Here is a 113,603-nt window from a genome sequence, read left to right as displayed (position 1 = left end):
AGCGAAGCCCCGAGCCCCGAGCCCGCGCCGGCCCCGTGGGGGCCGGTGGGGTGTGATCTACGCAGCGACGGCCGGAAGCCGGAAGGGACAGCGCAACCGGATGCCGAAGGCAAGAGCCCCCCGAAGCCAAGGCCCATGGCGTCGTGGGCCGCTGACCGCCGGGGATGGAGGCGGAAGCCCTGGGGCTTCGTGAAGCATGGGAGAGCCCAGGTTCCCTTGGGTGAGCTGTCGAGTCCTGTTCATCCAAGTGCGCGACGGCTTGGGCTTCGTTGGATCATGCGGGCCGTGGTCCAGCGATCACCCCTCCCCGCCGGAACGGCGGGGCTTGATGAGGTAGAGAAATCTGTAACAAGATCTCTAGCCCGCAGCGCTCCGCTCAGCCAAGCCGCGAAGGGACTCGGGAACCCGAGGCTCGGAGAGCTGAATCAGATCGCGGATGACTTCGCGGGCCGAGTGGTGATCGTGAACTTGCTCGGGCGTCAGAGCCTCGGCCTCTAGTAGTGCGGCTGTGGCCTCGCCGACGTGTCGCCGCTGCGCGTGTGCTCGCGCCACGTCAAGCAAGAAACGCCCCTGCCGCTCGGGGGAGAGCCCTGATGTGTCAACCTGCTCGGCGACTTCCAGAGCAAGGCCAGCATCTCCTAGCTCAACGGCCGTGCTCACCGCGTGGATTTCGACGTTCGTCGGCCCGAACTCCGTGTCGAAGTCGTTCCGATCTTCGCCCAGCCGCGCGGCGATTTCTCGTGCCCGGTCAAGGTGTGCACGGGTCTCTCTACGGTTGCCTTCCCTCGCGTTGATCACTGCGAGGACCAAGTTCATCGCACCCAGAAGCGACAACTCTTCTGGCGGGCAGGTAGGGGCCTCCGCCCTCGGAGCCATGACAGCTACAGCGGATTTCGCTGCCTGTTCGGCCTGATCCAGATGCTTCTGTCGCATGAAGGCGTGCGCCATACGAAACAAGCTCGCGACTACTTCCAACGGCTCGCCTGCAAGCTCGGCTGCCTGTAGCGCTCGGTCGGCCGCAATCCACGCTGCGTCCGCCTGGTCTTGCCGGGTGAAACTCGTGGCAGCCACTTGGTACGCCTTGGCCCGGAGAGAGTGGAGCTCTGTCCGCTCCGCTGCCGGCGCGTTGCGTACCGCCGCTTCGATGCTGGGGAGAAGCCTCGCGAGGTGGTCGCTCAGCACCGCGTATCGCGACGCGTGCACGAGAGTCCATGCCTCATCGACACCCTGCCGGAAATCGGCAAGGGCCGGAGCAGGCTCGGCCGGCGGTTGCCCGAAGAGGCTTCCCAGCGCTGGGTGACCGGTGAGAGCTACGCGCAGACCATCGAGATCGTTGCTCCGCGGGAGCTCTTCGGCGTCGGGCTCCGCCGTCGGGGTGCTGGCGTCGGGTCGCACCTCTTGTACAGCAACTTTGAGTGCGTCCGCGAGAGCCTGAAGAATTGACAGCCGCTCGACGGGCTGCACCCCTCGTTCGACCTGCGATACCCAACTCTCGGAGCGTCCCATGGCGGCAGCTAGGTCGCTCTGGGACATACCTGCGGCTCGGCGGAGTTCCTTGACTCTCTGACCAACGACCTTGGCGTCAGAGACGGTCACTTCACATCTCCAGCGGGGTACTTGCCGGCGTACGGCTGGAGACGGTCAACCTCGGTCTTCACCACGTACTTGGCACGTTCGGTCAGGAAGTGGCGGGTGTGCGGCTGGCGCTCGTGCTCCTCGAAGGCCGCGTGATCGGCGTACAGCTCGTAGAAGATCCGCTCATTGGGAGCGCCTTCGACCTCGTGGCATGCGTAGATGAGCGTGCCGGGCTCGTGCGCCCTGATCCCCTCCGTGGTCTCCCGCATGAGGGCGTCGAACTCCTCGCCAGCACCGTCACGCAGGGTGAAGCGAACAAAAAGCCCGAAGTTGGCCATTTTTTCCTCCTTGTCGTCGCACACAGTCTCGCAGACTCGGAGAACTCCTACTAGTCACAGTTTTTCTGTTGACTCGCAGTTTTTCTGCGGGTAGCTTCGTTGGTGTCGCACCAACAAGTCACCCCGGACTGCGTGCATCCGCCAAGATCACAACGCAGCCCGGGGCTCATCCCCTAAGGGAGAAGCCAAGTATGCCGTCCTTCAAGATCGATCTTTCGACTGCTGTGGTGTTCGTGGCGACCGCGCCGACGCCGAAGCTGGCCAACAAGCAGACCGGGGAACGGGCCATGGACCGGGAGACCGGTGCGGGCCTGTCGACGGTGGGCCTGCTGATCTCGGACGAGGGAGAGGGCAACCTCTACCAGGTCACCGTGCCCGAGACCGGTATCCCCGAGGGCCTGATGCCGGGTATGCCGGTGCGGGTGGTCGGGCTCAAGGCCCGTGACTGGGAGAACGAGTTCAACGGCCAGAAGCGGCACGGGATCTCCTTCCGTGCGGTCGCCGTGACGGCGGGGGTCTGACCATGACCGACCTGGCGACCTGGCTGGAGGCCGGGGGACTGGCGGCCGGCGCCGGTGGCATCGGCTACGCCAAGCACCGCGCCCCGCGCGTGTACTGGTCGCTGGTGGGCCTGCCGGTCACCTGGGGCCGGTTCACCTGGACCTACCGCGACACGATGGAGGTGTGCGGGCTGACGGTGCAGCCGTCCGGCTTCCGTGCCTTCGTCAAGCGCAACCTGGCCCACAGTGAGGTGCGGCCGGTGCCGCCCAAGGTACGTCGGGTCCGTGGGACCTCGACCGGTCTGCGGGTCACGCTGCGGCTGCCGGCCGGTCTGGAGCCCGCCGACCTGGCCGCCTCCTGTGAGCGCCTACGCCATGCGTGGGGTGTGCGGTCGGTGACCGTGGCGGAGACCAAGCCCGGTTACGTCGAACTGCGCATGACCGGCTGGGACGTCCTGAACCGGGTCACCCTGCCGCGCAAGGCCCGGCCCCGGGACCTGGTCGTCCCGGTGGCGCTGCGGGAGGACGGTTCGGTGTTCGAGCGGGACTACCGCGCGGTACCCATGGCCCTCACGCTCGGCGCGACGCTGTCGGGCAAGTCGGTGTATCAGCGCAACCTGATCAAGGGGCTCGCTCAGCTCCCGGTCGGGCTGGTCGGCATCGACTGCAAGCGCGGTGTGGAGCACAACCGGTACGCGCCGCGCCTGTCGGCCCTGGCCACAGATCTGCCCTCGGCCGGCCGTCTGATCGACGCCTTGGTCGCGGAGATGGAAGAGCGCTTCGACCTGCTGGCCCTCTACGGCGTCTCGGACCTTTGGGAACTGCCCGACCACGTGCGACCGGTGCCGCTGGTGGTGCTGATCGACGAGGTGGCGGAACTGTTCTTCGTCCTGTCCAAGAAGGACGAACCGGAGCGGGACCGGGTGGTCATGCAACTGGTCCGCCTGGGGCAGATGGCCCGCGCCATCGGCATCTACCTGGAGGTATGCGGCCAGCGCTTCGGCTCCGACCAGGGCAAGGGCGCCACCGCCCTACGCGCTCAGCTCACCGGCCGCGTGGTCCACCGCGTGAATGACAAGGCCAGCGCGGACATGGGCCTCGGGGACATCTCCCCGGACGCGGTCGTCGCCGCTACCGCCATCCCGGCCGATCGTCCCGGCCTCGCGGTGGCCGGCGACACCTCCGGCGGCTGGTCCCGCATCCGCACCCCGGAGATCAGCGCGGAAGAAGCGGCCGCGGTCTGCCGCGAATTCGCCCACCTCACCGCGGAGTTGCCGTTCCTGGCGCCGTTCCGCCCTGTCGGCTCGGGGATCGTCCCGCCGATGCCGGTGTCCCCGCCGCGGGTACAGCCTCGGCCCGTCCCCGAGTAACCCCCTGTCCGCTCCACGGTCGGCGACCGCATCGCGCCAGGTCCTTACCCCCGCCATGCCGAAAACCGGAAGGAGCGCACCACCGATGGCCACACCCGACACCGAAACCCGCAAGGCCGAAGCGAAGGACTGCCCGGTCTGCCAGGGCACCGGCGAGGTTGCCCGCACCGTCCGCGTGGGCCGCAAGCGCCGCGCCGTCGGCGAACAGTCCGGTCTTTGCCTGAACTGCCTGGGCACCGGCGCCGACCCCAACCCGGATGCGTGAGGAAGCTCCCCGATGCGGTTCTACCTGACCACCCACAAGCGGCACTGGCTGCGCTGGACCGACGTGCCGCTGTTCTTGAAGTCCGAGCACTTCGACCGCGCGATCAAGTGGGACGAAGCCCAGGGCCCCTACGCCATCGACTCCGGCGGCTTCATGGAGCTCAAGGACAAGGGCACCTGGACTCGCCCGCCCCGGCAGTACGTCGATGAACTGCGCCGCATCTGGGAGCACGTCGGCCCCTACGACTGGGCTGCACCACAGGACTGGATGTGCGAAGAAGCCATCATCAACGGCGGCTGGTTCGGTGGTCAGTACTTCGTCGGCACCCACCTGAGTGTGGAAGAACACCAGCGCCGCACGGTGAACAACTTCGTCGAACTGCGCTCCCTCGCCCCTGACCTGCGCATCGCGCCCGTCATTCAAGGCGACACCGTGCCCGCCTACGAGCGGTGCGTGGAGATGTACGAGAAGGCGGGCGTGGACCTGCGGGCCGAACCGATCGTCGGCCTGGGCTCGGTGTGCCGGTTGCAGTCCACCAGTAAGGGGACCGCGATCGTGACCGCCATGGCCGCGCACGGCTTCAAGCTGCACGGCTTTGGCTTCAAGACGCTCGGCCTGGCCAAGGTCGGCCATCTGCTGGCTTCCGCGGACTCTGCCGCCTGGAGCTCCCATGCCCGCCGCCGCCCGGCCATGCCAGGCCACACCCACAAGAACTGCGCTAACTGCTTCGACTACGCGATGCGCTGGCGCGACCGGGTCCTCAACGCCACGCGCCCCACGGCTCCGGCCACGAGTCCGGCCGCCTCGCACGCCCAACTACCCCTGTTCTGAACCGAAGGGAGGTGAAGACCATGCCCCGCTCACTCCGCCCGGACGCTGTCCTCGTACAGGCCGTGATCGCCGGAGCGCTCTCCTTCGCCCACGTGCACGACCTTGCCGCCGCTGCCGGACAGACCGGCTGGAAAGCCTGGGCCTATCCGGTCTCGGTCGACCTGCTGATGGTCGCCGCCTGGCGACGGCTGCGAGTACAGCGTTCTCGGCTGGCCTGGTGCTGGTTCCTGGTCGCCCTGGTCGCCTCACTTGGCGCCAACGTCGCCACCGCAGGCTTCCTTGACCTGGCCGACCCGCCCGCCCTGCTCCGCCTCGGCATCGCCGGATGGCCTGCCCTGGCCTTTCTCGGCGGCACCCTGCTCGCCCACGCACCCCACACCCCGGCCTCGGCACCGGAACCCGCATCCGAGTCGGCGCCGGTCGTTGACCGCCCCGAAACGCCCGCACCTCCCCCGGAGATCGCCAAACCGGAGCCCGCGCCGGCCTTGCCGGAAGCGAACACCCCATCCGTGCCTCCGGCGCTGATCGACCACGCCCGCAAAGTCGCCACCGAACACCGCACCCGCACCGGAACCGAGATCGACACCGCGACCCTGCGCACCCGCCTGGGCATCCCGGAGGACCTCGCCGGAGCCATCGTCGCCCAACTCGCCTAACAGAAATGGAGGTTCTACCCGTGCGCCCGAACCGCTTCTACAACGTGATCCGCATAGGCCCCGTCAAGGTCGGCACGTTCAACAACGGCCGTGGCCAGACCAAGCACACCGCCGCCTGCACCGCTCCCAACTGCGGCTTCTCCACCGAGCACGGCGACCGCTCGGCTGCCGAACTCGCCGCCCGCACCCACCGCTGCACCGCCTGACAGGGAGGGCAGAACCGTGCAGTTACCCGAAGACCAGATGCGTGCCGGCCACATCCCGGCCGACATCTACCGGCACATCCCGCACGGCACCGACCTGCACAAGGTCGTGATCGTCCAGGAAGCCCCGCGCTCCTACAAAGGCCCGATCGTCCTAGCGCTCGTCATCACGGCCGGATCGATCGCCGTTCTGCTCGTGGTCGCCTTCGTCGTCCAGGTCATCGCCGCCGCCGCGGTCGCGGTCCTCTCCGCATCCGGCGGGATCAGCTACACGCTCCACCACGGCAAGCACAAAGAGTTATCCCGCGCGGGCGCCCCCCGGCGCTCCCGCGCGCCGCGCAAGACGCGCCCCCGGCCCGTCCGGTCCGCGCGCCGCTACCGCAAGTAGCGCCCTCCGGGGCGGCCTCAACCGCCAAGTTTCCGCCGCCCCGGACGGCTCCACCACTTCCCGATCTTTCGACCTGAAAGGGCTGTCCTCATCATGCCTGTCCACACCCCGAACCGTCCGGTCTGCCACCACTGCGACGGCTTCTGCGCCGTCTCGATCACCACTGGCACGCGTCACCGTGACGGCTCCCGCACCCTGCTCCGCGTCGTCTGCCCCGTCTGCGACGGCACCGGCCACGCCCTCCCCGCCCCCGCCCTCGCCCGGACCGGGAGGTGAGCCCCGTGGCTGCCCTCACTCCGACCCTGGAGCGTCCGGGCCTCCACGTCAGCAAGCCGTCTCCGACCGCCCCCGCGACCGCCTCGGCGGTCTGCCACTGCGGCGCCTCCGCCACGGCTAAGGGCGACGCCCAGGTCCGTGCACTTGTCGAGGGCTACACAGCCAGCCACGGCCCCGCCCACAACCGGAGGTGACCACGTGACCGATGCCGCCACCCTGGCGGGCCTTGATGCGGTCACCCTCGCCGACGTGCTGAGGGTGGCCAATCGGACCGACTTCGACCGCTGGCAAGAACAGATCCGCCGCACGGGCGGCTGCTCTGATCCCATCCGGCTGATCGGCGCCACGAAGACGATCGACCCGGCGACCAAGACCGTGTTGCACGCGTACTCCACGGAGACCGAGCCCGGGGGCATGCTCCGGATCGCGTGCGGTAATCGGCGCGCCTCGCGTTGCCCGGCCTGCGCCTGGACCTACGCCGGGGACACCTACCACCTCATCCGGGCCGGTCTCGTCGGCGATCCCGCCAAGGGCACCCCGCACACCATTCGGGATCATCCCCGGGTCTTTGCCACCCTCACCGCTCCGAGCTTCGGGCCGGTCCATAACCGGCCTGGCAACCGGCCCTGCCGCTGCGGCCTCCGTCACGGTGAGGATGCGCCCGAACTGGGCACGCCGCTCGATCCCGAGTCCTACGACTACGCGGGCGCGGTGCTGTGGAACAACCACGCCTCCGAGCTGTGGCGCTACTTCACGATCTACCTGCGCCGCGAGATCGCCAAGCGGGCCGGACTCACGCAGAAGGCAGCACGGGAACAGTCGCGGGTCTCCTTCGGCAAGGTCGCCGAGTATCAGAAGCGGGGTGCCGTGCACTTCCATGCCGTGATCCGGTTCGACGGCCCCGATGGGCCCGACGATCCGCCTCCGGCTTGGGCCACTCTCGACCTGCTCACCGACGCAATCCGCGCTGCCGCCGCCCGCGTCGCCATCGATGTTCCCGCCGCGGGGGAGCTCCCGGAGCGCACCCTGTGCTGGGGCACTCAGCTCGACATCCAGCCCATCGGCGCCTTCGGCCGTGGCGAAGAGATCACCGAGCAAGCTGTGGCCTCCTACGTCGCCAAGTACGCCACCAAAGCGGCCGAGACCATCGGCACCGTGGACCGCCGGATCGGCAACAAAGAGGCCCTGGTCCTCCTCGGCGTGCCCGACCACCCCGCCCGACTCATCGCCGCATGCCTCGATCTCCACCCGCTCTACCCGGACCGGAAACTGCGCGACTGGGCCCACATGCTCGGCTTCCGCGGCCACTTCTCCACCAAGTCCCGCCGCTACTCCACCACGTTGGGCGCCCTCCGCCAGACCCGCGCCGACTACCGCGCCGCCCAGCAACGCGCCGCCCTCGGCCTCCCCGACCCCGACGACAACCCGGAGGCGACCACGCTCACCCTCGCCCACTGGACCTACGCCGGCCACGGCCACACCCCCGGCGAATCCTGGCTCGCCGCCAACATCCACCGCGACATCCAACTGAACCGAGAGATCGCACGCGAGGCCCTGCAAGACCAATCCGACCTGGAAGGAGTAGCCGCATGACCACCGCCTCGCCCGAGCTGCTGAAGGTGCCTGAGGTCATGGCGCTACTCAAGGTCGGCCGGACCAAGGTCTACGACCTGATCCGTACGCATCGCCTGGTCTCCATCAAGGTCGATGGCTGCCGCCGCATCCCGGCCGATTCGGTCGCGGACTTCATCCGCCGGCAGATCGAGAGGGGTGCCTGATGGCCAAGAGGCGACCCAACGGCGGGGGGACGATCGCCAAGCGCAAGGACGGCCGCTATCAGGGCGCCGCGTACGTCACCGACACCGAGGGCAACCGCGTCCGTAAGTACGTCTATGGCGCCACCTGGGACGAGGCGAACGAGAAGCTCGGCAAGCTCCAGGACCAGGAGCGCAACGGCATCCCCGTGCCGTCTCGTTCCTGGACGGTGGGTGAGTGGCTGACCTACTGGCTTGAGCACATCGTGAAACCGGAGCGCGAGCACAACACGTACGTGAAGTACGAGTCCAAGGTCAGGCTGTATCTGCTGCCGCATCTCGCCAAGAAGTCCTTGGTCAAGCTCACTCCGGCCCAGGTCCGTACGTTCATGGCCGCGCTGAAGCGGGAGGAGGTGGGCGCCTCGGCTCGATTCGAGGTGCTGCGCGTCCTGCGGAACGCCCTCAACAGGGCCATGCGCGAGGAGCTGATCACCCGCAACGTCGCGCTCCTGGTCGACATGCCCAAGGTCACCAAGGACAGGGGTACGGCCTGGAACGCGCGTGAGGCGATCACTTTCCTTCGGGCTGTCCGAGCTCACCGGCTCTACGCGGCCTGCGTGCTCGTCCTGGTCCTCGGTCTGCGCCGCAGTGAGGTCCTGGGCCTGCGCTGGCAGGACGTCGACTTCGAGGCGCACCAGTTCACCCCGGTCAAGCAGGTGCAGCGCGTCAAGGGCGCCGGTCTGGTGCTGAAAGACCTCAAGACCGAGTCCTCACAGGCGGTCCTCCCGCTGCCGGCGTTCTGCGCGCGGGCCCTGGAGGAGCGTCGGGAGCTCCAGGAGCTGGAACGCAAGATTGCCGGTGCCCATTGGGCGCAGGATGCAGGGCAGGACCTGATCTTCTCGTCTGAGCACGGCGGCATGATCGACCCGGTCGGCTTCTCCCGGACCTTTGACCGCCTCGTCCGGAGGGCCGGTGTGCGGCGAATCACGGTCCGGCTCGCCCGGCACACCTGCGGCACCCTGCTCGCCTTCCTGAAGGTGCATCCCAAGGTCGCTCAGGCAATCCTGCGGCACAGCCAGATCAGCATGACCATGGACGTCTACACGCACGTTGTGGGCGACAGCGAGCGCGAAGCGGTCGGCATGCTCGCCGAGCTTCTGGAAGACCCGCTCATCGGCTGATGTCAGCCGTAGATGTCAAAGACCTCCTACTCACGTGAGCAGGAGGTCTTTTCGCTGGTGGGGCTAACAGGATTTGAACCTGTGGCCTCATCCTTATCAGGGATGCGCTCTAACCAACTGAGCTATAGCCCCGCCGCGCTCTGCGGGGTGTGTCCCGCGCGCTGACTCCTGAAGATTAGCGCACGACGTGGGCAGTCCCAAAATCGATAGCCGTCAGGGCTCACTCGTCCTCGGCGAGCGTCAGCTCGATGCCCCCGACGAAGCCCGCGGAGAGGTTGTAGATGAAGGCGCCGAGGGTCGCCAGCGCCGTCGCGAGGACGACGTCGATGACCGCGATGATCGAGGCGAACATCACCACGTGCGGCAGCGACAGGAACGACTGGAGGTCGAAACCGTTCGACTCGTTGGAGCCGGTCGCCTCCGAGAGGGTGCCGCCCACCGACGAGAAGACCCCCATCGCGTCCATGACCATCCACAGCACCACCGAGGCCACGACCGTGCAGATGCCCAGCGCGATGGAGAGCAGGAAGCTCATCTTCATCACCGACCACGGGTCGGCCTTCGCCACCCGCAGACGGGCCTTGCGGATACGGGGAGTGGTGCGCGCGCCGGTCCGGGGACGGCGTACGGCACCGGTCGAGGTCCGCTCCGGCCCCGCGGCCGCCGGGTTGGGGTAGGCCTGCGGCGGGTGGTAGGGCCCGGCGGGCTGCTGCGGTCCCCGCTCACCCGGGAGCGGGGAGGCCGCCTGCTGCGGCGGGGCGGCCTGTGCCGAGGGCTGCGCCGTGGGCCGGTCGCCCGGCGCGGGCGGGGCCGTGCCGGCCGGCTGCTGCGTCTGCGGACCACGGGTGTCCGTCACGGTTCCCCCTTGGGATCCCTGGGAGTCGGCCGGGGGCGGACTGGTCGGGTCCGCCTCGACCTTGCGAAGTTGGGTCGTGTGCGGATCCGCCGCACGCGCGGCGGAGCCACGGCCGCCGCCGTCCGCATCCGTACCCGTCGAGGTACCGGGCGATCCGGCGCCCGTGGCTCCGCTCACGATGACTCACTCCTCGTGCTACTCGGCCGAGGGCGACTCACCCTCGTCCGTGCCGGTGGTCGCGGCACCTTCGGCGGTCTCGTCCACGGTGTCGTCACCGTCGACCTCCTCCGCCTCGCGCCCCGCCTCGGCGTTACGTGCGATGCCGACCACGGCATCGCGCTTGCCCAGGTTGATCAGTTGGACGCCCATGGTGTCACGGCCCGTCTCCCTGACCTCGTTGACTCGCGTACGAATCACACCACCCGACAGCGTGATGGCGAGGATCTCGTCGGTCTCCTCGACCACCAGCGCGCCGACCAGCGAACCGCGGTCCTCCACGATCTTGGCGGCCTTGATACCGAGGCCTCCGCGACCCTGGACGCGGTAGTCGTCGACTGCGGTCCGCTTCGCGTACCCGCCGTCTGTGGCAGTGAACACGAACGTACCGGGTCGAACAACATTCATCGACAGAAGTTCATCGCCCTCGCGGAAACTCATGCCCTTGACACCGGAGGTGGCCCGGCCCATGGGCCGCAGAGCGTCGTCCGTGGCGGTGAACCTGATCGACTGCGCCTTCTTGCTGATCAGAAGCAGATCGTCCTCGGCCGATACAAGCTCCGCTCCGATCAGTTCGTCGTCGGAACCGTCCGCCGTTTCACGGAGGTTGATCGCGATGACGCCTCCGGAACGTGGCGAATCGTAATCCTTCAGAGGCGTCTTCTTCACCAGACCCCCCTTGGTCGCCAGGACCAGGTAGGGCGCCGCCTCGTAGTCACGGATCGCGAGGATCTCGGCGATCGCCTCGTCCGGCTGGAAGGCCAGCAGGTTCGCGACGTGCTGGCCGCGCGCGTCACGGCCGGCGTCGGGAAGCTCGTACGCCTTGGCCCGGTACACCCGGCCCTTGTTGGTGAAGAACAGCAGCCAGTGGTGGGTGGTGGAGACGAAGAAGTGGTCGACGATGTCGTCTTCCTTCAGCTTCGCGCCGCGCACGCCCTTGCCGCCGCGCTTCTGCGCCCGGTAGTCGTCCGTCTTGGTGCGCTTGACGTAACCGCCGCGGGTGACGGTGACGACGATGTCCTCCTCGGCGATCAGGTCCTCGATGGACATGTCGCCGTCGAAGGGCACCAGCTTCGTCTTGCGGTCGTCGCCGTACTTCTCGACGATCGCGGCGAGTTCCTCGCTGACGATGCCGCGCTGGCGGACCGGGGAGGCGAGGATCTCGTTGTACTCGTTGATCTTCGCCTGGAGTTCGTCGTGCTCCTGGACGATCTTCTGCCGCTCCAGGGCCGCGAGCCGGCGCAGCTGCATCTCGAGGATGGCGTTCGCCTGGATCTCGTCGATCTCCAGGAGGTCCATCAGGCCCCCGCGCGCGATCTCGACGGTGTCGCTGCGCCGGATCAGCGCGATGACCTCGTCGATGGCGTCCAAGGCCTTCAGCAGGCCGCGCAGGATGTGCGCGCGCTCCTCGGCCTTGCGCAGCCGGAAGCGCGTACGGCGGACGATGACCTCGATCTGGTGCGTCACCCAGTGGCGGATGAACGCGTCCAGGGAGAGCGTGCGCGGGACGCCGTCGACCAGCGCCAGCATGTTGGCGCCGAAGTTCGACTGCAGGTCCGTGTGCTTGTAGAGGTTGTTCAGGACGACCTTGGCGACCGCGTCCCGCTTGAGCACGATGACCAGGCGCTGGCCGGTGCGCGAGGACGTCTCGTCGCGGACGTCGGCGATGCCGCCGATCTTGCCGTCCTTGACCAGGTCGGCGATCTTCTGCGCGAGGTTGTCGGGGTTGGTCTGGTACGGCAGCTCCGTGACCACCAGGCACTGGCGGTTCTGGATCTCCTCGACCTCGACGACCGCGCGCATGGTGATCGAGCCGCGGCCCGTGCGGTAGGCCTCCTCGATGCCCTTGCGGCCGACGACGAGGGCGCCGGTCGGGAAGTCGGGGCCCTTGATGCGCTCCATGAGGGCGTCAAGGAGCTCCTCGTGACTCGCTTCCGGGTTCTCCAGGTACCACTGGGCGCCGGCCGCGACCTCGCGCAGGTTGTGCGGCGGGATGTTGGTCGCCATGCCGACCGCGATACCGGCCGAGCCGTTGATCAGCAGGTTCGGGAAGCGGGCCGGCAGGACGGTCGGCTCCTGGGAGCGGCCGTCGTAGTTGTCCGTGAAGTCGACGGTCTCCTCGTCGATGTCACGGACCATCTCCATCGACAGCGGCGCCATCTTGCACTCGGTGTAGCGCATGGCCGCCGCCGGGTCGTTGCCCGGAGAGCCGAAGTTGCCGTTGGAGTCCACCAGCGGCATCCGCATCGACCACGGCTGCGCGAGCCGGACCAGCGCGTCGTAGATCGAACTGTCGCCGTGCGGGTGGTAGTTGCCCATGACGTCGCCGACCACGCGGGCGCACTTGTAGAAGCCGCGCTCGGGGCGGTAGCCGCCGTCGTACATCGCGTACAGGACGCGGCGGTGGACGGGCTTGAGACCGTCCCGGACGTCGGGCAGCGCACGGGACACGATGACGGACATCGCGTAGTCCAGGTACGAGCGCTGCATCTCCGTCTCGAGCCCGACGGGCTCGACACGCATCACGAGGTCGCCGCCCTCTTCAGGGGTGACGGGGGTGTTCTCGTCGGCCATTGCTGGTGAAGATCCTTCCTGGTGCGGTCAGCTGAGACCGACTCAGATGTCGAGGAAGCGGACGTCCTTGGCGTTGCGCTGGATGAACTGGCGCCGGGCCTCGACGTCCTCGCCCATCAGGACCGAGAACAGGTCGTCGGCCTGGGCGGCGTCGTCGAGGGTGACCTGGCCGAGGACGCGGTGCTCCTGGTCCATGGTCGTCACGCGCAGCTCCTCGGCGTTCATCTCGCCGAGGCCCTTGAAGCGCTGGATGGAGTCCTCGCGGACGCGCTTGCCACGCTGGCGGCCCATCTCGATCAGTGCGTCGCGCTCGCGGTCCGAGTAGGCGTACTCCACGTCGTCCCGACCCCACTTGATCTTGTAGAGCGGGGGGCGCGACAGGTACACGTGCCCGGCCTCGACCAGCGGCCGCATGAAGCGGAACAGGAAGGTCAGCAGCAGGGTGCTGATGTGCTGGCCGTCGACGTCGGCGTCCGCCATCAGGATGATCTTGTGGTAGCGGAGCTTCTCGATGTCGAAGTCCTCGTGCACACCCGTGCCGAAGGCCGAGATCAGCGCCTGGATCTCCTGGTTCTGCAGGATCTTGTCGATCCGCGCCTTCTCGACGTTGAGGATCTTGCCTCGGATCGGGAGGATCGCCTGGTACTGCGGGTTGCGGCCGGACTTGGCCGAGCCGCCGGCGGAGTCACCCTCGACGATGAAGATCTCGCACTTGGTGGGGTCGTTGGACTGGCAGTCCGACAGCTTGCCCGGCAGGGAGGCCGATTCCAGCAGGCCCTTGCGGCGGGTGAGGTCGCGGGCCTTGCGGGCCGCCACGCGCGCGGTGGCCGCCTGGATGCCCTTGCGGACGATGTCCGCCGCCTCGTTCGGGTTGCGGTCCAGCCAGTCCTGGAGGTGCTCGTAGACCGCCTTCTGCACGAAGGTCTTGGCCTCCGTGTTGCCCAGCTTGGTCTTCGTCTGGCCCTCGAACTGAGGCTCGCTCAGCTTCACCGAGATGATCGCGGTCAGACCCTCGCGGATGTCGTCGCCCGTGAGGTTGTCGTCCTTCTCCCGCAGCAGCTTCTTGTCGCGCGCGTACTTGTTGATCAGGTTCGTCAACGCGGCGCGGAAGCCCTCTTCGTGCGTACCGCCCTCGTGCGTGTGGATGATGTTGGCGAAGGAGTACACGCCCTCGCTGTAGCCGCTGTTCCACTGCATCGCGACCTCGAGGGACAGGCTCTTGTCCTTGTCCTCCGCCTCCAGGTCGATGACGGTGGGGTGCACCACCTCTCCCTTGCGGGAGTTGAGGTACTTCACGAAGTCGACGATGCCGCCCTCGTAGTGGTACGTGACGGTCTTGACCTCGTCCTTGACGTCCGCGCCGGCCTCGTCCGCCCCGGTGGTCGCCTTCGCCGACTCGCGCTCGTCGGTGAGCTTGATGGTCAGTCCCTTGTTGAGGAACGCCATCTCCTGGAAGCGCCGCGAGAGCGTCTCGAAGGAGTACTCGGTGGTCTCGAAGATGTCGCCGTCGGCCCAGAAGGTGACCGCCGTGCCGGTCTCCTCGATCGCCTCGTGCTTGACGAGCGGGGCGGTCGGGACGCCCATCTTGTAGTCCTGCGTCCAGCGGTGGCCGTCGGTCCTGACCTCGACGGAGACCTTCGACGACAGGGCGTTGACGACGGAGACGCCCACGCCGTGCAGACCGCCGGAGACCGCGTAGCCGCCGCCGCCGAACTTGCCGCCCGCGTGCAGCACCGTCAGCACGACCTCGACGGCGGGCTTGCCCTCGGAGGGCACGATGCCGACCGGGATGCCTCGGCCGTTGTCGACGACGCGCACGCCGCCGTCGGCCAGGATCGTCACGTCGATGGTGTCCGCGTAACCCGCCAGTGCCTCGTCGACCGAGTTGTCGACGACCTCGTACACGAGGTGGTGCAGTCCTCGCTCACCGGTCGAACCGATGTACATGCCGGGGCGCTTGCGGACCGCGTCCAGGCCTTCGAGGACGGTGATGGCGCTGGCGTCGTACGAGGCGGTGACCTCGCCGTTCGACGAAGTCACCGCGTCGTTCTCGCCGGCGTCGGTGGACGGGATGTTCTCGTTGGGGTTGCCGGAATCGGCCACGAAGCGCCCTTTCTGGCACAGCACGAGCCGGGCTCGGCGGCAGGTTGCCGGAGCGGCTGCGGCATGTTGCGTTGGTAAGCCTTGATCAGCGTTGCTCAGCTTTTCCCGGGCGTCCCCACGACTGGGGCGGGATTGGCTTCCAGTCTACCGGTAGCGCCGACAGTGATGGGGGTTTGCCGGTACCTGAGTCCGCATGTGCCGCCCTCAACCGGTCTTCTCCGGGTCCCCATATACGGAGCGGGGCTCCAAGAGGCTCACAGAGGCGTTCAGCGCTTCTGACTGTCAACCCTTGGCTACTTGGGAGTCAGGTCCCGATTGGCGACCGCGCGCGGACGTACGACGGCATGGCCGACCGGTGTGCGATCAGGCCGCCCACAGCCTGTGGATGTGAGGTCTGTCACCCGTACGTATCGCCGGGGCCGGTGCTGCCGGGGGCGCGCAGAGGACCGTAGCGACGGGCGGGGCCGCCGGGGCCCTGCACCTTGATCACCCGCACGCGGCCGTGCCCGAGATCCTCGTTGAGACGCGCCACCAAGGTCGGCGCGAGCAACCGCAGATTCGTCGCCCAGGCCGTGGAATCGCACCGCACGACGAGCACCCGCTCGTCCTCGTCGTACTTCTCCGGCACACAGTGCTTGGCCACGTCCTCACCGACGATCTGCGGCCAACGCCCCATCACCCCGCCCACCGCGGCCGGCGCCTCCCAGCCGCGCTCGGTGATCAGACGGTTGATCGCTGCGCCGAACGCCATCGGGTCGCGCCCGTCGGCCCGGGCACCGGAACGCAGCCCGCCGCGCCGCGCCTGCTTCTTCTGCTGCGCGGCGTCCCCACGCGCGCGTGCCGCTTCCTTCGCCGCGCGCAACGCCACGCGCGCGAGGTCGACGCCACTGGGTTCGGCGGGCTTCTCGGGCGTGGGCTCCTGGTCGGTCATACGCGCTCCACCGTCCCCTCCGACACCGTGTACCGCGTCCCGGTCAGTACGTGCGGCACGTCGTCGTCCACCGCGGCCGTCACCAGCACCTGCTCGCCGGGCGCGACCAGCTCCGCCAGCCTCTCCCTGCGGCGCGTGTCCAGCTCGGCGAAGACGTCGTCCAGCACCAGCACCGGTTCGTTGCCCTCCGCGCGCAGCAGGTCGTAGGAGGCCAGCCGCAGCGCCAGCGCGTACGACCAGGACTCGCCGTGCGACGCGTACCCCTTGGCGGGCAACTGACCCAGTTTCAGCAGCAGATCGTCCCGGTGCGGTCCGACGAGGGTGACGCCCCGCTCGATCTCGCCCTTGCGAGCCTCCGCGAGCGCCGCCATCAACTGCTCGTAGAGATCCTCCCGGGTGTGCGCCTCACCGGGGGCCGAGGGCTTGTAGTCGAGGGCCACCGGTCCGCCGCCGGGGGCCAGTTGCTCGTACGCCTTGTCGGCCAGCGGCTGGATCGCGGCGATCAGGTCCAGGCGCTGGGCGAGCAACTCCGCGCCCGCGCGCGCCAGATGCTGGTCCCACACGTCGAGCGTGGACAGGTCCATGGAGCGGCCGCCGTGGCGCCGGGCCAGCGCGGCGCTCTTCAGCAGGGTGTTGCGCTGCTTGAGGACGCGTTCGTAGTCCGAGCGCACGCCGGCCATGCGCGGGGAGCGGGCGGTGATCAGCTCGTCGAGGAAGCGCCGCCGCTCCCCGGGATCGCCCTTGACCAGGGCCAGGTCCTCCGGCGCGAACAGCACGGTCCGTACGATGCCCAGCACGTCACGCGGCTTGACCTGCGAGGACCTGTTGATGCGGGCCCGGTTGGCCTTGCCCGGGTTCAGCTCCAGCTCGACCAGCTGCTGCCGCTCGCCCTGTCTGACCTGCGCCCGGATGACCGCCCGGTCGGCGCCCATGCGCACCAGGGGGGCGTCGGAGGCGACGCGGTGGCTGCCGAGGGTGGCGAGATAGCCGACCGCCTCGACGAGGTTGGTCTTGCCCTGGCCGTTGGGGCCGACGAAGGCGGTGACGCCCGGGTCGAGCGGGACCTCGACCCGGACGTACGAGCGGAAGTCGGCCAGCGACAGATGCGTGACGTGCATGGTCGGTCGCCGATCTCCCCCAGGTTGTGGGCCGTTCTCGACGGCCCTGTGGATTACTTCTTCTCGACTGCGTGGCCGCCGAACTGGTTGCGCAGCGCCGCGATCATCTTCATCTGCTGAGAGTCCTCCTGGCGCGACGCGAACCGCGCGAAGAGGGAGGCCGTGATCGCCGGGAGCGGCACGGCGTTGTCGATGGCGGCTTCCACAGTCCAGCGTCCCTCACCGGAGTCCTGTGCAAAACCCTTCAGCCTGTCGAGGTGCTCGTCCTCGTCCAGGGCGTTCACCGCCAGGTCCAGCAGCCAGGAGCGGATGACCGTGCCCTCCTGCCAGGAGCGGAAGACCTCGCGCACGTCCGTGACCGAGTCGACCTTCTCCAGCAGCTCCCAGCCCTCGGCGTAGGCCTGCATCATCGCGTACTCGATGCCGTTGTGGACCATCTTCGCGAAGTGGCCCGCACCGACCCTGCCGGCGTGCACCGCGCCGAACGTCCCCTCGGGCTTGAGGGCGTCGAAGACCGGCTGCACCTTGGCGACGTTCTCCGCGTCGCCGCCGTACATCAGCGCGTAGCCGTTCTCCAGGCCCCAGACGCCACCGGAGACGCCGCAGTCGACGAAGCCGATGCCCTTGGCCGCGAGCTCCTCGGCGTGCTTCTCGTCGTCCGTCCAGCGGGAGTTGCCGCCGTCCACGACGACGTCGCCCGGCTGCAGCAGCTCGGCCAGTTCGTCGATCGTCGACTGGGTGGGGGCACCGGCCGGGACCATCACCCAGACCACGCGCGGCGCCGCGAGGCTCTCCACAAGCTCTTTGAGGCTGTGGACGTCCGCGAGGTCCGGGTTGCGGTCGAATCCGACGACGGTGTGGCCCGCGCGGCGGATCCGCTCGCGCATGTTGCCGCCCATCTTGCCGAGGCCGACGAGACCGAGCTCCATCAGAGTTGTTCCTTAGGTCGCTGTGTGGCGTGTGAGGCACGTTCGTACCTGTGTCCGAAAGCCTAAACCTGGACGCTCGCGCACACCTGTGGGCATACGCGCTCATACGTACGCCCTCACCTGCGGCTTCTCCCCAGAGGGACGTCGGGTTGTCCACGTCCTGTGGACAACCCGACGGACGTTCGGCCGCGTCAGCCGCTCAGCCGCACCGGCATGATCAGGTACTTGTAGGCCTCGTCCGCCTCGGCGTCCAGAGCCGGCTTGCCGCTCAGCAGCGCGGGCTTCGTCGAGGTCGTGAAGGACAGCTGGGCCACCGGGGAGTCGATCGCGCTCAGGCCGTCCAGCAGGAACGTCGGGTTGAAGGCGATCGAGATGTCGTCGCCCTCCAGCTGCGCGTCGACCCTTTCCACAGCCTGTGCGTCGTCGCTGGAGCCGGCCTCCAGGATGAGCACGCCCTGCTCGAAGCTCAGCCGCACCGGGGTGTTGCGCTCGGCCACCAGGGCCACACGCTTGACGGCCTCCACGAAGGGGGCGGTCTCGATCACGGCGACGGAGTTGAACTCGGTCGGGAACAGCGTGCGGTACTTCGGGAGGTCGCCCTCCAGCAGCCGCGTGGTGGTACGTCGGCCCGCGCCCTCGAAACCGATCAGGCCCTCGCCGGCGCCCGAGCCGGACAGCGCCAGCGTCACGCTGTCGCCGCTGGTCAGCGCCTTGGCGGTGTCCAGGAGGGTCTTCGCCGGCACCAGGGCCACGGCGGACGCCTCCGGGTTCTCCGGCTTCCACAGGAACTCGCGGACCGCGAAGCGGTAGCGGTCGGTGGAGGCCAGCGTGACCGTGTCGCCCTCGATCTCGATGCGCACACCGGTCAGGACGGGCAGTGTGTCGTCACGGCCGGCCGCGATGGCCACCTGGGAGGCGGCCGAGGCGAAGACCTCGCCGGGGACCGTGCCCGTCGCGTTCGGCATCTGCGGCAGCGCCGGGTACTCCTCCACAGGCAGGGTGTGGAGGGTGAACCGCGAGGAGCCGCAGACCACCGTCGCCCGTACACCGTCTGTGGAGATCTCCACCGGGCGGTTGGGCAGGGCGCGGCAGATGTCGGCGAGCAGCCGGCCGGAGACGAGGACCGTGCCCTCCTCCTCGACCTCCGCCTCCACCGACACACGCGCGGAGACCTCGTAGTCGAAGCTGGACAGGCTCAGAGCCCCGTCCTCGGCCTTCAGCAGGAGGCCGGCGAGGACAGGCGCCGGCGGACGGGCCGGAAGGCTGCGCGCCGCCCAGGCCACGGCCTCCGCGAGTACGTCGCGTTCCACCCGGATCTTCACTGTTGCCGCCTCCTGCTGTTGCCGGCGCTTCTCGGCCTGCGTGGCTCGTCGTCTGTCTCGGTGCTCGTCCCGGTGTAGTGGGCCCCCTGTGAGGGGAAGGACACCGGGGAACAGTCTGACGCACGGCACTGACAGTAGGTGCCTCTCGGGGTCAAGTCGTGACGAGGGGCAGCCGGGAGCCGGACGGCGAGTTGTGCACAGGGCCCTCTTCGAAACGGACTTCTCGCTCTCTCTAGTCGGGAGTAGTAGTAGGGCCTGTGGATACCGTGGATAACCCTGTTTTCCCAGCTCAGGTGCGAGATTTTGTCCACGGGCCCTGTGGGCGAAGCCGGTGGACAACTCAGGGGTTCTGTGGAGAACGGAAAGTTCTGCACACCCCGTGCACAGGCTGAGGCGACTTCTCCCCAGCGTCGTCCCCAGCTTTACCCACCTTTCCCACAGCCCAAGCCGGCACCTTCGTGTGACGGCTTTCACTCGGCCCGGTGATCGGGCGGGTCGCGTTGCCGAACAGTGGACAGCCATGTGGAGAAGCTGGGGATCGCTGGGGACAACCGCCCTCAGCCTGTGGGTTGTCGGTGGACAACTTCGTGCACAGCTTGTGGATCACGCGTCTGTCCACAGTCTGTGGAGATCCTTCGTCCACGAATCCACAGCCACCTGACCTGGCCCGACGGTCTTTCGCCAGCGTGCCTGTGGACCGTGATCTGGACAACTTCGCAGTCCCCAGGATGTGGACGGAAGAAAGTCACCGAATCTGTGGACGGAGGCCGTAACCAGGCAGGTAATCGAACAGTCGGCTACGACGGCATGAAGAAGGGCGCCCCCGGGATCTCGTCCCCAAAGGCGCCCTCGGCGTCGTGAGCCGGCCGGTGTCAGCCGTTCTTGATGCGGTTCGTCAGCTCGGTCACCTGGTTGTAGATCGAGCGGCGCTCGGCCATCAGATTGCGGATCTTGCGGTCCGCGTGCATCACCGTCGTGTGGTCGCGGCCGCCGAACAGCGCGCCGATCTTCGGCAGCGACAGGTCCGTCAGCTCACGGCACAGGTACATGGCGATCTGGCGGGCGGTGACCAGGGCGCGGCCGCGGGAGGTGCCGCACAGGTCCTCGACGGTGAGGCCGAAGTAGTCGGCGGTCGCGCTCATGATGGCCGTCGAGGTGATCTCGGGCGCCGAGTCCTCGCCCCCGGGGATGAGGTCCTTCAGGACGATCTCCGTCAGACCCAGGTCCACCGGCTGCCGGTTGAGGGAGGCGAACGCCGTCACCCGGATCAGCGCGCCCTCCAGCTCACGGATGTTCCGCGAGATCCGTGAGGCGATGAACTCCAGCACCTCCGGCGGGGCGTTGAGCTGCTCCTGCACCGCCTTCTTACGGAGGATCGCGATCCGCGTCTCCAGCTCGGGCGGCTGGACGTCGGTGATCAGGCCCCACTCGAAACGGTTCCGCAGCCGGTCCTCCAGCGTCACCAGCTGCTTGGGCGGCCGGTCGCTGGAGAGCACGATCTGCTTGTTGGCGTTGTGGAGCGTGTTGAAGGTGTGGAAGAACTCCTCCTGCGTCGACTCCTTGTCCGCGAGGAACTGGATGTCGTCGACGAGCAGGATGTCCATCTCGCGGTAGCGCTTGCGGAAGCTGTCGCCCTTGCCGTCGCGGATGGAGTTGATGAACTCGTTGGTGAACTCCTCCGAGCTCACGTACCGCACGCGCGTGCCCGGGTAGAGGCTGCGCGCGTAGTGCCCGATCGCGTGCAGCAGGTGCGTCTTGCCGAGCCCCGACTCCCCGTAGATGAACAGAGGGTTGTACGCCTTCGCCGGCGCCTCGGCCACGGCCACCGCGGCCGCGTGCGCGAAGCGGTTGGAGGCGCCGATGACGAACGTGTCGAAGAGGTACTTCGGATTCAGGCGCGCGGTGGGCTCGCCGGGGCCGCTCGCCGGCGCGGGCTTCGCGGCCAGCGGGCCGGGGGCGCCGCTGGAGGCGGGCAGCTGGGAGCCGACCGGGCCGCCGCGGTGCACGTGTCCGGAGCCGGCCGACGGCTCGGGCAGCTCGCGGCGGCCGTCCCGCTGGTCGTAGTCCTGGCGCCCGTGGTCGTAGTCGGAGCGCGGCTGGTCGTAGTCGGAGCGGGGCTTGTCGTAGTCGGGACGCCCCTGGTCGTAGTCGGGACGGCCCTGGTCGTAGTCGGGGCGCGGGCTGTCGTAGGAGGGGCGCTCCATCGACTGCGGGCGGTAGTCCTGGGCCCCGGGGTTGTACGAGTCCTGCGGGGAGCCGTAGGACTCCTGCGACGGGGACGCGTACGGGTCCCGCTCCGGGAAGCCGAGACGCTGCTGCTGCCAGCCGTAGTCGTCCTGCGAGGGGCGCGGCCAGGCGCCGGGCTCGGGGCGTTGGTACTCGCCCGGGTAGGCGGGACGGGCCGTGGGCAGCTGGTCCCCGGGGGCGCCGGGGAGCTGGTCGGGTCGGCCGGGGCGGTGGTCGTCGGCGCGGTGACGGCCGTAGCCGTCGTACTGACCGTTGTCGTAGCCACCGGAGGGGAGCTCGGGTTCCTCGTAACGCTGCTGGCTGCGGGCCGGGGGCGCCGGAGGGGCGGGGGGCTCGCCCGCGGAGTCGTCGACCGTGATCGCGATGCGGATCGGACGACCACACTCGCGGCTCAGGGTCTCGCTGACGATCGGCGCGAGCCGCCCTTCGAGCACACCCTTCGCAAACTCGTTCGGTACGGCGAGCAGCGCGGTGTCGGCGACGAGCGCGAGGGGCTGGCAGCGGCGGATCCAGTGCTCGTCCTTCGTCTCCACACCCTGTCCCCGGCCCTCACCCAGGAGCTGTTCGAGTACTCGTGGCCACACTGCGGCAAGATCGGCAGGTACGTCAGCCACAGGGCACGCTCTCTCACGAGTCCCACGAACGTGTGGTTGTGGGACGGGTCGGGATTCAAATGGGGTGGAGCCATGAACAAGGGTTCAAGGGAATGAATCGGAGTTCAGCCACGGTAGTCAGGGCGACGGGTGCGGTTCAAGTTGTTGTCCCCAGCCTGTGGATAGTGTCTCTCCGTGATCCCTGGTTTGACCGGATGGCGTAGCCCCGCGTACCGTAACCAGGTCGAGTTGTCGATGGCTGCTGCCGCCTGCCTCCGAAGGGCACAGATCGCGTCAGGTGATCGGGAAGCGGTGCACTCGGGCGTAACTGCGAGCTACTCGTGGGCGCACGGTGACAGCCAGCACGGCACCCGCAACCACCGATTTGATCTCTGGAGCCCCCGAGTGAGCAAGCGCACCTTCCAGCCGAACAACCGTCGTCGCGCCAAGACCCACGGCTTCCGTCTGCGGATGCGGACCCGTGCCGGCCGTGCGATTCTCGCGAACCGTCGCGCCAAGGGTCGCGCCAGCCTGTCCGCCTGATCCCGGTCAGGTCATGCCGTCGTGCTGCCCACCGAGAACCGGCTGAGGCGGCGCGAGGACTTCGCGACCGCGGTACGACGAGGGCGCCGGGCCGGACGCCCGTCCCTCGTCGTCCATCTTCGTAGCGGTGCCACGGACCCGCACGCGCCTGGGGAGAGCGCTCCCCCGACGCGTGCGGGTTTCGTCGTGAGCAAGGCCGTGGGTGGTGCGGTCGTACGCAACAAGGTCAAGCGCAGACTGCGTCATCTGATGCGCGAGCGGGTGGCTCTCCTGCCCCCCGGTAGCCTGGTAGTCGTACGAGCGTTGCCCGGCGCGGGCGATGCCGACCATGCACAACTGGCCCGAGACCTGGATGCCGCCATCGAGCGGTTGCTGGGAGGGGGCGCGCGATGAAGTACCCACTGCTGGCTCTGATCAAGCTGTACCAGTGGACGATCAGTCCGCTGCTCGGGCCGGTGTGCAAGTACTACCCGTCGTGTTCCCACTACGGCTACACGGCCATCGACCGGCACGGCGCGATCAAGGGCACGGCGCTCACCGCCTGGCGCATCCTGCGGTGCAATCCGTGGTCGCTGGGCGGTGTGGACCATGTACCGCCCCGCAAGCGTCCGCGATGGCACGAAATGCTGCGTGACGCGTGGCGTGCACGCAGGGGCGGGTCCTCCGCCGCCGAAACGGCCCCCGAAGAGAATCCTGTTTCGAGCACCGAAGAGAATCCTCCTTCGAGCCCGGCCGCAGAGACCTCGTCCCATGCCCAAGGAGCATGATTAGTGGACACGATTGCCAGCCTCTTCAGCTTCATCACGACACCCGTCTCATGGGTCATCGTCCAGTTCCACTCCGTGTACGGGAAGATCTTCGGTCCTGACACGGGCTGGGCCTGGGGCCTGTCCATCGTGTCCCTGGTGATCCTGATCCGGATCTGCCTGATCCCGCTCTTCGTGAAGCAGATCAAGGCCACTCGGGCGATGCAGACGCTCCAGCCCGAGATGAAGAAGATCCAGGAGCGCTACAAGAACGACAAGCAGCGCCAGTCCGAAGAGATGATGAAGCTGTACAAGGAGACGGGCACCAACCCGCTCTCCTCGTGCCTTCCCATCCTGGCGCAGTCGCCGTTCTTCTTCGCCCTGTACCACGTGCTCAACGGCATCGCGACGGGCTCCACGATCGGCGTCATCAACGAGTCGCTGCTCGCCAGCGCCCGTAAGGCGCACATCTTCGGCGCCCCGCTGGCGGCGAAGTTCACCGACAGCTCGGCGAAGGTGGAGTCGCTCGGCGCCTCCCTGACCGACGTCCGGGTCGTCACCGCGATCATGATCGTCCTGATGTCGGCGTCGCAGTTCTACACGCAGCGCCAGCTGATGACGAAGAACGTCGACACCACGGTCAAGACGCCGTTCATGCAGCAGCAGAAGATGCTGATGTACGTCTTCCCGGTTATGTTCGCCGTCTTCGGCATCAACTTCCCGGTCGGTGTCCTCGTCTACTGGCTGACCACCAACGTGTGGACCATGGGCCAGCAGATGTACGTCATCCACAACAACCCGACCCCGGGTTCCAAGGCCCAGGCCGCCTACCTGGAGCGTCTGACCAAGCACGTCACGCACCACGGCAAGGTCCGCCGGCGCAGCGAGAAGACCATCGTGAAGGCGATCGTCGCCAAGGGCCGCGACCGCAACGAGTTCGAGCGCAAGTTCATCAACGGTCTCACCAAGGCGGGCCTCGCCGCCCAGGCCGACGGCACCGTGGTGAAGAGCGACGCCGCCGTGGTCACGCAGACCGAGGACGGTACGCCGGCCACCGGCGCCGCCGCCCCCAAGCGTCAGCAGCCCAAGCGTCAGACCAAGGCCCAGCGTCAGTCCGGCCCGACCAAGCCGGGCGACTCCGGACCGACCACGTCGCTGAGCAAGTCCGACGAGCCCGAGGACGCCAAGCCGGAGGACGCCAAGCCTGCCGCCGCTGCCAAGAAGGCCGCCTCGCAGCCCGCCAGCGGCACCCGCAGCAAGGCCCAGTCCGGGCAGCGCAAGGGCCCGCAGCGCCCCAAGTCCCCGTCCAAGAAGTAAGAAGGAGCCCATCCCGTGACGGAAGGCACCACCTCCGCCGCTGCCGAGGGTGCAGACACCCTGACCCGCCTGGAGCAGGAGGGCGAGATCGCGGCGGACTACCTCGAGGGTCTGCTGGACATCGCCGATCTCGACGGCGACATCGACATGGACGTCGAGGCCGACCGCGCCGCTGTCTCGATCATCAGCGACACGGGGAGCCGAGACCTGCAGAAGCTGGTCGGCCGTGACGGTGAGGTGCTGGAGGCACTCCAGGAGCTCACGCGCCTGGCCGTGCACCGGGAGACCGGCGACCGCAGCCGTCTGATGCTGGACATCGCCGGCTACCGCGCCCAGAAGCGCGCCGAACTCTCCGAGCTGGGCTCCAAGGCCGCGGCCGAGGTCAAGAACACCGGTGAGCCGGTGAAGATGAAGCCGATGACGCCCTTCGAGCGCAAGGTCGTGCACGACGCGGTCAAGGCCGCGGGCCTGCGCAGCGAGTCCGAGGGCGAAGAGCCGCAGCGCTTCGTCGTCGTGCTTCCCGCCTGATCGGATCCATACGTTCCTCCGGCCCCGTCTGTAGCGCAGACGGGGCCGGACTTTGTCAGCCTGGTAGTTCTGGTGGCCGGCGCTGTGATGCGCCGATGCGGTACGGAAGGACGGTCCCCGTGACGGAGGCAGCGGAGCTCCCCCCTGCGCCCGAGCAGGCGCGTGAGGTGTTCGGTGATCGCTTCGCGGACGCGGTTCGCTACGCGGAGCTGCTCGCCGAGGCGGGTGTGCAGCGCGGTCTCATCGGGCCACGCGAAGTGCCCCGCCTGTGGGAGCGGCACCTGCTGAACTGCGCCGTGCTCTCGGAGGTCGTGCCCGAGGGCGTGACCGTGTGCGACGTGGGCTCGGGAGCCGGTCTGCCCGGTATTCCGTTGGCCCTCGTCCGGGAGGACCTGAAGATCACGCTGCTGGAGCCCCTGCTGCGGCGCACGAACTTCCTCACGGAGGTCGTGGAGCTGCTGGGCCTGGACCATGTGACGGTCATGCGGGGCCGGGCCGAGGAGGTCATGGGCAAGCTGCCGGCGGTGCACGTCGTGACCGCACGGGCCGTGGCCCCGCTGGACCGCCTGGCCGCGTGGGGCATTCCGCTGCTGCGGCCGTACGGGGAGATGCTGGCCCTCAAGGGGGACACGGCCGAGGAGGAGCTGAAGGCCGCCGCCACGGCCCTGAGCAAGCTCGGCGCCGTGGAGACGTCGGTCCTGCACGTCGGTGAGGGCGTGGTGGATCCCTTGTCCACCGTGGTGCGAGTGGAGGTCGGCGAGAGCCCGGGCGGCGTCCGCTTCGCGGCCAAGCGGGCCAAGGCGGCCCGGACGGGCAGGACTCGTCGGCGTCGGTGATCCATCCTGACGACGAGACTTACTCCACACAAGGCGCCAAACCTATGCATCCGGAGTGTCGCGACAGTTCGATCGCCGCTGCGCTGCATCGTGTTTCACGTGAAACGTCGCTCATTGCTGCACGGCATCATCAGCCGGGGCCGCGCCGCGGCCGAACCCCGCGACCGCAAGCCTTTCGGTTCACTCGATGAGGGAACGGAGCTGTCCACAGAGGTGGATTTCTCCACAGAACCCCAGGCCTCACTGGTTCACGACCCCGAAGGCATGGGAGGCTCTGTTCATTGCGAGCCTGAAGTCGAGGAGAGTGAATCCTTGCGGTCCGACGCCAACATCGCGGGACCGATGACCGATCCGGTCCCCGGTCCCCGTACCGAGTCGATGGGGGAGGATGTTTCACGTGAAACACCGCCCCCGATGGACGACACTCCGATCGGTCGTGCTGCCCAACTGGCCGTGGAAGCTCTGAGTCGCGCAGGCGAGGGCCTGCCGCGGCCCGAGCAGACCCGCGTCATCGTGGTCGCCAACCAGAAGGGTGGCGTGGGCAAGACGACGACGACGGTCAACCTCGCGGCTTCGCTGGCCGTCCACGGAGGCCGGGTCCTCGTGATCGACCTCGACCCGCAGGGCAACGCGTCGACGGCCTTGGGGATCGACCACCACGCCGAAGTGCCGTCCATCTACGACGTTCTGATCGACAGCAAGCCGCTGGCCGACGTCGTTCAGCCCGTCCCGGATGTCGAGGGGCTCTTCTGCGCGCCCGCCACGATCGATCTCGCCGGTGCGGAGATCGAGCTGGTCTCCCTGGTGGCACGTGAGAGCAGGCTCCAGCGCGCGATCCAGGCCTACGAGCACCCACTGGACTACATCCTCATCGACTGCCCGCCCTCGCTCGGTCTGCTGACGGTCAACGCGTTGGTCGCCGGTGCGGAGGTCCTCATCCCGATCCAGTGCGAGTACTACGCGCTGGAGGGTCTGGGCCAGCTGCTGCGCAACGTCGACCTGGTGCGGGGGCACCTCAACCCCGCCCTGCACGTATCGACGATCCTGCTCACCATGTACGACGGCCGGACGCGGCTCGCGTCGCAGGTCGCGGAAGAGGTGCGCACCCACTTCGGTGACGAGGTGCTGCGGACGAGCATTCCCCGCTCGGTCCGTATCTCCGAGGCGCCGAGCTATGGACAGACAGTGCTGACCTACGATCCGGGGTCCAGCGGTGCGTTGTCCTATCTTGAGGCGGCACGAGAAATCGCGCTGAAGGGTGTCGGCGTCAGTTACGACCCGACGCAGGCCCATATCGGCGCCCAGAGCAACCCGAGCATGGTGGAGGGTATTCAGTGAGCGAGCGACGGAGGGGTTTGGGCCGTGGACTCGGCGCACTGATCCCCGCTGCCCCGACGGAGAAGACGCCGGCGTCGGCCGCGGTGGGAGGCGCCGGTGCCGCGTCCTCGTCGTCGGTCCCGGTGCTGACGACCGAGCGCGGAGTGGCCGCGGCGAAGGTGACAACGCTGCCGCCGGTTTCACATGAAACCGAGGTGCCGTCGCAGCACAGTGTCGAGGAGATTCCCGCGGCCCCGGTGGGCGCTCACTTCGCGGAGCTTCCCCTCGACTCCATCACCCCGAACCCGCGCCAGCCCCGTGAGGTCTTCGACGAGGACGCTCTGCAGGAACTGGTGACCTCCATTCAGGAGGTCGGCCTTCTCCAGCCGGTCGTCGTGCGTCAGGTCGCTCCCTCGCGCTACGAGCTCATCATGGGCGAGCGGCGCTGGCGGGCCAGCCGTGAGGCGGGCCTGGACGCGATCCCGGCGATCGTGCGGGCCACGGACGACGACAAGCTCCTTCTGGACGCCCTTCTGGAGAACCTGCACCGCGCGCAGCTGAACCCGCTGGAAGAGGCCGCCGCCTACGACCAGCTCCTGAAGGACTTCAACTGCACCCACGACCAGCTGGCCGACCGCATCGGCCGGTCTCGCCCGCAGGTGTCCAACACACTGCGTCTGCTGAAGCTCTCGCCGGCCGTGCAGCGCCGGGTGGCGGCCGGCGTGCTGTCGGCCGGTCATGCGCGGGCCCTGCTCTCAGTCGAGGACTCGGAGGAGCAGGATCGGCTGGCCCACCGCATCGTCGCGGAGGGGCTCTCGGTGCGGGCCGTCGAGGAGATCGTGACCCTGATGGGTTCGCGGCCGCAGATCGCTCAGCGCGCCAAGGGGCCCCGTGCCGGCACCCGGGTCTCCCCGGCGCTGACGGACCTCGCCACCCGGCTCTCGGACCGTTTCGAGACACGCGTGAAGGTCGACCTGGGGCAGAAGAAGGGCAAGATCACCGTCGAGTTCGCGTCGATGGAAGACCTTGAGCGAATCCTCGGCACGCTCGCTCCCGGCGAGGGACCGGTGTTTCAGCAGGGCCTTCACGACGGGGACTCCGAGGAGTCCGAGGCGTAGGAAGTGTGGCCGCCGACCCTCTGTGGGCCGGTGACCGGCCAGACGGGCCGTGTCCGGTGTGTACCGGACACGGCCCGCTCTTTGCTGTCAGTCGGTATCGATGGAATCGCATCGTGGATACGATGCGATCGGGTGTGGCGCATTCACCAGGCAACCTCTGAGGGGAGGCAGGGGCCATGGGAACGGTGAGCCGGACCGGATTGATGAGCGCGGCCCTGGGGCTGGGGGCGGTCGGCGGCTTCGTCGGCAGCCTTCTGAGGGAACGGAGCTCTATGACAGCCGCTCGCGGCGCCGCGAGCGGAGGAAGCGAGGAACAGCCTTCATGGGGCGTCGGCTCGTACCGCTCACGCTGGACAACCTTCAGGACCTTCCCAACCGCTGCCGGTCGTGTGTCTTCTGGGAACTCGACCCAGTCAGCGGAGAGGCCGCGGTAAAGGCCGGCACGGCCGCCCTGGAGAAGGAGTCGTGGATCTCCGCCGTCCTGCTGGACTGGGGGTCCTGCGGCCGGGTCGTCTATGTCGACGACGCGCCAGTGGGTTTCGTGCTCTATGCCCCGCCCGCCTATGTGCCCCGCTCCACGGCGTTTCCCACCAGCCCCGTGTCACCGGACGCGGTGCAGCTGATCACCGCGTCCATCATGCCGGGTTACCAGGGGCAGGGACTGGGGAGGGTGATGGTGCAGACCGTCGCCAAGGACCTCCTGCGCCGGGGCTTCAAGGCGATTGAAGCCTTCGGGGACGCGCGGTGGAAGGAGCCGGCGTGTGTCCTGCCGGCCGATCATCTCCTGGCCGTGGGCTTCAAGACCGTGCGGCCGCACCCTGTTCACCCGCGCCTGCGGCTGGAGCTACGGACGACGCTCTCCTGGAAGGAAGACGTGGAGATGGCGCTCGACCGACTGCTGGGAGCTGTGCAGAAGGAGCCGGCTCTCCGTCCCCTCTGATCGAGATTCTGCAACGCGAAGGGGCCGACCCCCACGGGTCGGCCCCTTCATGTTTCACGTGAAACCTCACTCGGCGATGAAGTCCTCGAGGTCGCGGACGATCGCGGCCTTCGGCTTGGCACCGACGATGGTCTTGGCGACCTCGCCACCCTGGTAGACGTTCAGCGTCGGGATGGACATGACGCCGTACTTGGCGGCCGTACCCGGGTTCTCGTCGATGTTCAGCTTGACGACCTCGATCTTGTCGCCGTACTCCTTGGCGATCGCCTCGAGCGACGGAGCGATCTGGCGGCACGGACCGCACCAGGCGGCCCAGAAGTCCACCAGGACGGGCTTGTCGCTCTTGAGGACGTCCTGCTCGAAGGAGTCGTCGGTCACGTTCTTCAGGTCGGCCACGGCGGGGGCTCCTTTTACTGGTGTGCGGTGGGGCGGGGTGGGCGGGGGTCAGACAGCGGTCTTCTCGGGCTCGGCCTGCTCCTCGTCCGCGAGGGCGGCGAGGAAGCGCTCGGCGTCGAGAGCGGAGGAGCAGCCGGTGCCCGCGGCGGTGATCGCCTGGCGGTAGGTGTGGTCGACGACGTCACCGGCGGCGAACACACCGGTCATGTTGGTGCGGGTCGAGGGGGAGGCGACCTTGAGGTAGCCCTCCTCGTCCAGGTCGAGCTGGCCCTTGAAGAGTTCGGTGCGCGGGTCGTGGCCGATCGCGATGAACAGGCCGGTGACCGCCAGGTCGCTCAGCTCGCCGGTCTTGAGGTTGCGCAGCTTCAGGCCCGACAGCTTCTGCTCGCCCTGGATCTCGGCGACCTCGCTGTCCCACACGAACTTGATCTTCGGGTCGGCGAACGCACGCTCCTGCATCGCCTTGGAGGCGCGCAGGGTGTCGCGGCGGTGGACGATCGTGACGGACTTGGCGAAGCGCGAGAGGAAGGTGGCCTCCTCCATCGCGGTGTCTCCGCCGCCGATCACGGCGATGTCCTGGTCCTTGAAGAAGAAGCCGTCACAGGTGGCGCACCAGGAGACACCGCGGCCGGAGAGCGCGTCCTCGTTCGGCAGACCGAGCTTGCGGTGCTGCGAGCCGGTGGTGACGATGACGGCCTTCGCCTTGTGCACGGTGCCGGCGGTGTCCGTGACAGTCTTGATGTCACCGGTCAGGTCGACGGAGACGACGTCGTCCGGGATGAGTTCGGCGCCGAAGCGCTCGGCCTGGGCTCGCATGTTGTCCATGAGCTCGGGGCCCATGATGCCGTCCTGGAAGCCGGGGAAGTTCTCCACCTCGGTGGTGTTCATGAGCGCACCGCCGGCGGTGACTGCGCCCTCGAAGACCAGCGGCTTCAGCGACGCGCGCGCGGTGTAGAGCGCCGCCGTGTAGCCGGCGGGCCCGGAGCCGATGATGATCACGTTACGGACGTCGCTCACGGCTTGATTCCTCGTCTCTGGACTGCGTCGTCGGACCGGAGGGAGCTCCTCTCGAAGCTCTCACCCCACCCAACGGATCCTAAGGGGCGCGCATTCCCGCTGTGTCCGGGCACACGGAGCACGGAGCCGGGGCGTGCTCCGGACATGCCTCCGTACCGGCTACCACGCGGGGCGGAGTCGAAGCGTCGGCCTCTACGGCTTGGCGTAGGAGTGCGTCAGCACAACCTTGGCCTTGGCCGACGACGGATGGGTCACGCAGGACGTCTCCACGAGGTACGCGTTCACCCTGTTGCTGTCGGACGGGTCGGAGAGCACCACCAGCAGGACGTCGGCCCCCTTGTAGACGCCCTCCTCGGTGGCCAGCGCGGCGTCGTTGCGTCCGATCCCCTTCAGGACGCAGGAGGGCACCGTGAGCGCCCGGTCCAGCTTCGGCGACATGATGCTGGGACCGCCCTGGATGCCGACGCTGTTGTGCGGGGCGACGGAACCCCGCCCGGAGTGCCCCTTGGACAGAAGGTCCGAGACCTGCTGCCCCAGCTTCTTGTCGGAGAAGGTGTCGGCTGCGGTGGTCTGCCGACCCTTTTCCCCGCTGGGTTTGCCGTCGTCGAAGGTGGCGACCAGGACCGAACCGAGTCCGAGAGCGGCGACGGCGAAAACGCCGCCGAGGACGGCGATCCTGCGGCGCCCGCCGCGTTTGCGGTCCTTGCGGCCCGGCCCGGTCGACGACGAGCGCGCGTGGCCGGACGGGCGGTCGGCAGCCACCGATGTTTCACGTGAAACATGAGCGCTGTCGTCGGCGTCGGCATCCGGCCGGGATGCGGTGGCGGGCGACGTGAAGTCCTCCGCCTCGGGCGCCGTGGCGTTCAGCAGCGCCTCGGCGGCGAGTGCGGCGTCGATGCGCCCGGCGACGTCGGCGGGCATGTGGGTCGGACCGGGCAGGCTGCCGAGCAGCCCCCGGATCTCCTCCAGCGACACGTATACGTCCGCGCAGAGCTCGCACTCGTCCAGATGGCGTCGGATGTCGGCGGTCCGGGACGGCGGGAGCAGGCCCTCGGTGAGGTCGGAGATCTCGGTGACGTCCGGGTGCCCGGCCATGTCCGTCGTGGATGTCACGCTCGCCCACCTCCGCCCTTCACAGCAGCTGGATCGCTCGGCCCGGTATCACGGGGGCCGGCAGTCGGCTGTCCCGCTGCCGGTGGGACGGATGTCCCCTGGGTCCGGTTCCGCTCCTCGCCCGGTTCCTTTCCGCCACCGGCGCGTTCCGGCCGCAGATGGGTGAGGAGCGGCAGGAGTCTGGCTCGGCCGCGTGCGCAGCGGCTCTTCACCGTGCCGGTGGGGACGTCGAGCACGCGGGCGGCCTCGGCGACCGGGTATCCCTGCATGTCCACGAGGACGAGGGCGGCACGCTGGTCGGGCGGCAGGGTGCCGAGGGCTTCCAGCAGTTGACGGTGCAGATCGTTGCGTTCGGCCGGGGCCGAGGCCTCCTCGTGCGGCTCCAGCAGCTGCTCCAGCCGCTCGGTGTCGTCGACGGGGGAGGTCTTGCGGGAGGCGACCTTCCGGGCGCGGTCGAGGCAGGCGTTCACCGTGATCCGGTGCAGCCAGGTCGTGACGGCCGACTGGCCGCGGAAGGTGTGGGCGGCCCGGTAGGCGGAGACGAGGGCGTCCTGGACGGCGTCAGCGGCCTCCTCGCGGTCGCCCAGCGTGCGCAGGGCGACCGCCCAGAGGCGATCACGGTGCCGCCGCACGAGTTCACCGAAGGCGTCCGGGTCGCCTTTCACATGGCGGGCCAGGAGATCCTGATCGCTCGCGTCGCCGTATGCGGTGTCATCTGCCATCGGACCCCCTCCCCCTGGACTGCTCAGCCGGTGAACTTGAGGTCTGTCACGGCCTGCTTGTAACCCGCGTTGCTGTAGGTGTCGCCCTGGGCGTACGGCAGGGCGGTGAACCACACCAGCACGTACCGGCTCTTCACCGGCTTGGCGACCTTCACCTTGGCGGTGGTGGCCGTGGTCTTCACCGACCCCAGTTTCTTCATCTGGGTGAGCGGAACCGACGAGCTCATCGAATCGGTGGCATACAGCGTGACCGTCGTGTGGTCGCCGCCGAACAGAAGCCCTATCGACGCGCCCGAGACCTCCTGCTCCGAGCCGAGGTCGTAGACGATGCCGACGCCCGGCTTGAAGACCGGGTTCATGTCCGGGCCGTCCTTGTAGCTGGCGGTGCGCCAGTACGTGGAGCTGTCGCTGTCGTACGTCTTCCCGACGTCACCCGGGTGCTGGGCGTCGCCCTTGGCGACGTACTCCTGAGCGCTCTGGATCTTGAGGGGCTTGGCCGGCTTGGTCTTGCCGCTGTTCTTGTCGTTCCCGTCCGTCGTCTGCGTCTTGTTGGTGTCGTCGTTCTTGCTGCCGTTGTCCATGAGGACTTCGGCGAGCTGCCAACTGCCAAGACCCAGCGCGGCGATGAGGAGGGCCGAGACGGCCCACTTCAGTGCCTTGCCGGTGCGGCTCTGCAGGGGCGCCGGGGGAGCCGGGACCGGCTGGGTGGCGCCGGGGTGGGGCGCCGGCCGGCCGTAGGTGCCCTGCTGGTACGTCGTGCGCTGGTACTCCGGCGGTGCGGTGAACGTCGGCTCCGGCGGGCGGATGCGGGGCATCTCGCCGATCGCCTTCACCAGTTCCTCCGGCGTCGTGCACGCGGACTCGTGTCGGGAGGCGGTCGCCCCGTCGTTGACGAGGGCGCGCATCGACAGCTCGGACAGGCCGCGGTGGACACCGGCCCGCACCTGGTCGGGCGCGATCAGGCCGACGTCCTTGGGCAGCCCGGACAGACCGTAGGCGTCGCTCTCGTACGGCCAGCGCTGGGTGAGCGCCGCGTACAGCAGGGCGCCGATGGCCTCGGTGTCGGTGCGCTGCGGGGTCTCGGAACTGATGCCGCGCAGGGCGGCGTTGACCGCGAGGCCGCGGATGCGCCACTGGCCGCTCGACGTCCGCAGCACGGCGTTGGGGTTCAGGCGCAGATGGGCCAGGCCCTCACGGTGCGCCGCGGCCATGGCGGCGGAGATCTGGCTGACCATCTGGTAGGCGTCGTACGGCTCCAGCGGTCCGGAGGCCAGGAGCGTGGTCATCTCGGTGGCGTCGGGCAGCCACTCGTGGACGACGTAGACGAGGTCGTTCTCCTCGACGGCGTCGAGGACCTGGACGAAGCGCGGGTCGCCGAGGAGTGCCGCGGAACGGGCGGCGGCGAGGACGGAACGGGCCCGCGCGTGGTCCGCGGGCAGGATGTGAACGCCGACGGCGCGACGCAGTTTCTCGTCGACGGCCCGCCAACTGCTGAATCCGTCCAGACGGGTGACGCACTCCTCGAGCCGGTACCGTCTGGCGAGCTTGTGCCCGCTGTGCAGCTCGGGCGTTGAGGCTTTCCCGGAACCTTCGGTCCCGCCACTCCCCTGTGCCTCGTCGATGTCCGTGTCCCGCTCCCGGTTCTGGGCCACCCCGTCGGCCGTGGACTGGTCCGCCTCCGCGGTCAGCGGCTCATCGCCGCTGTTGTCTGCCACGTCGACGGCAGCCGTGCTCCGTTCCGCCACCGTCGTCCCTGCCTCCCCATCCATCGCGCGCCGACCGACTTCCGTGCGCGCCGTCCGACGCCGAAACCAATTGTGCCCACAGTCCGCCGCTATGCACGACACGCGGTGGCGGACGATGGTTGTGCGCGTACCCCCGCGTCAGCGCCCCAGACGCCCGCGGACCATGCCGACCAGTGAGTTCAGTTCCTCGATCCGCATCTTGCGGGCGGCGACGAAGAAGACTCCGAGCAGTACCGCCCCGCCGACCAGCATCGCCGCGAAGGATCCGACGACGCCCTGGCCGAGCGTGTGGCCGATCCCGTAGCAGGCAGCGCCGGCGAGGGCGGCGGCCGGCACCGAGGCGATGCAGAGCCTGGCGTACGTCCGCAGCACGCGAGCGCCGTCCAGGTCGCCGCCCAGGCGCTTGCGCAGGCGGTTCCAGGCCACGCCGACGCCGATCGCGTAGGCGAGGCCGTAGGCGGCTGCCATGCCCGCCACGGCCCAGCGGGGCGGCAGCACGAAGTAACACAGCGCCGAGGCACCCGCGTTGACCGCGGCCACGATCACCGTGTTGTAGAAGGGCGTCCGGGTGTCCTCGTAGGCGTAGAAGGCGCGCAGGACGACGTACTGCACCGAGTACGGGATCAGGCCGAGGCCGAAGGCCATCAGCATGTAGCCCATGTTGGTGGCGGCGCCGGTGCCCGAGGTGCCGAAGATGAGCGTGCACATCGGGATGCCGAGGGCGAGGAAGCCGAAGGCGATCGGCACGATGGCCACGGCCGTGGTGCGCAGGCCCTGGGAGATGTCGTCGCGGACCGCTCCGCTGTCGCCCTCGGCCGCCGAACGCGAGATGCGCGGCAGCAGGGCCGCCATCAGGGAGACGGTGATGATCGCCTGCGGCAGGCCCCAGATCAGCTGGGCGTTGGCGTAGGCGCTGAAGCCGGTGCCGGCGATGTTCGTGTCCTTGACGGCCGCCGTAGCCAGCTGCGTGACGACGAGGGCGCCCGCCTGGTTCGCGAGGACGAACAGCACCGTCCACTTGGCGAGCATCGCGGCCTTGCCGAGACCGTGGCCCTTCCAGTCGAAGCGCAGGCGCAGCCGGAACCCGGTCTCGCGCAGGTACGGGATCATCGCCAGGGCCTGGACGACCAGTCCGAGCAGAACGCCGATGCCGAGGAGCCGCTGGCCCTCCGCCGGGATGCTCGTGACCGTGATGTGCGAGTTCGCCGACGTGCCGTAGACCCAGAGGAACATGCCCAGCGTCACGATGATGACGATGTTGTTGAGGACCGGGGTCCACATCATGGCGCCGAACTTGCCGCGGGCGTTGAGGATCTGGCCCATCACCACATGGATGCCCATGAAGAAGATGGAGGGCAGGAAGTAGCGGGTGAACGTGACGGCGACCTCGTTGGCGGCCGGGTCGCCCGCGACCTTCACCGACAGCACCCGCACCAGCACCGGCGCCGCGAACACCGCGACCGCGGTGAGCGCCGCCAGCGCGACGATCACCAGGGTGAGCAGCCGGTTGGCGAAGGCCTCGCCACCGTCGTCGTCCTCCTTCATGGCCCGCACGAGCTGAGGCACGAAGACGGAGTTGAGACCGCCGCCGACGGTGAGGATGTAGATCATGGTCGGCAGCTGGTAGGCGACCTGGAAGGTGTCACCGAGAAGTGCCGTGCCCAGCGCGGAGACGATCAGCGCCGAGCGGACGAAGCCGGTGAGGCGGGAGACCATCGTGCCCGCCGCCATCACGGCGCTCGACTTGAGCAGACCGCCGGCCTTCCCGCCCTTCTTCGCGGCGGGGGCAGGGGCCGCGGGGGCCACGACGGGTGCGGCGCCCAGGTTCAGCGTCTGGTCGGCCCCGGGTGTGGCAGTGAGGTTCATGGTCTGGTCGGCCGCGGGCACGGGAGCCGTCGGCTGCGGGTACTGCGCCGCCGGGGCGGACCCACCGGGGGCGGCCGCGGGGCCCGGCACCGACGGGGGATCCGTCGGACGTCCGCTGGCCTGTTGCTGGTCCCGGAAGAGGTGCGCGAACGCGTCCGGCTCGTGGCGCTCCTCGCCGGCCTGGGTCACCAGATCGTCGACGCCCACGTACTGGGCCGTGCGCCGGTTGTCGCCGTAGGGCAGGTACTGGGTCGGGCCGTCCGGCTCCGGCGCGGGCGTCTGGGCCCACACGTGCGGGTCGGGGGCGTACGCCGACTGCGGCGGCCGGCCGTACGGGGGCTGCTGCGGCTCGTACGCGCCGGACGGCGGCGGGGGGTGCGCGGCGCGGTCGTAGAGCGCCTCGGCGACCGGGTCCTGGGCGGCGAGGTCCTGCTCCCGGTAGGGGTCCTGGTCGTAGGCGTCCTGCAGGTACATGTCGGCGGGCGGCTGCGGCGGCACCTGGCCGGGCTCGGGCGGCGGGCCCTCGGGGTGCCCCGAGCTGCCCGCGGCCTGGCCGCGGTCACCGTCGTACGGCGCGTTCATGGTTACCCCACCTCATCGTCCCGGGCCCACCGGCCACGACATCGCTCAACGGTCCACTCTCTCACCCGTGGCCGAGGGGTCGGCGCTTTCCGCTGCGGTGTCCGGTGTCGGGTCACTCGGCTGCTGCGGGTCGCCTGCCCGGGCATCGGTGCCCGACTCCTCCTTGAGACGTGCCGCGGGGCTCTCCGGGTTCTCCGGCTCCTCGTCGCCCTCGTCCGTCCCGTCCGTCTCGTCGGCGGGGCCGTTCTCCTCGGCCCGGCGCGCGGCCCGCTTGCGCTGCGTGTACATGCGGAAGCCGGCCAGGACCAGCAGGAGGAAGCCGCCGCCGATGACCAGCATGACGGTGGCGGTGAACTCGGTGACCTTGACGTCGAAGCTGACGGGGTCGCCGTACTTCCGACCGTCCTGCGTGTACAGCTGGGCGACGACCGTCGCCTGGCCGTTGGCCTTGGCCGTCGTGGTGAACTTCACCGTCTGGCTGTGGCCGCCGGAGACCGTGATGCGCTGCTCGTCGTAGGCGTAGTCGCCGATCTTGAGCCGGTTGGGGCTGGTCGAGGTGAGGCGCAGCACCAGGTGCTGGACGCCTTGGACCAGGTTGTTCTGGACGGTGACCGGGATCGTGGCGCTGCGTCCGGACAGCTTGGTGTCGGACTTTTCGATCAGTTTGACCTGGCCGGTCAGGACGCCGAGGTGGTTCTCCACACTGCTGCGGAAGCTCTCCGCCGCGCTCGCGCGACCGCGCCATGAGGTGGACATGTCGCGGTTCATGGCGAGCCCGAAGGGGGTCACCACGCGCGAGTCGTTGGTGAGGATCAGCTTGAAGTTGTCGAGGGTGTCCTGCGTCCGCGCGATCTGCTCGAAGGCGGAGCGTGGCAGCTCCTGCCTGCGCAGCGAGGAGGGGTAGGCGGAGGCCGACGGCAGCCTGGTGGTGGCGCCCGGGTCCGGCTTGGCCTTGGCGGCCGCGGAGAGCTTCTGGGTCTGCGACCAGTTGCCGCTCTGCAGGGCCGACAGCGCGTCCGCCATCGCCTGCGCCTGGGAGCCGGTGGGCATGCGCTGCGGTGCCACGACGATGCTGCGCTGCTTGTCCGACTGGGCGTTCAGCGCCAGGCTCTGGGCCAGGAACCGCTGTACGGCGAGCGTGGAGGAGGAAGCCTTCGTCAGATCGCCCTGGAAGTCCGTCGACATCCGGGCGTCCGCGACGACCGCCGTGGTGCCGCCGCCGATCGGGCGGGCCGCGGAGGGCGTGTAGGTCAGGCCGCCGGTCTCCTGGAGGCTGTCGCTGCGGACGATCACCTTGTCGGCGCCGGCGGAGGTGGCGACCTTGACGATCGACGGGTCGACGGCGCCGTCCACGGGCCAGGCGAAGTCGGTGGCGGGCGTCACGTGCAGCACCGTCCGCACCGTGGTGGCCGCCACGTCGGTGGCCTCGTTCAGGTGGTTCAGGGAGCCGGTGACGCCGGTGCCGTTATGGGCCAGGGACGCGAGGTCGGGGTCGGCGAAGGGCAGGGCGACGACCTCCTGGTCGGCCACCGCCTTCTGCAGTTCGTCGAGCCACTGCTTGGCGACCGCCTGGTGGGTTCCGAGCGTGGTGGAGCCGTCCGGGTTCTTGACCTTGTAGGTGCCGGTCATCGCGTCGACGGAGGCGATCAGGTCGGGGTCGAGCACCCAGGTGACGTCGAGGCCCTCCCCGAGGGTCAGCAGCTGGTCCAGGCGGCCTCCGGGGGAGATCTCCTTGGCGAGGTCCTCGTTGAGGAAGACCGGCGTCTGCTGGTCGTTCGGCCCCGTCTCGGCGGTCAGGTGGACGGTGGAGACGAGCGGCCACAGGAAGGTCGTCTTCGTCTTCGTGTCCGCCCCCTCGGCCTTCCAGGGAAGGAAGGTGCGCTGGACGCCGAGGGTCTGGAGCCAGGGCTGGGCGGCGGTCTGCCCGGACAGCGCGACGGCGAACTGGTAGATGCCGTCGCCGCCGAGGTCGAGCTTGTCGACCGGCACCGAGATGCTGAAGTGCTCGGCGACCCCCGGAGTGAGCTTGGCGAACTTCTCGGCGTACTTGCCGCCGACCTCCGCGCCGCTCGCGCCCTGGACGCTGTCGCTGCTGCGGGCGATGTCGTCGATGCCCGAGCGGGTGCTGACCTCGGGGCCCACGCGCAGCCCCACGTGGGCGCCGGTGACGGTCTGCTTGCCGTTGTTGGTCACCGTGCCGGACACGGTGAGCGTGTCGCCCTCCGCGGGGGCGGAGGGACTGAGCGAGTCCAGGGCCACGGACACCGAGCCGGCGCCGGAGGCGTCCTGCACAGAGGCCTGCGTGGCGGCGCCCGCGGGCAGCTGCAGCAGACCGGCCAGTAGGGGCGCTCCGGCGAGCAGTGCTCCGGAGCGCCGCAGCCACCGGCGGGCAGGTGAGGGAGTGGTCCCCTGGAAGTCTGCCGCTTCGGCCACGCGCTCGCCCGTCCCTCGTCCTCGTCAGTGGTCGTCGCAATGTGCGTCCACGCATGGTAACGATGCGCGCTGAGGGGAAGTGCCGCGGTCTGCTCCGCAAGATCGGTCGGCGACGCCTGGCCGTCCTATATATGCAGGAATGCAAGGGGACGGTGTCGTAGGTCACCAGCATCGGTCTTGGGTGGTTATCGAAGCAGACGTCCCCGGCTGAGTTGTGCGCATTCAATGGAGGCGCCCCGGGTCCCCCGGGACACGTACTCTCTTCTGTTGTGCCGAACGCCAACGAAGACAACCCCCGTGCCCAGAGTGAGGTGCCGCCCCGCATGCCGAGTGAGCAGCTGTCGGTGGCCCCTGTCGCCGACGACCTCGCCCGTCGCTTCCAGGAGGCCGGGTTCTCGCTCGCCCTGGTCGGCGGCTCGGTCCGGGACGCGTTGCTCGGCCGGCTCGGCAACGACCTCGACTTCACGACCGACGCACGGCCCGAGGACGTCCTGAAGATCGTCCGGCCCTGGGCGGACGCCGTCTGGGAGGTCGGTATCGCCTTCGGGACCGTCGGCGCGCAGAAGGACGGCTACCAGATCGAGGTGACGACCTACCGGTCGGAGGCCTACGACCGGACGTCGCGCAAGCCCGAGGTGTCGTACGGCGACTCCATCGAGGAGGACCTCGTCCGGCGTGACTTCACGGTGAACGCGATGGCTCTCGCGCTCCCGGAGAAGAAGTTCATCGACCCGCACGACGGGCGTGCCGATCTGACGAGGCGTGTGCTGCGCACTCCGGGCACTCCCGAATCGTCCTTCTCCGACGACCCGCTGCGGATGATGAGGGCCGCCCGGTTCGCCGCGCAGCTCGACTTCAACGTGGCTCCCGAGGTCGTGACGGCCATGAAGGAGATGGCCGCGCGTATCGAGATCGTCTCGGCCGAGCGAGTGCGGGAGGAGCTGAACAAGCTGATCCTCTCCGCGAACCCGCGCAAGGGTCTGACGCTGCTCGTCGACACCGGTCTCGCGGACCACGTGCTGCCCGAGCTGCCGGCCCTGCGCCTGGAGAGCGACGAGCACCACCGCCACAAGGACGTCTACGAGCACACCCTCATCGTCCTGGAGCAGGCGATCGCCCTGGAGAAGGACGGACCCGACCTCACCCTGCGCCTGGCCGCCCTCCTGCACGACATCGGCAAGCCCCGCACGCGCCGGTTCGAGAAGGACGGACGGGTCTCGTTCCACCACCACGAGGTGGTCGGGGCGAAGATGACGAAGAAGCGGATGACCGCGCTCAAGTACTCCAACGAACTGGTGAAGGACGTCTCCCGTCTGGTCGAACTCCACCTGCGCTTCCACGGATACGGCACCGGCGAGTGGACGGACTCCGCCGTCCGCCGCTACGTCCGTGACGCCGGCCCGCTTCTCGACCGCCTCCACAAGCTCACCCGCTCCGACTGTACGACTCGCAACAAGCGGAAGGCGGCGGCGCTCTCGCGCGCCTACGACGGCCTGGAGGAGCGCATCGCTCAGCTCCAGGAGCAGGAGGAACTGGACGCCATCCGCCCGGACCTCGACGGCAACCAGATCATGCAGATCCTCGGAGTCGGCCCCGGTCCCGTCATCGGCCAGGCGTACAAGCACATGCTGGAACTGCGTCTGGAGAACGGCCCCATGGACGAGGAAGCCGCGACGCGGGCACTCAAGGAGTGGTGGGCCGAGCAGAGCTGAGGGCACGAAAACGGGGTCATGTTTCACGTGAAACATGACCCCGGGGACAGACCGAGGGGCGGTGTTTCACGTGAAACACCGCCCCTCGGTCTGTCCGGCCTACTTCTTGTAGTCCTTCAGGCAGAGCAGGAAGTCGCTGCCGTCACCGCTCTGGGTGTACGAGTACTCGAAGTCCTTCGCCGCGGCGGTGCACTTCGTCTCCGCCTCGGTCTGGGAGAAGTCGCCGCTGATCTTGGCCAGCACCACGTACTGCGCCTTCGCGTCGCTGCACTTCACGACCTCAAGGTCCGGGTTGCTGTCATTGGTGCTGCCGCGGTGCATGCAGTCGCCGACCTTGGCCGTGTCGGCGTCGTCCTGGCCGGATAGGAACTTGTAGGCGCCGAAGCCCAGGGCGACGACGATGACCAGGATGATGCGGATCGCCTTGAAACTGAGCTTGCGGCTGCGCTGCGGGGGGACCGGCGCGTACGGCGCGGTGGCCTGCTGGGGGAACCCGGGCTGACCCGGCTGCTGCGGGTAGCCGCCCTGGGGCGGGTACGGAGCCTGGTCCTGCGGCTGCTGTCCCTGTGCGAACGGGTTCTGACCCTGGGGCGGAGTGGACACGGTGGGTTCCCCCTGGAGAGTTGGTGAATGCTCTGTATAAGAGCGGCGTAAGACGCAGGTAAGTTACCGGCCACCACTGACACTCCTGTCACCGGGAGGGACTCTGTGGCCTTGATGTGACCCTTACCGAAGGCCAAAGCGGGCCATAGCGACCGCAACCGCCCCGTAGATGACGGCGACCGTGACCACCAGCATTGCCGAGCGGCCGTCCGGCGGCAGCATCAGGGCGGCCACCGCGGCGGCGCCCACGAAGGCGACGTTGAACAGGACGTCGTAGACGGAGAAGACCCGGCCGCGGAAGCCGTCGTCGACCGAGGACTGCACCACGGTGTCGGTCGCGATCTTCGCTCCCTGCGTGGTCAGTCCGAGGACGAACGTCGCGACCAGCATCGGCCCGATGGCGAACGGCAGGCCGAGAGCGGGCTCCAGGAACGCCGCGGCGGCGGCGCAGACGACGATCCAGCGGCCCGGGCCGAGCCGCCCCGCCGACCAGGGCGTCAGCACGGCCGCCGCGAAGAAACCGGCGGCGGACGTCCCCAGCGCCAGCCCCAGCAGACGCAGCCCCTCCTCGGTGGTCGAGGAGAAGGCGTACCGGCACAGCATCAGCAGCATCACCAGCAGGGCCCCGTAGCAGAACCGCATCAGGGTCATCGCGACGAGAGCCCAGGCCGCCTCCCGGCGGGGCGGGGCGGCGAGGTGGCGTATCGCCCCGGCCAGGTCGCGTGCGGTGCCGGTGAGCGCCGCGGCCAGGCGGGGCTGGATCAAGTCCGCGTCGGGTCCCAGCTGTTCGCGCCTGAGGCGCAGGGCCGCGAGTGCCCCGCACAGGTACACAAGCGCGCCCAGCAGCACCACGGCGGCGTCGGAGTCGGCCACCACCAGCCGTACGACGAAGGCGAGTCCGCCACCGGCGGCCGCGGCGAGGGTGCCGGCGGTCGGGGAGAGGGAGTTCGCCAGCACGAGCCGTTCGGCGTCCACGACACGTGGGAGGGCGGCGGACAGGCCCGCCAGGACGAAGCGGTTGACGGCGGTGACGGACAGGGCGGAGACGTAGAAGAGCCAGTCCGGGGCGTGAGCGAGGATCAGCAGGGCCGTCGCGGAGGCCATCAGGGCCCGCAGCAGGTTGCCGTAGAGGAAGACCTGGCGGCGGCGCCAGCGGTCCAGGAGGACGCCGGCGAAGGGACCCACGAGGGAGTACGGCAGGAGCAGGACCGCCATGGCGGAGGCGATGGCGGCGGCCGAGGTCTGCTTCTCCGGGGAGAAGACGACGTAGGCGGCGAGCGCGACCTGGTAGACGCCGTCCGCGCCCTGGGAGAGCAGTCGTACGGCGAGCAGGCGCCGGAAGTACCGGAAGCGGAGCAGGACGCGCAGGTCACGGACGACGGCCATGGAGCACAGCCTCACACAGGCGAGGGTCCCCGGGTGGAGTACCCGAGGACCCTCGGAGCCCTGGCAGGAGCGTTTTCAGTGCGGGGGCGCGTGGTTAGCGCTCGACCTCACCCTTGATGAACTTCTCGACGTTCTCGCGGGCCTCGTCGTCGAAGTACTGCACCGGCGGGGACTTCATGAAGTACGAGGACGCCGACAGGATCGGGCCGCCGATGCCGCGGTCCTTGGCGATCTTCGCGGCGCGCAGCGCGTCGATGATGACGCCGGCCGAGTTCGGGGAGTCCCAGACCTCGAGCTTGTACTCCAGGTTCAGCGGGACGTCACCGAAGGCGCGGCCCTCGAGGCGGACGTAGGCCCACTTGCGGTCGTCCAGCCAGGCCACGTAGTCGGACGGGCCGATGTGGACGTTCTTCTCGCCGAGGTCCCGGTCGGGGATCTGGGAGGTGACGGCCTGCGTCTTGGAGATCTTCTTGGACTCAAGGCGCTCGCGCTCGAGCATGTTCTTGAAGTCCATGTTGCCGCCGACGTTCAGCTGCATGGTGCGGTCGAGGACGACACCGCGGTCCTCGAACAGCTTCGCCATGACGCGGTGCGTGATGGTGGCGCCGACCTGGGACTTGATGTCGTCACCGACGATCGGGACGCCCGCCTCGGTGAACTTGTCGGCCCACTCCTTGGTGCCGGCGATGAAGACCGGAAGGGCGTTGACGAAGGCGACCTTGGCGTCGATGGCGCACTGGGCGTAGAACTTCGCCGCGTCCTCGGAACCGACCGGGAGGTAGCAGACGAGCACGTCGACCTGCTTGTCCTTGAGGATCTGGACGACGTCGACCGGCTCGGCGTCGGACTCCTCGATGGTCTGGCGGTAGTACTTGCCCAGGCCGTCGAGGGTGTGGCCGCGCTGGACGGTCACGCCGGTGTTCGGCACGTCGCAGATCTTGATGGTGTTGTTCTCGGAGGCGCCGATCGCGTCCGCGAGGTCGAGGCCGACCTTCTTGGCGTCGACGTCGAACGCGGCGACGAACTCCACGTCGCGCACGTGGTACTCACCGAACTGCACGTGCATCAGGCCGGGAACCTTCGACGCCGGGTCGGCGTCCTTGTAGTACTCGACTCCCTGCACCAGCGACGCGGCGCAGTTGCCCACGCCGACGACGGCTACGCGAACCGAACCCATTCCGGCTGCTCCCTGTGTGTACGAGTGAGGCCCTGACTGGGCGCTCACGTGGCGGTGTCGTCGGGCGTATCCGCGCCGGGGTTGTCCCCGGAACGGGGCAGGCCGCCCGTCGATCCATGTGTGGTGTCCTGCTGAGCGGGCCCCCCGGATCCGGAACCGCGGAGGTCCCGTCCGGCCCGCTCGCTCTCGATGAGCTCGTTCAGCCAGCGCACTTCGCGCTCCACGGACTCCATCCCGTGGCGCTGGAGCTCAAGCGTGTAGTCGTCGAGTCGTTCCCGGGTGCGTGCGAAGGAGGTGCGCATCTTCTCCAGACGCTCCTCCAGCCGGCTGCGGCGGCCTTCCAGCACACGCACGCGTACGTCGCGCGACGTCTGTCCGAAGAAGGCGAACCGGGCGGCGAAGTGCTCGTCCTCGTACGCGTCCGGACCGGTCTGCGAGAGCAGCTCCTCGAAGTGCTCCTTACCTTCCGCCGTCAACCGATAGACGATCTTGGCGCGACGCCCCGCCAGTGGTGCGGCGAGGGCGTCCTCCGAAGAGGTCCCCGGTTCCTCGATCAACCAGCCGTTGGCGACCAGCGTCTTGAGGCAGGGGTACAGCGTTCCGTAGCTGAACGCACGGAACACACCCAGCGAGGTGTTGAGCCGTTTGCGCAGCTCGTAGCCGTGCATCGGGGACTCGCGGAGCAGGCCGAGGACGGCGAACTCGAGGATGCCGGAACGCCGGCTCATCCGCTCGCCTCCTCGCTTTATCTCGCTCCGATGTATCGACTCGATACATCAAGACGATAGAACGGCCTTCCGGATGCGACAAGTGGGGAGACGGTGAACGGGATCACATCACTTATTCATCCGAGGTAAGTTGCCTGATTTGGGGTGAACTTGTGTGCTCGGCGGGTTTTGACGGTGCGTAGTCTGTGCGCCATGGACACCACCGGGAGCCGAGTGACGCATGGGGGCGTCGGCGTCCCGGGGTCGGTACGGATGAATGCGGGATCGACCACATCCGTACTTCGGGGGGACCGGAAACCAGCCGCCGTTTCCAGGCGCGCAAGGGTGCGCCTGCCCGAGGAGTAGTCGTTCGATGAGCGAGCACCGTCGCAAACCGCCGCAGCCGCAGGGAGGCGGACGTGCCGCGGCCCGACGCGGCCAGTCCGGCTCGTCCTCCGGCCGCCGCGCGGCACCGCGAGGCGCCACCGGGTCCCCGGCCGATTACGGGCTGGGACAGCAGCCGGTTGAGGAGGAGCGGCCGTACAGCGGCCGCGCCGAGGCCCGGCGTGCGGCACAGAGAAGTACGGGAAGTCGCCGCAGGGCGCCCGAGCCCGCCGGCGGAGGCCGACGCGGTGCGCCGCCCGGCGGGCCGGGGGGCCCGGGCCGGGGCAGGGGCCGCGCGGCTCCTCCCGGCAAGAAGCGGATCATCGACTATCCGCGCGCGGGCAAGTACGGGGCGGCGCGCTGGATGCCGTCCTGGAAGCTGGTGGCCGGCCTGTTCATCGGCTTCGTCGGCAGCATGGTGGCCGTCGCCGGCGTCGGCTACGCGCTCGTGAGCATTCCCGACCCGGCCAAGACCGCGACCGCGCAGAACAACGTCTTCTACTGGTCTGACAAAAGCGAGATGGTCGCCACCGGTGGTGAGACCAACCGGCAGATCGTCAACATCTCCCAGATCCCGAAGGCGATGCAGCACGCCGTCGTCTCCCAGGAGAACAAGACCTTCTACACCGACAGCGGTGTCGACCCCAAGGGCATCGCCCGCGCCGTGTTCAACATGGCCCGGGGCGGCAACACCCAGGGTGGCTCCACCATCACCCAGCAGTACGTGAAGAACGCCCGCCTGGACGACCAGTCGCAGACCATCACGCGTAAGTTCAAGGAGATCTTCATCTCCATAAAGGTGGGCGCCACGGTCTCCAAGGAGGAGATCATGGCCGGCTACCTCAACTCCGCGTACTACGGACGCAACGCCTACGGCATCCAGGCGGCCGCCCGCGCCTACTTCAACAAGGACTCCGTCGACCTGAATCCGGGCGAGTGCGCCTTCCTGGCGGCCATGCTCAAGGGCGCCACGTACTACGACCCGGCGGGCGCGACCTCCATCGACCCGGCGGCCACGCCGGACGCCAACAGCAGGCGTGCGCTGGCGCAGATGCAGGACACCCTCAACAAGATGGTCGAGTACCACTACCTGAGCCCCACGGACCGGGCCAAGTACACCAGGCTCCCCGCGGTGAAGAACCCGCGGTCCAACACCCAGCTCAGCGGCCAGATCGGCTATCTCGTCGACCTAGCCAAGGCGTACCTGGTCAACAACAAGATCATCAGCGCCGACAAGCTGCAGCAGGGCGGCTACTCGATCTACACGACCTTCGACAAGAAGAAGGTCAACCAGCTCAAGGCCGCGGTCACCAACGTCCAGAAGACCAACATCAAGCCCAAGCAGCGTCCGAAGACGGACACCCACGTCCAGTTCGGCGGTGCCTCGGTGGATCCGGCGACCGGAGCCATCCGGGCCATCTACGGCGGTGAGGACGCGACCAAGCACTTCACGGACAACGCCGACTCGACCGGTGCGCAGGTCGGATCGACCTTCAAGCCGTTCGTGCTGGCCGCGGCCATGAAGTGGGGCGTGCGCAACCCCGACGGCCCGGCGGAGCAGCCCCAGGACGAGCGCACCCAGGTCTCGCCCAAGAGCCTCTACAGCGGCAAGAACAAGCTCAAGATCAAGGAGTACAACGGCGACTTCTGGAAGGACGACAAGGGCAAGGAGTGGCTGCAGACCAACGACGGCGACGAGTCGCTGGGCAACCCACCGAACTACCGGATCGACCTCCGCGAGGCGATGCAGTTCTCGGTGAACTCCGCCTACGTTCAGCTGGGCATGGACGTCGGCCTGGACAAGGTCAAGGAGTCCGCGATGGACGCGGGCATCCTGAAGGGCAGCCTCGCCGGCACCAACTTCCCCTCGTTCTCCATCGGTATCTCCGACCCCAGCGCGATCCGCATGGCAGGCGCGTACGCCACCTTCGCCGCCAGTGGTGAACAGCGCGACCCGTACTCCGTGCAGAAGGTCACGAGCAAGGACGGCGAGGTCTTCAACCACAAGGTCGTCAGCGACCAGGCGTTCACGCCCCAGGTCGCCGACAACGTCACGGACGTCCTGAAGACCGTGGTCGACAAGGGCACGGGCACCAGCGCCCGGCTGACCGGGCGTGAGGTGGCCGGCAAGACCGGTACCACCGACGGCAACAAGTCCGCCTGGTTCGTGGGCTACACCCCGCAGCTGTCCACGGCGATCACCATGTTCCGGCTGGACGACAACGAGAAGAACAAGCAGCGCGAGTTCCTTGAGATGTACGGCACGGGCGGCCAGGAGAAGATCCACGGTGCCTCGTTCCCGGCCGAGATCTGGCACGACTACATGGAGCAGGCGCTGAAGGGTCAGCCGGCGAAGGACTTCCCGACGCCGGAGCCCATCGGTAAGATCGTCAACGACGTGCCCAGCCCGACGCCGAGTGTCACGCCGAGCCAGACGGTGACGAGTCCGACGCCGAGCCCGACGCCCAGCGAGACGCTGACCAGCCCGTCGCCCTCGCCGAGCGAGTCCTGCAAGTTCAGCTGGCAGTGCAGCACCAACGGCGGCACTGACACCGGCGGGACCGACGGAGGCGTGACCTCGACACCGACGGCCACGGACACGTCCGGGACCGGGAGCACGAGAGGGAACGGCAACGGGGGCCTCTTCGGAGGCTCGAGCGGCTAGCCGCCAAAACGCCCAGCACGGGTGTTTCACGTGAAACGCGCATATGTGTTTCACGTGAAACAAGGGCCGCCGCACCTGAGAGGGTGAGGCGGCCCTCGGCGTATTCCCAGACATGTACGGCAGGATGTGCGACATGCCCAGCGCAGAATCGACGCAAGCGAGCGTGCACGAGCCGGACACGGTGCGTCCGACCAGGGAGGACCCGGTTGCCCGGTCCGGCAGTGAGCTGATCGGTGGCCCCCTCGGCCGGCGGGCCCTGCTCGGAATGTCCTGGTGGACCCCCGTCCGGGTCGTCGCGCTGGTCGCGATCGGCATGTTCGCCCTCGGAATGATCCAGAAGGCGCCCTGCTACAACAGCGCCTGGTTCTTCGGCGCCAGTTCGCAGTACACGAAGGCCTGCTACTCGGACATTCCGCACCTCTATCAGGGGCGCGGCTTCGCCGACGGGCTCGTGCCGTACTTCGACAAGCTCTCCGGCGACATGCCGTACCTCGAATACCCGGTCCTGACCGGGGTGTTCATGGAGGTCGCCGCATGGCTCACGCCCGGCAGCGGCAGCATCCAGGACCAGGAGCAGTGGTACTGGATGGTCAACGCCGGGATGCTGATGGTGTGCGCGGCGGTCATCGCGGTCTGCGTGGCCCGTACGCAGGCCCGCCGGCCCTGGGACGGTCTGCTGGTCGCCCTGGCGCCCGCCTTCGCGCTGACCGCCACCATCAACTGGGACCTGCTGGCGGTCGCTCTGACGGCCGCGGCGATGCTGATGTGGTCCCGGGGCCGTTCCCTCGCCTTCGGCGTCCTCCTGGGCCTTGCAACGGCCGCCAAGCTGTATCCCGCGTTCCTGCTGGGCCCGCTGTTCTTGCTGTGCTGGCGGGCGGGCAAGTGGCGGGACTTCGGAACAGCGCTCGTCGGCGCGGTCGTCTCATGGCTCGTGGTGAACGGGCCGGTGATGTACTTCGCCTGGGACGGCTGGTGGCAGTTCTACAAGTTCAGCCATGACCGGGGCGTGGACTTCGGGTCCTTCTGGCTGGTCCTGGCCCAGCACTCGACCGACCCGCTGTCCACCGACACGGTCAACAACATCGCCACCTCACTGGTGGTGCTCGGCTGCGTCGGCATCGCGGTGCTCACCATGACGGCTCCCCGTCGGCCGCGCTTCGCCCAGCTCGCGTTCCTGATCGTCGCGGTGTTCATCGTCACCAACAAGGTCTACTCGCCGCAGTACGTCCTGTGGCTCGTCCCGCTGGCCGTCCTGGCCCGCCCCAAGTGGCGGGACTTCCTGATCTGGCAGGCGTGCGAGGTCGTGTACTACCTCGGGATCTGGATGTACCTCGCGTACACGACCAGCGGAGATGCCCACAAGGGCCTGCCCGAGGTCGGCTACCAGTGGGCGATCGGCGTACACCTGCTGGGGACGCTCTACCTGTGCGCCGTCGTCGTACGCGACATCCTCATGCCGGACCGGGACCCCGTGCGCAGGGCGGGTGACGACGACCCCTCAGGGGGTGTGCTGGACGGTGCCGAGGACGTCTTCGTGGTCGGTGCCGCGGCCCATCCCCCGCGGCACGCGGCCCACTTCGAGGGGCAGCAGGTCGAGTGGGGCGGCCACGGGACGGCGTCCCCGACGGACCGTTCGCTCTGAGCGAACACCTCGAAAAGTCCCACGCGAAAGGCCGTACACGAAGTGCTCGTGTACGGCCTTCCGGCTGCTGTGGGACTGTCGCTCAGCGGTCGACGATCCGGTCGAACTGCGTGGTGGTGTGCCGCAGATGGGCCACCAGCTCCTCCCCGACCTTGGGCTCGGGCGCGTCCGAGGGCACGAACAGGATGGAGACCTGCATGTGCGGCGGCTCGGCGAACCAGCGCTGCTTGCCCGCCCAGACGAACGGAGAAAGGTTCCGGTTCACCGTGGCCAGGCCGGCCCTGGCGACGCCCTTGGCACGCGGCATGACGCCGTGCAGCGCCTTGGGGGCCTCCAGGCCCACCCCGTGCGACGTACCGCCCGCCACGACCACCAGGAAGCCGTCGGAGGCCGCCTTCTGCTGGCGGTAGCCGAAGCGGTCGCCCTTGGCGACGCGCGTGACGTCCAGGACCGCCCCGCGGTACTCGGTGGCGTCGTGGTCCCCCAGCCACAGCCGGGTGCCGATCCGGGCGCGGAAGCGGGTCTGCGGGAACTGCTGCTGCAGCCGGTGCAGTTCGTCGGCCTTCAGGTGGCTGACGAACATCGTGTGCAACGGCAGCCGGGCCGCGCGCAGATGGTCCATCCAGCCGATGACCTCCTCGACGGCGTCCGAGCCGTCCGTGCGGTCCAGCGGCAGGTGGATGGCGAAGCCTTCGAGGCGCACGTTCTCTATGGCCTGGTGCAACTGCGGGAGGTCCTGGGCGCTGATGCCGTGACGCTTCATCGAGGACATCACCTCGATGACCACCCGGGCGCCCACGAGGCCGTACACGCCGTCGATGGACGACACCGAGCGGATGACCCGGTCCGGCAGCGGCACGGGCTCCTCGCCACGCCGGTACGGCGTCAGCACCAGCAGGTCCCCGCCGAAGAAGTCCTTGATGCGCGCGGCCTCGTACGTCGTGCCGACGGCGAGGACGTCCGAGCCGAGCCGCGTGGCCTCCTCCGCCAGCCGCTCGTGCCCGAAGCCGTAGCCGTTGCCCTTGCAGACCGGGACGAGGCCCGGGAACTGCTCCTGCACCTGCTTGTGGTGCGCCCGCCAGCGCGCGGTGTCGACGTAGAGCGTGAGCGCCATGGCCGGACCTGGAACCTTTCTCGTGGCTGCGGTGTAGCAGAGGTATGAGAGCTATTGAAGCGAAGGACGCGGCCTCAGCGGCGCGACACGGGGATTCAGCGGCGTGACATGTAGATGTCGAGCGCCTTGTGGAGCAGCTTGTTGAGCGGGAAGTCCCACTCGCCGAGGTACTCGGCGGCCTGGCCGCCCGTGCCCACCTTGAACTGGATCAGGCCGAAGAGGTGGTCGGTCTCGTCCAGCGAGTCGGAGATGCCGCGCAGGTCGTACACCGTCGCGCCGAGCGCGTAGGCGTCGCGCAGCATCCGCCACTGCATCGCGTTGGAGGGCCGGACCTCACGGCCGATGTTGTCGGAGGCGCCGTAGGAGTACCAGACGTGCCCGCCGACGATCAGCATCGTGGCCGCCGACAGGTTCACGCCGTTGTGCCGGGCGAAGTACAGCCGCATGCGGTTGGGGTCCTCGGTGTTGAGGGCCGTCCACATGCGCTGGAAGTACGACAGCGGGCGCGGCCGGAAGTGGTCGCGCACGGCCGTGATCTCGTACAGCCGCTGCCATTCCTCGAGGTCCTGGTAGCCGCCCTGGACGACCTCGACGCCGGCCTTCTCGGCCTTCTTGATGTTGCGGCGCCACAGCTGGTTGAAGTTCTTGTGGACCTCTTCCAGGGAGCGGTTCGCCAGCGGCACCTGGTAGACGTAGCGCGGCTGGACGTCACCGAAGCCCGCGCCGCCGTCCTCGCCCTGCTGCCAGCCCATGCGGCGCAGCTTGTCGGCCACCTCGAAGGCGCGCGGCTCGATGAAGTCGGCCTCGATGTCGCGCAGTCGCTTCACGTCGGGGTTCTGGATGCCGGCCTTGATGGACGTGGCCTCCCAGCGCCGGATGATCACCGGCGGGCCCATCTTCACCGAGAACGCGCCCTGGTGCTTGAGGTGGGCGAGCATCGGTTCCAGCCACTCGGTCAGATTCGGCGCGAACCAGTTGATGACCGGGCCCTCGGGCAGGTAGGCGAGGTAGCGCTTGATCTTCGGCAGCTGGCGGTAGAGGACGAGACCCGCGCCGACCATCTCACCGGTCCGCTCGTCGAACCAGCCCAGGCTCTCGGACCGCCACTCGGCCTTGACATCGGCCCAGGCCGGGACCTGCATGTGGCTCGCCGCCGGCAGGCTCTGGATGTACGCCAGATGCTGCTCGCGGCTGATCGTCCTCAGGGTCAGGCTCATGTCGGGGCGCTCCTCGGGCTGGTGTGTCCCCATGGGTACAGGGGCTCCGGCTCTGGGGCCGAAGCCTACTGCGCCTTGCGCGCGCCCCGGCTGGGCATACGGAACCGACGCCCCGGCTCATGGGCCGCCGGGGCGTTCCGTGGTGCTTTGTGTCGAGTGGAGGGGACGGTGTCCCAGGCGTCAGCCGCCGATGACTCCGCCGAAGAGGCCACCGTGCGCCATGCCGAGGAAGAAGCCGACGCCGGAGGCGCCGAGACCCAGGATGAGTCCGAAGCGCTCGCGTGTCGTCTCCGAGATCCACTGGCCGTACGCCCCGGTGAGGATGCCCACCAGGCCGGCCCAGGAGCTCAGCAGGTGCAGGTCGTGGAAGAAGCCCGTCACGAACGCCGTCACACCGAGCACCAGGGTGACCGCCAGCAGCGTGCCCTGGATGGGGTGGGACTTTCCGTCCGTGGCGAAGAGGCCTCCGGCGGTGTTGGGTCGCAATGCCTGTGCCATGGGGCACCTCCTGCGAAAGGCGGCGCATCGTAGCGCCATACACACCCGATGTGTACAGACTGACGGTCCCCCGGGCCGGATTTCAACCGGAAGCCGGTGTACGGGTAGTCTGTACCGTCTGCATTGGTGTCTGCCCAGCCCCGATCGGCTAAACCGCGAGGTCACCCCGATTGTCAGTGGCGGCCGATACCGTTGCGTACGCATCACAACCCTCCTGCCACGGAACGACCGTGGCCGCTGAGTCCGAAGGAGGTGGGTTCCACATGCGTCACTACGAGGTGATGGTCATCCTCGACCCCGATCTGGAGGAGCGCGCTGTCGCCCCCCTGATCGAGAACTTCCTCTCCGTCGTCCGTGAGGGCAACGGCAAGGTCGAGAAGGTCGACACCTGGGGCCGTCGTCGTCTCTCGTACGAGATCAAGAAGAAGCCCGAGGGCATCTACTCGGTCATCGACCTGCAGGCCGAGCCTGCGGTCGTCAAGGAGCTCGACCGCCAGATGAACCTGAACGAGTCGGTCCTCCGGACCAAGGTCCTCCGCCCCGAGACCCACTGAGCTTCCGCTCAGCCGATCTCGGGATTCGAGTAGCAGCACAAGCAGCCAGCAGCAAACCCGCCGAGAGGTTCCCCCATGGCAGGCGAGACCGTCATCACGGTCGTCGGCAATCTTGTCGATGACCCCGAGCTGCGCTTCACCCCTTCCGGTGCGGCGGTCGCGAAGTTCCGTGTCGCGTCCACCCCCCGCACCTTCGACCGTCAGACGAACGAGTGGAAGGACGGCGAGAGCCTCTTCCTCACCTGCTCGGTCTGGCGTCAGGCGGCGGAGAACGTCGCCGAATCGCTCCAGCGGGGCATGCGCGTCATCGTGCAGGGCCGGCTGAAGCAGCGGTCCTACGAGGACCGTGAGGGTGTCAAGCGCACGGTCTACGAGCTGGACGTCGAGGAAGTCGGCGCCAGCCTGCGCAACGCCACGGCCAAGGTCACCAAGACCGCCGGCCGCGGTGGGCAGGGCCAGGGCGGTTACAGCGGCGGTGGCGGCCAGGGTGGCGGCGGCTGGGGCGGCGGCTCCGGTGGCGGCCAGCAGGGCGGCGGCGCTCCCGCCGACGACCCGTGGGCGACCGGCGCTCCCGCCGGTGGCAACCAGGGCGGCGGCGGTGGCTGGGGTGGCAACTCCGGCGGCGGTGGCGGCGGCTACTCGGACGAGCCCCCCTTCTAGACCTTCGGGTCCGGATCTCCGGGCCTGACGGGTCGAGGGTGGGTCGTTACCCAAACTTCTTGATCACACAGGAGAAACACCATGGCGAAGCCGCCTGTGCGCAAGCCTAAGAAGAAGGTCTGCGCTTTCTGCAAGGACAAGGTCACGTACGTGGACTACAAGGACACGAACATGCTGCGGAAGTTCATTTCCGACCGCGGCAAGATCCGTGCCCGCCGCGTGACCGGCAACTGCACGCAGCACCAGCGTGACGTCGCCACGGCCGTCAAGAACAGCCGTGAGATGGCGCTGCTGCCCTACACGTCCACCGCGCGCTAAGGAAAGGGTGAGCTACGCATGAAGATCATCCTGACCCACGAGGTCTCCGGCCTCGGTGCCGCGGGCGATGTCGTCGACGTCAAGGACGGTTACGCTCGTAACTACCTGATCCCGCGGAAGTTCGCTATCCGCTGGACCAAGGGTGGCGAGAAGGACGTCGAGCAGATCCGTCGTGCTCGCAAGATCCACGAGATCCAGACCATCGAGCAGGCCAACCAGGTCAAGGGCCAGCTCGAAGCCGTCAAGGTCCGTCTGGCCGTCCGCTCCGGCGACGCCGGTCGTCTCTTCGGTTCCGTCACCCCGGCCGACATCGCTTCCGCGATCAAGGCTTCCGGTGGCCCCGAGGTCGACAAGCGCCGCATCGAGCTGACCGCTCCCATCAAGACCCTGGGCGCCCACGAGACGTCCGTGCGTCTGCACCCCGAGGTTGCCGCCAAGGTCAACATCGAGGTTGTCGCGGCCTGACGCCGCGCTCGGCTTGAGCAGCTTAGGCTGTAGAGCTGGGAAGAGGGGCCGTACCCGTGGGGTACGGCCCCTTCTGCATGGTCGTGATGTTTCACGTGAAACGGTCAGTGGGGCAGACCCTGCGATGTTTCACGTGAAACCGTCAGCGAGTCGCCCCGGTCACCAGCCAGCGTCCGGAACGGGCCCGCAGCCACAAGGTCAGCATCCGTACCGTCATCATCAGCGTCATCGCGGCCCACAGAGCGGTCAGTCCACCGCCCAGTACGGGGACGAGCAGGGCGAACGGTGCGAAGACAGCCAGCGTGACCAGCATGGCCTTCGCCAGGTACGGTCCGTCTCCCGCGCCCATCAGGACGCCGTCGAGGACGAAGACGACCCCGCAGATCGGCTGCGAGAGCGCCACGATCACCAGAGCGGGCAGCGCCATGTCCTTCACGGTGGAGTCGCTGGTGAACAGCGGCAGAAACACCGGCCTGGCCAGCACGACCAGCACTCCGAGGACGACGCCGACCGCGACGCCCCACTCCACCATGCGACGGCACGCCCGACGGGCGCCCACGGCATCGTCCGCGCCGAGATAGCGCCCGATGATCGCCTGACCGGCGATGGCGATGGAGTCGAGAGCGAAGGCGAGCAGACTCCACAGGGAGAGCGCGATCTGATGCGCCGCGATGTCGGCGTCCCCGAGCCGGGCGGCGACGGCGGTGGCGATCATCAGGATGGCCCGGAGGGAGAGCGTACGGACCAGCAGAGGTGCGCCGGCTTGAGCCGAAGCCCTGATGCCGGACGAGTCGGGCCGCAAGGAGGCTCCGTGCCTGCGGGCTCCGCGGACGACCACCGCCAGGTACACGGCCGCCATGCCGCACTGTGCGATCACCGTGCCCCAGGCGGAGCCGGCGATACCGAGGTCGGCGCCGTAGACGAGACCCGCGTTGAGGACCGCGTTGGCGACGAAGCCCGCGACGGCGACGTAGAGAGGGGTCTTCGTGTCCTGCAGTCCCCGCAGGACCCCGGTCGCGGCGAGGACGACGAGCATGGCGGGGATACCGAGGGACGAGATCCGCAGGTATGTGGTCGCATAGGGAGCCGCCGTGTGGGAGGCGCCGAAGAGGTCCACGAGGGCCGGTGCGGTGGGAAGGATGACGGCGATCACGAGGGCGCCGAGGAGGATCGCCAGCCAGATTCCGTCCATGCCTTGACGAATGGCCGCCTGGAGATCGCCGGCGCCGACGCGTCGCGCGACCGCCGCCGTGGTGGCGTAGGCGAGGAAGACGAAGACACTGACCGCGGTGGTGAGGAGGGCCGAGGCGACCCCCAGACCGGCGAGCTGGGCCGTGCCGAGGTGGCCGACGATCGCGCTGTCGACCATGACGAAGAGAGGCTCGGCGACGAGTGCGCCGAAGGCCGGGACGGCCAGGGCGACGATCTCTCGGTCGTGCTGTCGCCGGGTGCCCCTGGAGGTCGCGGGAGCCTGTGTCATGTGCACCAATGTAATCGTCCACAGGTAAGAGATGCAAAGGCTTAGTGACTATTACCCACCGCCTCTTCGTGCGCTCATTCGCGCACCGTTCGACACGATCTTGGCCCGACTGGGGAAGTTTTTCTTCTGCACAGCCGGTGGATGGTAAATGAGCAGTTCAGAAGGGTTGCGGTAGGCGAGGGGCGAGCTTGTTCACAGGGCTGTCCACCGTGTCGTGCACAGGTTTCGCGGAGTTCTCCACAGCATCCGGGCCGTCGTCCACATGGGCTGTGGATAACCAGATTGGCTGACGGTGCCCGCGGGCCTACCGTGGTCCGGCGCCCACTCCGTGCGTCGGCCGGGAAAGCAGCCCAAAACTGACGCACCACAAGCGGAGTTGGGCCTCTCATTTGTCAGTGCCGTGCCGTAGAACTAAGGGCACGGCTAGGTCCGCTCGGCGGACGGGAGGAGGTGGCTCGGTGAGCATTTCCGAGCCCTTGGACGACCCGTGGGCCGACAGCGGTCCCAGCGATCGTCTGCCCGCCTCCCGCCGACGCGGTGACGGCGGCCGCAGTCGCGGCGAACAGCACGACCACGGCCGGGACGAGAGCGGCTGGGACGGCGGGGGCACGGCCTTCGAGCGGGTGCCGCCCCAGGACCTCGACGCCGAGCAGTCCGTGCTCGGCGGCATGCTCCTGTCCAAGGACGCCATCGCCGACGTCGTCGAGATCATCAAGGGCCACGACTTCTACAAGCCCGCGCACGAGACGATCTTCCAGGCGATCCTCGACGTCTACGCCAAGGGCGAGCCCGCCGACCCCATCACGATCGCCGCCGAGCTCACCAAGCGCGGCGAGATCAACAAGGTCGGCGGCGCATCGTACCTGCACACCCTCGTCCAGACGGTGCCGACGGCGGCCAACGCCGAGTACTACGCGGAGATCGTGCACGAGCGCGCGGTCCTGCGCCGGCTCGTCGAGGCCGGTACGCGCATCACGCAGATGGGATACGCGGCCGACGACGACGTCGATGAGATCGTCAACCGCGCCCAGGCCGAGATCTACGCCGTCACCGAGCAACGCACGAGCGAGGACTATCTGCCGCTCGGCGACATCATGGAGGGCGCCCTCGACGAGATCGAGGCGATCGGTTCCCGCAGCGGCGAGATGACCGGCGTGCCCACCGGCTTCACGGACCTCGACTCACTCACCAACGGTCTGCACCCGGGCCAGATGATCGTCATCGCGGCCCGTCCCGCGATGGGAAAGTCCACGCTCGCGCTGGACTTCGCGCGCGCGGCCTCGATCAAGCACAACCTGGCCAGCGTCATCTTCTCCCTCGAAATGGGGCGCAACGAGATCGCGATGCGCCTGCTGTCGGCCGAGGCACGAGTGGCCCTGCACCACATGCGGTCCGGCACCATGACCGACGAGGACTGGACGCGCCTGGCCCGCCGGATGCCCGAGGTGTCCTCCGCGCCGCTCTACATCGACGACTCCCCGAACCTGTCGATGATGGAGATCCGCGCCAAGTGCCGGCGGCTCAAGCAGCGCAACGACATCAAGCTCGTGATCATCGACTACCTGCAGCTGATGCAGTCCGGCGGTTCCAAGCGCTCGGAGAGCCGTCAGCAGGAGGTCTCGGACATGTCCCGTAACCTCAAGCTCCTGGCCAAGGAGCTGGAGGTCCCGGTGATCGCGCTCTCGCAGCTCAACCGTGGCCCCGAGCAGCGCACCGACAAGAAGCCCATGGTCTCCGACCTGCGTGAGTCCGGCTCCATCGAGCAGGACGCCGACATGGTGATCCTGCTGCACCGCGAGGACGCCTACGAGAAGGAGTCGCCGCGCGCGGGCGAGGCCGACATCATCGTGGGCAAGCACCGAAACGGTCCCACGGCGACGATCACGGTCGCCTTCCAGGGGCACTACTCGCGGTTCGTGGACATGGCGCAGACCTGACCGGAGCATTCGGCCCGGCGCGAATGAACTCGACTACCAGGCGTCCCGCGGGATGGACTGGGGTCATGACGACACCCCAGGAAGAGCTGCTCCCCGGCACGCGCAGGGCGCTGCTGCACCGCATCGCCGTGGCCCAGGCCGAGGGACGTGCGCCGTCGCTCGTGGCGACGGTGGTGCGGGGCGGGCGGCCCGTGTGGCACGGTGCGCGGACCTCGGTGGACGGGCACGGGCCGGACGAGGACGTGCAGTACCGCATCGGCTCGATCACCAAGACCTTCACCGCCGTACTGGTGCTGCGCCTGCGTGACGAGGGGCTCCTCGACCTCGGTGATCCGCTGGAGAAGCATCTGCCCGGCACCGGCGTGGGGGAGGCGACCGTCGCCGATCTCCTGGCCCACACGGGCGGGCTGGCCGCCGAGTCGCCCGGGCCCTGGTGGGAGCGCACGCCGGGATCCCTGCGGCCGGAACTCGCCGACGTGCTGGGTGAAGGCCCGCTGCCACATCCGGTGGGCCGTCGCTTCCACTACTCCAACCCCGGCTACACCCTGCTGGGGGCACTCGTCGAGAAGCTGCGCGGCACACCTTGGGAAGAGGCGCTCCGGCACGAGGTTCTGGAACCTCTGGGCCTGGACCGTACGACCGTCCACCCTCGGGCGCCCCACGCGGGCGGCTGGGCGGTGCACCCCTGGGCCGACGTCATGTTGCCCGAGCCCAGCGAGGACCTGGGGCGCATGGCAGCGGCCGGCCAACTCTGGTCCACCACAGGTGACTTGGCGAAGTTCGCGGTGTTCCTGACGCAGGGGGACGACCGGGTGCTGAGCGCCGGGAGCGTGCGCGAGATGCGGACGCCCGCGGCACCGTCGGAGGCCGCGGACGTCATGGACGGGACGTCGTACGGCCTCGGGATGCAGATCCAGCGGCGCCACGGCCGGCTGCTCGTGGGGCACTCCGGTTCGCTGCCGGGCTTCCTGGCGAATCTCACCATCGGCGTCGAGGACGACGTCGCGGCCGTCGTGCTGGCCAACTGCACCTCCGGTCCGCTGCTGTCCACCGTGGGCGCCGATCTCGTGCGTATCGTCGCCGACGCGGAACCGCGCATCCCCGAGCCGTGGCGGCCGATGCGCGAAGTCGACCCGGACGTACTGGAGTTGGCCGGCCAGTGGTACTGGGGTACGTACGGCTTCGCCCTGCGGCTCACGGCCGACGGGCTCGTCTCGCTGGAGCCACTGTCCGGCGCTGGCCGCCGCTCGCGCTTCCGGGCGAACGGCGACGGCACCTGGACCGGACTGGAGGGCTACTACGCCGGAGAGCCCCTGACGGCCGTACGGCGGCCGGACGGGACCGTGAGCCACCTGGACCTCGGCTCCTTCGTGTTCACCCGTCAGCCGTACGACGAGGAGGCTTCCGTGCCGGGTGGAGTGGACCCGGATGGATGGCGAGGGATCGGATAGGGCGTCCGCGCGGCGCCGTGCCCTGTTTCACGTGAAACAGGGCCTTCTCCCGACGCATCCCGTCCCGTCGCCTCCCGGCCCGACAAGGTGCTTCACAGGGGGAGCTTGAAACCCACGTGTGAGGCCGTGAACCCGAGCCGCTCGTAGAAGCGGTGAGCGTCGGTGCGGGTGTTGTCGGAGGTCAGCTGCACCAACTGGCAGCCCTCCCGACGGGATGCGTCGATCGCCCACTCGATGAGCTGCGTGCCCAGCCCGCTGCCCCGCTCGTCCGTGTGGACGCGAACGGCTTCGATGATCGACCGCGTGGCGCCGCGCCGGGAGAGCCCGGGGACGATCGTGAGCTGAAGCGTGCCGACGACACGGTGCTCGCGTACAGCGACGACCAGATGCTGGTTCGGATCGGACGTCAGCCGTTCCAGCGCGACGAGGTAGGGAGCCAGATCGTCCGGTGACTCGCGTTGGGCACCGAGCGGGTCGTCCGCGAGCATCGCGACGATCTCGGGGACGTCGTCGACCGTGGCGGGCCGTATCTCAAGATCTCCCATGGCAGGCACCCTATGCCGAGCGGCGGGACCTCAGCCCGCCGCGACCGTCAGAGGAGCGAAGCGCCTGGTCCAGTCACCGGGGAGCTCCGGGACCCGGTGGGTCATCACCGAGTTGAAGGCGACGGAGGCCAGCCCCCGTTCCTTCGCCCAGGACAGCAGTTCCTCGTGCCGTACGTCGATGTCGGTCCGCAGGGGGCGGTCGCTGAGAACCGCGAGAGAGGTGATGAGGGCCTTCGCCGTCGCCGTGTCGCGCGCGATCAGCGGACCGACGACATGGGTGTCCATGTTGGGCCACGCGGCCGCGTATCCGATGAGCCGGCCGTTCTCCTCGGCGACCCGCAGATGGTCGGCGAAGGCGGGAAGCCGGGCGATGACATGAGTGCGGTCGGTGCCGAAGACCTCCGCGTCCAGCCTGAGGACGGCCGTGAGGTCCTCCGCGGTCGCGGCGCGCGTGACGGCATTGGGCTCGGCCCCGTCGGGAACGAACCGTCCTCGCAGCATCTCGGCGCGGCCCGTCACCTTGAAGCCGAGCTCCTCGTAGAGCGGACGGCCGTTCGGCGTCGCGTGCAGGGTGAGCGGGGTGGTGCCCGTCGTCGAGACGATGTGCCGCATCAGGTGCCGTCCGACGCCCTGGCGGGCATGCCGTTCGGCGACCAGCACCATGCCGATGGCCAGGAGGTCCGGGCGGTCCGGCCGTCCGTACTCGGTGACGACGCAGGCGCTGACGAGGCCGCCGCCGGGGTCGTCGACGCCGTACCCCTTCCCGGCCGTGAGGAGGAGGCCCCACTTGTGCTCCTCGCGTGGCCACCCCCGGTCCTCGGACAGGTCGGCGCAGGCGGCGAGATCGCGGAGCGTCAGACGGCGGATGGGCAGGGAGATGAGGGGAGGCGTCGGCACGCAGGTCAGGCTGTCCGACCGTTGCCCTCGCCGTCCACCTCTTTCCGGTGGGACGAGGAAGCTTTTGGCCATGTCGTGGCCAACTGCACAGGACGCCGACAGCTGCTGTTCGTTTCACGTGAAACACCGGCACGGTGGATTGGAGCGCGGCCATCGGGCGTACACCACCCGGCGATTAGCCTCGTGCCTCATGGCGAGACTTCATCTCTTCGACCTGGACGGCACGTTGCTGCGTGGCACGACGTCGCCTGTGGAGATCTCACGGCAGCTGGGACTGGAAGCCGAGGCCCTGGCGCTCGACGAGGCGATCTCGGCGGGGCTGATAGGGCCACCGGAGTACGCCGCCCAGGTCCACGCTCTCTGGTCCGGGCTGACCGAGGCCCATGTGACGGCGGCTTTCGACGGGGCCCCGTGGCTGGAGCGGATCAGGGAGGTCTGGGAGGAGATCCGCCGGCAGGGCGGATACTGCGCCGTCGTGTCGCTGTCGCCGTCGTTCTTCGTGGAGAAGCTCCTCGGCTGGGGTGCCCACCCCGCGCACGGGTCGCGCTTTCCCGCTGTGCCGTTCACCGAGCCGGTGGACCCGACCGGGGTACTCAGCGCTGCGGCCAAAGTCGAGATCGCCGACCGGCTGTGCGCCGAGTTCGGAGTGGCGCGGGCCGACTGCGTCGCCTATGGGGACTCCCTGTCCGACAGGGACCTGTTCGGCGCGGTGCCGGTTTCCGTGGCGGTCAACGCGGACAGCCATCTGTCAGGTCTCGCAACCCACTCCTACCTGGGCGGCGATCTGTGGGAGGCGTATGAGCTGGTGCGCCATGACCGGTAGCTGACCCGTCGGCGGCGGCTCAGCCCAGGTCCGGGGCGTGCATGGCGCGCACGCCCTCGATGTTGCCGTCCAGATAGTGCCGCAGCGACAGCGGCACGAGATGGACGGAGGCGATCCCGACCCGGGTGAACGGCACGCGGACGATCTCGTACTCGCCGGCGGGCTCCTCGACCTCGGGCCCGTGCCGCAGGTTCGGGTCCATGGACTCCAGACGGCAGACGAAGAAGTGCTGCACCTTCACACCGGTCGCGCCGCCGTCCTCGCCGATGTGCTCGACGGTGTCGACGAAACAGGGCACCACGTCGGTGATCTTCGCGCCGAGCTCCTCGTACACCTCGCGGTGCAGGGCGTCGACGACGGTCGTGTCTGTGGGCTCGACGCCGCCACCGGGAGTCACCCAGTAGGGATCTACGCCGGGCTTCGTGCGCTTGATGAGGATCAGGGCGTCGCCGTCCAGCAGAACGGCACGGGCGGTGCGCTTGACCACGGGTCGGACGGTCATGGGGGGAATGTGGCCCGGATGGTTCCACGTGAAACATCGCAAGTCGTCACCGGACGAGCTCACCGTGTGACGGCCGCGGCGAACAGCGAAAATCGCAGGTCAGCACCAGTCGGTCGCTGCCCCCAGCAGCCATTCGTGTGCCCGTGCGATGTGCGGCATCGCGAGCGTGCCGGTCCGCACCACGAGGAAGTACGTCCGCAGTGGAGGCACCGCGGGATCGTGCAGGGCGACGAGCTGTCCCCGCTCCACCGCGTTCGCGCACAGATAGCGGGGCAGTACCGCGAGACCGGCACCCGCGACGGCACACGCGAGGACCGCGCGCAGGTCGGGGACGATGACGGTCCCCGGGGCGGCCGGCCGGGAGTCGAAGACGGCGGCCCAGTAGCGCGAGACGAAGGGCAGCGACTCGTGCACCTCGATCACGGGGACGTCTTCGAGGGCGGGTGCGCCCCTGCGGCGGGGTTTCAAGCGGCCGATCTTCTCGGCCCGCGCCGCGGAGGCGACCAGGACATGCTCCTCGTCGCAGAGCGGAGTCGCCGTGAGCAGGGCGCCGCGCGGACGGGCCGTACTGATGGCCAGATCATGATGCCCGGCGGCGAGCCCCTCCAGGGTCTCCTCGGCGTTCCCGAAGGAGGCGCGCAGCGCGAAACCCTGGCCGTCCTCGCCGGTCAGTTCGGTGAGGGCGGGCAGCGCGCGTTCCGCGGTGAACTCGGGGGGACCGGCGAGATGCAGGGTCCGTAAGGAGGACTCGTCGTCGAGGCCGGTCTCCGCGATCTCCACCAGGGCGTCGAGGTGCGGGGCGGCCTTGTGCGCGAGCTCGTCCCCGACGGTCGTCGGGGTCACTCCGCGGGCCTGCCGCAGGAACAGGGGGCGGCCCAGCTGCCGCTCCAGTGTGCGTATCTGGGAGGTCACGGCCGGCTGTGACAGGCCGAGCAGGGCCGCGGCTCGGGTGAAGGAGCCGGCCCGGTGCACCGTGACGAACGTGCGCAGCAAGGCCAGATCCATGGTCCGCCTTCCCCTTTCCCCGCCCTTCCTCCGACCCCGGGCAGGGCCCAACTATAAATAAGTCGATAGGTCTCTGTCGCTACTGTGATTGGACACTGACAGAGAGTCAACTAGCCTTGGTCGCGCGGTTCTTCGCGCGCGGAACCGAGGGCGGTCCGAGCCACGAGGGGGGAGGCTCGGATCGCCCGTCATCCACGGTGGGACGCCCGCTCGGCGCCCGTAAGCCGGTCACTCCGCCGACTCCTCCAGAGCCCGCAGGACGTCCGCCACCAGGTCCTCGGGGTCCTCGGCGCCGACCGAGAAGCGGATGAAACCCTCCGGCACCGGATCTCCTCCCCAGCGCCTGCGCCGCTCGGCCGTCGACCGCACGCCGCCGAAGCTCGTCGCGTCGTCCACGAGCCGCAGCGCCTCCAAGAAACGCTCGGCACGCGCGCGCGTGGGCAGCGTGAAGGAGATGACGCACCCGTAGCGGCGCATCTGCTGGGCGGCGACCTTGTGCGAGGGGTCGTCGGGCAGCCCGGGATAGCGCAGCCCGCTGATCTCGGGCCGCTCCCGCAGCACCTCGGCGAGCGTGAGGGCCGTCGCGCACTGCCGGTCGACCCGCAGCTGGAGCGTGGCGATCGAACGGTGTGCGAGCCAGGCCTCCATGGGCCCCGGGATCGCGCCGACGATCTTGCGCCAGCGGCGTACCGCCGCCATGGCCTCGGCGTCGCGCCCGACGACGTAGCCGAGCAGGACGTCCCCGTGCCCGGTGAGCTGCTTGGTGCCGCTGGCCACGGCGAAGTCCGCGCCCAGCTCAAGCGGACGCTGCCCCAGGGGCGTCGCGAGGGTGTTGTCGACGGCCACGAGCGCACCACGCGTGTGTGCCGCCTCGGTGAGCCGCCGGATGTCGCACACGTCCAGCCCCGGGTTGGACGGCGTCTCGATCCACAGCAGCTTCGCGCCGTCGAGGACGTCGAGCTGGGCGTCGTTCCCCGTCGGGGCGGTGCGCACCTCGACGCCGTACGCCTCCAGCTGGGCGCGGACCATGGGCAGCACCTGGTAGCCGTCGGTGGGCAGTACGACGGCGTCCCCGGCGCTCACCTGGGAGAACAGCACCGCCGAGATGGCGGCCATGCCCGATGCGAAGGTGAGCGTCTCCACGTCCGTCCGGCCGGGTGCCTCCAGTTCGCCGATGGCGCGTTCCAGCAGCGTCCAGGTGGGGTTGTCGTCGCGGCCGTAGGTGTACGGGCCGCTGACGTCGCCCGGCAGGTGGAAGTGGGCGGCGAACACCGGCCCGGGCAGGGTCGGCTCGTTCTTGACCGTCTCGGGCAGTCCCGCCCGCACCGCGCGCGTGCCGTCACCCTCGCCCGAAGGCCTGCCCGTTGCGGAACCACTCATGCCGCCCGTCCCTCCACCTGCTCGCGTACCGCGTCGAGGAGACCCTCGCTCGCCCTCTCCACCATCTCAAGGCACTCCTCGAAGCCTTCCACGCCCCCGTAGTACGGGTCGGGCACGTCCAGGTCGTCGCCCGCGGCGGGGTCGTACGAACGCAGCAGCCGCACCTTCGCCGCGTCCTCCGGGGACGGCGCGAGCCGGCGCAGGGCCTTGAGATGGCCGGCGTCGAGGGCGATGACCAGGTCCAGGCGGGCGAACCACGAGGGCTGGAACTGACGGGCGATGTGGGCGCCGTCGTAGCCGTTCGCGCGAAGGACGGAGACGGTGCGCGGGTCGGCTCCGTCACCCTCGTGCCAGCCGCCGGTGCCCGCGCTGTCCACCTCGACCAGGCCGTCGAGCCCGGCCTCCCGCAGGTGGGCGCGGAAGACGGACTCGGCCATCGGGGAGCGGCAGATGTTGCCGGTGCAGACGAAGCAGACGCGGTAGCTCATCGTCCGCTCAGTCCTCGTCCGGCAGGACGACGTGCAGCGCCCAGGAGACGATCGAGATGATCAGACCGCCGAGGACCGCGGTCCAGAAGCCCTCGACGTGGAAGCTCAGGTCGAGCTTGTCGGCCAGCCACGAGGTCAGCAGCAGCATCAGGGCGTTGACGACGAGCGTGAACAGACCGAGCGTCAGGATGACGAACGGCAGGGACAGCAGCTTCACGATCGGCTTGACCAGCCAGTTCACCAGGCCGAAGAGCAGGGCGACGAGGATCAGCGTCCAGGCCTTCTTGCCGGTGCTGTCACCGGTAAGGGTGATCTTGTCCAGCAGCCACACCGCGACCGCCAGGGCGCCCGCGTTGGCGATCGTCTTGACTAGGAAATTCTTCATGTGTCTGATCGTGGCAGACCAGATCGGCTACGAGTACGGGGACGAGGACGACAACCGCGATGAAGGCATTCCGGCTGGACGAACTGGAGGCGGAACGCGCCGCCAACGACGGCGCCTACCTGCAGTTTCTGCGGGAACGGAACATGTCCGTCGGCCTGTACGCGCTGAACGCCGGCGAGCATGATCCACAGAAGCCGCACAACCAGGACGAGGTCTACTTCGTTGTGAGCGGCCGCGCCGCCGTCACCGTCGGCCTGGAGACGACCCAGGTGGCGCGCGGCAGCGTGATCTACGTGCCGGCCGGTGTCGCCCACAAGTTCCACCACATCAGCGAGGACCTCAGGGTGCTCGTGGTGTTCTCTCCGCCGGAAAGCTGAGCCGCGGCCTCGGGGTTCCCTAGGGGTTCGATCAGGGGAGGGCAAGGGATGCGAAGCCCCCGGCGGGCCCCCTCACGGCCCTAGCATCGATGGCAGGACAGAAGAAGGATCCGGCACAGAGCCCCGGGTCACCGACGGACCCGGCATAAGCGACGGGCGGAGAGACAAGGACGAGAGCAATGGGAGAGATCTTCTCGGGACTGCCCTGGTGGGTGAAGTGGATCGCGGTGCCGGTCATCGCCCTGGTCGTGTTCGGCGGCCTGATCGCCACGGTCGTCGGCTTCGTCATCGGGCTGCTTTTCAAGGCGCTGGTCTTCGTGGCGCTCGTCGGTGGACTGATCTACGTCGTACGGAAGTTCACATCGAGCTCCACGTCGCGCAGCGACTGGTGAGGGCCGTGGGAGACCGGTGACCGGTAACGGGAATCACCGGTTCCCTCGGGGGAGGGAAGTTTCCCGGGCAGACCGTCCGCAAGCGGTGGCGGGCGATTAGAGTCCGGAACTCGTCGCGGGAACGACCCCGGTGAGCGGCGCATCCCTCCCCGTGTTACCCCACAGCACGGGCCGCCCCCTTGTGCTTCTGGAGTGACCCTTGGCCACCGTAGACACCGCACTCACCTCCCCCCACGCACCACCGACCCCGGCGCCCCCCGCCACACCCCGTCTCCGGCCCCCGGAACAGCCCGGCCCAGGAACGCGCCCCGGAACGCAGGAACGCGCGGCCGGGGCCCCGGCGCCGTCACGCGCCTCTTCCGCGGCAGCGAGGTCGTCGCACACCACGCGGCCGCCCACGCCCCCTGCCGCGCAGCCGCAGGCCGCGACCCTCATCGGTTCCGTCCAGCGCGCGATGAGACTGCTGGAATGCGTCGCGGGGCACGCGCACGGAGCCCCCGCCAAGCAGCTCGCCCGCGAGACCGGACTGGCGCTGCCGACGGCGTACCACCTGCTGCGCACCCTGGTGCACGAGGGCTATCTGCGCAGGGACAAGGGCCTGTTCTTCCTCGGCGAGGCGGCCGAGCGGCTCGGCCGCAGCGGAGCCCAGCAGAAACGTCGCAGCACGATCATGGACGCGCTCGCCGGATTCCGCGACGCGATCGGCGTTCCCGTGTACTACGCCGTGTACCAGGAAGGCGAGATCGAGATCAGGTGCGTCTCCGACACCCCGGGCAATCCGGCGGTCGAGGAATGGGCGGACTTCCGCGAGACCGGACACGCCCACGCGATCGGGCAGTGCCTGCTGTCCCAGCTGGACGAGCAGGGCCGCCGCGATCACCTTGAGCGCCACCCCGTGCAGCCCGTCACCCCGTACACGGTGCCCGACGGCCGCGCCCTGCTGCGCCGGCTCGAGCGGACCCCGCGGATGGAGACGGTGACGGAGCGGCAGGAGTACGCGCTGGGGACGGTCTGCGCGGCCATCCCCATCACCCTGGGGACGACGGCCGCCACGATGGCCATCTCCCTGCCGTGCCATCAGGCAGACCGTCTGCTGCCGGTGGCGCGGCAGCTGCAGAGCGAGATCGGGCGTCTGCTGGGGTCTCTCGCCATCTCTATCAGTATGTGAAAACTCACTCCTTGTGATCTGCCGTGTACTTTCAGCAATATTTCACCTGTGTCAGGGGATGATTCCCGGCCAGACGGCTACAAATTACGGGGTAGGCGATGCGCGAGTCGGTACAGGCAGAGGTCATGATGAGCTTCCTCGTCTCCGAGGAGCTCTCTTTCCGTATTCCGGTGGAGCTGCGTTACGAGTCCTGTGATCCCTATGCCGTGCGGCTGACCTTCCATCTCCCGGGCGACGACCCGGTGACCTGGGCTTTCGGCCGGGAATTGCTGATCGACGGGGTCGGCAGGCCGTCCGGCGACGGGGACGTGCGGGTCTCGCCCGTCGAACCGGAGTCGCTCGGCGATGTCCTGATCCGGCTTCAGGTCGGCTGCGACCAGGCGCTGTTCCGTTCGTCCACCGCCCCGCTCATCGCCTTCCTCGACCGCACCGACAAGCTCGTGCCGTTGGGCCAGGAGGGTGCGCTCGCCGACTTCGACGCCCATCTCGACGAGGCGCTGGACCGGATCCTGGCGGAGGAGCAGAGCGCGGGCTGAGGCCGGCGGGGCCGCGGAGTCGGCGGACCACCTCGGCGCGGGGCACGGAAGACGCAGGAACGCTTCTCTCGCGGGTGTGAGCCGCCCCGGGCAGAACCATTGCTGCGCCTTCGGGCTTCGACACCCGCGGCGCCACCCGGGCTCAGTGCTTGCGCCGCCGTCCCTTCCCCGAGCGCGCCGGTGCCGAAGACGCCTGCGCCGCCATGGCGGCCTCCGGCCGGTCGGCCGAGACCACCAGCGCCGCCAGCAGCGTGGTGACCGGCACCGAGGCGACCAGGCCGATCGAGCCCACCAGCGTGCGCACGATCTCCTCGGCCACGAGTTCGCTGTTGGCGACCGTCCCCACACTGCTCTGCGCGATGGAGAAGAGCAGCAGCAACGGCAGCGCGGCGCCCGCGTAGGCGAGGACGAGGGTGTTGACGACGGAGGCGATGTGGTCGCGTCCGATGCGGATGCCGGCCCGGTACAGCCCGCGCCAGCCCATGGCCGGGTTGGCCTCGTGCAGTTCCCAGACGGCCGAGGTCTGGGTGACGGTGACGTCGTCGAGGACGCCGAGCGAGCCGATGATGACGCCGGCGAGCAGCAGACCGCTCATGTCGATCGACGGGTACAGGCCGTGGATGAGACCGGTGTTGTCGTCGGTGTTGCCGGTCAGTGCGGCCCAGCCGATGAACTGCGAGCCGAGGATGCCGATCAGCACCAGGGAGATCAGGGTGCCGAGCACGGCGACGGAGGTGCGGGCGGACAGACCGTGGCACATGTACAGGGCGATCAGCATGATGGCGCTCGCCCCGACGACCGCCACGACCAGGGGATTCGAGCCCTGAAGGATCGCGGGCAGGATGAAGAAGTTCAGGATCAGGAAGCTGATGGCGAGTGCGACCAGCGCCATGACGCCCCGCATGCGTCCGACGATCACGACGGCGACGGCGAAGAGCCCGGCGAGGAGTGCCATCGGGAAGCGCCGGTTGACGTCGCTCACCGAGTACTGCAGGTTCTTCGGCGCCGAGGGCTCGTAGGCGACCACGACCTTCTCGCCCTGGTGCAGTTGCCGGGACTGGTCCGGCTGCACGATCTCGACGAACGTACGGCCCTTGTCGTGGCCGGTGTCGACGCGGACGGTGGCCTTCTTGCAGGTGCCCTTGTCCTCCTGCTGGGCGGAGGTGCCACCGGCGGCCGAGGTGGCCCCGGCCGAGCCCCCGCCGGAGGCGTTGACGGACTTGCAGCTGACCTCGACGACCCTGGTGACCGTCGCCTGCTGGGACTGCCGGTCGAAGCCCACCCCGGTCCGCTCGTGCGCCGGTGCCCCGCCGGGCCACAGCACCGCGAGCCCGACCACCACGGCCGCGGCGAAGGGGATGAGGATCGCCCCGATGACCTTGCGCAGATGCCGGGAGACGGGGGCCGCCGGCCCATGGCTGTGGCTGTGCCCGTGACCGCCACCGGAGCCGTGCCCTTGGCCGACGTCGTGTTCGGGGTCACCGGACACATGCCGGTGCGCGTGCTGCTCATGGCCACCGGAGGAGTGCCCGTGCGCGTGCTGCTCACGGCCCCCGTGGGGACCGTGGGCATCGCCGCTTACGGAGCCGGACCGGCGGGGCTGCTCCGGCGGATACGAGGGCTGCTGCGTCGTGGTCACCGCCCGATCATCGCAAGAACGACAGAGGCCCCCTGTTCACCGCGCCAGAAATGACGCTAGCGTGGAGGCACCTTTGCACACGCGGGAGCTCGGAGCACCGGGCTGAGAGGGCGCTGACCTCCGTCCCAGCGATGTTTCACGTGGAACATCACCGAAGTCGAGTGATGTTCCCCACGAAATGTCGGCAGACGGAAACCGCTGCGTCGACCGCCGAACCTGTTACCGGGTAATGCCGGCGTAGGGAGTAGGTCTCATGACCAACAAGGACGACGTACGCACGCCTGCCTCCAGCGAGGACGAGCAGCCCGCTGAGGGCGCATCGTCCCAGGAGGCCGGGAAGTCCATCGGCTGGCACAAGGCATACGTCGAGGGCTCACGCCCCGATGTGCGGGTTGCCGTCCGTCAGGTGCACCTCACCAACGGGCAGTCGGTCACGCTGTACGACACATCCGGCCCGTACACCGATCCACTCGTCGACACCGATGTCCGCAGGGGTCTGCCACCGCTTCGGGAGAACTGGATCATCTCCCGTGGAGACACCGAGGAGTACGCGGGTCGCCCGGTCCGTCCCGAGGACGACGGGATCAAGCACACCGCGCCCCGCGGCGGTCTGCGCAACCTCGACGCGGTCTTCCCGGGACGGCCGCGCCTGCCACGCCGCGGTCGCGGCGGCGAGGCGGTCACCCAACTCGCCTATGCGCGCCGGGGCGAGATCACCCCGGAGATGGAATACGTGGCCGTCCGGGAGAACGTCTCCCCGGAGGTCGTCCGTGAGGAGATCGCGGCGGGCAGGGCCGTACTGCCCGCCAACGTCAACCACCCGGAGATCGAGCCGATGATCATCGGCAAGCGTTTCCTGGTGAAGGTCAACGCCAACATCGGCAACTCGGCGGTAACGTCCTCCATCGAGGAGGAGGTCGAGAAGATGACCTGGGCGACCCGCTGGGGCGCCGACACGGTCATGGATCTCTCCACGGGACGCAACATCCACACCACGCGTGAGTGGGTGCTGCGCAACTCCCCCGTCCCCATCGGCACGGTGCCGCTCTACCAGGCACTGGAGAAGGTGGACGGCCGTGCCGAGGAGCTGACCTGGGAGATCTACAAGGACACGGTCATCGAACAGGCCGAGCAGGGCGTGGACTACATGACGGTCCACGCGGGCGTCCGCCTCCCGTACGTCCCGCTCACCGCCAACCGCAAGACCGGCATCGTCTCGCGCGGTGGTTCGATCATGGCCGCGTGGTGCCTCGCGCACCACAAGGAATCGTTCCTCTACGAGAACTTCGAGGAACTGTGCGAGATCCTCGCCGCCTACGACGTCACGTACTCACTCGGCGACGGCCTCCGGCCCGGCTCGATCGCGGACGCCAACGACGAGGCCCAGTTCGCGGAGTTGCGCACGCTCGGGGAACTCAACACGATCGCCAAGCGTTTCAACGTACAGACCATGATCGAGGGCCCGGGACACGTCCCGATGCACAAGATCAAGGAGAACATCGACCTTCAGCAGGAGATCTGCGATGAGGCTCCGTTCTATACGCTCGGCCCGCTGACCACGGACATCGCCCCGGCGTACGACCACATCACCTCCGGCATCGGTGCCGCGATGATCGCCTGGTGGGGCACGGCCATGCTCTGCTACGTCACCCCCAAGGAACACCTGGGCCTGCCCAACCGCGACGACGTCAAGACCGGCGTCATCACCTACAAGATCGCCGCCCACGCCGCCGACCTCGCCAAGGGCCACCCGGGCGCCCAGGAGTGGGACGACGCCCTGTCCGACGCCCGTTTCGAGTTCCGGTGGGAGGACCAGTTCAACCTCGCCCTGGACCCGGACACGGCACGGGAGTTCCACGACGAGACGCTCCCGGCGGAGCCGGCCAAGACCGCCCACTTCTGCTCGATGTGTGGGCCGAAGTTCTGCTCGATGAAGATCTCCCAGGACATCCGCCGCGAGCACGGCGGTAGCCGGGAGGAGGTCGAGGAGGGCATGGCTCAGAAGTCGAAGGAGTTCGCCGCGGCCGGGAACCGGGTGTATCTGCCGATCGCCGAACAGCCGTAGCCCCGCGGGGCGGCTCGTGCCTCACGGCCGAGGCGTGGGCCGCCCCGTTCCGCGGCGAGGTGCGGCCTCGCCGGCTCGGGCGGCCGCCGACGCGTCTCCATGGCGTCGTCGCAGTCTCGCAGTCGAGGTTCGGCTTGCGCTCCCCCGAAGGGGGTCTTCCTGTGGTGGAGGGCGCAAGCCGAGGCTCACTCCGGCTGGTGTTCGGGGCCTCCGAAGTCCGGGCTGGTGTAGTCCGGGCTCGTGAAGCTCGGCCGGTGGCCGCGCGCCGGTCCGTCGTCCGGGCTGGTGAAGCCCGGGCGGTCGTAACCGAGTTGCGGGATGCGGCTCGTCGGCGCCGAGGGTGTCGTGGTGTTCAGGGCGGCCGCCGCGCCGGGGTCGGCGAGGGCCTCCCGCAGGAACGGCAGGACGCCACGCTCCAGCAGCGCCTCGCGCCAGGCGTCCTTGGCCCGGGCCACCTCTCCGCTCAGTTCTCCGTACGGTCCGGCTTCGAGTGCCGGACGGTTGCGCAGCGCGGTCAGGAGCAGTCCCACTGCGGCCACGAGGATGGCGGCAGCGGTCATCGCGCCGAACACCCAGCCAGCGGTGATCATGGTCTTGCCGAACATCTGTTTGGGGGCGACCGACCTGATGACGTATCCGACGAGCAGGAATATCACCGCGGCCGTTCCGGCGAGGACGGGTGTCAGGACGGCGGCGACGGCGACGGCGCCCGCGCCGGCGGGTTCGACGGCCTCGCCGAGGGTGGCAGCGAGCCCCATCGCGTCCGGGCCCGGCTCCGTGGAGCCCGACGCGCGGGTGGACGACGGGGTGGACGACGCCGGCTGGCGCAGTTCCTCGCGAACCTTCACGTAGTGCTGGTACTCGGTCGCCGCGGCCGCCGTGATGAGTGCGGTGGCGTTCAGCGCCATGGTGCGCAGCTGTTCGGTGTTCAGCCGCTGTCCCACAGCGGCCAGTTCCGGGCGGTTTGGGGCGGAGCGCAGCGCCTCATCGAGGACCCGCTCGTACTCCTGGCGGTCCTCGCTCAGCAGGTGCTGCGGAACGCTGTTCATGTGCATCCCCCGATGCTCCGTAGGGCTTGGGGCTCGCATGCCAACGAGCCGTCGGGCAGAAACGGAGGGGAGCCTGCTACGGATAAGCCGATGGTAGAGCCGGGACGGCACACGTCGACAGGGGGTTTCCGGAAATTGGGCCCTGGCCTGCGCCGTTCATCGCGGCTCCGTCGTCGGGGCGCCTGCCCTGTGAACGCTCAGATATCCAGCGGAAGTTGCCGGACCAGCAGCTTTCCGGCCATGGTCACCCCGCCGTCCATCGCGATGGCCAGGCCTTCCGCGTAGACGTGGGGTCCCTCGACCACGGGGCCCGCGTCGTCCTCGCCGTCCTCGGAGCCGACCTCACCCAGGAGATAGGGGATGGGGCTGTGACCGTGAACGACACGGGTGCCGCCGTACGTATCCAGCAGGGAGCGTGCGGCGTCCGCGCCGCCTTCGTCGCGGAAGGAGAAGCGCTTGGTGAACTTGCGGAACAGGTCCCAGCATTCGTCGGCGTCGTTGCGGGTGAGGGTCTCGCGGATCGTGTCGTTGACCGCCTCGATCGAGTCGCCGTAGTCGAGGTAGGCGGTGGTGTCGGAATGCAGGAGCAGATAGCCGTCGACCTCCTCGACGGCGTCGAGGCGGGCCATCCACTGCAGGTGATGGTCCTGGAGGCGGTCCATGTCGGTCTTCTGACCGCCGTTCAGCAACCACGCCGCCTGGAAGGTGGCGGTGCCCGCGCCGGAGTTGACGGGGGTGTCGCCGAACCGCTTGGCGCCGAGCAGCAGCAGCTCGTGGTTGCCCATGAGCGCCTTGCAGTAGCCGCCGGCCGCGGCCGCCTCCGCGGACAGCCGCATCACCAGGTCGATGACGCCGATGCCGTCGGGCCCGCGGTCGGTGAAGTCGCCGAGGAACCACAGCCTGGCGGTGCCGGCGCACCAGTTCCCGCCCGCGTCGATCAGCCCCTGCTCCTGGAGCGCGGCCACCAGTTCGTCCAGGTAACCGTGGACGTCGCCGACGACGTAGAGCGGGCCGACGCCGTCGTTCGGCTGCGGCACCGCCTGGCCCGCCGGGTCGACGGGCACCTGGAGCGTGTCACCGCGGTTGATGACGGGCAGGTCGCGCTCGGTCGGTGTGTAGCCCTCGGGATACGTCTCCTCGTGGGGCGGTACGACGTCGCCGGGGTGCGTGCTGTGGCCGTACGGACCGGTCTCGTGGACGTACGCAGGCACCCGGAAGTCGCGCAACGTCGCCGTCCGCTCCGTCTCGGGTCCCTGACCGGCCCCCTGAGTCATCAGACCCCTCCACCATCGCGCCGCATCTGCACCGCTTCGGACTGCCTGGTCGCAGCGGCCCGCGGTGTCGTGGGCCCATCATAGGAATGCGGATCGCGCCATGTGATGACCCAGGGGTGGTGAATCGGCGCAAGAGTCCAGTTCACCGCGGCTTTCGCCCCGATTGGGCAGGGCTTCGACCGCTGCTGACAGCGCTTGTTTCACTCCTCTTCGGGCGAACGCGGCGGGCTCACCGTCGTACGCGGAGCACGTCGTTGCGACGAGGTGCGCACGATCAGTTCCGTCGGTATCACCTGCTCGACCGGTTGGTCCGATTCGACCCCCTCGATCGCGTCGATGAGCAGCTGCACCACCGCCGTGCCGATCCGGCGCGGCTTCAGTGAGAGTGTGGTGATGGGCGGGTCGGTGTTGGCGTACACCCCGGATTCGCTGCAGCAGACCAGAAGCAGGTCGTCCGGTACGCGCAGGCCGTAACGACGGGCGGCGGCGAGCAGATCGGTGCCGTTGGGGTCGAACAGGCCGTAGACGGCGTCCGGGCGGTCCGGGCGGGCCAGCAGCCGGTCGGCGGCGACGGCCCCCGCGCACGGGTCGTGCGCCGGGTAGGCCTCGTACACCGGGTCCTGGCCGACGCGCTCGCACCAGCGCAGGTACGCCGTGGTCGACAGGTGGGTGTACGTGTCCGTCGACGTCCCGGTCAGCAGGCCGATGCGGCGGGCGCCGGCGTCGGCCAGGTGGTCGAGGATGCCGAGTACGGCGGCCTCGTGGTCGTTGTCGACCCACGCGGTGACCGGCAGGGAGCCGGCCGGGCGGCCGTCGGAGACCACCGGTAAACCCTGCCGGACCAGTTCGCTGACCACCGGGTCCTGGTCGGAGGGGTCGATGACGACCGTGCCGTCGAGGGCGACGTTCGACCACACGTCGTGGCGCGAGGTCGCCGGGAGGATCACCAGCGCGTAGCCGCGGGCGAGCGCGGCGGAGGTGGCGGCCCGCGCCATCTCGGCGAAGTACGCGAACTCGGTGAAGGTGAAAGGTTCATCCCCGTACGTCGTCACGGTAAGGCCGATGAGGCCCGACTTGCCGGTACGGAGCGTGCGGGCCGCGGCCGAGGGGCGGTACCCCAGTCTGTCGGCGACCTCGCGGACATGGCGTCGGGTGGCGTCCGGGAGCCTGCCCTTGCCGTTCAGGGCATCGGAGACGGTCGTGATGGAGACTCCGGCGGCGGCGGCGACGTCTCTGATGCCCGCCCGGCCCGGCCGGCTGCCTCGACGTGAGGTTTCCGCGCGACTCACCTGGTGCTTCCCTGCTGCTGTCATGGCGAGCCGATAGTAGGGCTCATGCGGTGGGGTAGGGCGGACGCATATGCACGCGTTGACAGGCACGTTTCTGCAAGGTCAATTGACGCCAACTGCCTTTGAATGCAAGTCAGTTGAACGATCCAATGGCACTACGTGACTTGTCGGCACGCATGAGCCTGCCAAGTCCCCGATGTTTCGAAGAGGTCTCAACTCACCTGCACGGGTGATGCGCGCCAGGGCGCGAGCCACCGGCGCATAGATATATGTGGCCGCGCCCCCTGGATTCGTCTGCCTTCGTGCGCTGTTGCCCGTGATGCCTGTGGGACGGATGAGGTCGGTCCGCACCAGTACGCAGCGGCGGCGAATCCTCATAAGGTGAGGAGTATTGGAAGCCGGCGGCGCGGACGGGCCGCCGGTGGTCGCGAGGAGGACTGCGGTGAGCGAGACGAGCCCCAAGCTGCGAGCCGAGCTGGAGGGGATCCCCACCTACAAGCCGGGCAAGCCCGCCGCGGCCGGTGGGCCGGTGGCCTACAAGCTGTCCTCCAACGAGAACCCCTATCCGCCGCTGCCGGGAGTGATGGAGACGGTGACGGCCGCCGTCTCGACCTTCAACCGCTACCCCGACATGGCCTGCACGGGCCTGATGAACGAGCTCTCCGACCGCTTCGGCGTCCCGCTCTCCCACCTGGCCACGGGCACCGGTTCCGTCGGCGTGGCCCAGCAGCTGATCCAGGCGACCTCAGGCCCGGGCGACGAGGTCATCTACGCCTGGCGGTCCTTCGAGGCGTACCCGATCATCACGCAGATCAGCGGGGCGCGGTCCGTGCAGGTGCCGCTGACGGCCGGCGACGTGCACGACCTGGACGCCATGGCGGACGCCATCACCGACCGCACGCGTCTCGTCTTCGTCTGCAACCCCAACAACCCGACGGGCACGGTCGTACGCCGGGCCGAGCTGGAACGGTTCCTCGACCGGGTGCCGGGCGATGTGCTGGTGGTCCTGGACGAGGCGTACCGCGAGTTCATCCGTGACCCCGAGGTGCCGGACGGCGTGGAGCTGTACCGGAACCGGCCGAACGTGTGCGTGCTGCGCACCTTCTCCAAGGCGTACGGACTCGCGGGACTGCGCGTCGGCTTCGCGATCGCCCACGAGCCGGTGGCGGCGGCGCTGCGCAAGACCGCCGTGCCCTTCGGGGTCAGCCAGCTCGCGCAGGAGGCGGCGATCGCCTCGCTGCGCGCCGAGGACGAACTGCTCGGCCGCGTCGGCTCGCTGGTGTGCGAGCGCACGCGGGTGGCCGACGGGCTGCGGGCCCAGGGCTGGACGGTGCCCGAGTCCCAGGCCAACTTCGTATGGCTGCGGCTGGGGGAGCACACGGTCGCGTTCGCGCAGGCCTGTGAGCAGCACGGTGTGGTGGTCCGGCCGTTCCCCGGCGAGGGTGTGCGGGTGACGGTCGGGGAGACCGAGGCGAACGACATCTTCCTGAAGGTGGCGGAAAACTTCCGCAAGGAGCTGTAGCAGCCGGTCGGTCGGGCCTCCGCTCGACCACGGCTTCCCGGTCGGTCGGGCCTCCGCTCGGCCACCGCCTCCACGGCGGTCGCGCCTCTGCGCGACCGCCGTTTCCGCGTGTACGGGGCCGGCGTCCCGTACGGTTGTCAGCGGGCGTGGGTTTCACGTGAAACCGCGATGCCACGACGGCAGCGCCCCTCGGTTCAACGGCATGTTGAACCGGTCCCCGGCAGGGTGCCACGTGGCCCTGATGCCACCCCCTGATGGCCCCTTCCGCGCACCCTCATGGCCCAGGCGGTCCGCCCTCATGGCCCAAGCGGGACCCCCTTTCGAGCTTCGATACTCAGTGCGTCATAATCGTCTTGTGAATGTGAACGCGTTCACAAGCGTGTCCCGGTTGCTCCGCTGATGTGTGTGACATAAGGGGCAGACTGCCGCTACCACGGCGATGTAAGGAGACTGCGACGTGGATTTGGCTCTGGCGCCGGAGACACTGGCGCGATGGCAGTTCGGCATCACCACCGTCTACCACTTCCTGTTCGTCCCGCTGACGATCTCGCTGGCCGCCCTCACGGCCGGCCTGCAGACCGCGTGGGTACGCACAGACAAGGAGAAGTACCTCAGGGCGACGAAGTTCTGGGGCAAGCTCTTCCTGATCAACATCGCGATGGGTGTGGTCACCGGCATCGTGCAGGAGTTCCAGTTCGGCATGAACTGGTCCGACTACTCGCGGTTCGTCGGTGACATCTTCGGTGCCCCTCTCGCCTTCGAGGCGCTGATCGCCTTCTTCTTCGAGTCGACCTTCATCGGTCTGTGGATCTTCGGCTGGGACAAGCTGCCGAAGAAGATCCATCTGGCCTGTATCTGGATGGTCTCGATCGGCACGATCCTGTCGGCGTACTTCATCCTCGCGGCCAACTCCTGGATGCAGCACCCGGTCGGCTACCGGATCAACAAGGCCAAGGGACGGGCGGAGCTCACCGACTTCTGGGCCGTGCTGACCCAGAACACCGCGCTCAGCCAGGTCTTTCACACGCTGTCCGCGGCGTTCCTGACCGGCGGCGCGTTCATGGTCGGCATCGCCGCGTGGCACCTGTTCCGCAAGAGGCACGTCTCCGTGATGAAGACCTCACTGCGGCTGGGCCTGGTCACGGTCGTCATCGCGGGCCTGCTCACCGCGATCAGCGGTGACACCCTCGGCAAGGTCATGTTCAAGCAGCAGCCGATGAAGATGGCCGCGGCGGAGGCGCTCTGGGACGGTGAGGACTCCGCGCCGTTCTCGATCTTCGCGGTCGGTGACGTCGACAAGGGTCACAACAAGGTGGCCGTAGAGATTCCGGGCCTGCTGTCCTACCTCGCCAACGGTGACTTCGGCTCCCACGTGCCCGGCATCAACGACGTCAACAAGTCCGAGCAGCAGAAGTACGGGCCGGGCGACTACCGCCCCGTCATCCCTGTCACCTACTGGGGCTTCCGCTGGATGATCGGCTTCGGTATGGCGTCCTTCGCCATCGGTGTGGCCGGCCTGTGGCTGACCCGCAAGAAGTTCATGCTGCCGCAGCACCTGAGGGTCGGTGAGGACGAGGTTCCGCACCTGGTCCTGTTCAAGAACAAGGCTCTCAGCCCCAAGCTCGGCAAGCTGTACTGGCTGCTGGCCATCTGGACGCTCGGCTTCCCGCTGATCGCCAACTCCTGGGGCTGGATCTTCACCGAGATGGGCCGGCAGCCGTGGGTCGTCTTCGGTGTCCTGCAGACCCGCAGCGCGGTCTCGCCCGGCGTCGGCCAGGGCGAGGTCCTCACCTCCATGATCGTCCTCACCCTCCTGTACGCCGCTCTCGCCGTCGTCGAGGTCAAGCTGCTCGCCAAGTACGTCAAGGCCGGGCCGCCCGAACTCACCGAGGTCGACCTCAACCCGCCCACGAAGATCGGCGGCGACTCCCGTGACGCCGACAAGCCGATGGCCTTCTCGTACTAGGCCCAGGGAGATCGAGACATGCAACTTCACGACGTCTGGTTCGTCCTCATCGCCGTCCTGTGGACCGGCTACTTCTTCCTGGAGGGCTTCGACTTCGGAGTCGGCATCCTCACCAAGCTGCTCGCCCGTGACCGCGCCGAGAAGCGCGTGCTGATCAACACGATCGGCCCGGTCTGGGACGGCAACGAGGTGTGGCTGCTGACCGCGGGCGGCGCGACCTTCGCCGCCTTCCCCGAGTGGTACGCCACGCTCTTCTCGGGCTTCTACCTGCCGTTGCTGATCATCCTGGTCTGCCTGATCGTCCGGGGTGTCGCCTTCGAGTACCGCGCGAAGCGGCCCGAGGAGAACTGGCAGCGCAACTGGGAGACCGCGATCTTCTGGTCCTCGCTGATCCCCGCCTTCCTGTGGGGTGTGGCCTTCGGCAACATCGTGCGAGGCGTGAAGATCGACAAGAACTTCGAGTACGTCGGCGGCTTCTGGGACCTGCTCAACCCGTACGCCCTGCTCGGCGGCGTCGTCACCCTGACGCTGTTCACCTTCCACGGGGCGGTGTTCACGGTGCTCAAGACGGTCGGGAACATCAGGGAGCGGGCGCGGAAGCTGGCCCTGCAGGTCGGTCTCGTCACCGCCGTTTCGGCGCTGGTCTTCCTGCTGTGGACGCAGGTCGACAGCGGTGACGGCAAGAGCCTGGTCGCGCTGATCGTGGCGGTGGCCGCCCTGGTCGGGGCGCTCGCGGCGAACCAGGCCGGGCGCGAGGGATGGTCGTTCGCACTGTCCGGGGTCACGATCGTGGCCGCGGTGGCGATGCTCTTCCTGTCGCTCTTCCCGAACGTCATGCCGTCGTCCCTGAACGGGGACTGGAGCCTGACGGTCACCAACGCCTCGTCGAGCCCCTACACCCTGAAGATCATGACCTGGTGTGCGGCGGTCGCCACGCCGATCGTGCTGCTCTACCAGGGCTGGACCTACTGGGTGTTCCGCAAGCGGATCGGCACGCAGCACATCGCAGAGGCCGCGCACTGATTCCGGTTTGGGGCATGTTTCACGTGAAACATGCCCCTTGAGAAGAGAGTGTGTTTCACGTGAAACCGATCGACCCGCGTCTGCTCCGATACGCCCGTGCCACCCGGCTGTTCATGGTGGCAGTCGTCGGCCTGGGTGCCGTCGGAGCGGCGCTGGTCATCGCTCAGGCGATGCTCATCGCCGAGACGGTGGTCGGTGCGTTCCAGCACGGTCTGTCGGTCGGTGAACTGCGCACTCCCCTGCTGCTGTTGGTGGCCGTGGCGGGCGGCCGGGCCCTGGTCTCCTGGCTCACCGAACTCGCCGCCCATCGGGCGAGCGCCGCCGTGAAGTCGGAACTGCGGGGGCGGTTGCTGGAGCGGGCCGTCGCGCTGGGACCCGGTTGGCTGAGCGGGCAGCGGACCGGATCGCTCGTCGCCCTGGCCACCCGCGGCGTCGACGCCCTCGACGACTACTTCTCCCGCTACCTGCCGCAGTTGGGGCTCGCGATCGTCGTACCCGTGGCCGTGCTGGCCCGCATCGTCACCGAGGACTGGGTCTCGGCGGCGATCATCGTGGGGACTTTGCCACTGATCCCAGTCTTCATGATGCTGATCGGCTGGGCCACCCAGTCGCGCATGGACCGTCAATGGCGGCTGCTGTCGCGGCTGTCCGGGCACTTCCTGGACGTGGTGGCCGGGCTGCCGACGCTGAAGGTGTTCGGGCGGGCCAAGGCGCAGGCCGAGTCGATCAAACGCATCACCGGCGAGTACCGGCAGGCGACCATGCGGACGCTGCGGATCGCCTTCATCTCGTCCTTCGCGCTGGAACTGCTCTCCACCCTCTCGGTGGCGCTGGTCGCCGTGACGATCGGTATGCGACTGGTCCACGGCGACATGGACCTGTACATCGGGCTCGTCATCCTGGTGCTGGCGCCCGAGGCGTATCTGCCGTTGCGGCAGGTGGGTGCGCAGTACCACGCGGCGGCGGAGGGTCTGGCGGCCGCCGAGGAGATCTTCGCCGTCCTGGAGGCCCCCGTGCCGGCGCCCGGTACGACGGCCGTGCCGGCGGGGCGCATCGCCTTCGAGGGGCTGAGGGTCCGGTACCCGGGGCGGGCCGAGAACGCCGTGTCGGACGTCTCCTTCGTCGTCGAGCCCGGTGAGACGGTGGCGCTCGTCGGCCCGAGCGGCGCGGGCAAGTCGACGCTGCTGCACGTGCTGCTCGGTTTTGTGCCGGTGACCGAGGGCCGGGTGCGGATCGGCGGCGTGGATCTCGCGGACGCCGACCTCGGCCAGTGGCGCTCGCAAGTCGCGTGGGTGCCGCAGCGGCCGCACCTGTTCGCCGGAACGATCGCAGAAAACGTACGGCTGGCCCGCCCCGAGGCCGACGACGCCGCGGTGCGCCGGGCGCTGGGGGACGCCGGTGCGCTCCCGTTCGTGGACGCGCTGCCCGACGGGGCGGACACCGTGCTCGGCGAGGACGGCGCCGGTCTCTCCGCCGGCCAGCGACAGCGGCTCGCGCTGGCCAGGGCGTTCCTGGCGGACCGGCCCGTGCTGCTCCTCGACGAGCCGACGGCCGCGCTGGACGGAGCGACCGAGGCCGAGGTCGTGGAGGCGGTACGGCGGCTGGCCGTGGGACGCACGGTGCTGCTGGTCGTGCATCGCCCGGCGCTGCTGAGAGTGGCGGACCGGGTAGTGCGGCTGGAGGAGCCCACCGTGCCCGCCGTCGTCGAGGAACGGGTCTCCGCGGCTCCGCGGGCCGAGCAGCCGGCCGTGGTGTCCGACCTCGCACAGGGCGAAGCCGCGGCAGGCGAGCCGACCGCCACGTCCGGCAGTGTCCTCGCCCGGGTCCGTGCCATGTCCGGCCCCCGCCGCAGCCGTCTCGCCCTCGCCCTGCTGCTCGGCGCCCTGGCCCTCGGCAGCGCCGTCGGCCTGATGGCCACCTCCGGATGGCTGATCTCCCGGGCCTCCCAGCAGCCGCCCGTGCTGTACCTGATGGTCGCCGTGACGGCGACGCGGGCCTTCGGCATCGGGCGGGCCGTCTTCCGCTACGCCGAGCGGCTGGTGTCGCACGACGCGGTGCTGCGCATGCTGGCCGACACCAGGGTCGCCGTCTACCGGCGGCTGGAGCGGCTGGCTCCCGCGGGGCTGCGGCGCACCCGCCGCGGTGACCTGCTCTCGCGGCTCGTCGCCGACGTCGACGCCTTGCAGGACTACTGGCTGCGCTGGCTGCTGCCCGCCGGTGCCGCCGTGATCGTGTCGGCCGGCTCGGTCGGCTTCACGGCGTGGCTGCTGCCCGAGGCCGGTGCGGCGCTCGCCGTCGGCCTGGTGGCGGCCGGTGTCGGCGTCCCGCTGGTCACCGGCGCCGTGGCCCGCCGGGCCGAGCGCCGGCTCGCACCGGCCCGGGGGGAGCTGGCGACGCGCGTGACCGACCTGCTCACCGGCACCGCGGAGCTGACCGTCGCCGGCGCCCTGCCCGCCCGTACCGCCGAGGCGCGACGGGCTGATGGTGTCCTCACCCGGATCGCCTCGCGGGCCGCGACCGCCACCGCGCTCGGCGACGGACTGACCGCGCTGATCTCGGGTCTGACGGTCGCCGCAACCGCCCTCGCGGGCGCCCAGGGCGTCGCGGACGGCAGGCTGAGCGGCGTGGCGATGGCGGTCGTGGTCCTCACGCCGCTGGCCGCCTTCGAGGCCGTCCTGGGGCTGCCGCTGGCCGTGCAGTACCGGCAGCGGGTGCGTCGCAGCGCGGAGCGCGTGTACGAGGTGCTGGACGCGCCCGAGCCGGTACGGGAGCCGGAACTGCCCCGGCAGGCGCCCGCCACCCCGTTCCCCCTGGCCGTCAGGGGCCTGACGGCCCGGCACGCGGGGCAGGACCGGGACGCGCTCGCCGGAGTCGACCTCACCCTCGACCAGGGCCGCCGGATCGCCGTGGTCGGCCCCTCCGGCTCCGGCAAGACGACGCTCGCGCAGGTGCTGCTGAGGTTCCTCGACGCGGGCACGGGGTCGTACACGCTGGCCGGCGTGGACGCGTACGCGCTCGACGGCGACGACGTACGACGGCTGGTGGGGCTGTGCGCGCAGGACGCGCACCTCTTCGACAGCTCGGTGCGCGAGAACCTGCTGCTGGCGAAGAAGGACGCCACCGACGGCGAACTGCGTGACGCGCTGCGGCGGGCGCGGCTGCTCACCTGGGCGGACAGCCTGCCCGACGGTCTCGACACGCTCGTGGGCGAGCACGGTGCGCGGCTGTCCGGTGGGCAGCGGCAGCGACTGGCACTGGCCCGGGCGCTGCTCGCCGACTTCCCGGTGCTGGTGCTCGACGAGCCGGCCGAGCACCTCGACCTGGCGACGGCGGACGCGCTCACCGCCGATCTGCTGGCCGCCACCGAGGGCCGTACGACGTTGCTCATCACCCACCGCCTGGCCGGACTGGAAGCGGTCGACGAGGTCGTCGTCCTGGACGCGGGCCGTGTGGTGCAGCGCGGGGCGTACGCGGAGCTGGCCGCCGTGGCGGGGCCGTTGCGGGACATGGTGCGCCGGGAGGCCGAGACGGAGTCGCTGGTGGGGACGCCGTAGCGCGGCGGGGTTCTCGGTTCCCCGCCGCGGCGAAACGTTCCGTCGGGCGACGCGGGGGCTATGCCCGCTGGGCCAGCATCCGTTCGATCACGACCGCCACGCCGTCGTCATTGTTGGCGACCGTGCGGCCCGAGGCGGCGGCGATGACGTCAGGGTGGGCGTTGCCCATGGCGTACGACCGGCCCGCCCAGGTCAGCATCTCGACGTCGTTCGGCATGTCACCGAAGGCGACGACCTCCTCGTGGGAGATGCCGCGCTCGGCGCAGCACAGGGCGAGCGTGCTGGCCTTGGAGACGCCGGGACCGCTGATCTCCAGCAGGGCGCTGGGGCTGGACCGGGTGACGTTGGCGCGGTCGCCGAGGGCGAGGCGGGCCGTGGTCAGGAAACCGTCCGGGTCGAGCGTGGGGTGATAGGCGAGGATCTTCAGCACGGGTTCGGTGGCACCGGGGCCGTCCGGCGCGAGCAGGTCCTCGGCGGGCGCGAGCTCGTCCGGGATCTCCATGTGCAGCTTGGGATAGTCGGGCTCCTGATGGAAGCCGTAGGTCTGCTCGACCGCGTACACCGTGCCGGGGGCCGCCTCGCGCAGCAGCCGTACGGCGTCCAGCGCGTTCTCCCGCGCCAGTTCCCGCACCTTCACGAACCGGTGGGCGCCGGGGCCGCCGTGCAGGTCGACCACGGCGGCGCCGTTGCCGCAGATCGCCAGGCCGTGGCCGTGGACATGGTCGCTGACGACGTCCATCCAGCGGGCCGGGCGGCCGGTGACGAAGAAGACCTCGACGCCCGCCTCCTCGGCGGCGGCGAGGGCGGCAACCGTGCGTGGGGAGACCGACTTGTCGTCCCGCAGCAGGGTCCCGTCGAGATCGGTGGCTATGAGCCGGGGCGGGACGGCTGCGGCCGGGGTCTCGGGCTGTCGAGTCGCTGAGGTCACCCGCCCATTCTCCCGCATATGCCCGCACGCCCGTGCGGGAGTCCGCGCAGGTGAGTGGTTACCGTCCTCACCTGCACCGTCACACCCAGTCGGCTCAGCCGAGGCGGCTCGAGGCCTCCATGGCGATCTGTTCGAAGACCTTCTCGTCGGCGGCGAAGACCGAGTCCGGGACGGGCCAGTGGATCACGATCTCCGTGAAGCCCAGCTCACGGTGGCGGCCGGCGAAGTCCACGAACGCTTCCAGCGACTGCAGCGGGCGGCCGCGGTCCGGGGTGAACCCGGTGAGCAGCACCCGGTCCATTCCGGCCACCTCCCGGCCGGTCTCTGCGCAGGCGTCGGCCAGCTTCTCGACCTGGCCGCGAATGGCCTGAACCGATTGTTCGGGAGTGCCGTTCTCGTACAGCCGGGGGTCGCCGGTGGTCACCCACGCCTGCCCGTGGCGGGCGGCGAGCCTCATGCCGCGCGGCCCGGTCGCGGCCACCGCGAAGGGCAGCCGGGGGCGCTGCACGCACCCGGGGATGTTGCGGGCCTCGTGCGCCGAGTAGTAGTCGCCCTCGTACGACACCGCGTCCTCGGTCAGCAGCCGGTCCAGCAGCGGCACGAACTCGGCGAGCCGGTCGGCGCGCTCGCGCGGCGTCCAGGGTTCCTGGCCGAGCGCGGTGGCGTCGAAGCCGGTGCCGCCGGCGCCGATGCCGAGGGTGACCCGGCCGCCCGAGATGTCGTCGAGGGAGATCAGTTCCTTGGCGAGGGTCACCGGGTGACGGAAGTTCGGTGAGGTCACCAGCGTGCCCAGCCGCATTCGGTCCGTCACGGCAGCGGCCGCGGTGAGCGTCGGCACGGCACCGAACCACGGGCCGTCGCGGAAGGTCCGCCAGGACAGGTGGTCGTAGGTGTAGGCGGTGTGGAAGCCGAGTTGCTCCGCCCGCTGCCATGCCGAACGGCCGCCCTCGTGCCAGCGCCGGTAGGGGAGGATCACGGTGCTCAGACGCAGACTCATGAGGCGAGCGTATGCGGCGCAGGGGGTTTCACGTGAAACAGTCACGGCCTGTCATCGCACGCGACCGCTGAGCCAGGGGGTGAGGGTGAGCATCGGCATGTACTCGCGGTGGGTGCGGTCCTGCGGCAGCGGCACGATCAGGAAGTAGCCGGGCGGGAACCGGCGGGCCTTGACGAAGGCGCGGTCGTCGAAGAGGGAGCGCAGGAAGGCGGGGACGTCGTCGCGGGCGACGTCCGGGCATTCGACGCCCTCCACGGTGATCAGCGCGTCGTCGTCCGGGTAGAGCCGGACGCTGACCCGGGGCAGGCCCCCGAACTCGGCGTAGGCCTCGTGCGGCAGGGTGCCGTCCGGGTCGGTGGTGACGCCGACGCCCGCGGCGCTGCGGCGGGAGGTCTGGTCGGCGCCGATGTCGTGGCTGACCTCGATCTCGCGGCCGTACTCCGTGGCGAGGGCGCGCAGGGCGGTGACGGCGGTCTCGGTGCTCGGGAAGTGGTCCATACCTCTGATCATGCAGGGGTCAGTGCGGTTCGGGGAACCGCAGGTACCGCGGTGGTACGGCTCGCGTCAGCCACACTCCGTTCTCGCTGACGTGGAAGACGTGCCCGTCGCGGTGCATGGCGCCGGCGTCCACGGACAGCACGACGGGCCGGCCGCGGCGGGCGCCCACGCGGGTCGCCGTCTCGCGGTCGGGCGAGAGGTGGACGTCGTGCCGGTTCATCGGGCGCAGCCCTTCGGCGCGGATCGCGTCCAGGTTGCGGGCCACGGTGCCGTGGTAGAGGTACGGCGGCGGGGTCGCCGGGGCCAGCCCGAGGTCGATGTCGACGCTGTGTCCCTGGCTCGCGCGGATCCGGGTGCCCTCGACGGCGAAGCGCTTCTTGTCGTTGTGCGCGACGACGTGGTCCAGTTCCTCGCGGGTGAAGCGGAAGCCGTGGGCGGCGGCCGCGGCGATCAGTACGTCGATCTCGACCCAGCCCGCCTCGTCGAGGGTCAGCCCGATCCGCTCGGGCTGGTGGCGCAGGTGTTTCGAGAGGTACTTCGACACCTTCACGGTGCGTCTTTCGTCCATCCGCTCAGGATGAGGGGAGAGACGCGGATCACGCAGACAATTTTTGGCGCCGAGGTTTGATCCACAACCAACTGTAGTTATCCACAAGCTACTTGGCGAATCTGTGGACAACTCCTCGACATGTCAGCCCTGTTCGTCAAGATCGCCAGGGGGCCGCATCCTTGACGTGAGCGCGTCCAACTCCCGTGCCCGCACCTCCCGTTCGGCCGCCAGCGCCACGAACTCCGCGACCCGCCCCGTCCCAACCAGCCTTTCCACGGCCCTGATCGTCTCCTCGGGCAGTGCCACGGAGCGTGACACCGACGGCGTTTCCGGCGTCTCCCCCGCGCCCAGTTGCCGACGCAGTTGCCGTACCGCCAACAACCGCATGGCACGGGCCAGTTCCGCGTCCACCGTCTGCTGCGCCAGGGGTCGCAGTCGCCGTACGAGCGAGGCCGCCTCGGCGGCGTCCGCGTCGGTCGGACGGTGCGGGCCCTGGAGGTAGCGCGCGAAGACGTGCTCGGTGGTGAACTCCAGGAAACGGGAGGCGATGTGCTCGACCTGGCCCCTCAACTCCCGCAGGTGACGGGCGATCGCGGACAGCGGCACCCCGGCGCCGTGCAACTCGACGGCCACGGCGAGCTCTTGGGGGCTCGGCACGAGGAAGGAGTTGTCGTCGCCGGGCACCGGCTCCAGCACTCCCAGCTCCACGGCGTCGGCGACGGCCTCGTCGTCGGGGGCGCCGCCGAACCGTTCGTCGAGTTCGGCGCGCGAGATCCGTACCGCCTCCTCGTCGGTCCATGGACCGTCCACCTCGGCGACCAGTCCGAGCACCCCGCCGAGGCCCCGGCCGGCGTCCCACGCCTCCAGCAACTCCTTGATGGAGGCCAGGCCGTAGCCGCGGTCGAGGAGGTCGGCGATCTGGCGCAGACGGGCCAGATGGGCGTCGGAGTACAGGTTGGCGCGGCCGCGGCGCTCGGGGCGGGGGAGCAGGCCCCGGTCCTGGTAGGCGCGGATGGTGCGGACGCTGGCGCCGCTGACGTGCGCCAGGTCCTCGATCCGGTAGATGGCCGCGCCGTTCACACGGTCGCCCCGGTGGTCCGGCCGGTGGCGACCCCGCGGGAGGCGCCGGCGCCGCTCACAGCGGGGGTTCCAGTCGTGCGATCGCCCGCAGCGCGCGCGGGGTGAAGCGGGACATGAGGTGGGCGCCGCGGGCCTCGGGCGTGACCGGTACGACCGCCTGGTTGCGTACGACCGCGCGCAGGATCGCGTCGGCCACCTTCTCCGGCGGGTAGTTCCGCAGGCCGTACAGCCGCGCCGTCCGCTTCTGCCGCCGCTTCTCCTCCTCGGCGTCCACGCCGGCGAAGCGCGCGGTCGAGGTGATGTTGGTGTTGACGAAGCCGGGGCAGATCGCGCTCACGCCGATCCCCTGGCCGGCCAGTTCGGCGCGCAGACACTCGCTGAGCATGAGCACGGCCGCCTTGGAGGTGCTGTAGGCGGGCAGCGCCTTGGAGGGCTGGTAGGCCGCCGCGGACGCGGTGTTGACGATGTGGCCGCCCTGTCCGCGCTCGGCCATCTGCCTGCCGAAGAGCCGGCAGCCGTGGATGACGCCCCACAGGTTGACGTCGAGGACCTTCTTCCAGTCCTCCGGGGTGGTGTCGAAGAAGGAACCGCCCAGACCGATACCGGCGTTGTTCACCAGCACGTCGAGCACGCCGTACTGGGTGGCGACCTTGTCGGCGAGTTCCTCCATGGCCTGCTCGTCGGAGACGTCCACGGTCTCCGCCCAGGCCTCGGGGGCGCCGATCAAACGGGACAGCTCGGCGGTGCGGACGGCGGCCTCGGCGTCCCGGTCGACGGCGATCACACGTGCTCCGGCCTCGGCGAAGGCGAACGCCGTGGCCCGTCCGATGCCGCTGCCCGCGCCGGTGACCAGGACGAGCTGCCCGCCGAAGCGGTCGGCGTACTTGCCGGTGGGCCTCACCGTCTCGGGCCTCCCCTCCTCCACCGAGCGCACGAACTCGGTGATCCAGGCGGCCAGTCGGTCGGGCCGGGTGCGGGGAATCCAGTGCTTGGCCGGGAGGGTGCGGCGGGTGAGCCGCGGGACCCACCGGTCCAGGTCGTCGTAGAGCCGCTCGGAGAGGAAGGCGTCGTCGAGGGGCGTGATGAGCTGCACGGGCGCGTGTGCGTGTGCGTCGGGACGCGGACGGCGCAGCCGGGCGCGGACGTTGTCGCGGTACAGCCACGCCCCGTGTGCCGCGTCCCGGGGGAGCGAGGAGGTCGGGTAGTCGCCGCCGGGGACCTTCTCGACGCGTTCCAGGATGCGCGGCCAGCGCTTGCCGAGGGGGCCGCGCCAGGCCAGTTCGGGCAGCACGGGCGTGTGCAGGGCGTACACGTACCAGGACTTGGCGCCCTGGCCGAGGAGCTGGCCGATACGGCGCGGGGTGGGCTTCCTCAGGCGCTGGTCGATCCAGTGGCCGAAGTGGTCGAGGCAGGGCCCGGACATGGAGGTGAAGGAGGCGATGCGGCCCTCGGTGCGGCTCACGGTGACGAACTCCCAGGACTGCACCGAACCCCAGTCGTGCCCGACGAGGTGCACGGGCCGGTCCGGGCTGACCGCGTCGACCACGGCCAGGAAGTCGTCGGTGAGCTTCTCCAGGGTGAAGCCGCCGCGCAGCGGCTTCGGGGCCGTGGACCGACCGTGTCCCCGGACGTCGTACAGGACGACGTGGAAGTGTTCCGCGAGCCGGCCGGCGACCTCGGACCACACCTCCTTGCTGTCCGGGTAGCCGTGCACCAGCACCACCGTCGGCTGTCCGGCGTCGCCCAGCTCGGCGACGCACAGTTCGATGCCGCCGGTCCGTATCCGGCGCTCCCGCGCACCCTTGAGCACTGTCACTTCTCCTTTGCCCAGCGCCGCACGTGCGGCAGGTCGTCGTCCAGCCAGAAGGCGCTCTCCTCGGGGTCCCCGGAGTCGGTGACGACGAGGATCTCCTCGAACTTCGCGCCCGTGCCCCGGAATCCGAGGTGGGGTTCGACCGCCCACAGGCCCGGCTGCGGCGGGTGGTCGGAGAAGCGGTACGGCGACCACAGCGGGGACCAGCCCTCGCGGTGGCCGTGCAGCGCGTCGCTCGCGAGTCCTTTCAGGGACTGCGCGCCGAACCCGAACAGGTGGGGCGAGAAACGGCGCTGCTTCACCCGGTCCACCTTGTGGGCGATGACCCCGAAGGGGTAGGCGCGGTGCCGGTTGGCGTAGCCCTGCCGGACCATGAGGCGGTCCACGTCCTCGTAGATCGTCCGCAGCGGGCGTCGTTCGCGCACCTCGCGCAGGATCAGCTCGCGGTGTGCTTCCAGGTCGGCCATGAGCCGCTCCTGCACCGGGTTGGGGCCGAGCGAGCCGGAGTAGCCGATGTCCGCGGTGCAGCCCTCGTACACGGGGGCCATGTCGAGGATGAAGGGCATCCCCGGCTCCAGCCGGCGGTCGGTCGGGAAGAACTGGAGCGGGATGCGGAAGTTCACGAACGCCGTGCGGTCCCCGAACCAGGCGAAGGGCAGATGGAACCAGTCCCGCACGCCTCGCTCGCGCAGCCACTCGCGCTGCATGCGGGCCGCCTCGCGTTCGGTCACCCCCGGTCGCAGGCGGGCGGCGACCGCCTCGGCGCACTCGTAGGCGAGGCGCTGCACCTGCCTGAACCCGCGCAGCCGTGGGGAGAGTTCACCTGCCCATGCCGTCGTCATGCCACCGCCCACTCCCGTCCGCCGGCTGCGGTACGTGCTCGTAACTTGACACTGGCGAATGTGACAGTTGTTAGAGGCCGCGTCAATAGGCGGGCTCGGGCCTGTGGACAACTCTCCGTGCCGTGTCACTGTGCGTAGCTCTCAGGTAGGGGGTACCCCTACGGTCCCGTACGTCTGGAGGCTGAGGCGAAGACAGCTCTGCGGTCTGACGTGGATCGTGGCCCACATCACTATCGTCGAAGCCGTGACTGTGATCGCGACCGAAAGCCTGAGCAAGCGGTTCCCCCGGGTGACCGCGCTTGACCGGCTCTCCGTCGACGTCGGACCCGGTGTGACCGGGCTCGTCGGAGCCAACGGAGCCGGCAAGTCCACACTGATCAAGATCCTGCTGGGTCTGTCCCCCGCCTCCGAGGGCCGTGCCGAAGTGCTCGGGCTCGACGTCGCGACGAAGGGCGCGGCCATCCGTGAGCGGGTCGGCTACATGCCGGAGCACGACTGCCTGCCGCCGGACGTCTCGGCGACCGAGTTCGTCGTCCACATGGCCCGGATGTCCGGACTGCCGCCGACCGCCGCCCGTGAGCGCACGGCGGACACACTGCGTCACGTCGGTCTGTACGAGGAGCGATACCGCCCCATCGGCGGCTACTCGACCGGCATGAAGCAGCGCGTGAAGCTCGCGCAGGCCCTCGTCCACGACCCGCAGCTGGTCTTCCTGGACGAGCCGACCAACGGCCTGGACCCGGTCGGCCGTGACGAGATGCTCGGGCTGATCCGCCGCATCCACACGGACTTCGGCATCTCGGTCCTGGTCACCTCCCACCTGCTGGGCGAGCTGGAGCGCACCTGCGACCACGTCGTGATCATCGACGGCGGCAAGCTCCTGCGCTCCAGCTCCACCACGGACTTCACCCAGACCACGACCACCATCGCCGTCGAGGTCACCGACACCGACGAGCATCCCGACGGCACACGCGCGCTGCGCGAGGCGCTCCACGCGCGCGGGGTCAGTGTCGAGGCGGGCAGCGGCCTGCCGGGCGCCGGACACATCCTGTTGCTGACCACGCAGGGCGAGGAGACCTACGACCTCGTGCGGGACGTTGTCGCCGACCTCGGCCTCGGCCTGGTCCGCATGGAGCAGCGCCGGCACCACATCTCGGAGGTCTTCACCAGCGAGGAAGAGCAGCGGAAGGAGGCGGCCGTCCATGGCGGTTGAGCAGCCCATGCCGACCACGCCGGGTGACCAGACCCGGATCCACAACATCGGCTACCGCAACTACGACGGCCCCCGTCTCGGCCGTTCCTACGCCACCCGCTCCCTCTACTCACAGTCCCTGCGCGGCTCTTACGGCCTCGGACGCTCCATCAAGTCCAAGGTCCTGCCGATGCTGCTGTTCGTGGTGATGTGCGTGCCCGCGGCCATCATGGTCGCCGTCGCGGTCGCCACCAAGGCCAAGGACCTGCCGGTCGACTACACGCGCTACGCGATCATCATGCAGGCCGTCATCAGCCTGTACGTCGCCTCGCAGGCGCCCCAGTCGGTCTCGCGGGACCTGCGTTTCAAGACCGTCCCGCTGTACTTCTCCCGGCCGATCGAGACCGCCGACTACGTCCGCGCCAAGTTCGCGGCGCTGGCCTCCGCGCTGTTCATCCTCACCGCGGCCCCGCTGATCGTCCTCTACGTGGGCGCGCTGCTGGCCAAGCTCGACTTCGCCGACCAGACCAAGGGATTCGGGCAGGGACTGGTCTCCGTGGCGCTGCTGTCGCTGCTCTTCGCCGGCATCGGCCTGGTCATCGCCTCGGTCACCCCGCGCCGCGGCTTCGGCATCGCCGCCGTGATCGCCGTGCTGACCATCTCCTACGGCGCGGTCTCCACGCTGCAGGCCATCGCCGACGCCCAGGGCAGCTCGAGCGCCGTCCCCTGGATCGGCCTGTTCTCGCCCGTCACGCTCATCGACGGGGTGCAGTCGGCCTTCCTCGGCGCGAGCTCGGCGTTCCCGGGCGCGGTCGGTCCCACGCACGGCGAGGGCGCGGTGTACGTCCTGGTCGTCCTCGGACTGATCGCCGCCGCCTACGGCCTCCTGCTGCGCCGCTACAAGAAGGTGGGACTGTGACCACGCTCAGCATCGACCACGTCTCCCGCTGGTTCGGCAACGTGGTCGCCGTCAACGACATCACCATGACCATCGGCCCCGGCGTCACGGGCCTGCTCGGCCCGAACGGCGCCGGAAAGTCCACCCTGATCAACATGATGGGCGGCTTCCTGGCCCCCTCCACCGGCACCGTCACCCTCGACGGGCAGCAGGTGTGGCGCAACGAGGCGATCTACAAGCACATCGGCGTCGTCCCCGAGCGCGAGGCGATGTACGACTTCCTCACCGGCCGCGAATTCGTCGTCGCCAACGCCGAGTTGCACGGCCTGGGCGCCAAGGCGGCCCAGAAGGCGCTGGCCACGGTCGAGATGGAGTACGCGCAGGACCGCAAGATCTCCACGTACTCCAAGGGCATGCGCCAGCGCGTGAAGATGGCCTCCGCCCTGGTCCACGACCCCTCGCTGCTCCTGCTCGACGAGCCCTTCAACGGTATGGACCCGCGCCAGCGCATGCAGCTCATGGACCTGCTGCGCCGCATGGGCGACGAGGGCCGCACGGTGCTGTTCTCGTCCCACATCCTCGAAGAGGTCGAGCAGCTCGCCTGGCACATCGAGGTGGTCGTGGCCGGCCGGCACGCGGCCAGCGGCGACTTCCGCAAGATCCGCCGCCTGATGACCGACCGCCCGCACCGCTACCTGGTGCGCTCCAGCGACGACCGTGCCCTCGCGGCCGCGCTGATCGCGGACCCGTCGACGTCCGGGATCGAAGTCGACCTCGCCGAGGGCGCGTTGCGCATCCAGGCCGTCGACTTCGGCCGTTTCACAGCGCTGTTGCCCCGGGTCGCCCGCGACCACGGCATCCGGCTGCTGACGGTCTCGCCCTCCGACGAGTCCCTCGAGTCCGTGTTCTCTTACCTGGTCGCGGCGTAGGAGGCCGAAGATGTACGACCCCACAGTCGCCCGACTCACCTACCGGGCCCTGCTCGGCCGCCGCCGGGCCCTCATCCTGGGCGCGCTCCCGCTGCTGCTGATCGTGATCTCCGTGATCGTGCGCGGTCTCGTCGGAGCCGACGACCAGACGGCGAAGGACCTGCTGGGCAGCCTCGCGCTCGCCACGATGGTGCCGATCATCGGTGTCATCGCCGGGACCGGCGCGATCGGCCCGGAGATCGACGACGGCTCGGTGGTGTACCTGCTGTCCAAGCCGATCAAACGACCGACGATCATCTTCACCAAGCTGATCGTGGCGATCGCCGTGACCATGGTCTTCTCGGCGCTGCCGACGCTGATCGCCGGCTTCATCCTCAACGGCAACGGCCAGCAGATCGCCGTCGCCTACACGGTGGCCGCCCTGGTGTCGTCCATCGCGTACGCGGCGCTGTTCCTGCTGCTGGGCACGGTGTCCCGGCACGCGGTCGTCTTCGGCCTCGTCTACGCGCTGGTCTGGGAGGCGCTGTTCGGCTCCCTGGTGCCCGGTGCGCGCACCCTCAGCGTCCAGCAGTGGTCGCTGGCCGTCGCCCACAAGGTGGCCGGCGGCGACCTGGTGACCTCGGACGTCGGGCTGACCACCGCCACGGTTTTCCTGGTCGCGGTGACGGTCCTGGCCACCTGGTACGCGGGGCAGAAGCTGCGCTCGCTGACGCTGGCCGGTGAGGAGTAGACGCCGCCTTTACTGACGGGCACTTCACCCCTGTCCGGCCACACTGGGCAAAGGGAAGGCTGGGCTGAGAGGAATGGGGATGGCAGACGACTGGGACGACCTGGTCCTGGACGAGGACTTCATCCGGTCCGCCGGGACGACCGAGCCCTCAGCCCGCGCCCGTATGCTCGCCGCCCGCTGGCGCGCGGAGGAGCCCGAACCACAGCCGTGGCGCTCCGACGAGCCGCCGGCGGGCTGGTTCTTCAGCAAGGCGCGTCGCCGCAAGTGGCGGCGCCGGTAGCGTGATCGACGGCCCCCTTGGACGGGATCGACGGCCCCTTTTAATCAGTGGCGTCCAACTCGTCGTACAGGCACGATGGTTGTGTCCACACCGCCGGAAACCGTACGCGGGTACGGCGACTTCGGCGCCACGTTCTGGGAGAGGAGCCGGGCGATGTCCATGCACGACAATACGTCCAGCTCCCGTCAGGGCAGTCCGGTGAGGACTCCGGTGTAGTTACCCACCGTCGAGTCACCCCCAGGAACTGTCCGGGGCGGCCGCTTCGAGCACGCGATGTCGCTCTCGCGTGGGCCGCCCACCCGGAGGATTGGCCGAGTGGTAAGGCACTGGCTTGCTAAGCCAAGGTCGGGCCTGGAAAGCCCGCGCACGTTCGATCCGTGCATCCTCCGCAGATACCGTGCATTCTCCGCTGAAAGCGGCTGTCAGCCCCTTACAGCGGCTGACAGTTCAGCCCAGCAACCGCTCCAGCACCACCGCGATGCCGTCCTCCTCGTTGGAGGCCGTCACCTCGTCCGCCACCGCCTTCAGTTCCTGGTGCGCGTTGGCCATCGCCACGCCCCGAGCCGCCCACGCGAACATCGGGATGTCGTTCGGCATGTCGCCGAAGGCGATGGTCTGCGCCGCCTTCACACCGAGCCTGCGCGCCGCCAGGGACAGCCCCGTCGCCTTCGACAGGCCGAGCGGCAGCAGTTCCACGATGCCCGCGCCCGCCATGGCCACCGTGACGAAGCCGCCCGCGGCGCGGCGGGCCGCTTCGGCCAGTTCGTCGTCGGTGAGCGTCGGATGCTGTATGTAGATCTTGTTCAGCGGGGCGGCCCACAGATCCGCCGCGTCCGTGAAGGGAACCGCGGGAAGAGAGCCGGTGACGGCGTACCCCGGGCCCACGAGCACGTCGCCGTCCAGCCCGTCCCGGCTCGCCGCCAGGTGCAGCGGACCGACCTCCGCCTCGATCTTGGCCAGGGCGACGCCCGCCAGCTGCCGGTCCAGGGTCACGGACGTCAGCAGCCGGTGCTCCTTGGCGTCGTAGACCTGGGCGCCCTGGCCGCAGACGGCGAGGCCGTCGTAACCGAGGTCGTCGAGGATGTGCCGCGTCCACGGCGCTCCGCGCCCGGTGACGACGATGTGCGCGGCGCCCGCCGCGGCGGCCGCGGCGAGGGCGTCACGGGTGCGGCGCGAGACCGACTCGTCGGAGCGCAGCAGCGTTCCGTCGAGGTCGGTCGCGACCAGCCGGAAGGGGAAGTCGGTCACTTGGCGACCGGCTCCAGGACCTCCCGGCCGCCCAGGTACGGGCGCAGCACCGGCGGCACGTACACGGAGCCGTCGGCCTGCTGGTGGTTCTCCAGGATCGCCACGATCGTGCGCGGTACGGCGCACAGCGTGCCGTTGAGCGTCGCCAGCGGCTTGACCTGCTTGCCGTCACGGAAGCGGATCGACAGCCGGCGGGACTGGAACTCGGTGCAGTCCGAGGTCGACGTCAGCTCGCGGTACTTGCCCTGCGTCGGGATCCACGCCTCGCAGTCGAACTTGCGCGCGGCCGAGGAGCCGAGGTCGCCGGTGGCGACGTCGATGACGCGGAACGGCAGCTCCAGCGAGGTCAGCCACTCCTTCTCCCACTGCAGCAGGCGCTGGTGCTCGGCCTGCGAGTCCTCCGGGGCGACGTAGGAGAACATCTCCACCTTGTCGAACTGGTGGACGCGGAAGATGCCCCGGGTGTCCTTGCCGTGCGAGCCGGCCTCGCGGCGGAAGCACGGCGAGAAGCCGGCGTAGCGCAGCGGCAGGCGGTCGGCGTCGAGGATCTCGTCCATGTGGTAGGCGGCGAGGGGGACCTCGGAGGTGCCGACGAGGTACAGGTCGTCGGCGTCGAGGCGGTAGACGTCCTGGGCGGCCTGGCCGAGGAAGCCGGTGCCCGCCATCGACTGGGGGCGGACCAGGGCGGGCGTCAGCATCGGCGTGAAGCCGGCCGCCGTGGCCTGGGCGATCGCGGCGTTGACCAGCGCGAGCTCCAGCAGGGCGCCGACGCCGGTGAGGAAGTAGAAGCGGGAGCCGGAGACCTTGGCGCCGCGCTCCACGTCGATCGCGCCGAGGAGCGTGCCGAGTTCCAGGTGGTCCTTGGGCTCGAAGCCCTCGGCACCGAAGTCGCGGATCGTGCCGTGTGTCTCGAGGGTGACGAAGTCCTCCTCGCCGCCGACGGGCACGTCGGGGTGGACGAGGTTGCCGAGCTGGAGCAGCAGCTCCTGGGTCTCGGTGTCGGCCGCGTCGCGCTCGGCGTCGGCGGCCTTGACGTCGGCGGCGAGCTGGCTCGCCTTCTTCAGCAGCTCGGCCTTCTCGTCACCCGCCGCCTTGGGGATCAGCTTGCCGAGCTGCTTCTGCTCGGCACGCAGTTCGTCGAAGCGGACGCCGGAGGACCTGCGCCGCTCGTCGGCAGACAGGAGGGAGTCGACGAGCGCGACGTCCTCTCCACGGGCGCGCTGGGACGCGCGCACACGGTCGGGGTCCTCACGGAGCAGGCGAAGGTCAATCACGCGGTCAAGGCTACCGGTGCGGGGATACGCCTCACGACTCCATTCCCCTCGGTTCCCATTCGCGTCTTACGTTCGGTTACGCGGCAATCGCGAGGTGTGTCAATAAAAGGTGTCCCACTCCCTGGGACGGGTCAGGTGACAGGCGCCCGGTTGACCCGATTCCCTTGTGCGGTACGGGACTTGGGCTGCGGTTGTCCACAGCGGTCCACACCCTCGGCAGAGTTATCCACAGGCTGTGTGGATGATCTGTGGATTTCGGAATTGATCACTCCGAAACACGGCCGTGAACCGGACGATTCCCAGGACAAACCTCACTCACCCGCACTTTCGAGTGGAAACCGGTCGCCCCAAAGGATTGCGCAAAGGAAAAGAGTGGACGAAGGGTGATGTGCGCGGCGGTGAACCCGGGAGCCGCCCAGAGGCCGATTTGTCGACTGACCGGCACGTTCTTGTCGACTTGTCCCCAGGTCGAGAAGCCAACCTGTGGATAACTCCTGTGGATAACGAAAATCTGCAGGTAAGACCGCGGTCGGGCGGGGCGAGCCCACACGGAAGCGCCGTAGGAACCACCCGTCAGCACCGCCCGTCAGAACCGGCCGTCCTGGCAGCGCGCCACCCAGTCCGACGCCGCCACGAACTCCTCGTCCGACGTCCCGAGCCGAGGTGCCCCCACATCCTCGACGCCCGCGTCGGCACGCGGGTAGGAGCCGAGGAACCGCACCTCCAGGCAGATCCGCTTGAGCCCCATCAGGGCCTCGGCCACCCGCCGGTCGGAGATGTGGCCCTCGGCGTCGATGCAGAAGCAGTAGTTGCCGATGCCCGCGCCGGTCGGCCGGGACTGAAGGAGCATGAGGTTGATGCCGCGGGTGGCGAACTCGCCCAGCAGATCGCGCAGGCCACCGGGGTGGTCGTCGCGCTGCCACAGCACCACGGACGTCTTGTCCGCGCCGGTCGGCGCCGCGGGCCGGGCGGGCCGGCCGACGAGCACGAAACGGGTCTGCGCGTTCTCGGCGTCGTGGATGCCGGTCTCCAGGGCCTTGAGACCGTAACGGGCGGCGGCGAACTCGCCCGCGAAGGCGGCGTCGTACTGCCCCTCCTGTACCAGGCGGGCGGCGTCCGCGTTCGAGGCGGCCGACTCCCAGTGGGCGTCCGGGAGGTTGTTCCTGAGCCAGTTGCGCACCTGCGGCTGGGCGGCCGGGTGGGCGGAGACCGTCTTGATGTCGGACAGCTCGGTGCCCGGCCTGACCAGCAGCGCGAAGGTGATCGACAGCAGCACCTCGCGGTAGATCATCAGCGGCGCGCCCGCGACCAGCTCGTCGAGGGTGGTGGTGATCCCGCCCTCGACGGAGTTCTCGATCGGCACGAACGCGGCCTCGGCCTCGCCGGCGCGGACCGCGTCGAGTGCGGACTGCACGGACACGTACGGGATCAGCTCCCGCGTGGCCGCCTCGGGAAGCGTGCGCAGGGCGACTTCGGTGAAGGTGCCCTCGGGGCCGAGGTAGGCGTAGCTCGCTGGCATGCCCTCACCCTAATGGCCCCAAAGCGACCCGGCTCACCCTTCCAGCAGCCGCTGTCCCACGAACTCGCCCTTCGCCGCCCCGCCCGGCACCGCGAAGAGTCCGCTCGCCTCGTGCCGGATGTACTTCGACAGGGCGTCACCGCGGTCGAGCTTGCGCTGCAGGGGGACGAAGCCGCGCAGCGGGTCCGCCTGCCAGCATACGAACAGCAGACCCGCGTCCGGCGCCCCGTCGGCGTCGATCCCGTCGTGATAGGAGAACGGGCGCCGCAGGATGGCCGCCCCGCCGTTCTGGTCGGGCCGGGTGATGCGGGCATGGGCGTTGAGGGGAACGACGAGGTCGCCCTTGGCGTCGGTCTTCTCCAGGTCCATCGCGGTCTTCTCCGAGCCGCCCGAAAGAGGCGCCCCGTTCGACTTCCGGCGCCCGATGACGTTCTCCTGGGCGGTGAGCGAGAGCTTCTCCCAGTCGTCGAGCAGCATGCGGATACGGCGTACGACGGCGTAGGAGCCGCCCGCCATCCAGGCCGGGTCGCCGGAGCCGGAGGCGGGCACGAAGATCCGCTTGTCGAAGTCGGCGTCCGTCGGCCTCGGATTGCGGGTGCCGTCGAGCTGGCCCATGAGGTTGCGTGCCGTCATGGGGTGGGCCGTGGCGCCCGGCGTGCGGTTGAAGCCGTTCATCTGCCAGCGGACCTTCGCCGCGCTGCCCGCGTCCTTCTGGATCGCGCGCAGGGCGTGGAAGGCGACGAGGGCGTCGTCGGCGCCGATCTGCACCCACAGGTCGCCGTCGCTGCGGGCCCTGTCGAGGTGGTCGGAGGAGAAGTCGGGAAGCGGGTCGAGGGAGACCGGGCGCTGCTTCTCCAGGCCGGTGCGGGTGAAGAAGCTGTGCCCGAAGCCGAAGGTGACGGTCAGCGAGGACGGTCCCGCGTCCCGCGCCACGTCCGTGTCGTCGCTCGACGCCGATTCACCGGCCATCAGCCGTTCGGCCGTCGTGGACCAGCGGCGCAGCAGTGCGGCGGCTTCCCTGCGGCCGGCGCCCGGCGTCAGGTCGAAGGCGACGAGATGGCCCGTGGCCTGCAGGCCGTCGGTGATGCCGGGCTGATGTTTCCCGTGAAACATTGCCATGTTCGCGCCGATCGAGCTCAGTGGAGCAGCCTGGGAGGGCGCGGCGGCGTATCCCACGGCACCGCCCGCCGCGCCGAGCACGAGGCCGGTGGCGCCGGCGGAGCCGAGCAGGGCGCGGCGCGAGACGCCGGGCGAGGGAGATGTCTGCGGTGAGGCAGCCGTGCGGGCGGGGGTGGGTGCCTGCGGAAGGGACTGTTCGGGCATGGTGCGGTTCAGCCGATCTGCGCGTTCTTGGAGACGGTCACCTGGTCGATGTCGGAGGTGCGCACGGTCACCGCGACCTTCCAGTCGCCCGCCATGGGGATCTGCACGTCGCTTGCCGCCCAGTGACCGGTGGCGACGTGGTCCGGGGTGACGGGCAGCGGCCCGATCTTCTTCGCCTCCAGGGTGAGGGCGACCTTCACCTCGGGGATGTCGAAGCCGCGCCCGTTGGTCCGGGTGACGTAGACGTGCATCTCGTTGCCGCCCACGCGCGCGGGGTCCAGGTCGACCGACACGACGCCCTTGCCGTCGGTGCCGCCCGTGTCGAAGGGCATGGTCAACGTCACCGCCCCTGATGAGGAGTCCGCCGACGAGGAGGAGGAAGAGGAGGACGCAGAGGTGGCCGCCTTGGCCTCCTGCTCGGTGCGGCCGGGTTCGGTCTGCGTCAGCACGGTGGTGACGGCGAGCAGGACGACGGCCACCGCCGCCTCCGCGAGCACGGAGCGCCGCAGCCCGAAGCGGTCGGGGTCGGCGTCGCGCTCGCGCTTCTGCCGGGCGCTGTCCACGGCGGCTCGCTGCCGGGCGAGCTGGGCGGCACGCCGGGAGTCGGCGGGGGACTCGGAAGCTCCACCGGTGGCCTCTGCGTCGCCGGTGGCGGGGAGGTCGCCGGACCCCTCGGACCCGCCGGAGGCCACGGAGTCGTGATCGCCCTCCGCTCCGACCCCTGAGCCCGCTCCGGCCCCTGAGCCGACTCCGGCTCCTGAGCCCGCCGCCCCCGACGCCGCCTTCGTCGAGCCGCCCCCCGCGCGAGCGGCCGCCGGCTCCTTCCGCCGAGGCGCGCCTTCAGCCGCCGCCTCGTTCCCGGAGGCCGCCGCCTCATGCCCGAAGGCCGCCTCCCCGTTCCCGGAGGCCGCGTGCCGCCCGGCGGTCTCGTCCAGCCCGGAGGGCGTCTCACGCCCGGCCGGACCGTCGGCCGATTCCTCCGACGCCTCGCTCTCCCCCGGGCTCACCGCAACCGCGTCCCCGAGCCGTCCCGTCCAGCGCCGGGAGATCGACGCGATGCCGACGAGCAGCGCCACGAGCCCGATCTTGGCGAGGAGCAGCTGCCCGTACGCCGTGTCGGTGAAGGCCGACCAGGAGCCCAGCTGGCGCCAGGACTGGTAGACGCCGGTCGCGACGAGGGCCAGGACGCTGCCGAACGCGACGGTCGAGAAGCGCCGTACCGCGGCGGCCTCGACCGGTGTCTTCGAGCGGTACAGCGCCACCAGCAGGGCGGTGAGCCCGCCCAGCCAGGCCGCGACAGCGAGCAGATGGACCACGTCGACCGGCATCGCGATGCCCGGCTGGAGGCCGGTCGAGGCGTGCTCGGCCATCGCCCAGCTGGCCGCGAGGCCGGCGGACACCACGAACCCGCCGATCGCGAGCCCGAACGTCAGGTCCCGCTTCTCCTCGTCCTCGCGCTTGTCATAGGCGCCGAACAGCACGGCGATGAACAGCGCCGCCGCGGCGAGCAGCAGCAGCCGGGAGACCAGCGCCGCGCCCGTCTTGGTCTGCAGCACCTGCCCCAGCAGGGACAGGTCGAAGATGTCGCCGACCTTGCCGGAGCCGGTGTAGGAGCCGCGCAGGAGCAGCAGCAGGAGGGTGGCCGAGGTGAGTGCCACCCATCCGGAGACCACCAGTCGCTGCACGGGCCGCACACCCGAGCCGCGCTGCCAGAAGGCCAGCACGAAGGCGCCGCCGCCGACCATGACGATGAAACCGGCGTACGACATGTACCGCCCGAAGCCGTACAGCCAGCCCACGACCCCGCCGCCGGCCGTGTCGCCGGAGACCGAGACGGTGGTCTGGGAGGGGGCGCCGATGGAGAAGGTGAAGGCCCCGGCGACGGGGTGGCTGTCCGCCGAGACGACCTGCCAGGAGACGGTGTAGGTCCCGTCGGGCAGGCCGCTCTTCAGCTGCACCGCGTACGAGGTGCCGCTGGTGTTCGACGGTTTGCCGGTGTCGACGCGCTTGCCCTTGGGGTCGAGCACGCGCAGGGAGTCGGCGGAGGTGGCGACCTTCTCGGAGAAGCTGAGGGTGACCTGGGTCGGTGCCTTGTCGACCACCACCCCCTGCGCGGGGTCGCTGCCGGTGAGCGCGGCGTGCGCGGAGGCCGGGCCGGCACCGGCGAGGAGTACGCCGATCACGGCCAGGAACAGCAGCACCAGCGCCCGTGCGCGGCGGGGGGTGATGGTCGGTGTCACGGTGGTGCCTCTCCCTCAGTGGCCGGTCGCAGGGTTGTACGTGGCCGACTTCACCGGTATCTCGACGGTGAGGGGGTCGGACTCGGCGAAGTGCAGTTCGACGGTGACCTTCTCGCCCTGCTTCGGCTTCCCCTTCAGCTTCTCGAACATCAGGTGGTTGCCGCCGCTCTTGAACACGAGTTGACCGTGGGCGGGCACATCCAGGGACGTGACCTCCCGCATCGACTGCCCGACGGTCTCGTGCATGGTGACGCTGCCCGCCGCGTCACTGGTGACGGAGGTCAGTTCGTCCTTCGTGCCGCCCTTGTTGGTGAGGACGAAGAATCCGGCGGCCATCTCGCCCGTGATGGGCTGGGGCATGTAGGAGGCACTGACGGACAGTTCGGGCCTGGCGTCGCCGGAGCCGCCCGAGCCGCCGCAGCCCGCGAGGGCGAGGGCGCCGGCCATCACCAGGGCCGTGGGAGCGAGCCGCCTCACGGGTTCTGCCCCCTGATGATCTTGGGCAGGTCCTTGGTGTAGTCGTCGACGGAGGCGTCCTCGCCGTAGAGGACGTAACCGCCGTCGGTCTTCGGCGAGAAAGCGATGACCTGGGTGCCGTGCACCGAGACGGTCTTGCCGGTCTTCTTGTCCTTGTGGGCCGGCTCGATGGAGATGCCCAGGGTGCGGGCGCCGGCCTGGATGGTGGAGAAGTCGCCGGTCAGGCCGACGAAGGCGGGGTCGATGCCCTTGAGCCACTTGCCGAGTTCGGCCGGGGTGTCGCGGGCCGGGTCCGTGGTCACGAACACCACTTGGAGCTTGTCCTGTTCGGCCTTGGGCAGCTGCTTCTTGGCGACGGCGATGTTGCTCATCGTCGTCGGGCAGATGTCGGGGCAGTGGGTGTAGCCGAAGTAGATCAGTGTGGGCCTGCCGGCCGTCTCCTTGCGGAAGTCGTACTTGCGGCCGTGGGTGTCGGTGAGCACCAGGTCCGGCTTCTCGAACGGCTGGTCGAGGACGGTGGCGGCCTTCTGCCCGGTGTCCTCGGAGACCACGGCGACGGGGGAGTCACTGCTGTCGCCGCTGCCGCAGGCGGAGAGGGTCAGGGAGGCGGCGGCGAGCAGCACGGCCGCGGCGAACGTCTTGTTGCGCATAGAAAAATGTCCCAGATGTGAGAGCTCCGGTGTGCACCGGGGGCCGTACGCCCCCGGTGCACAGGGCGGTGGAAGGACCTCAGGCGTCGGTGCGCCGACGGCCGGCCAGCACGCCGTAGGCCACGCCGAGCGCGCCGACGGCGATGCCGACGACGGCGAGCACGCGCGCGGTGGTGTCACTGCCGTCGGAGGTCGCGGCGGGGTCGGAGGCGGCCGTGGTGGTCTTGGCGGAGGCGTCCTCGGCCGCCGTCGAGCCGTGGTGCCCGTCCTCGGAGGCGGCCGACAGGGTCAGCACGGGCGCCGGGTTCTCGGGCTCCTCCTGCCCGTCCTGCTGGACCTCGATCCAGCGCACGACCTCCTTGTTGTCGTACGTCTGGATCGCCTTGAAGACCAGTTCGTCCGCGTCCTCGGGCAGGGCGCCCACGGAGACCGGGAACTTCTCGAAGTAGCCCGGCTCGATGCCCTTGCCGTCCGCGGTCCAGGTGATCTTGGATACGGCCTCGGTGATCTTCTTGCCGTGCACCTCGAGCGGCTTGGCCAACTTGGACTTGGTGACGTGGATCTTCCAGCCGTCCATCGGCTCCGGCATCGCGGAGGCCAGCGGGTGGTCGGCCGGGAAGGTGACCTCCAGCTTGGTGGTCGAGGCGTTGTCCCGCTCGTTGGGGACCTTGAAGTCGACGACGGCGTAACCGCCCTTGGCGACCGAGCCCTCCGGCTGCACGCTGACGTGCGCGAACGCGGGGCCGGACAGGGTGAGCACGGCGGCGCCGGCCAGGGCGCCGGAGGCGGCGAGACGAGAGACCTTCATGGCAGAGAGCACTCCACTTCGAGTGTGGTCGCGGTGATGGGGTGCGCGCGCACGCGCGCGTGCCGCACGACGGCGGCCCCACCCCGAAGGAGTGCGGTGCGTCGCGTCAGGCGGCGAGGAGGAAGCGCGCGGCGGCGGGCGGGCCGCGCCGGATCACCGTGTGCTGGAGTGCGGCGGTACGGGGGCGGGGCGGTGCGAGCAGGGTGGTGCCCGGCACGCGCGGACCCGTCTCGGGTGCGGCCGGCAGCCCGGCGCGCAGGGCGCGCACCAGGGCTAGCGCGGAGCGCAGGGACCGTACGAGAGCCCCTTCGGCCATGGAGTCCGCGGACAGTTCGACGAGCCTGAGCAGTGCCAGGTCCCCGCGGCGCAGCAGCCAGCCGGCGGCGACCGCCGCGAGGACGTGGCCCAGCAGCATCGGCAGGGACGGCAGCAGGGAGACCAGGGACGGGGAACCGGCCGGGCGCACGGAGCTCATGTCCATGGCCGGGGTCTGCGGAATTCGGGCGTCGGTGAGGATCCGGCGGGCCTGGGCGGGACTGATCGCCGCCGCTGCGGCCCCGCAGGTGATGCGGGCCGCCTGCCGGACCAGCGAGGCGTCGGACGCGGACCTCATGGACGCCATCGACATGCCGCCGGCGGCCGTGTGCTGACCCAGCCCGAAGAGCGTGTGCAGCACGATCTGGCCCGCCGCGAGCAGCGCGGCGATCCCGGGCAGTGACCGCTCGCGTCCGCTGAGCGGCACCGTGACGAGCAGGACGCCCAGGAAACCGGCGACCAGCGTCCACGGTGGCACCGGGGCGCACGAGGCCAGGGCGTGGCCGCCCGCGGCCAGCACGACGCAGACCGCGGCGAACACCGCGGCCCGCAGAATCCGGACGTCTCGTCCGGAGCGCGCCCTGCGCTGGTGGGGGGCAGTCATGGCGGGCTCATCATCCCACTGGCCCTGCCGGCACCGTACGGCAGGTCCACAAGGTGACCTACGGGCCAGAAGATCACTCTCTGACATGAGCTGATCGGACATACACCGATTCCTGACCGGACGCATCGCCCATATGGGCGGCGTCACGTCAACTCGGTGCTTACACATGCCTACGCGCGGCAATAAAAAACGGTATGTCGAGCCGCGGCCGGGAGGCTGGAGCATGAGCATCTGGTGGTCACTCCACTTGCGGCGGGAAGCCGCGAGCGTGCCGCTCGCCCGGCGGCTGCTGCTCGGCGCGATGGAGACGGCGGGGGTCGACCCCGACATCTCCTACGACCTCTCCGTCGCCCTCAGCGAGGCCTGCGCGAACGCCGTCGAACACGGCGGCAGCGCCGAGGACGGCGAGTCCGCGGAGGCGTACCGGGTCACCGCCTACCTGGACGGCGAGAAGTGCCGTATCGAGGTCACGGACTCCGGCCCCGGTCTCGCGGGGCCCCCGGCGGTCCGCCCCGCCCGCGCCGACGCCGAGCACGGCAGGGGGCTGTATCTGATCCGCGAGCTCGCCGACCACGTCCACATCGGCGACAAGCCCGGCCGTGACGGCACGGTGGTGAGCTTCGACAAGATCCTCAAGTGGCGCGAGGACGCACCGCTGCTGGCGGTCTGACTCAGCGGGCCGGGTCGGCCGACTCCAGCACCTTTTCGAGCACCGTCAGGGCCTCCGGGTACACCCGCTCCCGAGGCGTCCCGTACCCCACGACCAGCCCCTGCGGGTGTGTCTCGTCCGGGGTGTGCCAGTGGTCGCCGAGCCGGCCCAGGGCCAGGCCCTCCGCCTCGGCGCGTTCCAGCACGTCCGCCTCGTCGGCCACCTCCACGAGCGCGTGCAGTCCGGCCGCGATGCCGCGCACGTCGCGGTGGCCGCCGAGCCGGTCGAGGAGCTGGTCGCGGCGTCTGCGGTACCGGAGCCGGCACGCGCGCACGTGACGGTCGTAGGAGTGGCTGTCGATGAGTTCGGCGAGCGCCAGCTGGCCGATGGACTCGGTGTGGTGGTCGCTGTGCAGCTTGACGTCGGCGACCGCGTCGACCAGGTGCGGCGGCAGCACCATCCAGCCGAGCCGCAGCGCGGGCCCGAGCGTCTTGGAGGCCGTGCCGAGGTAGACGACCTGGCCGGGTGCCATGCCCTGGAGCGCGCCGACGGGCTGGCGGTCGTAGCGGAACTCGCCGTCGTAGTCGTCCTCGACGATCAGCCCGCCACGCGCGCGTGCCCAGTCGGTCAACGCCCGCCGCCGCTCCGGGTGCAGCGTGACTCCGGTCGGGTACTGGTGGGCCGGGGTGACCACGGCGGCCCGGCAGTCCCCGAGGTCCCCCGCGCGCACCCCCCGTTCGTCGACCCGCGCCGCGACCACACTGCCGCCGTTGCGCCGCACGACCTCCCGGTGGAAGGCCAGCCCGGGGTCCTCCATGGCGATCTCGCCGCCCTCCAGCACGCGCGTGAGAAGCGCGAGCCCCTGCACGTAACCGGAAGTGATCACGATCCGCTCGGGCGGCGCGAGGACTCCCCGGGCGCGCCCCAGGTAACCCGAGAGCGCCGTGCGCAGCTCGACGCGCCCGCGCGGATCGCCGTAGTCGTAGGCCAGCAGCGGGGCCGTGGCGATGGCCCGCCGCAGCGCCCGTAGCCAGGCCGCCGCCGGGAACGCCCCCACGTCCGGGCTGCCGGGGCGCAGGTCGAAACGCGGCGTAAGCGCGCGTGCGGCGGTGCTCGGCGACTCCGTCTCGGCCTTGGGCAGCTCGGCGACCCGGGTGCCCGAGCCCTGCCGGGCGGTCAGATAGCCCTCGGCGACGAGCTGGTCGTAGGCGGCCTTCGCGGTCCCCCTGGAGACTCCCAGTTCGGTCGCGAGCCGGCGCGTGGCCGGGAGCCGGGTCCCGGGTGCCAGCCGCCCGTCCCGCACGGCGTCCCGCAGCGCCCGTTCCAGCCCGACCCGCCGTCCCTCGCCGTCGTCGGTCTCCAGATGCAGATCGACACCGACGCCGGACCAGAAGTCGTCCACGACGACCCTCCCCCCAGGTTCGTGAATGCAGGCACATCAATGGCCGGGCACCCCACAGGTACCCGGCCATCCGACTCGTATCAGCCCCTGAGCGAGGCCATCCAGACCTCGACCTCGTCGGAGCGGCGCGGCAGCCCGGCCGACAGGTTGCGGTTGCCGTGCTCGGTCACCAGGATGTCGTCCTCGATGCGCACGCCGATGCCGCGGTACTCCTCCGGCACCGTCAGGTCGTCGGCCTGGAAGTACAGCCCGGGCTCGACTGTGAGGCACATTCCGGGCTCCAGCGTCCCGTCGACGTAGGCCTCCACGCGCGCGGCGGCGCAGTCGTGCACGTCCATGCCGAGCATGTGCCCGGTGCCGTGCAGCGTCCAGCGCCGCTGCAGCCCGAGCTCCAGCACCCGCTCCACGGGCCCCTCGACCAGCCCCCACTCGACGAGCCGCTCGGTGAGCACGCGCTGCGCGGCGTCGTGGAAGTCCCGGTACTTGGCGCCCGGCCGCACCGCCGCGATACCGGCCTCCTGGGCCTCGTACACGGCGTCGTAGATCTTCTTCTGGATCTCGCTGAACCGGCCGTTGACGGGGAGCGTGCGCGTCACGTCGGCGGTGTAGTACGTGTGCGTCTCGACGCCCGCGTCGAGCAGCAGCAGGTCGCCGGAGCGGACCGGGCCGTCGTTGCGCACCCAGTGCAGCGTGCACGCGTGCGGGCCGGCGGCGGCGATGGTGCCGTAGCCGACGTCGTTGCCCTCCACGCGCGCGCGGAGGAAGAAGGTGCCCTCGATGTAGCGCTCGGAGGTCGCCTCCGCCTTGTCGAGGACCTTCACGACGTCCTCGAAGCCGCGCACGGTGGAGTCGACGGCCTTCTGCAGCTCGCCGACCTCGAAGTCGTCCTTGACCAGGCGCGCCTCGGAGAGGAAGACCCGCAGTTCCTCGTCGCGCTCGGCGGTGACCTTGTCGGTCAGGGCCGCCTCGATCCCGGCGTCGTAGCCGCGCACGACCCGCACCGGGCCGGTCGCCTCGCGCAGGCTGTCGGCCAGCTCGCGCACGTCGGAGGCCGGGATGCCGTACAGCTTCGCCGCCTCGGTGAGCGAGTGCCGGCGGCCCACCCACAGCTCGCCCTGCCCGGAGAGCCAGAACTCGCCGTTCTCCCGGTCCGAGCGCGGCAGGAGGTAGATCGTCTCCTTGTGGCCGTCCCCGGTGGGCTCCAGGACGAGCACGCCGTCCTCGGTCTGGTTGCCGGTGAGGTACGCGTACTCGACGGAGGCCCGGAAGGGGTAGTCCGTGTCGTTCGAGCGGGTCTTCAGGTTGCCCGCGGGGATCACCAGGCGCTCACCGGGGAAGCGCGCCGACAGCGCGGCGCGCCGCGCGGCGGTCTCGGCGGCCTGGGCGATCGGCTCCAGGTCACGCAGCTCCGTGTCGGCCCAGCCGGACTTCATGTTCTCGGCGAGCTCGTCGGACACGCCCGGGTACAGGCCGTTCTTGCGCTGCTTGATCGGCTCCTCAGACTCGTTCTCCGGGGTCTCCGGGGTGAGCTCCTCGGCCACGGTCATCCTCCTTGTTACGGCACTGGACCCCGTCCATCGTACGGTCGTGCGGAAGGGGGCTCAGGGGCGAAGGACCTGTTACCGAGGGCAGCGGCGCGCGTACGGGATCACACGCCCCCGGCTCACTCGAAACGCGCCGCGAGCAGGACGACGTCCTCCTCGCCCTCGGCCGCGTCCAGCCCGTCCGGCAGGACGGTGCGCAGCACGTGGTCGGCGATCGCGTCCGGGTCGTGCCGCAGCGCCCTGGGCACGCCGGCGGCGGCCGCGTGCAGCCGGGCGAAGGCGCGGTCGGTGGGGTCACCGGTGCGGTGCAGCAGACCGTCGGTGTAGAGCAGAACCGTCTCGCCGGGCTCGGCCTGGAACTCCACGCTGGGCGCCTCCCAGCAGGCGAGCATGCCGAGCGGCGCGGACAACGACGTCTCCACGAACTCGGTGCGCCGCTCGCCGACCAGCAGCGGCGGGCAGTGCCCGGCACCGGCCAGTGTGATCTTGCGCAGCGCGGGCTCGCAGTAGGCGAACAGGGCGGTGGCGGAGCGGGCCGGTTCGGTCAGGCGCAGCAGCAGTTCCAGGTCCGACAGGACGGCAACCGGGTCCTCGCCCTCCATCACGGCGTACGCGCGCAGGGAGGCGCGCAGCCGCCCCATCGCGGCGACCGCGCTCGGGCCGGATCCGGTGACCGAGCCGACCGCGAGCCCGAGGGCCGCGTCCGGCAGCGGCAGGGCGTCGTACCAGTCGCCGCCCCCGCGCGGGCCGGCGCGGTGCCGGGCGGCGAGCTGGACGCCGGCGACGCGGGGGAGCCGGGACGGCAGCAGCTCCTCGGCCATCGTCGCCATGCACGCGCGCGTGCGCTCCACCTCGACCAGCCGGGCCAGGTGTTCGCCGGCGTAACGGGCGTACAGCCCGACCAGATGCCGCTGCCGCTCGCCCGGCTCCGCGGGCTCGTCGTACAGCCAGACGGCGGCGCCGACGCGGCCCCCGTGCTCGACGGACAGCGGGAGGGCGTAGCACGCGGCGTAGCCGAGGCGGGCGGCCACTTCGCGATGGCGGGGGTCGAGGCCGTCCTCGGCGAGCAGGTCGGGCTCGGCGATCTCGCCGTCGGCGCCCGGGAGTCCGTCGAGGATGCGGCCGTACGACATCGCGCTGCGCGGCACGGTCTCGATGTGCCCGAGGTCGGCGCGGGCCAGTCCCAGGCCGATCGTCGTGTCGGGTCCGAGCCCGTCGCCCGGTTCCAGTACGACGAGACCGCGCCGGGCGCCCACCAGGGCGGCTCCGGCGCGCAGCAGTTCGGTCAGGGCCTCGGCGAGCACGGCCGTGCGGGCCAGGCGTTCGGTGAGTTCGTGGAGTGTCGTCAGGTCCGAGACCCAGCCCGCGAGGCGGTCCTGGAGCAGTGCCCCGGGTGCGTTGGGCGGGGGGACCGGCGAGGAACCCGAGGCGGTCGGCGCGGGCGCGACAGTGTGTGCGGGCGAGGGAACCGTTGAATCGATTCCAGCCACTTTCGAAGGGTGAGGGGCGTTCATGGCGTCCGGCTTTCAGACCGGTGCGTATTGCTCAAAAGCATCGCAAACCCCCATGTCATTCTGCGCCGCTAGCAGTGTCTCCACATGTACACGCACTCGTGAGGGGATGTCCAGCATTGTCCTGCCGGGATTCCTGGTGTCCGTGGGTAACCGGAGTAGGGTGGGCCATTAAGCGAAGTTGGCCTAAAACAGCCTCGGGTAACGGGGTATTGCGGTCGACTGGGCTTGCTCCACAGAGCGTCACAGCGGTCGTGATGGGTACGTACTCGGAGAAGGCCAGGGGTGGTTGACAGCCACCCGGAACCTGGTGACCGAACCGGGCGTCCTATCCACCGACGACCGTGCCCCATCCTCCCGTGGCGGAGGCGAAGAGAAATACGCGTAACGGCAAAACGCCAGACTTCGCCACCCCCCGCCAGGCCCATGCTTTTGATAGACGCAGTATGGGTGGCGCGGCTGCCACGGAAGCAGCCAATGCTCGGCCCATAGGGGTTCCCCTTGCCTTCGGCAGGGGTGTGATGCGCCAACAGGTACGCACAGTGAAGTGATCGACACATGGTGTGATGTGACCCACGGTGTTGCCAGCGGTGCAACGGAAAGGAACGAGCGCTCATGCGCGAGATCCTCGGAAGGCGACGCAGGCTCCTGTCCCAGCGCAGCGACGGAAGGCCTGAGTTGATCAGCGCGGCCCTGACCTGCGCGACCACATGGCAGTGGCCCGTACTCCCGGGCGTGGCAGCGGACCCGCGGGGGCGTTCCCGCTGCGCCTGCCCGGACCCGGAGTGCACGGTGCCCGGCGCGCATCCCTTCGACCCCGGCCTCCTCGCGGCCACCACCGACCCGCGCATGGTGCGCTGGTGGTGGACCAACCGGCCCACCGCGCCGATCATCCTGGCCACCGGCGGCAAGGCGCCCTGCGCGGTCAGCCTGCCGGCCCTGGCCGCCGCGCACACCCTCGCCGCCCTCGACCGCATGGGCATGCGACTCGGCCCGGTCGTGGCCTCGCCCAGTCGCTGGGCGATCCTCGTGAAGCCGTACACGCTGGAGCAGTTGGGCGAACTGCTCTACGCCAAGGACTGCGTCCCCGGCTCCCTGCGCTTCCACGGCGAGGGCGGCTACATCGCCCTGCCCCCGACGGAGACCGGCGAGGGCGACATCCGCTGGGAGCGCGCGCCGCTCCCCGGCTCCGCCTCCCCCTGGGTCCCCGACGTCGAGCCCGTGGCCGACGCCGCGGTCGAGGTCCTCACTCGTACGGGTGTGAGCGCGCCCGAGTTGTAGGGGTGTCCGGCGCGCGCGGGGCGGCACGCGCGCGCGTGGTCGTTATCTTCCGCCTTATGCCGCGTCATTCCGGGGGACACAGGGCCCCACAGCCGCTCCGCAGCGGGCGAGACCCCCGAAGGATCCGCCTGCTCGCCCTGGCGGGCGTCGTGGTGGCGGCGGTCGTGCTGCCGCTGGCCGTGGCGTCGGCGGGGCCGGCGGGCGACAAGGGCAGTGCCGTCGTACGGGCCCCCGCGCGGCGGCCCGTTCACTCCTCGCCGCCCACGGGTGACGCCAAGGCGCCCTCCGCGCAACCCACCGGCTCTCCCCTGCTGCTCGGTCTGGGCCTGGCCACCGCCGCCCGCTGCGGCCCCTCCCTCACCTCGCCGGACGGCATCGAGGCGCAGACCTGTGTACTCACCCAGGGTGAGGGCACCTGGGCGCGCACCTACTACCGCAACACCACGGGCGACGCCCTGGACGCCGTACTGAGTGTCATGGGGCCCGGCGGACACACGGTGCAGACGAGCTGTGCGGTCGGCGCCGAGGACGAGCCGGGGATGTGCGAGACGCCCCGGGAGCGGACCCGGGGGACGCCGGACGCCTACTCGGCCGTCGCGGAGTTCGCGGCGAAGCGCGCGAGCGGGCCGCTGCTGCTGCGGTCGGGGAGCAACTCCGAGCCCAGGATGGACAGTTGACGGAGGAGGTCGTTCCGTAAGGGAGCCGCGGGCATGAAAAGACCCGGTTGCTGGCGACGGGGGATGCACCAGCAACCGGGCTACTGGAACGGTAACAAGAGATCGGCGGTTCGCAAATTCGATCCGGGCTTTCCGGTCACGTAATTGCTTGATCCCCACGGGACTTGTGGGCGGAGCCACCACATGCGGACGAGACGGCTCGGCTGACCGGTCGGTCAGCCGAGCCCGATGTCGTCACGGCCCGTCAACTGAGCGTGACCTGCCGGTTGGTGAGACCGCCGCGCGCGCGACGCTCGTCGGCGGTCAGCGGCGCGTCCGAGGCGAGGGCTGCCGCGAGGCGCTCGGCGAACTCGGCGGCCGGCTTCTCGATGTCCTCCGCCGTGACCGGGCTCGGCAGGTCCCAGACCGGCACGATGAGCCCGTGAGCCCGGAAGGAACCCACGAGGCGGGTGCCTTCACCGAGGTGCGAGCGGCCCGCCGCGTGCAGGCGCGCGAGGGCGTCCAGAAGCCGCTCCTCCGGATGCGGCATGACCCACCGCAGGTGGTTCTTGTCCGGTGTACGGCACCAGTACGCCGCGTCCACGCCGGACAGCTTCACGGTCGGGATCGCCGCGGCGTTGGCCCGCTCCAGGGAGGCGGCCACCTCGGGCGTGGCGTTCTCCGCGTCCGGCACCCAGAACTCGAAACCCTCGTGCACAACTGGCTCGAACGCGCCTTCGGAATCGAGCAGGTCCTGCAGTCGCGGGCCCTCCGCGGGAGCGCGCCGCCCCTCGACCGGGGTGCCCGGCTCGGCGGCCAGCGCGCGCTGGAGGGTGTCGGCGAGGTCGCGGCTGATGTCGCCCGAGGCCGTGTCGTTCTGCAGGCCGAGCAGGACCGAGCCGTCGTCGCGGCGCAGCGCCGGCCAGGCCATCGGCAGCACCGTGGCGAGGGTGACCGACGGGACGCCCTCGGGGAGACCGTCCTTCAGGGGCAGCTCGACCGTGGCCGCGGGCACCAGCTCGCGCAGCGCCACCCAGTCGCACTCCCCGGGCAGACCCTCGAAGGGGCGCTGCACCAGCTCGGTCACCGCCTGCGCGGCGGCCCTTCCGTGGCAGGCCTTGTAACGGCGGCCGCTGCCGCAGGGGCAGGGCTCGCGCGCGCCGACGACCGGAACGTCCCCGTCAGCGACTGCGACGCGGGCTCCGCCGGTGATCTGAGGCCGCTTGGCCTTGGTGGGGGGTCGCTTCTTGGCCATCGTGGGTGTCTCCCGGTTACGGCTCGTCTGTACGGCGGGAGCCTAGCCGTTCACGCCATGGATGACGGGCCCTGTGGACGAGCACGCCGGGCCGGGGCTGCGCCGCCGGTGGTGGCCGGGCTAGTCCAGGTCGTCGAACGCGTCCGCGAAGTCCAGGCTCGGCATCGCCGGGATCCGGGACACCGTCGGCGCTGTGACGCGCGTAGCGAAGTCGTCGCGGCGGTGCCCGGCATCGGGATCATGAACGTCCTCGTGGACCACGACCCAGACGGTGACCTCGCCGCGAGCGTCGTCCCGGACGCCCCAGTCGTCGGCCAGCGCGGTGATGATGTTCAGGCCGCGGCCGCCGTGCGCGGTGACCGAGGGTGTGGCCGGAGCCGGGCGGGTGGGCCCGCCACCGTCCGTGACCTCCACCGTGAGCCGGCCGCCGCGGTCGACGCGCCAGGCCGCGCGGACGTCACCGTCCCCGGCCAGGGCGTCGCCCAGGGGCCGACCGTGTTTGCACGCATTGCTCAAGAGCTCGGAAAGAATCAGTACGGCATCGTCGATGACCGCCTCCGAGACGCCGCCCCTGCGCAGCTGCTCGCGCATACGGTGTCTCGCCTCCCCCACGCCCGCAGGGCCATGGGGTACGGCCATGCTCGACGACGTGGGCACCTCCTGTGCCACCACCAACGCCACCCCCGAGACCTCCTTTGCCCCACGCCACGGTGTGGATGCCCCATTGGCCTGTACCGGAAACCGGCCAATGCACGCGCGGTGACGCATTCGAAACGATCGAATACGGACCGAACGCGCCGGAGCACTCCCTGTAGT

General features: G+C 69.6%; 105 protein-coding genes, 2 tRNA genes and 1 riboswitch. Of the genes, 49 read left to right on the top strand and 58 right to left on the bottom strand.

All coding sequences use genetic code 11. The annotated features are described in order from the left end of the window. Positions 1 to 357: 357 nt before the first annotated feature. Entirely contained in the window at positions 358 to 1,596 is a 1,239-nt protein-coding gene (locus tag FBY22_RS41005; protein WP_142153632.1) for a helix-turn-helix domain-containing protein, read from the bottom strand. Continuing rightward, the gene (locus tag FBY22_RS41000) at positions 1,593 to 1,913 is read right to left on the bottom strand and encodes a putative quinol monooxygenase (protein ID WP_142153630.1); all 321 of its coding nucleotides are present in this window, start codon (positions 1,911 to 1,913) and stop codon (positions 1,593 to 1,595) included. The genes FBY22_RS41005 and FBY22_RS41000 overlap by 4 nt, the downstream gene beginning before the upstream one ends. Positions 1,914 to 2,104: 191 nt before the next feature. Between FBY22_RS41000 and FBY22_RS40995 the strand changes: the two genes are divergently transcribed. The 12 genes from FBY22_RS40995 (at position 2,105) to FBY22_RS40940 (ending at position 9,337) form a co-directional block, all read left to right on the top strand. After that, positions 2,105 to 2,434: a hypothetical protein gene (locus FBY22_RS40995; protein ID WP_142151960.1), complete on the top strand. Its 330-nt coding sequence runs from the start codon at positions 2,105 to 2,107 to the stop codon at positions 2,432 to 2,434. Between the two features lie 2 nt (positions 2,435 to 2,436). Beyond that, positions 2,437 to 3,783: an FtsK/SpoIIIE domain-containing protein gene (locus tag FBY22_RS40990; RefSeq protein WP_142153628.1), complete on the top strand. Its 1,347-nt coding sequence runs from the start codon at positions 2,437 to 2,439 to the stop codon at positions 3,781 to 3,783. Between the two features lie 85 nt (positions 3,784 to 3,868). Continuing rightward, complete coding sequence (locus FBY22_RS40985; RefSeq protein WP_142153626.1) at positions 3,869 to 4,048, top strand: hypothetical protein; 180 nt, start codon at positions 3,869 to 3,871, stop codon at positions 4,046 to 4,048. A gap of 12 nt (positions 4,049 to 4,060) precedes the next feature. After that, on the top strand, positions 4,061 to 4,879 hold the full coding sequence (locus tag FBY22_RS40980) for a hypothetical protein (RefSeq protein WP_142153624.1): 819 nt from the start codon (positions 4,061 to 4,063) through the stop codon (positions 4,877 to 4,879). Positions 4,880 to 4,899: 20 nt separating this feature from the next. Next, positions 4,900 to 5,535, top strand: coding sequence for a DUF2637 domain-containing protein (locus FBY22_RS40975; RefSeq protein WP_142153622.1), 636 nt, complete (start codon positions 4,900 to 4,902; stop codon positions 5,533 to 5,535). Positions 5,536 to 5,555: 20 nt separating this feature from the next. Next, complete coding sequence (locus FBY22_RS40970; RefSeq protein WP_142151957.1) at positions 5,556 to 5,741, top strand: mobile element transfer protein; 186 nt, start codon at positions 5,556 to 5,558, stop codon at positions 5,739 to 5,741. Between the two features lie 16 nt (positions 5,742 to 5,757). Continuing rightward, on the top strand, positions 5,758 to 6,126 hold the full coding sequence (locus FBY22_RS40965; protein ID WP_260845377.1) for a hypothetical protein: 369 nt from the start codon (positions 5,758 to 5,760) through the stop codon (positions 6,124 to 6,126). 93 nt (positions 6,127 to 6,219) lie between these two features. Beyond that, positions 6,220 to 6,402, top strand: a complete 183-nt coding sequence (locus tag FBY22_RS40960) for a hypothetical protein (protein ID WP_142153620.1) — start codon at positions 6,220 to 6,222, stop codon at positions 6,400 to 6,402. A 5-nt stretch (positions 6,403 to 6,407) separates the two neighbouring features. After that, complete coding sequence (locus FBY22_RS45610) at positions 6,408 to 6,596, top strand: hypothetical protein (RefSeq protein WP_142153618.1); 189 nt, start codon at positions 6,408 to 6,410, stop codon at positions 6,594 to 6,596. 4 nt (positions 6,597 to 6,600) lie between these two features. Continuing rightward, positions 6,601 to 7,995, top strand: coding sequence for a replication initiator protein RepSA (gene repSA, locus FBY22_RS40950; protein ID WP_142153616.1), 1,395 nt, complete (start codon positions 6,601 to 6,603; stop codon positions 7,993 to 7,995). After that, positions 7,992 to 8,180: a helix-turn-helix domain-containing protein gene (locus tag FBY22_RS40945; protein WP_142153614.1), complete on the top strand. Its 189-nt coding sequence runs from the start codon at positions 7,992 to 7,994 to the stop codon at positions 8,178 to 8,180. Before repSA ends, FBY22_RS40945 begins: the two co-directional genes overlap by 4 nt. Next, on the top strand, positions 8,180 to 9,337 hold the full coding sequence (locus FBY22_RS40940) for a site-specific integrase (protein WP_142153612.1): 1,158 nt from the start codon (positions 8,180 to 8,182) through the stop codon (positions 9,335 to 9,337). Before FBY22_RS40945 ends, FBY22_RS40940 begins: the two co-directional genes overlap by 1 nt. Positions 9,338 to 9,392: 55 nt before the next feature. Here FBY22_RS40940 and FBY22_RS40935 read toward each other — a convergent pair. The 9 genes from FBY22_RS40935 to dnaA form a co-directional block, all read right to left on the bottom strand. Beyond that, positions 9,393 to 9,469: transfer RNA gene (locus FBY22_RS40935), tRNA-Ile, on the bottom strand. Between the two features lie 88 nt (positions 9,470 to 9,557). Continuing rightward, positions 9,558 to 10,370, bottom strand: a complete 813-nt coding sequence (locus FBY22_RS40930) for a DUF3566 domain-containing protein (RefSeq protein ID WP_142153610.1) — start codon at positions 10,368 to 10,370, stop codon at positions 9,558 to 9,560. 18 nt (positions 10,371 to 10,388) lie between these two features. Further along, the gene (gene gyrA, locus FBY22_RS40925; protein ID WP_142153608.1) at positions 10,389 to 12,983 is read right to left on the bottom strand and encodes a DNA gyrase subunit A; all 2,595 of its coding nucleotides are present in this window, start codon (positions 12,981 to 12,983) and stop codon (positions 10,389 to 10,391) included. Positions 12,984 to 13,025: 42 nt separating this feature from the next. Then, positions 13,026 to 15,086 carry a DNA topoisomerase (ATP-hydrolyzing) subunit B gene (gyrB, locus tag FBY22_RS40920; RefSeq protein WP_142153607.1) on the bottom strand — a complete coding sequence of 687 codons (2,061 nt, stop codon included), beginning with the start codon at positions 15,084 to 15,086 and terminating at the stop codon, positions 13,026 to 13,028. A 397-nt stretch (positions 15,087 to 15,483) separates the two neighbouring features. Continuing rightward, the gene (locus FBY22_RS40915; RefSeq protein ID WP_142153605.1) at positions 15,484 to 16,017 is read right to left on the bottom strand and encodes a DUF721 domain-containing protein; all 534 of its coding nucleotides are present in this window, start codon (positions 16,015 to 16,017) and stop codon (positions 15,484 to 15,486) included. Continuing rightward, positions 16,014 to 17,135: a DNA replication/repair protein RecF gene (recF, locus tag FBY22_RS40910; protein WP_142153603.1), complete on the bottom strand. Its 1,122-nt coding sequence runs from the start codon at positions 17,133 to 17,135 to the stop codon at positions 16,014 to 16,016. Before recF ends, FBY22_RS40915 begins: the two co-directional genes overlap by 4 nt. 53 nt (positions 17,136 to 17,188) lie before the next feature. Then, positions 17,189 to 18,064, bottom strand: coding sequence for a phosphogluconate dehydrogenase (NAD(+)-dependent, decarboxylating) (gene gnd, locus FBY22_RS40905; RefSeq protein ID WP_142153601.1), 876 nt, complete (start codon positions 18,062 to 18,064; stop codon positions 17,189 to 17,191). A gap of 191 nt (positions 18,065 to 18,255) precedes the next feature. After that, positions 18,256 to 19,386, bottom strand: a complete 1,131-nt coding sequence (gene dnaN, locus FBY22_RS40900; protein ID WP_058924298.1) for a DNA polymerase III subunit beta — start codon at positions 19,384 to 19,386, stop codon at positions 18,256 to 18,258. A gap of 872 nt (positions 19,387 to 20,258) precedes the next feature. Further along, complete coding sequence (dnaA, locus tag FBY22_RS40890; protein ID WP_142153597.1) at positions 20,259 to 22,247, bottom strand: chromosomal replication initiator protein DnaA; 1,989 nt, start codon at positions 22,245 to 22,247, stop codon at positions 20,259 to 20,261. 384 nt (positions 22,248 to 22,631) lie between these two features. Between dnaA and rpmH the strand changes: the two genes are divergently transcribed. The 9 genes from rpmH to FBY22_RS40840 all read left to right on the top strand — a co-directional run bounded on the left by rpmH (position 22,632) and on the right by FBY22_RS40840 (position 29,571). Continuing rightward, positions 22,632 to 22,769, top strand: coding sequence for a 50S ribosomal protein L34 (gene rpmH / locus FBY22_RS40880; protein ID WP_015659252.1), 138 nt, complete (start codon positions 22,632 to 22,634; stop codon positions 22,767 to 22,769). A 21-nt stretch (positions 22,770 to 22,790) separates the two neighbouring features. Continuing rightward, positions 22,791 to 23,162 (top strand): ribonuclease P protein component, encoded by a 372-nt coding sequence (gene rnpA, locus FBY22_RS40875; protein WP_142153595.1) that lies wholly within the window; start codon positions 22,791 to 22,793, stop codon positions 23,160 to 23,162. Continuing rightward, on the top strand, positions 23,159 to 23,536 hold the full coding sequence (gene yidD / locus FBY22_RS40870; RefSeq protein ID WP_142153593.1) for a membrane protein insertion efficiency factor YidD: 378 nt from the start codon (positions 23,159 to 23,161) through the stop codon (positions 23,534 to 23,536). Before rnpA ends, yidD begins: the two co-directional genes overlap by 4 nt. Positions 23,537 to 23,539: 3 nt before the next feature. After that, the gene (gene yidC / locus FBY22_RS40865; RefSeq protein ID WP_142153591.1) at positions 23,540 to 24,832 is read left to right on the top strand and encodes a membrane protein insertase YidC; all 1,293 of its coding nucleotides are present in this window, start codon (positions 23,540 to 23,542) and stop codon (positions 24,830 to 24,832) included. Between the two features lie 15 nt (positions 24,833 to 24,847). Then, positions 24,848 to 25,360: a R3H domain-containing nucleic acid-binding protein gene (locus FBY22_RS40860; RefSeq protein ID WP_142153589.1), complete on the top strand. Its 513-nt coding sequence runs from the start codon at positions 24,848 to 24,850 to the stop codon at positions 25,358 to 25,360. A gap of 119 nt (positions 25,361 to 25,479) precedes the next feature. Next, on the top strand, positions 25,480 to 26,196 hold the full coding sequence (gene rsmG, locus FBY22_RS40855; RefSeq protein ID WP_142153587.1) for a 16S rRNA (guanine(527)-N(7))-methyltransferase RsmG: 717 nt from the start codon (positions 25,480 to 25,482) through the stop codon (positions 26,194 to 26,196). Positions 26,197 to 26,460: 264 nt separating this feature from the next. Continuing rightward, positions 26,461 to 27,534, top strand: a complete 1,074-nt coding sequence (locus FBY22_RS40850; protein ID WP_142154642.1) for a ParA family protein — start codon at positions 26,461 to 26,463, stop codon at positions 27,532 to 27,534. Beyond that, positions 27,531 to 28,631 carry a ParB/RepB/Spo0J family partition protein gene (locus FBY22_RS40845; RefSeq protein ID WP_142153585.1) on the top strand — a complete coding sequence of 367 codons (1,101 nt, stop codon included), beginning with the start codon at positions 27,531 to 27,533 and terminating at the stop codon, positions 28,629 to 28,631. The genes FBY22_RS40850 and FBY22_RS40845 overlap by 4 nt, the downstream gene beginning before the upstream one ends. A 322-nt stretch (positions 28,632 to 28,953) precedes the next feature. Further along, on the top strand, positions 28,954 to 29,571 hold the full coding sequence (locus FBY22_RS40840) for a GNAT family N-acetyltransferase (protein WP_142153583.1): 618 nt from the start codon (positions 28,954 to 28,956) through the stop codon (positions 29,569 to 29,571). Between the two features lie 66 nt (positions 29,572 to 29,637). On the opposite strand, the gene trxA is transcribed toward FBY22_RS40840, so the two are convergent. The 7 genes from trxA to FBY22_RS40805 form a co-directional block, all read right to left on the bottom strand. Continuing rightward, positions 29,638 to 29,967, bottom strand: coding sequence for a thioredoxin (gene trxA / locus FBY22_RS40835; protein WP_058924306.1), 330 nt, complete (start codon positions 29,965 to 29,967; stop codon positions 29,638 to 29,640). Positions 29,968 to 30,015: 48 nt separating this feature from the next. Further along, positions 30,016 to 30,984, bottom strand: coding sequence for a thioredoxin-disulfide reductase (gene trxB, locus FBY22_RS40830; RefSeq protein WP_142153581.1), 969 nt, complete (start codon positions 30,982 to 30,984; stop codon positions 30,016 to 30,018). Positions 30,985 to 31,176: 192 nt separating this feature from the next. Continuing rightward, entirely contained in the window at positions 31,177 to 32,097 is a 921-nt protein-coding gene (locus FBY22_RS40825; protein ID WP_142153579.1) for an anti-sigma factor, read from the bottom strand. After that, a complete protein-coding gene (gene sigM, locus FBY22_RS40820; protein ID WP_142153577.1) occupies positions 32,094 to 32,819 on the bottom strand; it encodes an RNA polymerase sigma factor SigM in 726 nt (241 codons plus the stop codon). Before sigM ends, FBY22_RS40825 begins: the two co-directional genes overlap by 4 nt. 23 nt (positions 32,820 to 32,842) lie before the next feature. Beyond that, positions 32,843 to 34,564: a protein kinase family protein gene (locus FBY22_RS40815; RefSeq protein ID WP_142153575.1), complete on the bottom strand. Its 1,722-nt coding sequence runs from the start codon at positions 34,562 to 34,564 to the stop codon at positions 32,843 to 32,845. A gap of 138 nt (positions 34,565 to 34,702) precedes the next feature. Further along, positions 34,703 to 37,012 (bottom strand): murein biosynthesis integral membrane protein MurJ, encoded by a 2,310-nt coding sequence (murJ, locus tag FBY22_RS40810; RefSeq protein WP_142153573.1) that lies wholly within the window; start codon positions 37,010 to 37,012, stop codon positions 34,703 to 34,705. Positions 37,013 to 37,057: 45 nt separating this feature from the next. Then, complete coding sequence (locus FBY22_RS40805) at positions 37,058 to 39,445, bottom strand: DUF6049 family protein (protein WP_142153571.1); 2,388 nt, start codon at positions 39,443 to 39,445, stop codon at positions 37,058 to 37,060. Between the two features lie 269 nt (positions 39,446 to 39,714). Between FBY22_RS40805 and FBY22_RS40800 the strand changes: the two genes are divergently transcribed. Beyond that, positions 39,715 to 41,157, top strand: a complete 1,443-nt coding sequence (locus FBY22_RS40800; protein WP_142153569.1) for a CCA tRNA nucleotidyltransferase — start codon at positions 39,715 to 39,717, stop codon at positions 41,155 to 41,157. A gap of 99 nt (positions 41,158 to 41,256) precedes the next feature. Here FBY22_RS40800 and FBY22_RS40795 read toward each other — a convergent pair whose 3' ends face one another. The 4 genes from FBY22_RS40795 to FBY22_RS40780 form a co-directional block, all read right to left on the bottom strand. Then, a complete protein-coding gene (locus FBY22_RS40795; RefSeq protein ID WP_142153567.1) occupies positions 41,257 to 41,760 on the bottom strand; it encodes a hypothetical protein in 504 nt (167 codons plus the stop codon). A 123-nt stretch (positions 41,761 to 41,883) separates the two neighbouring features. Then, positions 41,884 to 43,146, bottom strand: coding sequence for an MFS transporter (locus FBY22_RS40790; protein ID WP_142153565.1), 1,263 nt, complete (start codon positions 43,144 to 43,146; stop codon positions 41,884 to 41,886). Positions 43,147 to 43,240: 94 nt separating this feature from the next. Beyond that, positions 43,241 to 44,323 (bottom strand): inositol-3-phosphate synthase, encoded by a 1,083-nt coding sequence (locus FBY22_RS40785; RefSeq protein ID WP_142153563.1) that lies wholly within the window; start codon positions 44,321 to 44,323, stop codon positions 43,241 to 43,243. 44 nt (positions 44,324 to 44,367) lie between these two features. Next, positions 44,368 to 45,051 carry a PadR family transcriptional regulator gene (locus FBY22_RS40780; RefSeq protein ID WP_142153561.1) on the bottom strand — a complete coding sequence of 228 codons (684 nt, stop codon included), beginning with the start codon at positions 45,049 to 45,051 and terminating at the stop codon, positions 44,368 to 44,370. 352 nt (positions 45,052 to 45,403) lie between these two features. On the opposite strand from FBY22_RS40780, the gene FBY22_RS40775 reads away from it, so the two are divergent. Then, complete coding sequence (locus FBY22_RS40775; protein ID WP_142153559.1) at positions 45,404 to 48,079, top strand: transglycosylase domain-containing protein; 2,676 nt, start codon at positions 45,404 to 45,406, stop codon at positions 48,077 to 48,079. A 133-nt stretch (positions 48,080 to 48,212) separates the two neighbouring features. Further along, entirely contained in the window at positions 48,213 to 49,721 is a 1,509-nt protein-coding gene (locus FBY22_RS40770; RefSeq protein WP_142153557.1) for a glycosyltransferase family 87 protein, read from the top strand. A gap of 82 nt (positions 49,722 to 49,803) precedes the next feature. On the opposite strand, the gene FBY22_RS40765 is transcribed toward FBY22_RS40770, so the two are convergent. The 3 genes from FBY22_RS40765 to FBY22_RS40755 form a co-directional block, all read right to left on the bottom strand. Further along, positions 49,804 to 50,835, bottom strand: coding sequence for an alanine racemase (locus FBY22_RS40765; RefSeq protein WP_142153555.1), 1,032 nt, complete (start codon positions 50,833 to 50,835; stop codon positions 49,804 to 49,806). Between the two features lie 95 nt (positions 50,836 to 50,930). Continuing rightward, positions 50,931 to 52,052, bottom strand: coding sequence for a peptidoglycan bridge formation glycyltransferase FemX (gene femX / locus FBY22_RS40760; RefSeq protein WP_142153553.1), 1,122 nt, complete (start codon positions 52,050 to 52,052; stop codon positions 50,931 to 50,933). Between the two features lie 180 nt (positions 52,053 to 52,232). Beyond that, positions 52,233 to 52,550: a hypothetical protein gene (locus FBY22_RS40755; RefSeq protein ID WP_142153551.1), complete on the bottom strand. Its 318-nt coding sequence runs from the start codon at positions 52,548 to 52,550 to the stop codon at positions 52,233 to 52,235. Positions 52,551 to 52,813: 263 nt separating this feature from the next. On the opposite strand from FBY22_RS40755, the gene rpsF reads away from it, so the two are divergent. The 4 genes from rpsF to rplI all read left to right on the top strand — a co-directional run bounded on the left by rpsF (position 52,814) and on the right by rplI (position 54,547). Beyond that, the gene (gene rpsF, locus FBY22_RS40750; RefSeq protein ID WP_005482942.1) at positions 52,814 to 53,104 is read left to right on the top strand and encodes a 30S ribosomal protein S6; all 291 of its coding nucleotides are present in this window, start codon (positions 52,814 to 52,816) and stop codon (positions 53,102 to 53,104) included. Between the two features lie 75 nt (positions 53,105 to 53,179). Next, positions 53,180 to 53,764, top strand: a complete 585-nt coding sequence (locus tag FBY22_RS40745) for a single-stranded DNA-binding protein (RefSeq protein ID WP_142153549.1) — start codon at positions 53,180 to 53,182, stop codon at positions 53,762 to 53,764. Between the two features lie 81 nt (positions 53,765 to 53,845). Continuing rightward, entirely contained in the window at positions 53,846 to 54,082 is a 237-nt protein-coding gene (gene rpsR, locus FBY22_RS40740) for a 30S ribosomal protein S18 (RefSeq protein WP_003949403.1), read from the top strand. A gap of 18 nt (positions 54,083 to 54,100) precedes the next feature. Continuing rightward, positions 54,101 to 54,547 carry a 50S ribosomal protein L9 gene (gene rplI, locus FBY22_RS40735; RefSeq protein ID WP_142153548.1) on the top strand — a complete coding sequence of 149 codons (447 nt, stop codon included), beginning with the start codon at positions 54,101 to 54,103 and terminating at the stop codon, positions 54,545 to 54,547. A gap of 142 nt (positions 54,548 to 54,689) precedes the next feature. On the opposite strand, the gene FBY22_RS40730 is transcribed toward rplI, so the two are convergent. After that, complete coding sequence (locus FBY22_RS40730) at positions 54,690 to 56,027, bottom strand: MATE family efflux transporter (protein ID WP_142153546.1); 1,338 nt, start codon at positions 56,025 to 56,027, stop codon at positions 54,690 to 54,692. Between the two features lie 458 nt (positions 56,028 to 56,485). Between FBY22_RS40730 and dnaB the strand changes: the two genes are divergently transcribed. After that, complete coding sequence (dnaB, locus tag FBY22_RS40725) at positions 56,486 to 57,964, top strand: replicative DNA helicase (protein ID WP_142153544.1); 1,479 nt, start codon at positions 56,486 to 56,488, stop codon at positions 57,962 to 57,964. A gap of 65 nt (positions 57,965 to 58,029) precedes the next feature. After that, on the top strand, positions 58,030 to 59,415 hold the full coding sequence (locus FBY22_RS40720; RefSeq protein ID WP_142153542.1) for a serine hydrolase: 1,386 nt from the start codon (positions 58,030 to 58,032) through the stop codon (positions 59,413 to 59,415). Between the two features lie 92 nt (positions 59,416 to 59,507). Here FBY22_RS40720 and FBY22_RS40715 read toward each other — a convergent pair whose 3' ends face one another. Both FBY22_RS40715 and FBY22_RS40710 read right to left on the bottom strand, forming a co-directional pair. After that, positions 59,508 to 59,960 (bottom strand): GNAT family N-acetyltransferase, encoded by a 453-nt coding sequence (locus FBY22_RS40715; protein WP_142153540.1) that lies wholly within the window; start codon positions 59,958 to 59,960, stop codon positions 59,508 to 59,510. A gap of 30 nt (positions 59,961 to 59,990) precedes the next feature. Next, on the bottom strand, positions 59,991 to 60,857 hold the full coding sequence (locus tag FBY22_RS40710; protein WP_142153539.1) for a GNAT family N-acetyltransferase: 867 nt from the start codon (positions 60,855 to 60,857) through the stop codon (positions 59,991 to 59,993). Positions 60,858 to 61,047: 190 nt separating this feature from the next. On the opposite strand from FBY22_RS40710, the gene FBY22_RS40705 reads away from it, so the two are divergent. Then, on the top strand, positions 61,048 to 61,680 hold the full coding sequence (locus tag FBY22_RS40705) for an HAD family phosphatase (RefSeq protein WP_142153537.1): 633 nt from the start codon (positions 61,048 to 61,050) through the stop codon (positions 61,678 to 61,680). A gap of 19 nt (positions 61,681 to 61,699) precedes the next feature. On the opposite strand, the gene FBY22_RS40700 is transcribed toward FBY22_RS40705, so the two are convergent. The 5 genes from FBY22_RS40700 to FBY22_RS40680 all read right to left on the bottom strand — a co-directional run bounded on the left by FBY22_RS40700 (position 61,700) and on the right by FBY22_RS40680 (position 65,440). After that, on the bottom strand, positions 61,700 to 62,182 hold the full coding sequence (locus FBY22_RS40700) for an NUDIX domain-containing protein (RefSeq protein ID WP_142153535.1): 483 nt from the start codon (positions 62,180 to 62,182) through the stop codon (positions 61,700 to 61,702). A gap of 99 nt (positions 62,183 to 62,281) precedes the next feature. Next, positions 62,282 to 63,187, bottom strand: a complete 906-nt coding sequence (locus tag FBY22_RS40695) for a LysR family transcriptional regulator (RefSeq protein ID WP_142153534.1) — start codon at positions 63,185 to 63,187, stop codon at positions 62,282 to 62,284. Positions 63,188 to 63,415: 228 nt separating this feature from the next. Then, positions 63,416 to 64,567: a cystathionine gamma-lyase gene (locus tag FBY22_RS40690; RefSeq protein WP_142153532.1), complete on the bottom strand. Its 1,152-nt coding sequence runs from the start codon at positions 64,565 to 64,567 to the stop codon at positions 63,416 to 63,418. Continuing rightward, positions 64,564 to 65,055 carry a low molecular weight protein-tyrosine-phosphatase gene (locus FBY22_RS40685; RefSeq protein WP_142153530.1) on the bottom strand — a complete coding sequence of 164 codons (492 nt, stop codon included), beginning with the start codon at positions 65,053 to 65,055 and terminating at the stop codon, positions 64,564 to 64,566. Before FBY22_RS40685 ends, FBY22_RS40690 begins: the two co-directional genes overlap by 4 nt. 7 nt (positions 65,056 to 65,062) lie before the next feature. Beyond that, on the bottom strand, positions 65,063 to 65,440 hold the full coding sequence (locus FBY22_RS40680) for a phage holin family protein (protein ID WP_142153528.1): 378 nt from the start codon (positions 65,438 to 65,440) through the stop codon (positions 65,063 to 65,065). Positions 65,441 to 65,499: 59 nt separating this feature from the next. On the opposite strand from FBY22_RS40680, the gene FBY22_RS40675 reads away from it, so the two are divergent. The 4 genes from FBY22_RS40675 (at position 65,500) to FBY22_RS40660 (ending at position 67,913) form a co-directional block, all read left to right on the top strand. Continuing rightward, entirely contained in the window at positions 65,500 to 65,817 is a 318-nt protein-coding gene (locus FBY22_RS40675; RefSeq protein ID WP_142153526.1) for a cupin domain-containing protein, read from the top strand. 179 nt (positions 65,818 to 65,996) lie between these two features. After that, complete coding sequence (locus FBY22_RS40670; RefSeq protein WP_142153524.1) at positions 65,997 to 66,209, top strand: DUF5326 family protein; 213 nt, start codon at positions 65,997 to 65,999, stop codon at positions 66,207 to 66,209. 433 nt (positions 66,210 to 66,642) lie between these two features. Further along, positions 66,643 to 67,377 (top strand): IclR family transcriptional regulator, encoded by a 735-nt coding sequence (locus FBY22_RS40665; RefSeq protein WP_260845412.1) that lies wholly within the window; start codon positions 66,643 to 66,645, stop codon positions 67,375 to 67,377. A gap of 98 nt (positions 67,378 to 67,475) precedes the next feature. After that, the gene (locus FBY22_RS40660; RefSeq protein WP_142153520.1) at positions 67,476 to 67,913 is read left to right on the top strand and encodes an SsgA family sporulation/cell division regulator; all 438 of its coding nucleotides are present in this window, start codon (positions 67,476 to 67,478) and stop codon (positions 67,911 to 67,913) included. A 142-nt stretch (positions 67,914 to 68,055) separates the two neighbouring features. Here FBY22_RS40660 and FBY22_RS40655 read toward each other — a convergent pair whose 3' ends face one another. Beyond that, positions 68,056 to 69,552: a YibE/F family protein gene (locus FBY22_RS40655; protein WP_142153518.1), complete on the bottom strand. Its 1,497-nt coding sequence runs from the start codon at positions 69,550 to 69,552 to the stop codon at positions 68,056 to 68,058. A gap of 71 nt (positions 69,553 to 69,623) precedes the next feature. Continuing rightward, positions 69,624 to 69,813, top strand: a riboswitch (TPP riboswitch). Here FBY22_RS40655 and thiC point away from each other — a divergent pair. After that, a complete protein-coding gene (thiC, locus tag FBY22_RS40650; protein WP_142153516.1) occupies positions 69,806 to 71,617 on the top strand; it encodes a phosphomethylpyrimidine synthase ThiC in 1,812 nt (603 codons plus the stop codon). Its footprint overlaps the riboswitch before it by 8 nt. 185 nt (positions 71,618 to 71,802) lie before the next feature. On the opposite strand, the gene FBY22_RS40645 is transcribed toward thiC, so the two are convergent. From FBY22_RS40645 to FBY22_RS40635, 3 genes are all read right to left on the bottom strand, one after another. Next, positions 71,803 to 72,672: a hypothetical protein gene (locus FBY22_RS40645; protein WP_142153514.1), complete on the bottom strand. Its 870-nt coding sequence runs from the start codon at positions 72,670 to 72,672 to the stop codon at positions 71,803 to 71,805. A gap of 191 nt (positions 72,673 to 72,863) precedes the next feature. Then, positions 72,864 to 73,940 (bottom strand): metallophosphoesterase, encoded by a 1,077-nt coding sequence (locus FBY22_RS40640; RefSeq protein WP_142153512.1) that lies wholly within the window; start codon positions 73,938 to 73,940, stop codon positions 72,864 to 72,866. A 200-nt stretch (positions 73,941 to 74,140) separates the two neighbouring features. After that, entirely contained in the window at positions 74,141 to 75,253 is a 1,113-nt protein-coding gene (locus FBY22_RS40635; RefSeq protein ID WP_142153510.1) for a LacI family DNA-binding transcriptional regulator, read from the bottom strand. A gap of 418 nt (positions 75,254 to 75,671) precedes the next feature. Between FBY22_RS40635 and hisC the strand changes: the two genes are divergently transcribed. From hisC to cydD, 4 genes are all read left to right on the top strand, one after another. Continuing rightward, positions 75,672 to 76,751, top strand: a complete 1,080-nt coding sequence (gene hisC / locus FBY22_RS40630) for a histidinol-phosphate transaminase (RefSeq protein ID WP_142153508.1) — start codon at positions 75,672 to 75,674, stop codon at positions 76,749 to 76,751. 457 nt (positions 76,752 to 77,208) lie between these two features. Next, positions 77,209 to 78,717 carry a cytochrome ubiquinol oxidase subunit I gene (locus FBY22_RS40625; RefSeq protein WP_142153506.1) on the top strand — a complete coding sequence of 503 codons (1,509 nt, stop codon included), beginning with the start codon at positions 77,209 to 77,211 and terminating at the stop codon, positions 78,715 to 78,717. Positions 78,718 to 78,735: 18 nt separating this feature from the next. After that, a complete protein-coding gene (gene cydB, locus FBY22_RS40620) occupies positions 78,736 to 79,740 on the top strand; it encodes a cytochrome d ubiquinol oxidase subunit II (RefSeq protein ID WP_142153504.1) in 1,005 nt (334 codons plus the stop codon). A gap of 59 nt (positions 79,741 to 79,799) precedes the next feature. Continuing rightward, complete coding sequence (gene cydD / locus FBY22_RS40615) at positions 79,800 to 83,294, top strand: thiol reductant ABC exporter subunit CydD (RefSeq protein WP_142153503.1); 3,495 nt, start codon at positions 79,800 to 79,802, stop codon at positions 83,292 to 83,294. A gap of 58 nt (positions 83,295 to 83,352) precedes the next feature. Here cydD and FBY22_RS40610 read toward each other — a convergent pair whose 3' ends face one another. The 7 genes from FBY22_RS40610 to FBY22_RS40580 form a co-directional block, all read right to left on the bottom strand. Next, positions 83,353 to 84,240, bottom strand: coding sequence for an HAD hydrolase family protein (locus tag FBY22_RS40610; RefSeq protein WP_142153501.1), 888 nt, complete (start codon positions 84,238 to 84,240; stop codon positions 83,353 to 83,355). Between the two features lie 76 nt (positions 84,241 to 84,316). Then, positions 84,317 to 85,219, bottom strand: coding sequence for an LLM class flavin-dependent oxidoreductase (locus tag FBY22_RS40605; protein WP_142153499.1), 903 nt, complete (start codon positions 85,217 to 85,219; stop codon positions 84,317 to 84,319). A 51-nt stretch (positions 85,220 to 85,270) separates the two neighbouring features. Next, positions 85,271 to 85,729, bottom strand: coding sequence for a hypothetical protein (locus FBY22_RS40600; RefSeq protein WP_142153497.1), 459 nt, complete (start codon positions 85,727 to 85,729; stop codon positions 85,271 to 85,273). 7 nt (positions 85,730 to 85,736) lie between these two features. Then, complete coding sequence (locus FBY22_RS40595) at positions 85,737 to 86,285, bottom strand: RNA 2'-phosphotransferase (protein ID WP_142153495.1); 549 nt, start codon at positions 86,283 to 86,285, stop codon at positions 85,737 to 85,739. A 123-nt stretch (positions 86,286 to 86,408) separates the two neighbouring features. Continuing rightward, positions 86,409 to 87,347: a MerR family transcriptional regulator gene (locus FBY22_RS40590; protein WP_142153493.1), complete on the bottom strand. Its 939-nt coding sequence runs from the start codon at positions 87,345 to 87,347 to the stop codon at positions 86,409 to 86,411. Positions 87,348 to 87,402: 55 nt separating this feature from the next. Then, positions 87,403 to 89,163, bottom strand: coding sequence for an SDR family oxidoreductase (locus tag FBY22_RS40585; RefSeq protein WP_142153491.1), 1,761 nt, complete (start codon positions 89,161 to 89,163; stop codon positions 87,403 to 87,405). Next, entirely contained in the window at positions 89,160 to 90,002 is an 843-nt protein-coding gene (locus FBY22_RS40580) for a M24 family metallopeptidase (protein ID WP_142153489.1), read from the bottom strand. Before FBY22_RS40580 ends, FBY22_RS40585 begins: the two co-directional genes overlap by 4 nt. A 250-nt stretch (positions 90,003 to 90,252) precedes the next feature. Here FBY22_RS40580 and FBY22_RS40575 point away from each other — a divergent pair, with 250 nt between their 5' ends. The 6 genes from FBY22_RS40575 to FBY22_RS40550 all read left to right on the top strand — a co-directional run bounded on the left by FBY22_RS40575 (position 90,253) and on the right by FBY22_RS40550 (position 94,420). Beyond that, positions 90,253 to 91,215, top strand: coding sequence for an ABC transporter ATP-binding protein (locus FBY22_RS40575; protein WP_142154640.1), 963 nt, complete (start codon positions 90,253 to 90,255; stop codon positions 91,213 to 91,215). Continuing rightward, positions 91,205 to 92,113 (top strand): ABC transporter permease subunit, encoded by a 909-nt coding sequence (locus tag FBY22_RS40570; protein WP_142153488.1) that lies wholly within the window; start codon positions 91,205 to 91,207, stop codon positions 92,111 to 92,113. The genes FBY22_RS40575 and FBY22_RS40570 overlap by 11 nt, the downstream gene beginning before the upstream one ends. After that, complete coding sequence (locus FBY22_RS40565; RefSeq protein ID WP_142153486.1) at positions 92,110 to 93,021, top strand: ABC transporter ATP-binding protein; 912 nt, start codon at positions 92,110 to 92,112, stop codon at positions 93,019 to 93,021. The genes FBY22_RS40570 and FBY22_RS40565 overlap by 4 nt, the downstream gene beginning before the upstream one ends. 10 nt (positions 93,022 to 93,031) lie before the next feature. Then, positions 93,032 to 93,751, top strand: coding sequence for an ABC transporter permease (locus tag FBY22_RS40560; protein ID WP_142153484.1), 720 nt, complete (start codon positions 93,032 to 93,034; stop codon positions 93,749 to 93,751). A gap of 79 nt (positions 93,752 to 93,830) precedes the next feature. Further along, positions 93,831 to 94,031, top strand: coding sequence for a hypothetical protein (locus FBY22_RS40555; RefSeq protein ID WP_142153482.1), 201 nt, complete (start codon positions 93,831 to 93,833; stop codon positions 94,029 to 94,031). A 301-nt stretch (positions 94,032 to 94,332) separates the two neighbouring features. Next, positions 94,333 to 94,420, top strand: a tRNA-Ser gene (locus FBY22_RS40550). A gap of 58 nt (positions 94,421 to 94,478) precedes the next feature. Here the strand turns inward: FBY22_RS40550 and FBY22_RS40545 are convergent. The 9 genes from FBY22_RS40545 to FBY22_RS40505 all read right to left on the bottom strand — a co-directional run bounded on the left by FBY22_RS40545 (position 94,479) and on the right by FBY22_RS40505 (position 104,489). Beyond that, a complete protein-coding gene (locus FBY22_RS40545) occupies positions 94,479 to 95,279 on the bottom strand; it encodes an HAD family hydrolase (protein ID WP_142153480.1) in 801 nt (266 codons plus the stop codon). Beyond that, a complete protein-coding gene (serS, locus tag FBY22_RS40540) occupies positions 95,276 to 96,553 on the bottom strand; it encodes a serine--tRNA ligase (RefSeq protein WP_142153478.1) in 1,278 nt (425 codons plus the stop codon). Before serS ends, FBY22_RS40545 begins: the two co-directional genes overlap by 4 nt. A gap of 586 nt (positions 96,554 to 97,139) precedes the next feature. Continuing rightward, on the bottom strand, positions 97,140 to 98,072 hold the full coding sequence (pheA, locus tag FBY22_RS40535; protein ID WP_142153476.1) for a prephenate dehydratase: 933 nt from the start codon (positions 98,070 to 98,072) through the stop codon (positions 97,140 to 97,142). A 33-nt stretch (positions 98,073 to 98,105) separates the two neighbouring features. Continuing rightward, positions 98,106 to 99,395, bottom strand: coding sequence for an iron uptake transporter deferrochelatase/peroxidase subunit (gene efeB, locus FBY22_RS40530; protein WP_142153474.1), 1,290 nt, complete (start codon positions 99,393 to 99,395; stop codon positions 98,106 to 98,108). Positions 99,396 to 99,403: 8 nt separating this feature from the next. Continuing rightward, a complete protein-coding gene (locus FBY22_RS40525) occupies positions 99,404 to 101,635 on the bottom strand; it encodes a copper resistance CopC/CopD family protein (RefSeq protein ID WP_142153473.1) in 2,232 nt (743 codons plus the stop codon). A 15-nt stretch (positions 101,636 to 101,650) separates the two neighbouring features. Then, positions 101,651 to 102,112: a copper chaperone PCu(A)C gene (locus FBY22_RS40520; RefSeq protein WP_399212785.1), complete on the bottom strand. Its 462-nt coding sequence runs from the start codon at positions 102,110 to 102,112 to the stop codon at positions 101,651 to 101,653. Then, complete coding sequence (locus tag FBY22_RS40515; protein WP_142153471.1) at positions 102,109 to 102,762, bottom strand: SCO family protein; 654 nt, start codon at positions 102,760 to 102,762, stop codon at positions 102,109 to 102,111. The genes FBY22_RS40520 and FBY22_RS40515 overlap by 4 nt, the downstream gene beginning before the upstream one ends. Positions 102,763 to 102,841: 79 nt before the next feature. Continuing rightward, a complete protein-coding gene (locus tag FBY22_RS40510; RefSeq protein ID WP_142153469.1) occupies positions 102,842 to 103,570 on the bottom strand; it encodes a YcnI family protein in 729 nt (242 codons plus the stop codon). Between the two features lie 106 nt (positions 103,571 to 103,676). Beyond that, complete coding sequence (locus tag FBY22_RS40505; RefSeq protein WP_142153467.1) at positions 103,677 to 104,489, bottom strand: hypothetical protein; 813 nt, start codon at positions 104,487 to 104,489, stop codon at positions 103,677 to 103,679. Positions 104,490 to 104,712: 223 nt separating this feature from the next. On the opposite strand from FBY22_RS40505, the gene FBY22_RS40500 reads away from it, so the two are divergent. Next, positions 104,713 to 105,159, top strand: a complete 447-nt coding sequence (locus FBY22_RS40500) for an ATP-binding protein (protein WP_142153465.1) — start codon at positions 104,713 to 104,715, stop codon at positions 105,157 to 105,159. 1 nt (position 105,160) lies between these two features. On the opposite strand, the gene FBY22_RS40495 is transcribed toward FBY22_RS40500, so the two are convergent. The 3 genes from FBY22_RS40495 to FBY22_RS40485 all read right to left on the bottom strand — a co-directional run bounded on the left by FBY22_RS40495 (position 105,161) and on the right by FBY22_RS40485 (position 109,598). Continuing rightward, positions 105,161 to 106,540: a PLP-dependent aminotransferase family protein gene (locus tag FBY22_RS40495; protein WP_142153463.1), complete on the bottom strand. Its 1,380-nt coding sequence runs from the start codon at positions 106,538 to 106,540 to the stop codon at positions 105,161 to 105,163. Positions 106,541 to 106,620: 80 nt separating this feature from the next. Next, a complete protein-coding gene (locus tag FBY22_RS40490; RefSeq protein WP_142153461.1) occupies positions 106,621 to 108,087 on the bottom strand; it encodes an aminopeptidase P family protein in 1,467 nt (488 codons plus the stop codon). 116 nt (positions 108,088 to 108,203) lie between these two features. Continuing rightward, positions 108,204 to 109,598, bottom strand: coding sequence for a PP2C family protein-serine/threonine phosphatase (locus FBY22_RS40485; protein WP_174267422.1), 1,395 nt, complete (start codon positions 109,596 to 109,598; stop codon positions 108,204 to 108,206). Between the two features lie 612 nt (positions 109,599 to 110,210). Between FBY22_RS40485 and FBY22_RS40480 the strand changes: the two genes are divergently transcribed. Then, entirely contained in the window at positions 110,211 to 110,876 is a 666-nt protein-coding gene (locus FBY22_RS40480; protein ID WP_142153457.1) for a bifunctional DNA primase/polymerase, read from the top strand. A 56-nt stretch (positions 110,877 to 110,932) separates the two neighbouring features. Continuing rightward, the gene (locus tag FBY22_RS40475; RefSeq protein ID WP_260845376.1) at positions 110,933 to 111,553 is read left to right on the top strand and encodes a hypothetical protein; all 621 of its coding nucleotides are present in this window, start codon (positions 110,933 to 110,935) and stop codon (positions 111,551 to 111,553) included. Between the two features lie 244 nt (positions 111,554 to 111,797). Here the strand turns inward: FBY22_RS40475 and FBY22_RS40470 are convergent, their stop codons facing one another. Both FBY22_RS40470 and FBY22_RS40465 read right to left on the bottom strand, forming a co-directional pair. Beyond that, positions 111,798 to 112,787, bottom strand: coding sequence for a DUF5926 family protein (locus FBY22_RS40470; RefSeq protein ID WP_142153455.1), 990 nt, complete (start codon positions 112,785 to 112,787; stop codon positions 111,798 to 111,800). Between the two features lie 120 nt (positions 112,788 to 112,907). Further along, a complete protein-coding gene (locus tag FBY22_RS40465) occupies positions 112,908 to 113,555 on the bottom strand; it encodes an ATP-binding protein (RefSeq protein ID WP_063824473.1) in 648 nt (215 codons plus the stop codon). Positions 113,556 to 113,603 lie beyond the last annotated feature (48 nt).

It is taken from the genome of Streptomyces sp. SLBN-31 (genome assembly GCF_006715395.1).
Lineage (GTDB): Bacteria > Actinomycetota > Actinomycetes > Streptomycetales > Streptomycetaceae > Streptomyces.
The sequence above is the reverse complement of the archived record's forward strand: the minus strand, read 5'-3'. Positions and strand labels throughout refer to the sequence as shown.

Excerpts from the sequence above, each read along its gene's own strand:
- FBY22_RS40510 (WP_142153469.1), bottom strand. The coding sequence starts at position 103,570 with ATGAAGGTCTCTCGTCTCGCCGCCTCCGGCGCCCTGGCCGGCGCCGCC.
- FBY22_RS40775 (WP_142153559.1), top strand. The coding sequence starts at position 45,404 with ATGAGCGAGCACCGTCGCAAACCGCCGCAGCCGCAGGGAGGCGGACGT.
- FBY22_RS40940 (WP_142153612.1), top strand. The coding sequence starts at position 8,180 with ATGGCCAAGAGGCGACCCAACGGCGGGGGGACGATCGCCAAGCGCAAG.
- FBY22_RS40660 (WP_142153520.1), top strand. The coding sequence starts at position 67,476 with ATGCGCGAGTCGGTACAGGCAGAGGTCATGATGAGCTTCCTCGTCTCC.
- FBY22_RS40500 (WP_142153465.1), top strand. The coding sequence starts at position 104,713 with ATGAGCATCTGGTGGTCACTCCACTTGCGGCGGGAAGCCGCGAGCGTG.
- gnd (WP_142153601.1), bottom strand. The coding sequence starts at position 18,064 with ATGGAGCTCGGTCTCGTCGGCCTCGGCAAGATGGGCGGCAACATGCGC.
- FBY22_RS40570 (WP_142153488.1), top strand. The coding sequence starts at position 91,205 with ATGGCGGTTGAGCAGCCCATGCCGACCACGCCGGGTGACCAGACCCGG.
- FBY22_RS40700 (WP_142153535.1), bottom strand. The coding sequence starts at position 62,182 with ATGACCGTCCGACCCGTGGTCAAGCGCACCGCCCGTGCCGTTCTGCTG.
- FBY22_RS40595 (WP_142153495.1), bottom strand. The coding sequence starts at position 86,285 with ATGGACGAAAGACGCACCGTGAAGGTGTCGAAGTACCTCTCGAAACAC.
- FBY22_RS40745 (WP_142153549.1), top strand. The coding sequence starts at position 53,180 with ATGGCAGGCGAGACCGTCATCACGGTCGTCGGCAATCTTGTCGATGAC.
- FBY22_RS40515 (WP_142153471.1), bottom strand. The coding sequence starts at position 102,762 with ATGCGCAACAAGACGTTCGCCGCGGCCGTGCTGCTCGCCGCCGCCTCC.
- thiC (WP_142153516.1), top strand. The coding sequence starts at position 69,806 with ATGACCAACAAGGACGACGTACGCACGCCTGCCTCCAGCGAGGACGAG.
- FBY22_RS40640 (WP_142153512.1), bottom strand. The coding sequence starts at position 73,940 with ATGACTCAGGGGGCCGGTCAGGGACCCGAGACGGAGCGGACGGCGACG.
- femX (WP_142153553.1), bottom strand. The coding sequence starts at position 52,052 with ATGAGCCTGACCCTGAGGACGATCAGCCGCGAGCAGCATCTGGCGTAC.
- FBY22_RS40720 (WP_142153542.1), top strand. The coding sequence starts at position 58,030 with ATGACGACACCCCAGGAAGAGCTGCTCCCCGGCACGCGCAGGGCGCTG.
- FBY22_RS40680 (WP_142153528.1), bottom strand. The coding sequence starts at position 65,440 with ATGAAGAATTTCCTAGTCAAGACGATCGCCAACGCGGGCGCCCTGGCG.
- FBY22_RS40840 (WP_142153583.1), top strand. The coding sequence starts at position 28,954 with ATGGGGCGTCGGCTCGTACCGCTCACGCTGGACAACCTTCAGGACCTT.
- FBY22_RS40485 (WP_174267422.1), bottom strand. The coding sequence starts at position 109,598 with ATGAACGCCCCTCACCCTTCGAAAGTGGCTGGAATCGATTCAACGGTT.
- FBY22_RS40780 (WP_142153561.1), bottom strand. The coding sequence starts at position 45,051 with ATGAGCCGGCGTTCCGGCATCCTCGAGTTCGCCGTCCTCGGCCTGCTC.
- murJ (WP_142153573.1), bottom strand. The coding sequence starts at position 37,012 with ATGAACGCGCCGTACGACGGTGACCGCGGCCAGGCCGCGGGCAGCTCG.
- FBY22_RS40465 (WP_063824473.1), bottom strand. The coding sequence starts at position 113,555 with ATGCGTCACCGCGCGTGCATTGGCCGGTTTCCGGTACAGGCCAATGGG.
- FBY22_RS40980 (WP_142153624.1), top strand. The coding sequence starts at position 4,061 with ATGCGGTTCTACCTGACCACCCACAAGCGGCACTGGCTGCGCTGGACC.
- recF (WP_142153603.1), bottom strand. The coding sequence starts at position 17,135 with ATGCACGTCACGCATCTGTCGCTGGCCGACTTCCGCTCGTACGTCCGG.
- FBY22_RS40580 (WP_142153489.1), bottom strand. The coding sequence starts at position 90,002 with ATGACGACGGCATGGGCAGGTGAACTCTCCCCACGGCTGCGCGGGTTC.
- FBY22_RS40915 (WP_142153605.1), bottom strand. The coding sequence starts at position 16,017 with ATGACCGACCAGGAGCCCACGCCCGAGAAGCCCGCCGAACCCAGTGGC.
- rplI (WP_142153548.1), top strand. The coding sequence starts at position 54,101 with ATGAAGATCATCCTGACCCACGAGGTCTCCGGCCTCGGTGCCGCGGGC.
- FBY22_RS40770 (WP_142153557.1), top strand. The coding sequence starts at position 48,213 with ATGCCCAGCGCAGAATCGACGCAAGCGAGCGTGCACGAGCCGGACACG.
- FBY22_RS40695 (WP_142153534.1), bottom strand. The coding sequence starts at position 63,187 with ATGGATCTGGCCTTGCTGCGCACGTTCGTCACGGTGCACCGGGCCGGC.
- FBY22_RS40985 (WP_142153626.1), top strand. The coding sequence starts at position 3,869 with ATGGCCACACCCGACACCGAAACCCGCAAGGCCGAAGCGAAGGACTGC.
- gyrA (WP_142153608.1), bottom strand. The coding sequence starts at position 12,983 with ATGGCCGACGAGAACACCCCCGTCACCCCTGAAGAGGGCGGCGACCTC.
- FBY22_RS40675 (WP_142153526.1), top strand. The coding sequence starts at position 65,500 with ATGAAGGCATTCCGGCTGGACGAACTGGAGGCGGAACGCGCCGCCAAC.
- FBY22_RS40945 (WP_142153614.1), top strand. The coding sequence starts at position 7,992 with ATGACCACCGCCTCGCCCGAGCTGCTGAAGGTGCCTGAGGTCATGGCG.
- FBY22_RS40990 (WP_142153628.1), top strand. The coding sequence starts at position 2,437 with ATGACCGACCTGGCGACCTGGCTGGAGGCCGGGGGACTGGCGGCCGGC.
- FBY22_RS40555 (WP_142153482.1), top strand. The coding sequence starts at position 93,831 with ATGGCAGACGACTGGGACGACCTGGTCCTGGACGAGGACTTCATCCGG.
- FBY22_RS40975 (WP_142153622.1), top strand. The coding sequence starts at position 4,900 with ATGCCCCGCTCACTCCGCCCGGACGCTGTCCTCGTACAGGCCGTGATC.
- rpsR (WP_003949403.1), top strand. The coding sequence starts at position 53,846 with ATGGCGAAGCCGCCTGTGCGCAAGCCTAAGAAGAAGGTCTGCGCTTTC.
- FBY22_RS40600 (WP_142153497.1), bottom strand. The coding sequence starts at position 85,729 with ATGATCAGAGGTATGGACCACTTCCCGAGCACCGAGACCGCCGTCACC.
- FBY22_RS40670 (WP_142153524.1), top strand. The coding sequence starts at position 65,997 with ATGGGAGAGATCTTCTCGGGACTGCCCTGGTGGGTGAAGTGGATCGCG.
- FBY22_RS40785 (WP_142153563.1), bottom strand. The coding sequence starts at position 44,323 with ATGGGTTCGGTTCGCGTAGCCGTCGTCGGCGTGGGCAACTGCGCCGCG.
- FBY22_RS40560 (WP_142153484.1), top strand. The coding sequence starts at position 93,032 with ATGTACGACCCCACAGTCGCCCGACTCACCTACCGGGCCCTGCTCGGC.
- FBY22_RS40605 (WP_142153499.1), bottom strand. The coding sequence starts at position 85,219 with ATGAGTCTGCGTCTGAGCACCGTGATCCTCCCCTACCGGCGCTGGCAC.
- FBY22_RS40610 (WP_142153501.1), bottom strand. The coding sequence starts at position 84,240 with ATGCGGGAGAATGGGCGGGTGACCTCAGCGACTCGACAGCCCGAGACC.
- FBY22_RS40705 (WP_142153537.1), top strand. The coding sequence starts at position 61,048 with ATGGCGAGACTTCATCTCTTCGACCTGGACGGCACGTTGCTGCGTGGC.
- FBY22_RS40715 (WP_142153540.1), bottom strand. The coding sequence starts at position 59,960 with ATGGGAGATCTTGAGATACGGCCCGCCACGGTCGACGACGTCCCCGAG.
- FBY22_RS40475 (WP_260845376.1), top strand. The coding sequence starts at position 110,933 with ATGCCGCGTCATTCCGGGGGACACAGGGCCCCACAGCCGCTCCGCAGC.
- FBY22_RS40635 (WP_142153510.1), bottom strand. The coding sequence starts at position 75,253 with ATGACAGCAGCAGGGAAGCACCAGGTGAGTCGCGCGGAAACCTCACGT.
- pheA (WP_142153476.1), bottom strand. The coding sequence starts at position 98,072 with ATGCCAGCGAGCTACGCCTACCTCGGCCCCGAGGGCACCTTCACCGAA.
- yidD (WP_142153593.1), top strand. The coding sequence starts at position 23,159 with ATGAAGTACCCACTGCTGGCTCTGATCAAGCTGTACCAGTGGACGATC.
- FBY22_RS40765 (WP_142153555.1), bottom strand. The coding sequence starts at position 50,835 with ATGGCGCTCACGCTCTACGTCGACACCGCGCGCTGGCGGGCGCACCAC.
- FBY22_RS40995 (WP_142151960.1), top strand. The coding sequence starts at position 2,105 with ATGCCGTCCTTCAAGATCGATCTTTCGACTGCTGTGGTGTTCGTGGCG.
- FBY22_RS40645 (WP_142153514.1), bottom strand. The coding sequence starts at position 72,672 with ATGCACATGAACAGCGTTCCGCAGCACCTGCTGAGCGAGGACCGCCAG.
- FBY22_RS41000 (WP_142153630.1), bottom strand. The coding sequence starts at position 1,913 with ATGGCCAACTTCGGGCTTTTTGTTCGCTTCACCCTGCGTGACGGTGCT.
- FBY22_RS40730 (WP_142153546.1), bottom strand. The coding sequence starts at position 56,027 with ATGACACAGGCTCCCGCGACCTCCAGGGGCACCCGGCGACAGCACGAC.
- rpsF (WP_005482942.1), top strand. The coding sequence starts at position 52,814 with ATGCGTCACTACGAGGTGATGGTCATCCTCGACCCCGATCTGGAGGAG.
- FBY22_RS40685 (WP_142153530.1), bottom strand. The coding sequence starts at position 65,055 with ATGAGCTACCGCGTCTGCTTCGTCTGCACCGGCAACATCTGCCGCTCC.
- FBY22_RS40480 (WP_142153457.1), top strand. The coding sequence starts at position 110,211 with ATGCGCGAGATCCTCGGAAGGCGACGCAGGCTCCTGTCCCAGCGCAGC.
- FBY22_RS40850 (WP_142154642.1), top strand. The coding sequence starts at position 26,461 with ATGGGAGGCTCTGTTCATTGCGAGCCTGAAGTCGAGGAGAGTGAATCC.
- sigM (WP_142153577.1), bottom strand. The coding sequence starts at position 32,819 with ATGGCAGATGACACCGCATACGGCGACGCGAGCGATCAGGATCTCCTG.
- FBY22_RS40755 (WP_142153551.1), bottom strand. The coding sequence starts at position 52,550 with ATGGCACAGGCATTGCGACCCAACACCGCCGGAGGCCTCTTCGCCACG.
- FBY22_RS40505 (WP_142153467.1), bottom strand. The coding sequence starts at position 104,489 with ATGACTGCCCCCCACCAGCGCAGGGCGCGCTCCGGACGAGACGTCCGG.
- FBY22_RS40790 (WP_142153565.1), bottom strand. The coding sequence starts at position 43,146 with ATGGCCGTCGTCCGTGACCTGCGCGTCCTGCTCCGCTTCCGGTACTTC.
- cydB (WP_142153504.1), top strand. The coding sequence starts at position 78,736 with ATGCAACTTCACGACGTCTGGTTCGTCCTCATCGCCGTCCTGTGGACC.
- FBY22_RS40490 (WP_142153461.1), bottom strand. The coding sequence starts at position 108,087 with ATGACCGTGGCCGAGGAGCTCACCCCGGAGACCCCGGAGAACGAGTCT.
- efeB (WP_142153474.1), bottom strand. The coding sequence starts at position 99,395 with ATGCCCGAACAGTCCCTTCCGCAGGCACCCACCCCCGCCCGCACGGCT.
- FBY22_RS40960 (WP_142153620.1), top strand. The coding sequence starts at position 6,220 with ATGCCTGTCCACACCCCGAACCGTCCGGTCTGCCACCACTGCGACGGC.
- FBY22_RS40690 (WP_142153532.1), bottom strand. The coding sequence starts at position 64,567 with ATGAGTGGTTCCGCAACGGGCAGGCCTTCGGGCGAGGGTGACGGCACG.
- FBY22_RS40470 (WP_142153455.1), bottom strand. The coding sequence starts at position 112,787 with ATGGCCAAGAAGCGACCCCCCACCAAGGCCAAGCGGCCTCAGATCACC.